Here is a 112,280-nt window from a genome sequence, read left to right on the forward strand (position 1 = left end):
CTCGGCGACCTTTTCAACTTCTGTGACTTGAGCACTTTCACTCAAAATATTCCCATCGAGTGGGTCGCGTCTGCGCTGGATTTGTCCAGCCAGGCCACTATCCGGCGGCGTCGCTTGCCTGCCGACCAAGTGCTCTGGCTGGTGCTCGGAATGGCATTGTTTCGCGACGAACCTGTTCATGAAGTCGCCCGGCGTTTGAACATCTGCGCCCAAGGTCTGGCTTCTGACCATCTGTTGGCCCGTAGCGGTGTGACCGAGGCCCGCAAGCGGCTTGGGGCCGACCCGGTTGAGTGGTTGTTTCGCAAAACTGGCACTCAATGGGGCGCGCAGCGCTATCCCGATGATGCCTGGCAAGACTTGCAAGTATTTGCGGTCGATGGTGCGCTTCTGCGCACGCCGGATACACCTGAGTTGCGAGACCATTTCGGTTCTGGAAACACCTCGACCGACCGCCAGACTCTCTTTCCCATGCTGCGCCTGGTGGCGCTGATGAATGTGCGTTCGCACCTGATCCTGGATGCACAACTTAGCCCTTACCGACGCAGCGAAATGCGTCTGGCCGATGAGTTTTTGCAGAAGATTCCCGACCACTCCGTGACGCTGTTCGATAAGGGATTCTGGAGCGCCGATCTCATGCTCAGCCTGAGCGGCGACGGCAATCACCGCCACTGGCTGATTCCGGCAAAAAAGGGATTGGTTTGCGAGGAGGTAGCCCGTTACAACCACAACGATCGTTTGGTGCGTATGAAAGTGTCGCCGCAAGCCAGAAAGCGAAATCCGACTCTTCCTACACACTGGGAGGCGCGTGAAGTCAGTTATGAAATTCAAGGCAAAGTAAAAACAGTCATGACATCGTTGCCGGCCAAGACCTACAGCACAAAGGCCGTTGCCGCGTTGTATCAAGAACGCTGGGAAATCGAATTGGGCTTCAGGGATATCAAAAGCTCAATGCAGCAGAACGCAGTGACCTTGCGCAGCAAAAAAGTCGACCTGATCTACCAGGAAGTATGGGGGCTGTTTGTAGTGGTCTAATGAAACCGGACACCCATTTAGGCGAGAATGCTCGCCAGATAGAGGTGTCTGATGACCAAACAACGTCGTTCCTTTTCCGCTGAATTCAAACGCGAGGCCGCAGGCCTCGTGCTCGATCAAGGCTATAGCCATATCGAAGCCAGCCGCTCGCTTGGGGTGGTCGAGTCCGCGTTGCGTCGCTGGGTTAATCAACTCCAGCAGGAGCGCAATGGCGTTACTCCGCAGAGCAAAGCGCTGACGCCTGAGCAGCAGAAGATCCAGGAACTTGAAGCTCGAATCGCTCGCCTTGAGCGGGAGAAATCCATTTTAAAAAAGGCTACCGCGCTCTTGATGTCGGAAGAGCACGAGCGCACGCGCTGATTGATCAGTTATGTACCCAAGAGCCGGTCGATTGGCTTTGCGCAGTCTTTGATGTCACTCGTTCGTGTTACTACGCCGATCGCCTCAGGCGCCGAACTCCAGACGTTGAGCGGCTTCGGTTGCGCAGCCGGGTTAATGAACTGTTTACGCAAAGTCGAAGCGCTGCCGGTAGCCGCAGTATCGTGTCGATGATGCAGGAAGACGGCGAGCTGATCGGGCGGTTCAAGGTGCGAGGCCTGATGCGGGAACTGGAGTTGGTCAGCAAACAACCTGGATCGCATGCCTACAAAAAAGCGACGGTTGAGCGGCCTGACATTCCGAACATCTTGAATCGAGAGTTTGATGTGCCGGCGCCGAATCAGGTCTGGTGTGGCGACATCACCTACATCTGGGCTCAAGGGAAATGGCATTACCTGGCTGTCGTTATGGATCTTTGCGCGCGCCGAGTGGTGGGCTGGGCGCTGTCGAACAAGCCGGATGCGGATCTGGTCATCAAGGCGTTGGACATGGCTTACGAACAGCGTGGCAGGCCTCAAGGGCTTTTGTTTCACTCGGATCAGGGCTCGCAATATGGCAGCCGCCAGTTTCGTCAACGGCTCTGGCGTTATCGCATGCGCCAAAGCATGAGCCGTCGTGGGAACTGTTGGGACAATGCGCCGATGGAACGTGTGTTCCGCAGCTTGAAAACTGAATGGATACCGACTGTGGGCTACATGACTGCTCAAGAAGCGCACCGCGACATCAGTTATTACCTGATGCATCGGTACAACTGGATTCGACCGCACCAGTTCAACGATGGACTGGCCCCGGCTCAGGCCGAGGAAAAACTTAACGTCGTGTCCGGGATTAGTTGACCTTGCGCAGCAAAAAAGTCGACCTGATCTACCAGGAAGTATGGGGGCTGTTGCTGGCTTACAACGTGATTCGCCGGGAGGCGAGTCAGGCAGCAGTGGCGTTTGGCCGAGCGCCGTCGGACATCCGATTCAAGCCGGCTTGCCAGTACATCGCCGTGCAGTTGATCGTGATGGCTGCGGCCAATCCCGTTTCGGCGACGGGTAGACGGTTAGCAGAACTAAGAAAAGGCGTTGCCGGGCTGTTTCTGGATCACCGCCCAAGGCCTTCAAGGCCAAGGACGGTGAAAATTTCAAAAACCCGATTTCCGGTGGACCGTAAGGCTGCTCCGCTTAAGTGAACAGCATTACGACTGATTCGGGGCTTTTTTGTTGCCATGGAAAAATAATCTCAGCGCAGGGTGCTCATCTGGTTCGTAGTCTCGCGTTGTAAGTCTTCGCTTACTCTTTCGTAAGTGTTCGTTATTTTTACAGGGTGATAGTTGCTCAGAATTTCAGGCGAGAAGTTTATCTAACTGAAAAATAAGTAAATTTTAATAAATTTACGGCATGTGACAAGCGGGTGGGGTGCCAGGCCCTGATTGCTCTTGCCACGGAACGCTTTAGTATTCGGGTTGTGTCGACGGACAGACACACCCTTCAAGGATGAAGGGAAGGAACATCGCAGGAAGCGATTCATCAGGACGATGAAAAGGAACACAGGGAATAGGGAAAAAATGCGGGCGGGTCAAACCGCCCCTTTTTTTGCCCATGAAAAAGCAAAAAGGCCCGCAAGGGGCCTTTTCGTGAACGCGGGTGAAATCAGCGCTCGAGATCCTTGATTTTGCCTTTGACACCATCCCACTCTTCGGCATCGGGCAACGATTCTTTCTTTTCGGTGATGTTGGGCCAGATTTCAGCCAGCTCAACGTTGAGCTGAATGAACTCCTGCATCTCCTCCGGGACTTCATCTTCGGAGAAGATGGCCACGGCAGGGCATTCTGGTTCGCACAGTGCGCAGTCGATGCACTCATCCGGGTGAATCACCAGGAAATTCGGGCCTTCGTAAAAGCAGTCCACCGGACACACTTCTACGCAGTCGGTGTACTTGCACTTGATGCAGTTGTCGGTGACGACGAAGGTCATTTCTAATTTTCTCCTCAGGCGCGGCTTGCTGCGCCCCTTCACGTGGGGGTCGCAAGGTTCGGGAGCGATAGTCTGCAGGCCAGGCTATAGCCAGCAGCATCCCAAACCGCGCGAGATTCTAACAGCTTGCAAGCCTATGCGTTAGATCCGTGTCTTCAGTGTATAGAGCATTTCGAGTGCACGACGTGGTGTCATGTCGTCCAGATCGAGTTTGGCCAGTTCATCCAGCACGGGATGTGGCAGGCTGGCGAACATATCGCTTTGCTGTGGCGCGGCCGGTTTGCCTTTGACTGGCTTGGGCGCCTCATGAGGCAGGGCGGTATCTTCCAGTCGGCTTAAATGCTCGCGGGCACGCACAATCACTTCGCTTGGCACGCCGGCCAGTTGTGCAACAGCCAGGCCGTAGCTTTGGCTGGCAGGCCCCGGCAGAACGTGGTGCAGGAACACGATGCGCTCGTTGTGCTCGGTGGCATTGAGGTGCACGTTGGCTACCAGCGGTTGGGCTTCCGGCAGGACCGTCAACTCAAAGTAGTGGGTGGCGAACAGCGTATAAGCCCGCAAATGCGCCAGACGCTCCGCTGCAGCCCACGCCAGGGACAGACCGTCGAATGTACTGGTGCCGCGTCCGACTTCGTCCATCAGCACCAGGCTGCGCTCGGTGGCGTTGTGCAGGATGTTGGCGGTTTCGCTCATTTCGACCATGAAGGTCGAGCGCCCGCCGGCCAGGTCATCACTGGAACCTATCCGGGTGAAGATCCGGTCGACCAGGGACAGCTCGCAACTGGCCGCCGGTACGAAGCTGCCGATGTGTGCCAGTAGCACGATCAGCGCGGTTTGCCGCATGTAGGTGGATTTACCGCCCATGTTCGGACCGGTAATCACCAGCATCCGCGTGCTGTCGTCCAGGTTCAGGTCGTTGGCGACGAACGGGGTGGTCAGGACTTGTTCGACCACGGGGTGACGACCCTGAGTGATGCGCATGCACGGCTCGCTGACGAAGCGTGGGCAGTTCAGGTCGAGGTTCAGCGCGCGCTCGGCCAGGTTGCTCAGCACGTCCAGCTCGGCTAGCGCCGCAGCGGTGTCCTGCAGCGGTGGCAACTGTGCGATCAAATCTTCCAGTAGCGCTTCGTAGAGCATTTTTTCCCGGGCAAGGGCTCGGCTCTTGGCCGACAGCGCCTTGTCTTCGAAGGCTTTCAGCTCCGGCGTAATGAAGCGTTCGGCGCCTTTGAGCGTCTGGCGGCGGATGTAGTCAGCCGGTGCTGATTCGGCCTGCTTGCTTGGCAGTTCGATGAAATAACCGTGAATGCGGTTATAGCCAACCTTCAGGTGCGAGAGGCCGGTGCGGGCCTTTTCGCGTGCTTCGAGGTCGATCAGGAACTGCCCGGCGTTCTCGCTCAGCGATTGCAGTTCATCGAGTTCGCTGTCGTAACCGGTCTTCAACACGCCGCCGTCACGGATCACCGCCGGTGGATTGTCGATGATGGCTTTATCCAGCAGCGCCGCCAGTTCCGGGTAGGTGCTGGTGGTTCTGGCCAGTTGAATAATGTGCGGGGCTTCTAGCTCAGTCATCGCCACTTGCAGCGCCGGCAGTGCACCGAGGGCGTCACGCAGGCGTGCGAGATCGCGGGGGCGAGCATTGCGCAGGCCGATTCGCGCGAGAATTCGTTCGATGTCACCGATTTCCTTGAGCTGCGGTTGCAGTTTCTCGAATCGGTAGCCATCGAGCAGACAGGTGATCGACGTCTGGCGAGCCAGCAATACGGTCAGATCACGCAGAGGGCGGTTCAGCCAACGGGTCAGAAGACGACTGCCCATGGCCGTCTGACAACGGTCGACCACCGATTGCAGGGTGTTGTCACGACCACCGGCCAGGTTGGTATCCAGCTCCAGGTTGCGGCGGCTCGCGCCGTCGAGCACGACGGTGTCGTCCAGGCGTTCATGACGCAAGCTGCGCAAGTGAGGCAAGGCGGTGCGTTGGGTTTCTTTCGCGTAAGCCAACAGGCAACCGGCGGCGCCGATGGCCAGGGTCAGGTTTTCGCAACCGAAACCTTTCAGGTCCTGGGTAGCGAATTGTTGGCAAAGACTTTTCAGTGCCGAGTCGCGCTCGAAATCCCACGGCGCGCGGCGACGCACCCCACGGCGTTTTTCGGCCGGCAGGTCTTTGGGCCAGTCATCCGGGATCAGAAGCTCCACCGGATTGACCCGCTCCAGCTCCGCCAGCAGGTTTTCCCAGCCTTTGATTTCCAGCACGCTGAAGTTGCCGCTGGTGATATCCAGCACCGCCAGGCCGAACAGGCGCTCGTCACCCAGTACTGCGGCGATCAGGTTGTCCCGACGCTCGTCCAGCAGCGCCTCGTCGCTCACCGTCCCCGGCGTGATGATCCGCACCACCTGGCGATCCACCGGCCCTTTGCTGGTTGCCGGGTCGCCAACCTGTTCACAGATCACCACCGACTCGCCAAGCTTCACCAGTTTCGCCAAATAGCCTTCGGCCGCGTGGTAAGGAATACCGCACATCGGAATCGCTTGCCCGGCCGACTGTCCGCGGGCAGTGAGGGTGATGTCCAGCAACTTGGCGGCCTTCTTCGCGTCTTCGTAGAAGATCTCGTAGAAGTCGCCCATGCGGTAGAACATCAACTGGTCAGGGTGCTGGTTCTTCAGGCGCCAGTACTGCTGCATCATTGGCGTGTGGGAGGACAGGTCGGACAGGGCTTTATTCATCGGGAATCGGAAAACTCATTGAAAGGTGTGGGGCAAAGGTGGGCATCGGCCCGGCTTTTCCGCAATTGGCGCAAGATTAACATGGGCGGTCCGCCGGACGCAGGCACGAACGCCACGCGGCTTGCTTCTGCTGATCTATGCATGAGGCATGCAAATCAGCATTTGTTTTCCATGCAAAGAACAAGCACTATGCACAGTATGCAAAAACGCAACGTTTCTACCGTCTTAAGAGCACTGCTCGACCAGCACGGAATCTCCCCCACGGAGCTTCACCGTCGCACTGGCGTGCCCCAATCCACTCTCTCGCGGATCCTCAGCGGGAAGATTGTCGACCCATCGGATAAACACATCTCGAAGATCGCCGAGTACTTCGCCGTGAGCACCGATCAGTTGCGTGGTCGCGTGGACATCACGCCGACAGCCAGTGCCGGGCGCGGTCGAGCGCATGCTGAACTCAAGGATATAAGTCTGTGGGACGACGATACCCCTGTCGATGACGACGAGGTGTCGGTCCCCTTTCTTCGCGAGGTTGAATTGGCGGCGGGATCGGGAAGATTCGTCATCGAAGAGAGCGAGCGCGCCAGCCTGCGCTTCGGCAAGCGCAGCTTGCGCCATAACGGTGTGCAGTTCGACCAGGCCAAATGCGTGACCGTGCGTGGTAACAGCATGCTGCCGGTACTGCGCGACGGCGCCACGGTTGGGGTCAACGCCGGCAAGTGCGGGATTGGCGACATCGTTGATGGCGACCTCTACGCTATCAACCACAACGGTCAACTGCGGGTGAAACAGCTTTATCGCCTGCCTACCGGAATCCGCCTGCGCAGTTTCAATCGCGATGAGCACCCGGACGAGGACTACAGCTTCCAGGAAATGCAGGAAGAGCAAATCGTCATCCTCGGTCACGTCTTCTGGTGGGGCATGTACGCCCGATAATCTCCCGTCACTGTCAGATAAAACCCGCCATCAGGCGGTTTTTTTTCGCCTGCGCCAAAGGCGCGAACGTCCTTGTTTGCATGAGTGTGAATGCGTTTGTGCATTTTTGTGCGGCTTGAATGCACTTTTACATTGACAGAATATGCATAAATGCATAGATTCGTTCTCAATCCGTACGGTTAATCGGTTCCAGCGAACCTTTTCTGCCTGCGTGATGTAAGACTCGGCAACGGACATGGTTAAGCGCACTTACACCCCCATCAATTACTCCAGGAGGCATGACATGACCATTGAGCCGCAAGCATTGCTGGACATTCCGATCTGGCTGGTCGTTGTCCTTGCGTTGGTGGGTGGGCTGTCCGGTGAAATGTGGCGCGCCGACAAGGATGGCGCACGTGGCTGGACGTTGCTGCGGCGGCTGGCCCTGCGCTCCGGGGCCTGCATGGTCGGCGGGGTATCGGCAATCATGCTGTTATATGCCGCCGGCCTGTCGATCTGGGTCGCAGGCGCCTTCGGTGGCCTCACCGCGATGGCCGGGGCGGACGTGGCGATCGGTCTTTATGAACGCTGGGCGGCCAAGCGGATCGGCGTTTGTGAAATGCCACCCCGAGACTCTCGGCCCGACCAATAATGAATCCCGTCGATAAATAAACAGGAAGTGCTCTGTCAGTCGTCGATGTGATCCTGGCGTCCATGCCAGCGACCGCGGACTGATTGCCTTGCAGGCGTGCCAGGCTTATATCAGAGCGCTCGCGCGCTAACATTTTGATCGATCCTGTAACTTGCAAGCGTGATCCGCTCGTGTACGGTAGGTCTCATTCCGCCTGATCAGGAGATGACTGTGAAAGAAATCACACAGCTGGCCGCCGAGCTCGGTAGACGCTTGCAGGTTCTCAACGCCCATGTCACCGCAGCAGAGTCCTGTACGGGCGGCGGAATTTCCGAGGCGATAACCCGGATACCGGGCAGTTCGGCATGGTTCGAGGCGGGTTACGTCACTTACTCCAACCGTCAGAAGACCCAGCAGTTGAATGTCCCTGCCGAGTTGTTTTCAACGGTGGGGGCGGTCAGTCGAGAGGTCGTCGAAGCCATGGTCCGCGGCGCGCAGGAAAAAAGTCATGCGCGTTTTGCCGTGGCAGTCAGCGGCGTCGCCGGCCCGGACGGCGGTTCGCCAAGTAAGCCGGTCGGCACCGTATGGCTGGCCTGGGGCGTCGGCGAGCAGGTGTTCAGTGAGCTACAGCACTTCCCGGGTAACCGCGACGAAGTTCGCCGACAAACGGTGAAGGCCGCGCTAGAGGGGCTGCTGCGACATGCCGCCGGAGAAATCTCAAATCAGGGGTAGGCGATCCTCGAACGCTGTGGAATAATACTGTCTACTTATACAGGTATTGGCCGTCAGGCCTTATTGATTACGTGAGGACTTTAATGGACGACAACAAGAAGAAAGCCTTGGCTGCGGCCCTGGGTCAGATCGAACGTCAATTCGGCAAGGGTGCCGTAATGCGTATGGGCGATCAGGACCGTCAGGCGATCCCATCCATTTCCACTGGCTCTCTGGGTCTGGACATCGCACTGGGCATTGGCGGTCTGCCAAAAGGCCGTATTGTTGAAATCTACGGTCCTGAATCTTCCGGTAAAACCACCCTGACCTTGTCCGTGATCGCCCAGGCTCAAAAAGCCGGCGCGACTTGTGCATTCGTCGATGCTGAACACGCTCTCGATCCTGAATACGCCGGCAAGCTGGGTGTCAACGTCGACGACCTGCTGGTTTCCCAGCCGGACACCGGCGAGCAAGCCCTGGAAATCACCGACATGCTGGTGCGTTCCAACGCGGTTGACGTGATCATCGTCGACTCCGTAGCGGCGTTGGTGCCAAAGGCTGAAATCGAAGGCGAAATGGGCGACATGCACGTTGGCCTGCAAGCCCGTCTGATGTCCCAGGCGCTGCGTAAAATCACCGGTAACATCAAGAACGCCAACTGCCTGGTGATCTTCATCAACCAGATCCGTATGAAAATCGGCGTGATGTTCGGCAGCCCGGAAACTACCACCGGTGGTAACGCGCTGAAGTTCTACGCTTCGGTTCGTCTGGATATCCGTCGTACTGGCGCGGTGAAAGAAGGTGATGAAGTCGTCGGTAGCGAGACCCGCGTCAAGGTTGTGAAGAACAAGGTGGCTTCTCCGTTCCGTCAGGCCGAGTTCCAGATTCTTTATGGCAAAGGCATCTACCTCAATGGCGAGATGATCGACTTGGGTGTTCTGCACGGTTTCGTTGAAAAATCCGGTGCCTGGTATGCCTACAACGGCACCAAGATCGGTCAGGGCAAAGCCAACTCGGCCAAGTTCCTGGCGGATAACCCGGAAGTTGCAGCGGCCCTTGAAAAACAACTGCGCGACAAACTGCTGACGCCAGCGCCGGACGTCAAAGCTTCGCCAGTCAAAGAGACTGAAGATGACCTGGCTGACGCTGACATCTGATAAGAACCGATGACCGTCGTACTCGATACTCTCGTCGCGGTGCGGCGAACTGCCATGGACCTGCTCGCACGTCGTGAGCACGGTCGGGTCGAGCTGACGCGTAAGCTGCGTCAGCGCGGCGCTCTCCCCGAAATGATCGAGACAGCACTCGACCGATTGACGGAAGAGGGTTTGTTGTCCGAATCCCGATACCTTGAAAGCTTCGTTGCCTATCGTGCCCGTTCCGGTTATGGCCCTCTGCGTATTCGTGAAGAGCTAAGCCAGCGGGGCCTGCAGCGTAGTGACATTGAACTCGCCTTGCGCGAAAGCGGGATCGACTGGCAAGAGCAGTTGGCTGACACCTGGCAGCGCAAGTTCTCCGGGCATCTACCGATCGATAACCGGGAACGTGCCAAACAAGGCAGGTTCCTGGCGTATCGAGGGTTCTCCATGGAAATGATCGGCCGCTTGTTCAGTGGTCGAGGGATGGACGATTAACTGAAACGGCTCGCTATTTCGATAGCGGGCCGTTTTTTGTGCCTCACGTAACCTTTGATGGCTCACGAGTGTGCTGTTGCACTTGAGGTTGGGGCTGCGCCCAGTTTTCCGGCAGGTTGATGTAGTCCACCAGTTCTCGCAGCCGGCCATGATCACGGGCGTTGAAATTGAAGGCCAATCGCGCCAAGTGGCTGAACTGCGCTTCGTCGTGTTCTTCGCCGCTGTAGACATGTTGATGGAAGTGGTCGCTGAGGCACAGATCGGCAAATGCCACCTGCATGTGTTCGAGCGCCGGGTCACTGAGTGTGTGATTCATGCGAATCAGGAACTGATGCTTGAGCCAGCGGCTGGAGTGGAAGTTGCTGTAGAACTGGTTGATGTGCTCCACCGCTTCATCGACGCAGTAGACCAATTTCACCAGTTTCATGTCGGTGGGCAGGATGTAGCGGTTCTCCACCAATTGCTGATGAATGAAGTCCAGCGCGACCTGCCAGAATTTGCCGCCTGGGGCGTCCAGCAGCACGACCGGTACCAACGGCGTTTTTCCGGTCTGGATCAGTGTCAGTACTTCCAGTGCTTCATCCAGTGTGCCGAAGCCACCCGGGCATAGCACCAGCGCATCGGCTTCCTTGACAAAGAACAGTTTGCGCGTGAAGAAAAAGTGGAAGGGCAGCAGATTGGTGGTGCCGCTGACGGTCGGGTTGGCGTGTTGTTCGAAGGGCAGGGTGATGTTGAAGCCCAGGCTGTGAGCGAGGCCGGCCCCTTCATGGGCTGCGGCCATGATACCGCCACCGGCGCCGGTGATAACCATCAGGTCTGAGCGGGCCAGAGCGGCGCCGAGTTCACGGGCCATTCCGTACAGCGGATGTTCAACGGGGGTGCGGGCCGAACCGAAAACCGTGACTTTACGCCGTCCCTTGAACTGCTCCAGTACGCGGAAGGCCTGCTCCAGTTCGCGCAGGGTTTGAAGGGTGATCTTGGCATTCCAGCGGTTGTGGTCTTCCTGGGCCATGCGCAGCACGGTCAGGATCATGTCGCGATAGATCGGGATGTTCGGGCTGTTGGGAGAAACCAGGTTGAGTTGTTCTTCGACCTTGCTGATGAGGTCGTGGCCGCTTTCTTCAAAATGACGGCTCAAGAGGTCATTCGGTTGGTAAGGCATTCAACTTCTCCTTCTGCACAGAGCCCCCGGCATCGACAACACATTCGCCAATGCCACGACACCTCGTGTGTCGCTGTCTGCCCAGGCCCATGCCTGGGCGATCCACTTGACCCGAATGGTTGTCGGATCATCCATACAGGCTCTGTTTTTTCCTTGGGTGAAAGAAACATTCGCAAAGCTTGGTTCGTAACGGACGGCCCCTTTCCAGCCCTGAAAAATTGAACGTGGCTAACCTGTAATCTAGACCCTCGCGATGATTTGCGCTGTTTTGATCATTGCGCCGTAAAGTCTTTCCTGGCAACCGCTTATTGACGATTTACAAGGTGGTTTCACCACTCGTCTGAAGGCGCGCCCAGGGGGCTGCATTCTGATTAACTGAATGACAGGTGTATCACAACAACTTGGCGTCAAGGGCAGGGCGCACGGTACGAGCGGTTTAAGGATTTGTCGCTCAACAAGAGCGAGGAGCAAGGAGGCGGGAGCCATGGCCAGAGTCATTCTGGAAATAGAGATCGATACGAATTTGTATCGATTGCTGAAGTCGTCAGCCGAGACCCATCATTTGAGTCTCGAAGAGGAGTGCTGTCGACGGCTTGAGGGCGCAGAGCCGCACTCTCGTTACCTGCAGGCGTTGCTGGCGGAGCTGCGCGCCGAAGATGAACAGCGGCGCGCCAAGTCCCACTGATTACTTTTTCTTCTGAGGTGCTTTCGGGCAATCCGATTCCCGGTAGCTGGCCGAGCCGACCGAACGGTTGGACTTCACTTCGGTGAAGTCGTAACGCATGGTTGCGCCTTTGGCCATCAGCTTGCGGTACGACGGGTTGTTGCATACCGAGGCACCGAGTTGGAAATACACGGCTTTTGGATCGGCGCGCATCTTGGTGGCATGGCTGCTTTGCACGCTCAGGTGGTTGATCAATGTCGTTCCTTCGACGGTATAGCCCTGATCAAGAATGTCTTCATTGATAGCCCGTGGAGTACCAACACTGCTTTGCGCGGCGACGTTTTGCAGCTCTTTGTTCAGATTCTGTTCACTCAAGGATGCAGCCTGGGCGCTGAATGACGACGCCAGCAGAATGGCAGCGGTGGGAACGATAAGGCGCAGCATGAAACTCTCCTGATTCAGTGACTGAGTGCTTCGACCAGTCACATGACTGTGCGTTCAGTGGTGGCGAATTATAGGGGAGGTGGTCGGGACGGTACAGGTTTGCGCTCAGCGCTCTGTTAAACTGTCGGCCTTTATTGCCATGCCGAGAGTTGTTCGTGTCAATTTCCCCATTTTGTCGGCGTTGCCTTCGATGAGCCATGCTCCCAACGCCGTAGCCCGGCTGCGCGATCAACGTGAAGAGGAAGGCATCAAGCCGATTCAGGCCCGTGGCTGGCGGGCAACTCGTTGCCGCGATTGTCGTGTAATCGAGAGCCATTGCCTGTGTGCCTGGCGCCCGCAGGTCGAAACCCGCTCCGGCGTTTGCCTGATCATGACCAACAAGGAAGTGTTCAAGCCGAGTAATACCGGCTGGCTTATCGCCGATGTGGTACGGGACAATCACGCGTTTATCTGGTCGCGCACCGAGGTCGACCCAAAGCTGCTGGCATTGCTGTCCGATCCCCAATGGCAACCTTACCTGGTGTTCCCGGGCGAATACGTCGCGCCTGAGCGTGTAACCCACAGCGTGACGCCCGATAGCACCAGGCGGCCGCTGTTCATATTGCTCGACGCGACCTGGACCGAAGCCCGCAAGATTTTTCGCAAAAGCCCCTACTTCGACACATTGCCGATCCTCAGCCTGCTGCCGGAAAAACTCTCCCGCTATCAGTTGCGTCGCTCTACACGCAGTGAGCATCTGTGCACTGCGGAAGTGGCGGCGTTGTGCCTCGATCTTGCCGGCGATGCGCAGGCAGCGTCGGCGCTGGACGCTTATTTCGACGTCTTCAGCCAGCATTATCTCGACGCCAAGCGGCAGCTTGAAATGAACGTTGAAACAGTGGCGCACGCTGAGTTGATGCCATTCGTGCAGGGTAACGCCGCCTCAATGAGCTAATTGTCGCCCATACTGCAAAGAACTGTCCGGGCCAAGCACCTTGACCACCCCGGCTACGCTGGGCATGCTTGGCGCCGATTGGGGCGCGGCCAAGGTTTGATACGCCATTTTTTCACGTGAGATCCACGTGATTGGCGTTTAGCGTGCCCTGTTGGTGCAGCTCCGTGGCTGCACCTTGAGCTGTTTGAAGAACAGGATGATTTGAAAAATGGCCACATACGAAATCCTGATAGCCGATGACCACCCGCTTTTTCGTTCTGCCTTGCACCAAGCGTTGACCCTGGGTCTTGGCCCGGATGTCCGTCTTGTCGAAGTGGCGAGCATTGCGGAGCTGGAAACCCGTCTGACTGAAAAGGCCGATTGGGATCTTGTACTGCTGGATCTGAACATGCCGGGGGCATACGGTTTTTCCGGGTTGGTGCTGTTGCGCGGTCAGTATCCGCAGATTCCGGTGGTCATGGTCTCGGCCCAGGAAGAGGCTACGATCATGGTCAAGTCCCGTGAATTTGGCGCCAGTGGCTTCATTCCCAAGTCCAGCGACCTGAGCGTGATCCAGAAAGCCGTGCGGGCGGTTCTCGATGGCGATGTTTACTGGCCACCGCAAGCGTTCGAGGCCGTCAGTGTTTCGGAAGAGGCGAAGGCGGCCAGTGAAGGCCTTGCGAGCCTGACGCCGCAGCAGTTTCGCGTGTTGACCATGGTCTGTGAAGGACTGCTGAACAAGCAGATCGCTTACGAACTGAGCGTTTCCGAGGCGACCATCAAAGCCCACGTGACCGCGATTTTCCGTAAACTGAATGTCCGGACCCGAACCCAGGCCGCGTTGCTTCTGCAACAACTTGAGTCAATTCCGAGCCATTAAGAAACAGCGTCTTCACGCTTTTTTGACTTTGGCTAATCTAGCTTCCCCACCTCTTTTTTGGTCAGTTGCATACTCTATGTCACCTTTCAAAGGCCAGACCGGCCTGAAACGCATCCTCAACGCCTCCGGCTATTCCCTTGACGGCCTGCGCGCAGCTTTCACCGGCGAAGCCGCTTTTCGCCAGTTGGTGTTGCTTAACGTCATCCTGATTCCGCTGTCGTTCTTCCTGAATGTCAGCCGTGTCGAGCAGGCATTGCTGATTGCGGTCTGCCTGCTGGCCTTGATAGTCGAGTTGCTCAATTCGGCAGTGGAAGCGGCCATCGACCGCATTTCCCTTGAATTGCACCCGTTGTCGAAAAACGCCAAAGACATGGGCAGTGCCGCGCAATTGGTGGCGTTGAGCATGATCGCGCTGGTGTGGGCCGTGATTCTGCTTTAAGCGATTGTCGGCAGCACGATCTCGTCGCTGCGCTGAACCCCGGCGGTGAAGGCGCGGCAGAGATCGAGAAACTCGCGCATCGCCGACGTCTGGTATTTCTGTTTGTGCCAGATGAAATAGAACTGCCGCGCCAGATCCAGATCCGGTGTCTCCACCGGCACCAGGCTGCCGCGCCGGAATGCGTCCCGTAGCGCCAGTCGCGAGATGCAACCAATCCCCAGGCCAGACTCCACTGCGCGTTTTATCGCTTCGGTGTGTTCCAACTCAAGACGGATGTTGAGCGAACTTCGGTGATGACGCATCGCCTGATCGAAGGTCAATCGCGTGCCCGAGCCTTGTTCGCGCAGAATCCAGGCTTCGTGACTCAACTCATCCATGGTCGCCGTGCCGCGTTTGGCCAAGGGATGCTGTGGTGCGCAAAACACCACCAGCTCATCCTCGACCCAGCTCTGCACTTCGATGTCCGGATGGCTGCAGTCGCCTTCGATTAGACCCAGGTCAATTTCGTAGTGGGCCACTTGTTGCACAATATTGGCAGTGTTCTGTACGTGCAGCTTTACCTGGCTTTCCGGGTGGCGCTGCATGAAGCTGCCGATCAGCAAAGTGGCCAGGTAATTGCCGATGGTGAGGGTTGCACCCACCGCCAGAGAGCCGAAGCCGGACTTGCCGTTGAGCAGGTCTTCGATTTCCTTGGCCTGATCCAGCAGGGCAACGGCTTGCGGCAGCAGTTGCTTGCCAAGGGCATTGAGGCTCAGGCGTTTGCCGGCGCGGTCGAATAGCTGGCAGCTGCATTGGCGCTCAAGCTCGGTGATCGAGGTGCTCGCCGCCGATTGCGAGAGATTGAGCAGGCCCGCAGCGCGGGACACGCTTTCCTGCTGGGCGACGGCGACAAATACTTGAAGTTGACGGAGAGTAAATCGCATATCTATATAACCGATAACCCTTATCTTAATAATCCATTTAACAGATATTGTCGCTGCCTTTAGAATGCGATGCAATTGCGCGAAGCCAACTCTTTTTCGCAGGGCAGGGCGCAGACAAATCTCCAGGAGTCCCACGTACATGAGCAACATGAACCACGAGCGTGTCCTCAGTGTTCACCACTGGAACGACACTCTGTTCAGCTTCAAGTGCACCCGCGATCCGGGCCTGCGCTTCGAGAACGGTCAGTTCGTGATGATCGGCCTGCAACAGCCCAATGGCCGCCCGCTTATGCGCGCATACTCGATTGCCAGCCCGAACTGGGAAGAGCATCTCGAGTTCTTCAGCATCAAGGTACCTGATGGTCCGCTGACTTCTCAGTTGCAGCATCTGAAGGAAGGCGACGAGATCATCATCAGCAAGAAGCCTACCGGCACGCTGGTGCTGGATGACTTGAAGCCTGGCAAACACCTGTACCTGCTCAGCACCGGTACCGGTCTGGCGCCGTTCATGAGCGTCATTCAGGATCCGGAAACCTACGAGCGTTTCGAAAAAGTGATCCTGTGCCACGGCGTACGTTACGTCAACGAAGTCGCCTACCGCGAATTCATCACCGAGCACTTGCCGCAGAACGAGTTCTTCGGCGAAGCGCTGCGTGAGAAGTTGATCTACTACCCGACCGTGACCCGCGAGCCGTTCGAGAACGAAGGCCGCCTGACCGACCTGATGCGCAGTGGCAAGCTGTTCCGCGACATCGGTCTGCCGCCGATCAACCCGCAGGACGACCGCGCCATGCTGTGCGGCAGCCCGAGCATGCTCGACGAGACCAGCGAAGTGCTGAACAGCTTCGGCCTGAAAGTGTCGCCGCGGATGCGCGAACCGGGTGACTACCTGATCGAGCGTGCGTTCGTCGAGAAGTGACCGTAGGTCACCTGTGGGAGCGAGCCAGCTCGCGATGGAGGTCAACGATAACGCGGGAAGCTTGATACCCCGCGGGTCCTCAGGTTTTTCGCGAGCAGGCTCGCTCCTACTGTAGATTTGCAGCGTATCTGAAAAGCCCGCATGACCTGGTAAGGTCATGCGGGCTTTTTCGTTTCCGGCATTCAGCCTTTTGCAGGAATGACTTCCAGCACGCGGATCAGCTCCGGTGTCGGGTAATGCCAACGCACGTCCAGGTCCCAGAACTGCGCGCCGTACTCCCGTTCCGGTACCGGCGTCTGATAGGCCGGGCGAGGATCTTGCGCCAGGCATTGCTCGATCAGCTCGACCAGGGGCTCCTGAAGGCGCTGAGCGTGCCCGCGGGCCTGTTGCAGGGCAGTGTCCGTCCATTGCACCGGAATCAGCTGTGGCGCGGCGCTGGCGATGGTGTTGGTGGCGCTCTCGATAACGTCGGCATAAGGCACGTAGGGCTTGATGTCGAGAATCGGCGTGCCGTCCAGCAGGTCTATGCCGGATATCCACAAGCGATTGGCTTCGACCTTGTCCAGTTTGACCACGGACTGGCCAATGCCGTTGGGTCGGTGAGTCGCGCGGGTGGCGAACACACCCATGGATTTGTTGCCGCCGAGGCGTGGCGGGCGGACCTTCAGCCGTGGTTTATCTTCCAGGGCTTGATGAAACAGGAACAGCAGCCAGACGTGGCTGACCTGCTCCAAACCCTGCACCGCGTCGCCTTGATCGAATGGCGCCACCAACTCCAGCACGCCGCGTGCGGCCGGGGCCAGTTGCGGCTGGCGCGGGATGGCGAACTTCTCCTTGAAGCAGGAACGCACGAAGCCGATGGGAGAAACGCTGTAGGTCATGGTGTGGGATCGAAGCGGAATGGGGGCGGGAATGATAACCCGATCACCCGGTGCATCGGTGCAGACTGTGAGTCTGCTATCGCGGGCAAGCCACGCTCCCCCTGTTTTTGGAGTGGGCGCGTATTGTGTGTTCGCTCGAGAACCCAGTGGGAGCGTGGTGTGCCCGCGATGGCCACACCGCAAATTTCAGAGACTGAAGCCCCCATCCAGCGGAATAATATTCCCGGTCATGTAAGCCCCTGCCGTACTCGCCAGGCTGATCGCCAGCGCAGCCATCTCTTCCTCCCGACCCCAGCGCTTCATTGGAATCAACGCCGTATCTTCGGCCAATGCCTGCTCATCATTGCCGATGTGCTGGGTCATCTTGCTCGGAAAACGTCCCGGCGCGATCACGTTGACGTTGATGTGCTGGCTCACCAGCTCACGCGCCAGAATGCGGGACAGTTGATGGAGGGCCGCCTTGCTCGGTCCGTAGGCATAGGCTTGTTCACCGAAGGATGAAATTCCTGCAACCGAACCGATGTTGATGATCCGCGCCGGATTCGCCGGTGAGCCGGCCTTGCGCAACAGTGGCAGGAACTGCTGGATACAGTTGAAGACCGACGTCACATTGAGCTGCATGACCTTTTCCCAGCCCTTGACCGGGTAACTCTCCAGTGGCGCGCCCCAGGTCGTACCTGCGTTGTTCACCAGGATATCGAGGTGGCCGATCTGCTCGCTCAAGCGTGCGGCCAGTTGCTGCACGCCTTGTTCCGTGGCCAGGTTGGCGGCGACGGCGTGACAGCGTCCAAGTGCACCGAGCTCATCCGCCGTTTGCAGGCAGGCTTCGGCATCTCGGGCACAGACGTAAACGGTAGCGCCCGCCTCGACATAGGCTTTGGCGATCATTTTGCCGATACCGCGAGTGCCGCCGGTCACCAGTGCGGTGCGGCCTTGCAGGGAAAAGTAGGGGTGCATGGCGATTCCTGAGAACTGAAGGTCTTAACACCCTAGTCGTCAGCCGCGTGAAGCGGAGCCACTATTTTCAAGCGGAATGGAGGGCCATTCGGCCATGTAGGCGCTGGCTTGCCAGCGATGATCGCTAACGATCACGCGGATTGTCTGGATCAACGCGGCGCTCCAGCTCCTACATGGAAAATGAGCCTTATTGCGGGCGTACGCGCAGGGTCAGGCCCTTAAGGAAATTGCGCAGCAACTGGTCGCCGCACGGGCGATAGTTGGTGTGGCCGAACTTGCGGAACAGGGCGCTCAACTCAGGTTTGGACACCGGGAACTCGGCGGCCTTGAGGATCGCGTGCATGTCGTCTTCTTTCAGTTCGAAGGCCACGCGCAGCTTTTTCAGGATGATGTTGTTGGTCACTGGCACTTCGATCGGCTGCGGTGGACGGCTTTCGTCCTTGCCGCGCTTGAAGATCACCAGGCCGTCGAGGAAATGCGCCATGACTTCGTCCGGGCAGCGCACGAAGCCTTCTTCGTCTTCCTCTTTCTTGTCGAGGTAGCTCACCAGGTCGGCCAGGGGCACGTCCATGCCGCCGAGCTTGATGATCTCGATGACTTTCTTGTCGCTGATGTCCAGCATGTAGCGCACGCTGCGCAGTACGTCGTTATGAATCATGTGAGCAATCCTGATAATTCAGCTATGGGCGTCGCAGAACACAGCGACGCCGGAATGTGTGACGGCGCGAGTGTCTTAGAACTTCTCTTTGCCGGTCAGGTAGCGCCATTGCCCCAGGGGCACTTTGCCGATGGACACGCCGCCGATACGGATGCGGCGGATGGCCACGACCTTCAGGCCGACAGCCTGGCAGAACAGGGCGATCACGCCCGGTTGCGGGTTCTTCATGGCGAACCGCAGGCGGTTTTCGTTCTGCCAACTGGCCTTCACCGGTGGCAGCTCCTTGCCCTTGTAGGTCAGGCCGTGCTGCAAGCGATTGAGGCCGTGCTCAACCATGTCGCCCTCGACCTCGACCACGTATTCCTGCTCGATCTTGCTCGCATCGGCGGTGAGTTTGCGCAGGATCTTCCAGTCCTGGGTAAACACCAGCAAGCCGCTGGCATTGGCTTGCAGGTCGGTGCTGGCGGTCAGGCGCAGGAAGTGACCCTTGAGCGGGCGTTTGCCGTAGCGGTGCTCCTCGCTCAGGGTTTCGGCGCTGATGGTCGCCATGGCGGTTTGCGCATCCATGCCGGCGGGCACGTTGAGCAGGAGGGTCACCGGTTCCGGCGCGGTAGCCTTGGCATCCTTGTCGAGTTCGACTTTCTGGTCGCCAACCTTGAATTGCGGTTCATCGATGACTTCGCCGTCGACGGTGACCCAGCCGCCCTCGATGAACAGCTCAGCCTCCCGACGGGAGCAGCCGACGAGTTCGATGAGGCGTTTGGAGAGTCGAATCGGGTCAGTCATGACAAGGCCGTAACAAAAAAGGGGTGGGCATTGTACCTGCCTGGCGCCGGTTAATCCCGGAACCATTTTGCCGCAGGGGCTTTTTGTAGGCGCCAGCTCCTGCCGTCGTTCCGTGTGGTGTCAGCCAAGTCGTGAGTGTTGCTGGTTTTGGCGCATCCGCATATGCAACAACGGATATGGCTGGCCCATGCCGTCGACTTCAGATCGTCCAATGACTTCGAAGCCCTGTTTGAAGTAAAAACCGAGGGCTTGCGGGTTCTGTTCGTTGACGTCCAGTTCATCGGCATTCAGGTGCTCCATGGCGTAGCGCAACAGCTGCTTGCCCAGGCCCTGGCCGCGGTGCGCGGGGTCGATGAAAAGCATTTCGATCTTGCCTGCCGCGACTCCGGCGAATCCGGTAATGCGCTGGCGTGGGTCTTTGGTGCAGATCAGCATGACCGCATCGAGGTAGCGGGTCAGCACCAGGTTTTTCAGCAATTCGATGTAGCTCTCTGGCAGAAAGTCATGGGTAGCCCGTACCGAAGCCTCCCAAACCCGTGTCAGCTCTTCGTAGTCGCTCTGTTTCGGCGTATGGATGACCGAATGTTGGCGCATGCCCGACTGCTCCTTCTATTTTTCAACCGGTTGTAAGGGAAGAGAAATCCGTTCTTCATAAAACGATAGCCGTAAAAAAGCCCCGCATCTCGTCAAGAGAGCGGGGCTTTTCGTATTTTTGGCGCTTAGATCTGTTCAGCCCACAGGTCATATTCGTCGGCGTCGGTCACTTTGCACCAGACCTTGTCGCCCGGCTTCAGGTTGCTGCCGTTGTCGATGAACACGTTGCCATCAATTTCCGGGGCATCGAAGAAGCAACGGCCGACTGCGCCTTGCTCGTCGACCTCATCGACCAGCACTTCGATTTCACGGCCGATGCGCAGTTGCAGGCGCGCCGAGCTGATCGCCTGCTGGTGCGCCATGAAGCGCTCCCAGCGATCCTGTTTGACTTCGTCCGGGACGACTTCCAGATCCAGATCGTTGGCTGGAGCGCCTTCGACCGGCGAATACTGGAAGCAGCCGACGCGGTCGAGTTGCGCTTCAGTCAGCCAGTTCAGCAGGTATTGGAAGTCTTCTTCGGTTTCGCCGGGGAAGCCGACGATGAAGGTCGAACGGATGATCAGGTCCGGGCAGATCTCGCGCCAGTTCTTGATGCGCGCCAGGGTCTTGTCTTCGAACGCCGGGCGTTTCATTGCCTTCAGTACTTTCGGGCTGGCGTGCTGGAACGGGATGTCCAGGTACGGCAGGATCTTGCCGTCGGCCATCAGCGGGATCAACTCATCGACGTGCGGGTACGGGTAGACGTAGTGCAGGCGAACCCAGACGCCCAGGGTGCTGAGGGCCTCGCAGAGTTCGGTCATGCGGGTTTTCACCGGCGCGCCGTTCCAGAAGCCGGTGCGGTATTTCACGTCGACGCCGTAGGCACTGGTGTCCTGGGAGATGACCAGCAGCTCCTTGACGCCGGATTTGACCAGGCGCTGGGCTTCGTCGAGCACATCACCCACTGGACGGCTGACCAGTTTGCCGCGCATCGACGGGATGATGCAGAAGCTGCAGCTGTGGTTGCAGCCTTCGGAAATCTTCAGGTAGGCGTAGTGGCGCGGGGTCAGTTTGATCCCTTGAGGCGGCACCAGGTCGATCAGCGGGTTGTGATCCTGACGCGGCGGCACGACTTCATGCACGGCGTTGACCACTTGTTCATACTGCTGAGGGCCAGTGACCGCCAGCACGCTCGGGTGCACGTTGCGGATGTTGCCTTCTTCGACGCCCATGCAGCCGGTCACGATGACCTTGCCATTTTCCTTGATGGCTTCGCCGATCACTTCCAGGGATTCCGCCTTGGCCGAATCGATGAAGCCGCAGGTGTTGACGACCACTACGTCCGCATCCTGATAAGTGGACACGACGTCATAGCCTTCCATGCGCAGCTGGGTAAGGATGCGCTCGGAGTCGACCAGTGCTTTCGGGCAACCCAGGGATACGAAGCCAACCTTTGGATTGGCCGGCGCAGGAGTGGTGGACATGTCTAACCTCGGTGTTTTGTGACGCCTCCAGCCGTGATCGGCAAGGCGACAGAAGGACGCTTTATCGCGCCTCTGATCAAAAAGTGCGCAATTCTAGCGATGGCAAGCGCACTTGACCAGCTTTATGCAGGGAAATACGACGAGTGCTGCGCTATGCTTCGCGCCGTTAGGCTTTACCGAAATTTTACAGTCAACAAAACGTCTGTAACGCGAAGTAAAACAGCGCATGCTGCACGACAAAGCATAGTGCTTCTTCAAAAGAAGCCCGGGTCTGGGTAGTAGGAGTGGTGGATGGGTCAGGCAAGTAGTCAGGCTGCGGGCGCCGGGCATTCGACGGCAAAGCCGATCGGCATGCTGGTCGCGGCGGTTGGGGTGGTATATGGCGATATCGGCACGAGCCCGCTGTACACCCTCAAAGAGGTGTTTACAGGCCACTATGGCGTTCCGGTCAATCATGACGGCGTGTTTGGGATTCTGGCGCTGATTTTTTGGTCGCTGGTCTGGGTCGTTTCGATCAAATACGTGCTGTTCATTCTGCGGGCAGACAACCAGGGCGAAGGCGGGATCATGGCGCTGACGGCGTTAGCTCGTAGCGCTTCCTCGCCCTATCCGAAGCTGCGGGCAACACTGGTGATTCTCGGTCTGATTGGCGCGGCGCTGTTTTATGGCGACAGTATGATCACCCCGGCGATTTCCGTACTGTCGGCGGTGGAAGGTCTGGAGTTGGCGTTCGAGGGGCTGGAACGCTGGGTCGTACCATTGGCCTTGATCGTGCTGGTGGCGTTGTTTCTGATCCAGAAGCACGGCACCGATCGCATCGGCAAGCTGTTCGGCCCGGTCATGGTGCTGTGGTTCGTGGTGCTGGGTCTGCTTGGCGCCAACGGTATTGTGCAGCATCCGGAAGTCCTGAATGCGCTGAACCCGATGTGGGGCGTGCGGTTCTTCATCGTGCATCCGGGCATGGGGGTTGCGATCCTGGGCGCTGTGGTGCTGGCTTTGACCGGTGCCGAAGCGTTATACGCCGACATGGGCCACTTCGGCCGCAAGCCGATCGCCCGTGCCTGGTTCGCCCTGGTGCTGCCGGCGCTGGTGCTCAACTACTTTGGCCAGGGTGCCTTGCTGCTGGAAAACCCGGAGGCGGCGCGTAACCCGTTCTACCTGTTGGCGCCGAGCTGGGCGTTGATCCCGCTGGTGGTGCTGGCCACCCTGGCCACGGTGATTGCTTCGCAAGCGGTGATCTCCGGCGCGTTCTCGTTGACGCGTCAGGCGATTCAACTGGGGTACATCCCGCGCATGCACATTCAGCACACGTCCAGTGCCGAGCAGGGGCAGATCTACATTGGTGCGGTGAACTGGGCGCTGATGGTTGGCGTGATCCTGCTGGTGCTTGGCTTTGAATCCTCCGGCGCGTTGGCCTCGGCCTATGGCGTGGCGGTAACCGGAACCATGCTGATCACCAGTATTCTGGTCTCCGCTGTGATGCTGTTGTTGTGGAAATGGCCACCCGTGCTGGCGGTGCCAATCCTGATCGGTTTCCTGTTGGTGGACGGGCTGTTTTTTGCCGCCAACGTGCCAAAAATCATTCAAGGTGGTGCCTTCCCGGTTCTGGCGGGGATCGTGTTGTTTATCCTGATGACCACCTGGAAGCGCGGCAAAGAGTTGCTGGTGGATCGGCTGGACGAGGGCGGCCTGCCGCTGCCGATTTTCATCAGCAGTATCGCCGTACAACCACCGCATCGTGTTCAGGGCACCGCTGTATTCCTCACGGCGCGGCCAGACGCCGTGCCTCACGCGTTGTTGCACAATCTGTTGCATAACCAGGTGCTGCACGAGCAAGTGGTGCTGCTGACGGTGGTGTATGAGGATATCCCGCGTGTGCCGTCATCACGACGGTTCGAGGTCGACGCCTATGGTGAGGGTTTCTTCCGGGTGATCCTGCACTTCGGTTTCACTGACGAGCCGGACGTACCGCAAGCGCTGAAGCTGTGTCATCTGGATGAGCTGGACTTCAGTCCGATGCGCACGACCTACTTCCTCAGCCGTGAGACGGTTATCGCCTCCAAGCTTGAAGGCATGGCCCGCTGGCGTGAGGCGCTGTTCGCTTTTATGTTGAAAAACGCCAACGGCAACCTGCGTTTCTTCAATCTGCCGCTGAACCGGGTGATCGAGCTGGGTACCCAGGTCGAGATGTAAGCCTGAATCAAAAGCCCCCGGTGCCTTGCGGTATCGGGGGCTTTTTGTTGTCTGGCAATTGAATGAACCTTGCGCGAATACCCTGGGGGAGAGAGCCTGGTCGCGAAGGCGGACTGACATTTAACCCCTGTGTTGACTGACCCACCGCTTTCGCGAGCAGGATATGTAGTACTTGCTGAAATGAAAAAGCCCCCACGCTCATGAAGCGATAGGGGCTTTTTTGTTTGCGCGGGTCACATCACTCCTGTGCCGTCGCCTCTTCCTTGGCCTGGCGTTTTATGATGATGTCCACCAGCCGCTTGGCCAGGGCCGGGTAGTTCTCGTCGAAGTGGTGACCGCCAGGCAGTTTGATGGCTTCGCCCACGGCGGTCTTGTCGGTGCAGCCGCTTTCGTCGACTTCTTCTTCACCGTAGATGCACACCACTTTGGCGGCAGGCAGCTTGGCCATTTCCGGGCCGGTGGCGGCTTCTTTGCCAGCATTGCCAAGCCAGCCTTCGACTTCGATCTCGAAGCTGCCGGTGCGGGCGAAGGCCAGCAGGATGATCGCGTCGACGCGCTGCTGCTCGGACTCTGCCAGGCGGTTGTAGATGGCTGGCAACACATCGGCACCAAACGAGTAGCCGGTGAGGATGAAACGCTTGGTGCCCCATTTCTGCCGGTAGTGCTGCATCAGTTCGGCAAGGTCCAGGGCGCTTTGCTCGGGACTCTTGTGCTGCCAGTAGTAGCGCAGGGTGTCGATGCCAACCACCGGGTAGCCGATCTTCGCCATTTCGCCCGCCACGTCGCGGTCGAGGTCACGCCAGCCACCATCTCCGGACAGGAACAGGGTCACGGTGTCCTTGGCCTGGCCGGCCGGTACTTCAACCACAGGAATCTGCAGGCCGCCCGAGGCCTTGTCGCCACCAACGAGGATCTTGCGCAGTTCGTTGTTCAGCACTTGCGGCAGGTTGATGTCGTAGTCGCTGATGCTGGTTTCGGCGTTGGGCTGGTCGCGCACGAAGCCGGCGCTGGTGTCATCCGGGTTGTCGTTCCACGCCACCAGCCAGTGGCCGTGGGAGGCGCTTTTTGGCAACAGGTGCGTGCAGCCACCCTTTTCCAGGGCCAGGTCGACCGAGACAGCCTGGGCTTTGTCGTTTTTCTGCTCGGACAACCAGCGCCAGGCGAGTACCGCACCTGGGCCAATACCGCTGACCAGGGTTGCCGGGCCTTTGAGTTCTCTCAAGCCCGATTGCAGGGCACGGCTTTGCAGCAGGCAGTCCTTGGGCAGGATCACCTGGACAATCTGCGCTGAGCCGCTGCGGCTCAGGGTCATCAATTGTTTGTCGCTGAGCTTCTGTTCCTCGGTGACCGCCACCAGCACCTGGGCGCGTGGCGTGGTCCCGGGGATGACGCGGGTCATCGCCGCACCCTCGGCCGGGGTCAACAGTTCGAGGGTCGGTTCCGGTGCCGGGCGTTTCAGGTACCAGTAGCCACCACCGAGAATCAGGGCCAGCACTACCAGAGTGCCCAGTACGTACCGCAAGGAGCGTTGAATCATCAGCGTTTCACCAATCCAGTCAAGCCGCCCGCGATCAGGGCAGCAGTATCGGCCAGGGCAACCAGCGGATCGAGTCCGGCGGGCACGGCCATATAACGGGGTTCCCAGTCTGGCTGGAACTTGTCTTTGAAGCGGCGCAAGCCTTGGAAGTTGTAGAGCTGCTCACCACGGCGGAAAACCATCGAGCCCAGGCGCTGGGTCAGGGGGGCGCCGCGACGGGGTTGCAGCCCCGACAATGGCACCATGCCCAGGCTGAAGCGTGCATATCCATGATTTTTATAGTGCTGAATCAGGCCGACCATCATGAATTCCATGGTCAGTTTGGGCGCGTCCGGGTGCGCGCGCATCAGGTCGAGGCTGGCCAGGTCATGGCTGTAGGTCTCGAGCAGGTTGGCGAACGCCACCGGGCGCCCTTCGAAACGAATCACCGCTATGCGGAAATGCTTGAGGTAGTCATCGCTGAAGCGGCCAAGGGAGAAGCCTTTCTCGCGTACGTTCTTGCCGGTCAGCCAGGCATCGGATATCACCTTCAGCTCATTCATCGGCGCCTGGCCCGGCTCGAAGATCTCCAGCGACAGGCCGTCGCGTGTGCCACGGTTCCAGGTGTAGCGCAGGTCCTTCATCTCTTTGCCCTTGGCTTCGAGATCGAAGCGATGCAGATCCACCCGGGCTTCTTCGCCGAGTTTGATCGCCGTCAGGCCGATGTCCATGTAGTACGGCAGGTTCTCCGCGCGCACTTGATAGAACACGGGGCGGGCGTGGTGGATGTCGCACAGGTCGCGGAACTGCCAGATCATTTCCGCCCGTTGCTGGCCCGGACCGATCGGGTCATACAGCGCCACCAGGCTGCGGCCACGGCGGGCGTACATCAGGAACGCTTCGTCGTTGGGGTGAAACAGCAGTGCCTTGTCGCCGGTCAGGGCCAGGCCGCCATCGGGTTGCGCCGAGGCCATCAGAATCCTGCTGGCGCGCTCCAGTTCATCGGGTGTCGGCAGGTGGATGACCGGGCGCGCAGTGCGCAGCAGCCAGGTCAGGGACACCACAACCAGCAGCACGGCGGCACCGAGCAACGAGCGCAAGCCGCGGGGGGCGTCGGCGTCGAGGGTGAACTGCCACCAGAGCTGATGGCTGTACGGAACGTCCTGATAGGCAAACAGCAGCAGCCATATCGAGGCGCCCAGCACGCACAGGCTGGCCACCAGATAGAGTGGTGAGAATGGCACTTCCGTCAGGCGGCTGGGGCGATAGAACGAACGCCGGAAAACCCCCAGCAAAGCTGCAGTCAGGGTCATCAGGCAGGCTTCTTCCCAGTCGAAGCCCTTGAGCAGCGAAAGCAGGGCGCCCACCAGCAACAGAATGGTGGTGAGCATCCACGCGGCCGACAGTCGACGACGCAGGCCCTGGGCCAGCAACAGGCACAGCACGCCAATCAGGCTGGCGCCAAAGTGCGAGGCATCGACCAGTCGATGGGGAATCAGAAAACCGATGTGTTCCAGTCGGGTGTCGATTTCCGGCGTGGCGCCGGAAAACAACAGCACCACGCCGGACAGGAACACCAGCACCGCCAGAATCGGCGCAGCCAGGCCCGATGCCGCCCGCAGGGACTGGCGTGTCTGGAATACGCGCTGACCTTCGTTGATCAGCAACAACAGGCAGGCCACCAGCATCGGCAGTACGACGTAGATCAGGCGATACAGCAGCAGGGCGGCGGCCAGTGGCGCGGCACCGAGTTTGTCGGAGAACGCGGCCAGCAAAATCGCCTCGAATACACCGACACCACCCGGTACGTGGCTGAGTACGCCGGCGGCCAGGGCCAGCAGGTAGACCAGCAGAAAGGCGCCGAAGGGCGGTGCTTCCGGCAGCAGCAAGTAAAGCACGGTGGCGGCGGCGGCAACGTCCAGGGCTGTGATGATCAATTGCAGGAAGGTCAGGCGACGCCCCGGCAGGCGCAAGGTGCGACGCCCGACCTTGACCATCAGGTTGTCCGCGTAAGGTTGTTCCGGCAAGCGACGACGGTAGATGCCGATGGCCAGTACCGAAAACAGCAGCAATACGGCAGTGGCTACGGCACCCAGCAAGATTTCGGAGAGACCCAGTGCGACAGAGGCCGCTGGCAGGTCGCTGAGCGTCGCCAGCGCGGCGAGCGGTGGCAGGGCGCACCCTAGCGAAAGGCTGGCGAACAAGGTCATGTGGGCGACCTCGGCGGCCCCCAGACCGTGACGCGCATATAAACGGTAGCGAACCGAGCCGCCTGACAGCATCGAAAGGCCGATGGCATTACCAATGGCGAATGCGGTGAAGCCTCCCAGTGCCAGGGTTCGCGGCGCCAGGTTCGCGCCGGCGTAGCGACTGGCCGACCATTCGTAACCCAGCAAAATGATGAAACCCACCACGGTAGCGCCCACGGCACCCAGCAATGCGGGTTTGGGAACGTCGAGGATCGAGTCGTGCAGAGCGTCCAGATCGAGCTCGCTCAACAAATGACGGCAGGCAATCAGCGCGATCGCGAACAGCAGCAGGGTCACCGCCAGGCCGATGGGCTGACGGTATTTGCTGACCAGATCGAGCAGGCGCAGGCGCTCCGCCTTGATCGGTTGTGTCGCTGTGACGGTGTCTTGTGAATCAGACGAGTTGGCGCGCATCAATCACCTCTTGGATTGTGCGCGACAGGATGGGGGTATCCAGCCAAGTTACCAATCCCTGTAGAAAAAAATAATCACAAATATTAACGCCTATCACCGGCTCTCGGCGACGGCACGTCATCCGTCGTAGAGGGCCAAGTCTGCGATTGAGCATAGTCGGAACTCAGCGCATCGGTGGCCCCGGACGGCTCACTACACAGTGACAGATCATTGTTGCGAAAGGGTTTTTTCAACAGATACAAAAAAGGCCACTCTTTCGAGTAGCCTTTTTTGATGTTTGGTTGCGGGAGCCGGATTTGAACCGACGACCTTCGGGTTATGAGCCCGACGAGCTACCAGACTGCTCCATCCCGCGTCTGTGTGGCGGCATTCTATAGAGATACGCCGGAGTGTCAACCGTTAATCCTGAACCTGGTCAAATAAACGTAAAAACGCGGCAAACGGTCGCAGGTGAGGCTTAAGTTTCGGAATCGGAACGGTTTCTGGTTTTGCCGTGGCGCTGGTGCGTACCCTTATGGTGCGCCTTCTGCACAAAACAGGCACGCACAAAAAAGGCCACTCTTTCGAGTAGCCTTTTTTGATGTTTGGTTGCGGGAGCCGGATTTGAACCGACGACCTTCGGGTTATGAGCCCGACGAGCTACCAGACTGCTCCATCCCGCGTCTGTGGATCGGCATTCTATAGAGATACGTCAGCGTGTCAATCATAAATTTCGATAAAACCTGTTTCCGTTCAATCGCTTAGCTTGTTTTTGATGGTGTGTGGCAGGGCTGTAAGTCAGGCGTGGCAAGGCTTTCAGCTCTATTGGCGTAAGTAATTCGATTGAAAAAATAAATTTATCGGAAGCTTTCCTACGATTGGAAAAGAACATTCCGACTACTGGTGCTATATACAGGTGTCAGTGAGATACTGCCCGTCTGACACGGCATGACGCCGTTTCTTCACCCTGAACACCACGTTGATATGACCCAGCGAAAAATCATCCACGTCGATTGTGACTGTTTCTATGCCGCCATCGAGATGCGTGACGACCCGCGCCTGGCCGGTAAACCCCTGGCGGTAGGTGGGTCGGCGGATCGGCGTGGGGTGATCGCGACCTGTAATTACGAAGCGCGGGCTTATGGTGTGCGTTCGGCGATGTCCTCCGGGCATGCGTTGAAGCTGTGCCCGGACCTGACCATCGTCAGGCCGCGAATGGATGCCTACAGAGAGGCGTCCAAGGAAATTCACACGATTTTTCGCGATTACACCGACATCATCGAGCCGCTTTCCCTGGATGAAGCCTATCTCGATGTGTCAGACAGCGCGCATTTCGGCGGCAGTGCCACGCGAATTGCCCAGGATATTCGCCGACGAGTGTCCAATCAGTTGCATATCACCGTTTCAGCAGGCGTGGCGCCGAACAAATTTTTGGCCAAAATCGCCAGCGACTGGAAAAAGCCCAACGGTTTGTTTGTCATCACGCCGGATCAGGTCGAAGACTTTGTCAGCGGCTTGCCGGTGAACAAGTTGCACGGGGTCGGCAAGGTCACTGCGGATAAGTTGGCCAAACTTGGAATTGCCGATTGTCTGCAATTGCGCGAGTGGGAAAAGTTGGCGCTGGTGCGGGAATTCGGCAGTTTCGGTGAGCGACTCTGGAGTCTGGCCCGTGGGATTGATGAACGCCAGGTGCATAACGACAGTCGCCGACAGTCGATCAGTGTTGAAAATACCTACGATGTCGATCTGCCCGATTTGCGGAGTTGCCTGGATAAGTTGCCGGAACTGCTGGAAACCCTGAAAACCCGCATGGAGCGAATCGACAGCAGCTATCGGCCAGGCAAGCCGTTCGTCAAAGTGAAGTTTCATGACTTTACCCAAACCACACTGGAGCAGGCCGGAGCAGGGCGGGATTTGGGCAGTTATCAGTTGATGCTGACCCAGGCGTTCAATCGCGGCGGTAAGCCGGTGCGATTGTTGGGTGTGGGAGTGAGGCTGGAGGATTTGCGCGGCGGGTTCGAGCAGATGGAATTGTTTGAGCGGTAGTTCCAGGGTGCCTGCCAGGCACCTTCGCGGGCGATTCGATTTGCCCGCGATGCTCTGAGCGTTTAGTTCGGCCCCGGATCTGCTACCAGTCGTCCGGCATCCTTGGTCAGTGCCTTGAGGAATTCGGTCTGCAGTTCGGGATCGTTACGGGTCAGTTCGATCAGGCTTTGTTCCAGTTCACTGGCTTCTTCCTCCAGCCCCAGTTCCGACAGGCGTTTGACCCGGTGTACCCATTGGCTCACTTCGTCGTCTTCCAGGTCGTCGTAAATCAGGCCGTGGGCTTCGAGCAATTTGCCGCGCAGCGTGCCGCTGAGCGCCAGGGACGAATCGCTATGCACATCGCCCTTTGAGTCATCGACGCTGATCTGCAGCTTACCCAGATGATTGAGGTCATATTCGGCGAACGGGCTGTCCAGCAGATTCAGGCGCAAGACGCCATTTTTGTCGGTGGTCAGCTCGAAGGTTTCCTTGCCGGCCTTGACCTCGACCGGGCGTTCGCTCCACGGCAGGCTCGAGTATTCCTTGCGCTTGTCGCGCTGGACTTCATCGATACCAGCCAGGTTCTGTTGCGCACGACCGTTGGATTGGACGTTCATGAACGGGTTGAGTCCGGCGAAACCGTAGCTGAGCCAGTCCTTGGTCATGCTGTCGGGAAGATTGCCCAGGGCAAACACGTTGACCACGTTCGCGCCCACGCCGCCCACCACCGCCACTGCGCCCAGCGGGATCTCGTAAATCTCCCGCCAGGGTTGATAAGGCGTATAGCGATCGTAATGACGGGTGACTTCGAACTCGGTGACTTCGAAGGTCTTCTGCTCGTGGATCTTTACCCGGCGTTGCGGGAGCTCAAGCACCTTGGGCTCACCGACATCGATCTGCAGGCTGTGATCGAGCAATTTGCGCTCGACACGTTCCTCGTGCTCGCTGCGTTGTGACATGTGATTGGCACAGCCGCTGACCAGCAGGGTGCCGCACAGGGCGGCACCACCGAGGCCTAAGGTGTTTCGCTTGAACATGACGTCTCTATCTGGTTTCAGCGGCGGATACGGGCCTGCAGGAAAGACAGTACGTCAGCGACCGGCAGCGCTTGCGGCTCGGCCTCGGTACGGCTCTTGTATTCCAGGTTGCCTTCGGCGAGGCCGCGGTCACTGACCACGATCCGGTGAGGAATGCCGATCAGCTCCATGTCCGCGAACTTGATGCCCGGGCTGGTTTTCTTGTCGCGGTCGTCCAGCAGCACTTCGAAGCCGGCTGCAGTCAGTTCTGCATACAGCTTGTCGGTGGCTTCGCGAACCAGCTCGGTTTCGTAGCGCAGTGGTACCAGGGCGACCTGGAACGGTGCCAGCGCGTCGCTCCAGATGATCCCTTTTTCGTCGTTGTTCTGCTCGATGGCAGCGGCAACCACGCGGGAAACACCAATGCCGTAGCAGCCCATTTCCAGGGTGATCGGCTTGCCGTTCTCGCCCAGCACTTCGCACTTCATCGCTTTGCTATACTTGTTGCCCAGCTGGAAGATATGCCCGACTTCGATGCCGCGCTTGATCTCCAGGGTGCCTTTGCCATCCGGGCTTGGGTCGCCGCTGACGACGTTACGCAGGTCGGCAACGGTCGGAACCGGCAGGTCGCGTTCCCAGTTCACGCCGAAATAGTGCTTGTCGTCGATGTTCGCACCGATGCCGAAGTCGCTCATCAGCTCGACCGAGCGGTCGATGATGATAGGCAGTGGCAGGTTCAGCGGGCCGAGGGAGCCGGCGCCGGCGCCGATGGCGTCGCGCAGTTCGGTTTCGGAGGCCATGACCAGCGGGCTGGCAACGCCAGGCTGGTTGGCGGCCTTGATTTCGTTCAGTTCGTGGTCGCCACGGATGATCAGGGCAATCAGTTTGCCTTTCTCTTCAGCGTGAACCACGAGGGTCTTGATGGTCTTCTCGATCGGCAGGTTGAAGCCTTCGACCAGTTGCGCGATGGTCTTGGCGTTCGGCGTGTCGACCAGGCGCAGTTCTTCTGTTGGTGCTGCGCGGGAGGTTTCGCGCGGTACGGCTTCAGCCTTCTCGATGTTCGCGGCGTAGTCGGAACCGTTGCTGAAGACGATATCGTCTTCGCCGGACTCGGCCAGTACATGGAATTCATGGGAACCGGCACCGCCGATGGAGCCGTTATCGGCTTCAACCGGGCGGAATTTCAGACCCAGGCGGGTGAACACGTTGCAGTACGCCTGATGCATGCGGTCGTAGGTGATCTGCAGCGATGGCTGGTCAGCATGGAACGAATAGGCGTCCTTCATGATGAATTCGCGGCCGCGCATCAAACCGAAGCGTGGGCGGATTTCGTCACGGAATTTGGTCTGGATCTGGTAGAGGTTGATCGGCAGCTGTTTGTAGCTGCTCAGCTCGTTGCGCATCAGATCGGTGATGACTTCTTCGTGGGTCGGGCCGGCGCAGAAGTCGCGACCGTGGCGATCCTTGAAGCGCAGCAATTCAGGGCCGTATTCCTCCCAGCGACCGGATTCCTGCCACAGCTCTGCCGGTTGAGTGCTCGGCATCAACACTTCAAGCGAGCCGGCAGCGTTCATTTCTTCACGAACGACGGCTTCGACCTTGCGCATCACTCGCAAGCCCATCGGCAGCCAGGTATACAGGCCCGAGGCGAGTTTGCGGATCATGCCGGCGCGCAGCATCAGCTGGTGGCTGATCACGACCGCGTCGGAAGGCGTTTCTTTCTGTGTGGCGAGCAAAAATTGACTGGTGCGCATGGTTGGCCGTTGTCGGTTGCTGATGACGAGAAATGACGGAGCATTGTACGGGCGAGATCCGCTGTCGTACAGAAGTGCGGCCGGCGGTGTGGCAGGAGGGCGGGAATCTCTGCGCCCTCTGCAAGGTTTCCTTCAGGTGTTTCTTACGATTCCTCCGCGACCTGGGTCGGAACCGGTTCCGGCGTCGGTGTCGGTCCTGCGCGGCGGCTTTCCTGGAACCAGTGCAGGGCGATCAATACCAGGGTCGGAACGCCCAGCAGGGCGGTGATCAGGAAGAAGTTGTGATAGCCGAACTTTTCCACCATGACGCCTGAGTAGCCGCCGATCAGGCGTGGCAGCAGGAGCATGATCGAGCTGAGCAGGGCGTATTGGGTCGCGGAGAATTTCAGGTTGGTCAGGCTCGACAGATAGGCGACGAAGGCGGAAGTCGCCAGGCCCGAGCTGAAGTTATCCAGTGAAATGGTCACGATCAGCATGTTCAGGTTGGGGCCCATGTCCGCCAACATCAGGAACAACAGGTTGGTTCCCGCCGATGCGGCGCCGCCGATGAACAGGATCGGCAGGATGCCGAAACGCACGATCAGCAGGCCGCCCATGCCGGCGCCCACCAGCGTCATGATCAGGCCGAAGATTTTGCTGACGCTGGCGATCTGATCCTTGGTGAAGCCCTGGTCGATGTAAAAGACGTTGGCCATCACGCCCATGACCGTATCGGACATCCGATAGGTGGCGATCAGCCCAAGCAGCAGCAGGGCTTGCCAGCGGTAACGCAGAATGAAGTCGTTGACCGGTGTCAGCACTGGCGCCAGGCCACGGCGACCCATGGTCGACAGGCACAGCGCAGTCAGCGTGGTGTAGAGAATTGCCCGAAGGAACGCGCGGTCCTCGAGCAGCAGATCGAGCAGGCTCACGCCATGGAACAGCACGCTGGCAAAGTCGGTGTTGTAGAGCTGGGTGAACATGGCCGGGAAGGATACCAGCAGTACGATCAGTACGAACACTGAAGCCAGTTGATGCGCGAAGCTATAACGCCCGGCCTGCAGTTGGGTGCGCAGCGGGACCGGTGGTTCGCGCATGAAGAGGGAGGTCAGCAGCGCCGGGATCATCAGGGCGCCGAACAGCACGTAGGTGCCGGTCCAGGCGGAGTGCTGATAGTTGAAACCCGTGGAGCCGAAGCCTTCGGCGAAGAACAGGGCGCCTGCCGTCGCCAGCAAAGCGGCAATCCGATAGCCGGACATGTAACTGGCGGCGAGGGCGGCCTGGCGACTGTCTTCGGCGATCTCCAGGCGGTAGGCGTCCACGGCGATGTCTTGCGTTGCCGAGGCGAATGCGACAATGACCGCGATGGCGATCAGCCATGAAAGGTGTTTTTGCGGGTCGCAAAAGCCCATCCCGATCAGGCCGAGGATCACCAGCGATTGCGACAAAACAAGCCAGGAGCGTCGTCGACCGAGCTTGCCCAGCAGGGGCAGGCGCCATTGGTCGAGCAATGGCGACCAGACCCATTTGAAGGCATAGGCCAGACCGATCAGGCTTGCATAGCCGATGGTTTCGCGAGCCACACCGGCTTCGCGCAGCCAGACCGAAAGAGTCGAGAATACCAGCATGTACGGCAGGCCGGCGGCGAAACCCAGCAGTAACAGTACAAGCGTCGAGGGGCTGGCATATGCGGCGAGCGCGGCGCGCCAGGTTTTACGGGGCATGGGCTGGAGTCTGCCTCAAGAAATACGGAAACAAAGCGCGCACTCTAACCGCTGTGCTCTACCGGGCGCCAGCCATGGCGCTGAATATCAACACGATTGTTCAGGATACTGATGCCCTCCATGCGCAATCGGGCGCGTTGTTCGTCCCCGGATGGACTGCCCGCGGGCAGGCTGATGCGCCCGCCGGCGGCGAGTACGCGGTGCCAGGGCAATTTGCTGTCGCCGGGCAACTGGCTCAGTGTCCGCCCGACCCAGCGGGCGGCGCGCCCCAGTCCGGCCAGTTCGGCCAATTGGCCATAACTCACCACTTTGCCCTCCGGCACTTGTGCGAGTGTCAGGTAGAGCGCCGTGCGTCGGATTTGTGCCGCACTCTCGGTGTCAGTGGTTGGTTCGATCACGTCCGGGGTTCCTGAAAAAGTTCGCAGTACCGTCTGTAGAGTAAATCCTTGATCGTCCATTGAGAAATGAACTCAATAGATACGGTCGGGGTCAGTCCTAGCCAGGGCCTTATTCCTGCGAATAAGGCCAATTCTTTTCGCGTACCTGAGCCTGTATTTGCTTATGTTCTCCAGAACCGTGTTGTGTCTCGCCATCGCCAGTGCTTCTACCCCCTTGCTCGCGGATACCGTGTGGTTGAAGAACGGTGACAAGCTGAGTGGCAAGATCATTCTGTTCGATGGTGGCAAGCTGTTGATCCAGACCGAGTACGCCGGCGCGGTCCCCATTGACTGGAAGCAGGTCAAAACCCTGGAAAGTGATCAGGAACTGTTGGTCAAGCAGGACGCCTACACCGGCGAGAAGGCCAAGTCGTTGCATGCTGCGGACGATGGCAAGGTCATTTTGGCCAATGGCGAGGCTCCCAAGACGGTCGAGCTGGCCAGTGTCCAGCAGATCCTCAAGCCCAAGCCGGTGGTCGAAGACTTGGTATGGAAGGGCAATATCGACGCGGCCCTGGATTACCAGCGTGCGGACAAAGACACCGATGATTACGACATCGACTTCAAGACCACTGCGCGCCATGGCCGTTGGCGGCACATCGCTGAAGGCGAATACAACCGCGAGTTCCAGGATGACGTTGTCACGACGGACAACTGGCGGGCCGAATACTCCCTCGACCGCTTCATCACCGACAAATGGTTCTGGGAAGGTCGTCTGGTATACAAGCGCGACAAGGTAGAAGACCTGTCTCGTCAGCGTACAGTGGGTACCGGTCCTGGCTATCAGTTCTGGGATGACGAGTTGGGTGCATTTTCCCTGGGGTCGCTGGTCAATCGCACTGATTACGAGTTCAACGATGGCAGCAAGGAGAATTTCTATTCCCTGGCCATGAAGTGGGATTACAACCGTTACCTGATTGCCAAGAAGGTGGAGTTCTTCACCAATGGTGAGGTGGCCAAGCCGTTGTCGGGCGTGGCCGACTACGCGCTCGATGCCGAGATGGGGCTGCGCTATAAAGTGACCGACTGGGCGTCGCTGAACCTGAAGGCCGAGAGGGATATTGTCAGTGGTTCCGATGAGGCTGACTTGAGCAAGACCCGTTACACGGCAGGGTTTGGCGTGACTTGGTAAGTGCTGAAAAACGCAGCTTCGGCTGCGTTTTTCAATGCCTGGAAAAACACGCAGGCACAAAAAAGCCCCGCTGTTGAGGGCGGGGCCTTTTACTAAAGCAAGTACAAGTTAGATAACTTGAACTTCTTCAGCTTGCATGCCTTTCTGACCGCGGGTAGCGATGAAAGAAACCTGTTGGCCTTCTTTCAGGCTTTTGAAGCCGTCGGATTGGATAGCTTTGAAGTGAACGAACAGGTCGTCACCGGATTGTGGAGTGATGAAGCCGAAGCCTTTTTCATCGTTGAACCACTTAACGGTACCGGTTTGGCGATTAGACATGGTGTAACTCCTTGAACAAAGATAACTGCGACTCAGGAAGAACCCTGGCCGAGACTGAGTGCAAAGAGCAGGAAAAATTCTTGTAGATGGTTGGATCGAAATTCAACATATCGTGTAGAGATTCTCAGTGACACAAGCAGCACAGTGACGCCACCTTAACCCTTTTTCCGGAACGTGCCAATGTTTCTTGCGAAGGTTTCTCGGTTTTCGTGATCGACGGTGCATCCTATTGTTTCAAGGGGCCAGGGATTTCGCATGATCGTCGAGAATTGTGCCCCGGTCTTTGAACCCGAGGGCGTGCCCCGGTAAGATGCCGGACAGATTTTTTCCACCTCGCTATTCAGGACACCCGCCATGAGCATCAAATCGGACAAGTGGATTCGCCGCATGGCGCAAGAGCACGGCATGATCGAGCCCTTCGTGGAGCGTCAGGTGCGCGGCAGCGATGATAGCCGTGTGATCTCCTATGGCGTGTCCAGCTACGGCTACGATGTGCGTTGCACCAATCATTTCAAGGTGTTCACCAACATCAATTCGGCTATCGTCGACCCGAAAAACTTCGATGCTGGCAGCTTCGTCGACATCCACAGCGACGTATGCATCATTCCGCCGAACTCCTTCGCCCTGGCCAGCACCGTCGAATACTTCCGCATTCCACGTAATGTGCTGACCATTTGCCTGGGTAAAAGTACCTACGCGCGTTGCGGCATCATCGTCAACGTCACGCCGCTCGAGCCTGAGTGGGAAGGTCACGTGACCCTGGAATTTTCCAACACCACCAACCTGCCGGCGAAAATCTACGCCAATGAAGGCGTGGCACAGATGCTGTTCCTTGAGTCTGACGAAGAGTGTGAAGTGTCTTACAAGGACCGTGGCGGCAAGTATCAGGGCCAGCGTGGCGTGACCCTGCCGCGGACCTGAGTCAGCCGTCTGACGAACCGTGGGAATTCCTGGGCGAGCGTACACTCTATGGAGTGTACTGCTCTGATTCGCGCAACGCGGACCGGACCATCGCTCAGGAGTGCTTTATGAAGATCGACCCGCGAATAAGTGCCGAACTGGCAAGTCTTGAGCCCAATCAGGTTGGCGTCTTGGCCTGGTCCTTGTTGGCACACCCGCCGATCAGCATGGCAGGAGGCATCCCCGGCCAACCTGATCCCGATACCCCCAACGAACAGCCCACCGAGCCCGGTGAGCCCACCCTGCCGGATGAGCCGCCCCCCGCCCCTGTGGCCTGATTGCCTGCGCAGAAAAATGAATGGTCAGTCAGCTGAGGTCTGTGAAGACTTCAGCTGACTGGCCATATTTCGTTGTCGCCGATGACAAAGATCCTGCAGTTGTCGTCCCGGCGGACTTCATGGCCACCAGCAAACGCATCGAAAGCGGTGCCGCTTGTGCGTCGGCGCGTGTGAAGTTCGCTCCGGTGTTGATCGACTCATATCCGGCAATAACTGTAATCGCCGTCGAAACCTATTTCCGATCCGGCCGTGTTTTTATTCCGGCGTTGCTCGTTCTGCGACTTTTTGGAAAAGGTCAGCGTCGGGCAGTTATTTCGCCTATGAAAAGGACATTCAGATGAATACAAATCGATCGGGGCATTTAAGTGCCGATGTGAACACGGCCGGCGATCCCCAACCGTTTCGCGTGACGCACGGACTCTACTTCCATGATCGGCCAGGCATCCACTGTATCGAGGCTGATAACGGGAAGGGGACAGCGTTTTATGTCTATCTGCCGGTAGGAATCCAGAGTGGCAGTTTCAGTCTGGGGCTTAGTGAGCGGTCCCCCATGGTTATCCATGTGACGGGCAACTCCGAAGCCGAGTTGTATCGAGGCGCGCTTGATTTGACCGTGGGTGGCGATGCGCAGTTTGCCGGAAGCTTCAGTGGGTTAGATGCGGACGGTCTGGAAGTGACCAATGGAAGTTTCAGGCTTGAGCACGATGCGAGTGCTTGATGTTTGAGTGAGGGGAGCCGGGAATGCGGCTCCCCTTTTTTTCGTGCGGCGTTTATTTCAGGTTACCGCTGAGGAATTGTTTCAATCGCTCACTCTTCGGATTGCCCAGCACGTCTTCCGGCGCGCCTTCCTCTTCCACCAGGCCCTGATGCAGGAACAGCACCTGGCTCGAGACCTTGCGGGCGAAGCTCATTTCGTGGGTCACCATGATCATGGTCCGGCCTTCTTCGGCCAGGCCCTGGATCACGCGTAGCACCTCACCCACCAGCTCCGGGTCGAGCGCCGAAGTCGGCTCATCGAACAGCATGACCTCCGGCTCCATGGCCAGCGCCCTGGCAATGGCCACCCGCTGTTGCTGGCCGCCGGACAGGAATGCCGGATACTGGTCCGCCACCCGCGCTGCCAGGCCAACCTTGTCCAGATAGCGTCGTGCACGGTCTTCGGCTTCCTGCTTGCTGCACCCCAGCACCCGGCGCGGGGCCATGGTGATGTTCTCCAGCACGGTCATGTGGCTCCACAGGTTGAAGTGCTGGAACACCATGGCCAGTCGGGTACGGATCCGTTGCAGCTCATCGGGATCGGCGACATGCATGCCGTGTCGATCCTTGATCATGCGGATCGCCTGGCCGTCGAGGCTCATGGCGCCGTCGTTGGGTTGTTCGAGAAAGTTGATGCAGCGCAGAAAGGTACTTTTACCCGAGCCGCTGGCGCCGATCAGGCTGATGACGTCGCCGGTGTTGGCCTTGAGCGAAACGCCTTTGAGCACCTGATGATCGCCGTAGCTTTTATGCAGGCCTTCGATGGTCAGTTTGTACATGGAACAGGCATCCTCAAGGCGAAAGTAGGTAGCCGCTGCGATAGGCTTCGGTGCCCGCGACATGGGCGATCACCATGCCGGCAGTGGCCATGCGGCGCAGCGAGCGGGCGTACATCAACCCGGCGGCGGTGCAATGAACAGGGGTGACTCGATCCGCGATCGGGTCAATGATTTCAGCGATCAATTGCCCGGCTTCCAGGTATTCCCCTGGCAGCGCAGTGAACACCAGCAAGCCGCCGACGGGCGTGGCCACGGGTTCGACAGCAGCCAGCGGTGTGGCCGGGTAGGGCAGCTCGGGCATGGGCGCCGGTTCACCGGCGATCGCGCCGAAATGAATCAGGTAATCAATCAGCGCCTGACTGTCCAGGCTGGCCAGCGGGTGGTTGACGTCACCCTGGCCGCGCAGTTCGACGGTAACCGAAAAGCTGCCCGCCGGAATGTCGAAATGTTCGCCGAAGCGCTCTTTCAACTGCCACCAGAGCAAGGTGAAGCATTCGTCGAACGACTGCCCGCCGGAGTCAGTGGCCAACAGGCTGGCCTCGGCACCGATGTAGCGGGCCAGAGGCTCGACCTGGGGCCATGCATCCGGTGTGGTGTACAGGTGCGCGACGGCTTCGAAATCGCAATGCAGGTCCAGCACCATGTCGGCATCGCAGGCCAGCCGCTGCAGGGTCAGGCGCTGGGATTGCAACTGGGTGCTGGCGGTCTGCCGGGCAAGTGCATGACGCAAACTGTCACGAATCAGTTCGAGGTTGTGCTGCGGGTCATCGCCGAGTCGGCCCTCGATCTCGTTGCCGACCTCTTCGCTCAGATCGACGAACCAGCGGTTGAAGTTCTGACCGCTTTCCAGCTCGTAGCGGCCCAGCGGTACATCCATCAGCACTTGCTCCAGGCCGACCGGATTGGCCACCGGAACCAGGACGATTTCGCTGCGCAGGCGGCCGGCGGCTTCCAGCTCCGCCAGGCGTTGCTTGAGGTGCCAGGCCACCAGCATGCCGGGCATTTCATCGGCGTGAAGGGATGACTGGATGTAGATCTTGCCGTTGGCCGGTTGCGGCCCGAAGTGAAAACTGTGGATCTGTCGCGCGGTCCCCGGCAGCGGGGACAGCAAGTCATGTATCTGGTGGCGCATGTGCGAGAAGTCCTAGTGGGTCGGCCCGAGGAAGGCCAGCCATCGGCGTTCGGCGAGGCGGAACAGGCCGACCAGCGCAAAGGTGACGGTCAGGTAGATCAGTGCGGCGATGCCGAACGACTGGAAGGTCAGGAAGGTCGCCGAGTTGGCGTCTCGAGCGACCTTCAGGATGTCCGGGATGGTCGCGGTGAACGCCACGGTGGTCGAGTGCAGCATCAGAATCACTTCGTTGCTGTAATACGGCAACGAGCGACGCAGGGCCGAAGGCATGATCACGTAGGCATACAGCTTCCAGCCTGTCAGGCCGTAAGCCTTGGCCGCTTCGACTTCACCGTGGTTCATGCTGCGAATCGCCCCGGCGAAAATCTCCGTGGTATAGGCGCAAGTATTCAGGGCGAAGGCCAGGATGGTGCAGTTCATTGCGTCGCGGAAAAAACTGTCGAGCAGCGGTTGCGCACGCACGGCGGCCAGGCTGTAGATCCCGGTGTAGCAGATCAGCAGCTGGATATAGAGTGGTGTGCCACGGAACAGGTAGGTATAGAACTGCACTGGCCAGCGAATGTAGGAGTGCGGCGAGACCCGGGCGATGGACAGCGGAATCGATACGATGAAACCGAAGAAGATCGACGCGCTGAGCAGCCACAGGGTCATGGCCAGGCCGGTGATGTTCTGGCCGTCGGTGTAGAGGAAGGCTTTCCAGTATTCCTGCAGGAGTTCGATCATCGCACGGCCTCCCGTGTACCGGCAGCGTAGCGGCGTTCCAGCCAGCGCAGAATGAAGTTGGAGGCACTGGTGATCGCCAGGTAGATCAAGGCGGCGAGCACCAGGAAGTAGAACAGTTGGTAGCTGCTTTTACCGGCATCCTGCGCGGCCTTGACCAGGTCGGCCAGGCCAATGATCGATACCAGCGCGGTGGCCTTGAGCATGACCATCCAGTTGTTGCCGATACCCGGCAGGGCGTAGCGCATCATCTGCGGGAACACCACGATGCGGAAACGCTGGCCGCGTTTGAGACCGTAGGCAGTGGCGGCTTCAACCTGGCCGCGAGGCACGGCGAGGATCGCGCCGCGGAACGTTTCGGTGAAGTACGCGCCGTAAATGAAGCCCAGGGTCAAAACACCGGCGCTGAACGGGTTGATCTCGATGTATTCCCATTCCATGTAGTCGGTGAACGATGTCAGCCAGGTTTGCAGGCTGTAGAAAATCAGGAGCATCAGCACCAGATCCGGCACCCCGCGAATCAGCGTGGTGTAGCACTGGGCAGGCAAGCGCAGCAGTTTGACTTTTGACAGTTTGGCACTGGCGCCGAGCAGGCCGAGCAATACGGCCACCAGCAGCGACATCGCCGATAATTTGATGGTCATCCAAGTGCCTTCCATCAGCAACGGACCGAAGCCCTTGAGGCTGAAGGCTGAGAGCCCCAGATTTTGTAGGAAGTTTTCAAACATAAATCAGCAACCTGATCGGAAGAAAAAAGCGCCCATCGCGAGATGGGCGCCGGGCATTATTTGCCGCTGTACAGATTCAGATCGCCAAAGTGTTTCTTCTGAATGGTGGCGTAGGTGCCATCATCGTGTAACGCTTTGATACCTTTATCCAAAAGGGCTTTCAGCTCGGTGTTACCTTTCTTAATACCGACCGCTGTCTTGGCTGGCAGCAGTTCGCTGTCGACCGGCTTGCTGATTTCGTAATCGGCGCCGTTTGGCGACTTCAGGAAGCCCAGTTCGGCTTGCAGCATGTCCTGGATCCCGGCGTCGAGACGACCGGAAGTCAGGTCGGAGTACACCTGGTCCTGGTTCTGATAGGCCTGGGTTTTAACGCCAGCCTTGTCCAGAACGGCTTTGGCATAGGCTTCCTGAATGGTGCCTTGCTCGTAGCCGACGGTTTTGCCTTTGAGCGACGCGACGTCTGCCGTGATGCCAGAACCTTTCTTGGACACGTAAGCGGTTGGGCCGGAGAACAGTTCGCTGGAGAAGTCGATGACTTTTTCGCGGGCCGGAGTGACGGTCATCGAAGAGATCACGCCGTCGAATTTATTGGCCTTCAGGCCAGGAATCATGCCGTCGAAATCGCTTTCGACCCATTTGCACTTGACCTTCAGTTCGGCGCAGATTGCATTCCCCAGATCGATGTCGAAACCGACCAGGCTGCCGTCGGCCGCTTTCGACTCGAACGGTGCGTAGGAAGGGTCAACGCCAAAACGCAATTCCTTGTATTCCTTTGCCAGCGCGGAGCCAGCGGCAACGCACAATGCCAGTGCAGAAAGGGTCAGCAATGCTTTTTTCATTATTCAATCCCTAAGAACCAATATGAGCGCTTGTGGCGCAGAATGATTGTTACTGGTGAGCGTAAGACCTAATGAAAGTAGCAATTTCCGAACCAGAGTGCCGAACAAGCGTTTTAAAAGGTGTTCAGGAAATTGCCGGAAGGGATTAGTGCACGAAATTGGGCGACGTGGGAAGCCTGCACCTTTTTAGATCGAGATGTGGCGAAACCCTGTGGCGAGGGCGCTTGCTGTCGCTCGACTGCGCAGCAGTCGTAAACGCGACAGTGACGTTTGACGGATGTGCCGCGTGGACAGATCCAAGGGCCGTTTCGCAGCCCGGCGGGAGCAAGCTCCCTCGCCTCAGGGAATGGGTTTACTTGCCAGGTGTCAGGGTCAATCGTTTGGTCCCGTACACCTTGTCAAAGTTTTGCGGCTGCATCGGCAAGCTCTGATACTGACCTTTCAGCCACGGCTCGATGCTGTTCAGGTAATTCGGGCTGGCCGGGTTGCCGGACTGGCCGGTGGCGTTCTGGCCCATCAGCGGTTCGGCCTGGCCGAAGTCGACGATAAAGCGCATGGCAGGCACCAGCGTGGTGTTGAAATCCTGGCCCCAGGCGAATGCAGCCGTATTGAGCGTGGTGTGATCGCCGCCGGCCGGCAACGGACCGCGAACGGTCTGGCCAGTGGCATTTTTCCATTCGTAGCGATGCAATTTGCCCCACTGCCAGCCTTTGTGGTCACCGCCCAGCTGACTGTCCCCGGCGCTGATCGCCGCGGCCAGGCTGCGTGCCAGGATCGCCGGTTTGTCTTCTTTCTGCGCGGTGCGCACGTCATCCCAGAATGGACTGTCTTCGCGGCCCAGCAGGTGATCGGCCTGCGCGGCATAGGACAACTTGCCGTCGGCGACAAAGGCTTTCCACGCCGGGCTGCTTTCTGGCCCCAGTTCATCAAGGAAAATCTGCTTGGCGCTTTCCTGCAGGAACAGCTCGTAGATCGCCGCATCGGCGGAGGTCGGGCTGAGTTTGCCATCGAACGCCATCAGGCGGGTGAACGCTTCGCGTGCCTTGGCTCCATCCGCTGCGGGCAACGCCGCGATGGCTTGTTTGAGCGGTTGGGACATGCCGGGCGCTGCGAACATTTTCTTTAATTTGGCGGCGAAGGTGGTGGTCTGGTCGTACTGCATCGCGATCAGGCTACGGGTGTCATGCTTGCCCACCCCGGCCAGTTCAGCCAGGCGCTCGCCACGTTCCGGCGCCGACCAGGAATTGGACAGCTGCATGCCGTAGCCATGGGGGATGACCCGTTGGTTCGCAGTGCCGAGCCAGCCCTGGGCCGGGTCCTGATCGTAGGGGTGCAGCATCGGGTCGGCATAGCCGTCCCAGTCGTAGCGACCTTCCCAGCCTGGTGAGGGCAACAGGCCTTCGCCTTCGCGACGGTTCGGGTAGCGACCGGTGACTTGCCAGCCAATGTTGCTGGCATCGGCAAACACCAGGTTCAGCGCAATGGCGCGGATTTCGCGGCTGGCGTCCGACGCCTTCTCGACATTCTGTGCGCGGGACAGGTCAAAAAACGCGTCCAGGGTTTTGTCATCGGTGAAGCTCGGCGTCTGCAAGGCCAGGCCGAAGCCGCTGCCCTGGGCAAGACCCTGGGCGCTGTTGAGCAGCGGGCCGTGGCGGGTTTCGTACACCGCTTCGCGAATCGGCCGCTGGCCTTTGACAAAGTAGGTTTCGTTGCGCACCACCGCCGGCTGCCATTTGCCGCCGTTTTCGTAGGCCAGGCCGTTGCCCTGGCGTTTGATTTTTTCCAGGAACAGGTCCTGGTTGTCGCCCATGACGCTGGTCGTGCTCCACGCAACTTTGCCGTTGAACCCGCCGAGCACCATTGGCAATCCGGCAATGGTCACGCCGGACGCCTGATATTTCGGTGCGCGAATCTGTACGTAGCTGAACAACGACGGCACGCCCATCGGCCCATGGCTGTCGCTGGCCAGCAGGCTCTTGCCACTGCGGCTGCGTTGCGGGGCGATGGCCCAGTTGTTCGATGAAGTGGCGCCGAGCAGATTCAGCTCGGCGAGCTGACTCGTGGCTTTGCTGATTTCAGCCAGCCCCGGTACTTGCCCGTTGAGTCTGATGCCTTGCAGCTTTTCGCTTTCGGCCACTGGCAATTGTTCATCGGGGGCGGAAGGGGTCAGCCACGGCAGTTTGTCGGTGGATACCGTTTGGGCCAGCACCAGCGTGGAGATTTCCTCGGGCAGGTTGGCTGACTGACTGAAGTTGAGCAGGCAGAAAATCAGCGCCGAGTCTTCCGGTTGCCAGTATTCAGGCTTATAGCCGCTGGCGGCGAGGTCCGCCGGCAGCTTGTCGCGGTAGCGGAACAGGTAAGCGTTGACCCCGCGGGCATAGACTTCGAAGAAGCGCTTGAGGCGTGGCGACGATGCCTTATAGAGCTCGCCGGCGCTTTTCTTCAGATTGACCGCGCGCATGTAGCGGTCGGCGTCCAGCAGGTCCGAACCGTGCATCTCGGCCAGACGGCCCTGGGCCAGCAAACGCAAGGTGACCATTTGCGTGATGCGGTCGCTGGCGTGCACGTAGCCGAGGGTGAACAGAGCGTCGTGGAAGCTGCTGCTTTCGATCAACGGCATGCCCATGGCATTGCGGCGTACCGAAACGTTCTGAGCCAGGCCTTTGAGCGGCTGTACGCCGGAAGTCGGCGGGACGGAGTCCTGTGCGTTGAAGCTCTGACAGCCGGTCAGGCTCAAAACACCTGCAACTGCTGCGGCTACGCCGAACCGGGGTAGAAAATGTGTAAGGGCTGGCGAGGCCATGGCAAAGCTCCTGCGGGGCGGTAACGTCAGTAAAGGCGCTACGTTAGTGAGCAGGAGGTGGCCGCGCAAGCGGGCGGCCAGGTTATTTCAGGTTTTGTCCGAGATCCCGTTTGCATTCGATGGCTTGCCACTGGCCGGGGCCGATGTTGAAGTGCAGGAAATCCACTGACCTGGCGTGAGAAGAGCGAGCATGGAGCTTGAGAAAAACGCGGCACTGATCATCATCGATCAGCAAAAAGGCATCCTTCACCCCAGACTCGGCCGGCGCAACAATCCTCAGGCCGAAGACCGCATGCAGGAGCTCTTGGGCCACTGGCGTCGCAGCGGGCGGCCGATCATTCATGTGCAACACCTGTCCCGCTCGGAGGACTCGGTGTTCTGGCCGCAACAAGCGGGCGTCGAATTTCAGGAGCGCTTTGAGCCATTGCCTGGCGAGCAGCTGATTCAAAAACAGGTGCCGGATGCGTTTTGTTCGACGGGGCTGGAGGCGCGTTTGCGTGAGTCGGGGATCGGACAATTGATCATCGTCGGCGTGGCGACCCACAACTCCGTGGAGTCCACGGCGCGTAGCGCAGGCAATATGGGGTTCGATACGTGGGTGGCGGAGGACGCGTGCTTTACCTTCGACAAGGTCGACTTTTTCGGGCATGCCCGTTCAGCTGAAGAGGTACACGGGATGTCGCTGGGGAATTTGCATGGCGAGTACGCGACGGTCGTCAGTACCGCGCAGATCTTGATGGCCGATTGAAAACCTGTGGGAGCTGGCTTGCCAGCGAAGCGGGGCGTATGACAAAACGCGTCGTTTCGATCGCCAGCAAGCCGGCTCCTAAAGGGAAATGGGTCTAACCCATCAAGCGCCGTGGCACTTCTTGAACTTCTTGCCATTGCCACATGGGCAGGGGTCATTGCGGCCGACGTCTTTCAGGGCGTTGCGCACCGGTTCCTGGTGGGCGTGGCCGCAGTTCGGACCGTGGACATGGCTATGGTCGTGATCATGGTGGTCGTGATCGTGGTTGCAGTCTGGGCCATGTACATGGGGTTGCTGGGTCATCGGGGTTACTCCGGAATTAGATCGGCGGGGATTATCACGCCATTACGCGCCAGGTGCACGTAGTGGGCGATGAATAAACCGGTTTCCATTTCGCCTTCCAGTCGATAGGGGACGGGTTGCCTGGGACTTTTCAGTTGTTTGACCAGATCCCTCACTTTCGGCCACAGGTTGGTCCGGATCGGCACCTTGTAAAAACCGCTGCGTTTGGGGCCGACGGTGATCCAGTGTTCATGCTCGCCCTCGGCCAGCAGGATGTCGCCAAGATGAATGCGGTATTCCAGGCCGCGCACCGTCAGGTCGCTGTTGTTGGGGTTATCGATCCGGAAATGCAGCACAAAGCGCTGCTCCAACAGTTTGGCTCGCACGACTTCAACCCTGACCAGATGCACCTCGGGGTCCGGTTCGTCGTCGCTGAACCACGACGCACAGCCGCCGAGCCCCATAAACAGCAGCAGGAAGAGGGTTTGAAGTGTGCGTCGTCGACTGAGCATGGTGTGACTCCTTTGATGCCCAGTCTAGCTCCCTGGATTCACATCAACGGCCGAAATAACCCGAGCAGCACTTCTTGAACTTCTGCCCGCTGGCGCAGGGGCAGGCGTCGTTACGGCCGATGTCGAGGGGCACGGTCGGATCGATGAAATACCAGCGGTCGGCGTTCTGAACGAACGATGAACGCTCACGATGACTGTGTTCGCCGCTGCCGTCGTGCCAACGTGCGGTGAAGGTCACGAAAGCGTGTTCGGGCTGACCGCCAAGGACTTCCGAGCTTTCCACCTCAAGACCCAGCCAGGTGCTTTGGGCGCTCCAGTCGCTGATCGATTGCCGATCAAGGCCGGCTTGTTGCGCGGGCAGGGTGGTGGCCACCAGATAATCGATCAGGCCAAGCACGTAGGCACTGTAGCGCGAGCGCATCAGCGCTTCGGCGCAAGGGGCCGGGTGGCCGGCATGGTAATGACCGCAGCAGGCATCGAGCAGGGTGCCGCTGCCGCAAGGGCAAATGGATGTACTCATGGCGTTACCACCAATATTTCCCGAAGTTTTCCGGATTGGCCCAGAACCGCGAGTTGAGCCAGTCGGGGACTTGTTTGTAGTCAAGCAGATCATAGGTGAACAGCGTCAGCACTTGATCGTCACGCTGGAAGCGTTCGCTGGCCTGCAGCGCCAGGGAGAAAAAATCCGTTTCTTGCCAGCCGCTGGCGGGCAGGTCTGCCAGCACCGCGATGCGACTGGCATTGAGGTTGCGGATACCGCCGAGCAAATTCAGGCCGTCGCGCTTGGGCAGGTGCTCGAGGCAATCGACCGCCAGCGCGAGATCGAACCGGCGCCCCGCCAGCTCGGCAGGCAACGGCCCGGGTGCCGCGTGCGCCACGCAGCTGTCAGGGTGCGCGAGCTTGAAAGCCTCCAGCGCGGGGAATTCACTGGCGCCGATCAGCAACAGGCGCGAAGGGGCGTAAAGATCCAGCAGAGCGGCCAGCGCTTGCTGCGGCGTGCGCGAAGAGTTACCTGCAATCATCAAAGATCCTCAATCAGATCTGCCAAGACTAGCTTGCCTGTGAGTCCGAGCCTAGAGCGGCTTTGACGCAAAACCGGCGATCCGTGCCGAACACTGGACAAAACAGCAATGGCCTATTGCTGGCGGAGATTAAAACTCCGGTCTTTACTCCGTGAATCGGTTCTAAGCCGATCCTTCAGGAGAAAACTAGATGAGCATAGTTCGGACAGCATTACCCCTGGTTCTGCTAACCAGTGTGTTGACTGGTTGCGCAGGTTTGCAGAAAACCGACTGGCCGACCTGTGCGGCCGTCGGTGGTGTCGTGGGCGCGGGTCTCGGTGCAACCGAGAGCTCGTCCTGGGCTGGTTATGGCGCGCTGATTGTCGGTGGTACGGCAGCGGCCTATTGCTGGGTTCACGGGGATGGCGACGAAGACGGCGATGGTGTGCCGGATAGCCGCGACAAGTGCCCGGGCACGCCTCATGGCGTGAAGGTCGATGCCGATGGTTGCCCACCACCAGCACCTGCACCAGTGGTCGAAGAGGTCGTGGTGGTCAAGGAAGAAACGATTGTCATCCGCGATGTTCACTTCCAGTTCGACAAAGCGACACTCACTGCGTCTGACAAGCAGGTGCTCGATAAGATCGCCACTCGCTTGAAAGCGGAAGCCCCAACCGCACGGATGACGGTTACCGGTCATACCGACAGCGTGGGCAGCGATACCTACAACCAGAAACTGTCGGACAAACGCGCCCATTCGGTGGTTGAGTACCTCATCCAGCAAGGCGTGCCGCGGAGCAACTTCGTGTCTGTTTCCGGTGCCGGTGAAAGCCAGCCGGTTGCCGATAACAAAACCGCCGACGGCCGTGCACAGAACCGTCGCACGGAAATCAAAATCGAGCGCTAAGTCCCTCGCATCCGCGGCTTGTGCAGTCGCGGATGCCGGTCTTTACTCCTGTGTAACCGGCATTGGCCGGTGACACAGGAGCTTCTCAAAATGACCCAATTCACACGGACCGTCTTGCCGGTTCTGCTGCTTGGCAGCCTGTTGACCGGTTGCGCCACTCACAGTGATGGCACCGCTCCCCTCAATCAACGTACCTGGCCGATCTGCAGCGTCATTGGCGGACTGGTCGGCGGAGGCCTTGGCGCTGTCGAAAGTGGCGGATGGGCGGCCGGTGGAGCGGCGCTCGGTATTTTGACCGGTGGTTTGATTTGCTATGCCCAGGATGGCGACGAAGACGGCGATGGCGTTTTCGACCGCCGTGATCGTTGCCCTGACACACCGGCCAACACCCCTGTCGATCATCGCGGTTGCCCGCTGCCCCAGTACCCGGCCAGTGTGAAGCTTGCCGAACCGGCGCAATCGGAGGTCATTACCCTGAGTGATGCCGGTGATGTGCTGTTCGCTTTTAACCAGTCAGAGCTGACACCCACCGCGAAGAGTCAACTGGACTCGATCATGGGCAAGTTGCAGGACGCCGATGTGATCAGCATCAAGGTGATCGGCTTCACGGACAGCGTCGGGTCGGATGCCTATAACCAGGGATTGTCCGAGCGTCGGGCCAGCAGCGTCGCTGAATACCTGCTGAGCCAGGGTGTGGCACCGAACAAACTCACCAGCGAAGGCAAGGGCGAAAGCCAGCCTGTGGCCGATAACGAAACAGATGAAGGCCGCTCCAAAAACCGTCGCGTGGAGCTGCACATCAATCGCTGAACCTCGAAATAGAGCTGTCGGGTGACTTTTCAGGTCGTCCCGACAGCCAATCGGCGATCTTCATGAAGAATTTTTGGTTGCCCTCTGGCTTATCCCGCGTGGAAGCCGTTACTGTGCGTGCAAATAATAATTCTGTTCGGGGGAGCGTATGAAGGTGTTCTGGGGGCTGGGGAAGCTGTTGACCCTGCTGTTCTGGTCGGTGGTGCTGGTCAATCTGCTCACGCCGTTCATTTATCCGCTGCACCTGCTGGTCAACCTGGCCGGCTGCCTGCTGGCAGGGCTCCACCTGCTGGAGATCGTCTTCTGCTTCCGCAGCCTCAGGGGGCGCGCCCATCCCTGGCGTGATCGCTTGAACATTCTCTTTTTCGGCGTTTTCCACCTGCAAACCATTCCCGCTCCGACCGCACCGAAGGCTTCTCATGCGTAAACTCTGTCTGCTCGCCGTACTCATCAGCCCACTGGCCTGCGCACAGGTGGTGAGTGTTGAAACCAACTCGCTGATGCGCTTGCCCAATACCGCCAGTACCTTGCAGCTGGATCGCCTGGAAGTGGCTGATTACGGCACATTGCTCATCCCGTCGAATGTCACCGAGGTTACCGTCGGCGAATTGCACCTGGGCCGTGATGCGCGGATCGCTATCGTGTCCAGCGAACAGGCGCTGGAGCTTAAAATCGGTCGTGCCGAGTTGGCCGAGGGCAGCCAGATCACCGCTCGCGGTGCCCCCGGCACTTACCAGAAGGCGGCCCGCTCCGGGCGTAATCTGAATGTGCAGATCAAGGCACTGAAGGCGCCGCAATTATTGGTGGATGCTCGTGGTGGTGCCGGAGCGCCGGGATATGTCGGCCTCGACGGGGCCAACGGCCAGCCTCCGGGCTGCACCTGGGGGCAGGCGGGTCGCGGTGCCGATGGCAGCGATGGCAGTAATGGCCAGCCGGGGGCGCCGGGAGCTTTGGTCAAGCTGGCAGTGCCGCGCGATTATCCCGCAGAGCAAATCAAGGTTCAGGTCGCTGGCGGAGCCGGTGGCTTGGCCGGCCCCGGTGGCAAACCTGGAGCGGGCGGTAAAGCCAAGGGTTGCTTCATCTACAAGGCCGATGGCGGCAAAAGCGGCAAACCTGGCGCCGATGGCCAGCCGGGGCCTGCGGGTGCGGCGGGCTCGGTGACGGTTCAGCGGTTATAAGCAACTTCTGAGATGTGTCTCGTCTGATCGATGGTCTTCGCGAGCAGGCTCGCTCCCACAGGATTGCTCCGTCCCTGTGGGCGAGCGCGCTCGCGATGCTTTTAGAACATCGGCCGAGCCGCAGCAATCGCCACCAGCACCAACCCGACAATCAGATTGATCCCCACGAGGCGCCGAATCTTCCCGAGCACCGCAGCCCCCGCCGGCCAATCCTGCGCAATGACCGCCGTGCGCAACTCAGGCAGCATCAGTGCCTGAATCCGGATGAACAGCGCCGTCATCACCACATACAAGCCCATCATCACCTGCACATAGCGCGGAGCGGTTTCAAATCCGTTGAAGTGCATATGCAGCATGCCCACACCGCTGACGGGCAGCAGCACGACCGCGACCCAGACCCAGCGGAAAAAACCTTGAAACACTTCTACCCACAATTTCAGTCGGGCAGGACCCTCCAGTGCCTTCACAGCCGCAGGGCGCAAGACCATCCAGGCGAAAAACATGCCGCCGACCCACACCAGTGCGGCGAGGACATGCAGGCTATAAACAAGGCTAAAAGCGGTCATTGGGGTACTCCGTTCTGCGCGGGATTAATTAGCGGGGTATGATAGCGGCCGATCCGTACCACTGAAAATTTATCCAGCATTTTTTGCGCCCGACAATCCATGATCAGCACTGAACTCAAAACCACGATCCAGGGCGCCTACTCGCGTTTTCTCGAAGCCAAGAGCCTCAAGCCGCGCTACGGCCAACGCCTGATGATTGCCGAAGTGGCCAAGGTCCTCGGGGATATCGACACCGACGACGAAGGCCGGCGCAGCGGCGAGCCCGCGATTGTCGCGGTGGAAGCCGGCACCGGTACCGGCAAGACCGTCGCTTACAGCCTGGCCGCTATCCCGACGGCGAAAGCGGCCGGCAAGCGCCTGGTGATCGCCACGGCCACCGTCGCGCTGCAAGAGCAGATCGTCTACAAGGACTTGCCTGACCTGATGCGCAACAGCGGGCTGAATTTCAGCTTTGCGCTGGCCAAGGGGCGCGGGCGCTACATGTGCCTGTCCAAGCTCGACATGTTGCTCCAGGAAGGCCACGCGCAAACCGCCACGGCGCAGTTGTTCGAAGAAGAAGGCTTCAAGATCGAGGTCGATGAGGCCAGTCAGAAGCTGTTTACCAGCATGATCGAAAAACTCGCCGGCAATAAATGGGACGGCGATCGCGACAGCTGGTCCACCGCACTGGAAGACGCCGACTGGGCGCGCCTGACCACCGATCACAGCCAGTGCACCAACCGTCATTGCCCGAACTTCGGCCAGTGCGCCTTCTATAAGGCCCGCGAAGGCATGGGCAAGGTCGACGTGATTGTTACCAACCACGACATGGTACTGGCCGACCTGGCCCTGGGCGGTGGCGCCGTGCTGCCGGACCCGCGAGACACCATTTACGTGTTCGACGAAGGCCATCACCTGCCGGACAAGGCCATCGGCCACTTCGCCCATTACACGCGCCTGCGCTCGACCGCCGACTGGCTGGAAACCACCGCCAAGAATCTCACCAAGTTGCTGGCCCAACACCCGTTGCCCGGTGATCTGGGCAAACTGATCGAACAGGTGCCGGAGCTGGCGCGGGAGATCAAGACCCAGCAGCAGTTCATGTTCACCGCCTGCGAGCAAGTCGCCGATTTCAAACCCGGCGAAGACGTTGAAGGGCGTGAACGACCGCGTCACCGTTTCGTCGGCGGGGTGATCCCCGAACACATGCGCGAAATGGGCATCGAGCTGAAAAAAGGCTTCGCCCGCCTGACTGACCTGTTCACCCGCCTGACCGATCTGCTCAAGGAAGGCATGGACGGCGAGGTCAACATCGGTATCGCCAGCAACCAGGCTGAAGAGTGGTATCCACTGTTCGGCAGCCTGTTGTCCCGTTCTTCGGGCAACTGGGAGTTATGGACCGCCTTCACCGTCGAAGACCCGGAAGACAACCCACCGATGGCGCGCTGGCTGACCCTGGCCGAAAGCGGCTCGCTGTTCGACATCGAAGTCAACGCCAGCCCGATCCTCGCGGCGGAAATGCTGCGACGCAACCTGTGGAACGTGGCCTACGGTGCGCTGGTGACCTCGGCCACCTTGACCGCCCTCGGCACCTTCGACCGCTTCCGCATGCGCGCCGGCCTGCCGAAGAAAGCCGTGACCGCCGTGGTGCCCAGCCCGTTTCATCACGCCGATGCCGGCGTGCTGCGGGTGCCGAATCTCAATGCCGACCCCCGTGATGCGGCGGCGCACACCGCGGCGATCATTCGCGATCTGCCTGATCTGGTCGAAGGTTCCCGCGGCACCCTGGTGCTGTTTTCCTCGCGCAAGCAGATGCAGGACGTGTTCGACGGCCTGGACCGCGACTGGCGCAAGCAAGTGTTCATTCAAGGCAACCTGTCGAAGCAGGAAACCCTGAACAAGCACAAGGCGCGGGTGGATGGCGGGGACTCCAGCGTGTTGTTCGGCCTGGCGAGTTTTGCCGAGGGGGTCGACCTGCCCGGCGCTTATTGCGAGCACGTGGTGATCGCCAAAATTCCGTTCTCGGTACCGGATGACCCGGTCGAGGCGGCGTTGGCCGAATGGATCGAAGCCCGTGGCGGCAATCCGTTCATGGAAATCTCCGTACCGGACGCCTCGCTGAAACTGGTCCAGGCCTGCGGTCGCCTGCTGCGCACCGAAGAAGATCGCGGCACCATCACCTTGCTTGACCGGCGTCTGGTCACCCAGCGCTATGGCAAGGCGATTCTCAATGCGTTGCCGCCATTTCGTCGCGAAATTTCCTGATACATCGGTGGGCAAATCTGCCCATCGTGTTGTCTATCTCTCTGCCATTGCTTTTCCACTGGCCCATCCGGGTCGTTAGGGAGAATTCCGTTCTCATGATTCGCCGTTCGCTGCGCCAATCGTTACCTGCCGTTTTTGCCCTGTTGTTTGCATCGCCCCTGCTGGCGGCACCCGCCACCCAGCAGACGCTGTTCAACTTTGTGCGCCCCGCCGATGTGGTCCAGGTGACCACTCAGGACGCCAACCTGCCGCAATCCAACGCCGAGCAAACCGCCGAAGGTGAAGTGCTGCGGCGGGTGACGTTCAACCCGGTCGCTCGCCCGACCCTGCGGTTGACCCCGCAGACAGGGGCCTGGGACTGGTCGCAGTCGGGTTTCATGAGCCTGCGGGTGCAGAACGCCATGAATTGGGCGCTGACCCTGTACGTGACCATTCAGAGCAACGATGGCAAGACACTGGTCAGCCGTGTCGATCTGCCGGCGGGTCCGGCGCAGACCCTGTTGGTGCCGTTGCAGCCGACGTCGCCGCTGAGCCTGGGCATGAAGGCCGGACCGCCCATGCCGATGACCGTCGACGGTCAGCGCATCCTGTTGGCCAGCAGCGTAGGTGATCTGGATCGCGGCCAGGTGGTGGCGGTGAGTGTGTCGATGGATCAGCCGAAAGTGGCCCAGAGCATTCTGCTGGAGCGCTTTGGTGTACAGGACGCCGAGGCCGTGACCCAGACCGTGTATGGCGCCTTGGTGGATGCCTACGGTCAATCGACCCGGGCCAAATGGCCGGAAAAGGTCAGCAGCGATGAGCAACTCAAAGGCGCCGCGGCCAAGGAACAGCAACAATTGAAAACCTGGCTGGCCGAGCGCGAAAAGTCGTCCCTGGACAAATTCGGTGGCTGGACCAAGGGGCCGGCCTTCAAGGCCAGCGGTTTTTTCCGCACGGAGAAACGCGACGGTCGCTGGTACCTGGTGACCCCGGAAGGGCATCCGTTCTATTCGCTGGGGGTCAACACGGTGACCCCGGACGTCAATCAGACTTACATCGCCGGTCGCGAATGGATGTTCCAATCCCTGCCCAAGGCCGGTGAGCCCCTGGCCAGTCACTTCGGTGAAGGTGACACCCGTGGCGGCAACGGCGTTGATCAGGGCCGGGGCTTCAACGTCGGGCGCTGGTACGACTTTTATGGTGCCAATTTACAGCGCCTGTATGGCGACCCTTGTGCTCTGGGCAGCGATACCAAGGCCGGCGTTGCCGCAGCGGCCAAGGCTGATGCGGCAGAGGCCACGGCCGAGAAGGCCGCCGAGCCACCGGTTGTTCCTTCGACGGCCGAATCCGGAATTGCCGAAGCCGCCAGGACCGACGCCGTAGACGCGACAGTCGCGAACGCGGCCGAGCAAAAAGCTGCCGAGCCCTGCAAAACGACCTTCGATGAAAAGCGCTGGACCGGCCATACCCTCGACCGCCTGCAAGCCTGGGGCTTCAACACCATTGGCAACTGGAGTGCGCCGGCACTGGGCAACGCTGATCGTGTGCCATACACCTTGCCGCTGTCGATCGTCGGCGATTACGCGAGCATCAGCACGGGAACGGACTGGTGGGGCGGTATGCCCGATCCGTTCGACCCGCGTTTCGCCATGGCCACTGAGCGCGCCGTGGCCATTGCTGCCCGCGATCATCGCGACGACCCATGGCTAATCGGTTACTACGCCGATAATGAACTGGCCTGGGCTGGCCCCGGCGACGACCCGAAAGCCCGCTACGCCCTGGCCTACGGCACGTTGAAAATGACCACCGACGTGCCGGCCAAACGGGCGTTCCTCAAGCAATTGCGCGATAAGTACCGCAACCAGGAAGGCCTGTCGAAAGCCTGGGGCATTGATTTGCCAGCATGGGAATTGATGGAAGACCCCGGTTTCGTGCCGCCGCTGCCAAGCGCCGACCATCCGGAGATCGAGGCCGACTTCAAATACTTCCAGAAGGTCTTCGCCGACACCTACTTCAAGACGATCTCCGATTCGCTCAAATGGCACGCGCCGAACCAGATGCTGCTCGGTGGCCGCTTTGCCATCAGCACGCCAGAAGCCGTGGAGTCCTGCGCTCAATACTGCGATGTGCTGAGCTTCAACATGTACACCCTGCAACCCCAGGACGGTTATGACTTCGCGCAACTGAACAGCCTCGACAAGCCAGTGCTGATTACCGAATTCAACTTCGGTTCGACGGACCGTGGCCCGTTCTGGGGCGGCGTAACGCAACTGGCGAAGGAAGAGGACCGTGGCCCGGCCTACGCGAACTTCCTCAAGCAGGCGCTGAGCGAGCCGTCGATCGTCGGTGTGCACTGGTTCCAATACCTCGACCAACCCGTGACCGGGCGTCTGTTGGATGGCGAAAACGGTCATTTCGGTCTGGTGGGGATTACTGACCTGCCATTTCAGGGCTTTGTCGACAGCGTGCGCAAGAGCAACCTGGCGGCCGTCGATCAATTAGGCAAAGAGGCTGAAAAGGCCGGTGCCGAGGCCGATAAACAGAAACACGACGCCGAAGGCGGACGCAAGGCCGAGGCCGGCAAAGGGCCGGGCAAGGCTGCCGGCGGGCATTCCGGCAAGGGGCACTGAGTCCTGGCACACCGCGCCATCGTTCATCACGAGCAGGCTCGCTCCCACAGGAACCTATGAAACGATTGAAATCCAGTGTGGGAGCGAGCCTGTTCGCGATGGCGTCTGCAAGGACGCCAGAAAAACCTGATCACTTCCAAGGGCGATTGACCGCCCGGCCCGACCCTGTTCCCAAATCCCTCAAGGGCTGGAACAATGCGGGCCACTTTGTAGAACGCTTGTCCGGGGAGTTGCGGGTGCAGATTCAGGGTTATTACGAGCTCAAGTTCGAAGCGGTACGCGAGGCCTTCGCGGCATTGTTCGACGATCCGCAGGAGCGTGGCGCAGCGCTGTGCATCCAGATCGGCGGCGAAACCGTCGTCGACCTCTGGGCCGGCACCAGCGACAAGGACGGCGCGCAAGCCTGGCACAGCGACACCATCGCCAACCTGTTTTCCTGCACCAAAACCTTTACCGCCGTCACGGCCCTGCAACTGGTCGCCGAAGGCAAGCTGCAACTGGATGCGCCGGTTGCGCGTTATTGGCCCGAGTTTGCCGCCGCCGGCAAAGAGTCCGTGACGTTGCGCCAACTGCTCTGCCACCAGGCCGGTCTGCCGGCGCTACGGGAGTTGCTGGCGCCTGAGGCCCTTTACGACTGGCAAACCATGGTCGACGCCCTGGCTGCTGAAACCCCGTGGTGGACGCCGGGACAGGGGCATGGGTATGCGGCGATCACCTATGGCTGGCTGGTCGGTGAATTGTTGCGCCGTGCCGATGGGCGCGGGCCGGGTGAGTCCATCGTGGCACGGGTGGCCAAGCCTTTGGGGCTGGATTTTCACGTCGGTCTGGCCGACGAAGAGTTTCATCGCGTGGCGCATATCGCCCGTGGCAAGGGCAATGTCGGCGATGCCGCTGCCCAGCGCCTTCTGCAAGTGACCATGCGCGAACCCACGGCCATGACCACCCGGGCGTTTACCAACCCGCCTTCGATCATGACCAGCACCAACAAGCCGGAATGGCGGCGCATGCAACAACCCGCCGCCAATGGCCATGGCAATGCCCGTAGCCTGGCCGGGTTCTATGCCGGCCTGCTCGATGGCAGCTTGCTGGAAGGCGAAATGCTCGACGAACTGACCCGCGAGCACAGCCTCGGCGAGGACAAGACATTACTGACCCGGACCCGTTTCGGTCTGGGGTGCATGCTCGATCAACCGGACGTGCCCAACGCGACGTTCGGCCTCGGCCCGCGAGCGTTCGGTCATCCGGGCGCGGGCGGTTCCATCGGTTTTGCTGACCCGGAGCACGATGTCGCCTTCGGTTTTGTGACAAATACACTGGGTCCGTACGTCTTGATGGATCCGCGCGCACAAAAGCTTGTGCGGGTACTGGCCACTTGTCTGTAAATCACGCCCAAGGGTTCCGGAGTTGGAACCCGAAAGCCTTTTCAGTTTCCAACCGTCTGTTTATGCGGGCCAACCCGGCCTGATTTTTATGACTTCATTTTTGTGGATATCCAATGTCATCCAAACCAACGCTCGCTTTGGCACTGTGCTTCGCTATAACCGGTTGTGCACAGACTCCTAAAAATGATGCAGACGGCGGTAGCTGGTGGCCGTTCGGTTCCTCCGACAAAGTCGCAGCCAAAGAGCCTGCTCCGGCGCCCCTGAAGCCTGCCGTCAGCGCTCCGGTGGCCAAGACTGAAAGCAGCAGCCATTGGTACTGGCCGTTTGGTTCCGATGACAGCAGTGACAAATCTGCAGCCAAACCGGAAGTAAAACCTGAAGCCAAGCCTGTCGCCGTAGCCAAGGCTGACGCCGATTCCGGTGGCAAGTGGTGGTGGCCGTTCGGTGGCAAGGAGCAGAGCACCGCCAAAGTCTTGCCGATGCCGGACCCGAAAGTGACCCAGGCCTGGCTCGATGACTACGAACCGCGCCTGCGCGAAGCGATCAAGGGCAGTAACCTGCAACTCGAACGTCGTGAAAACGTGCTGGTGGTGACGGCGCCGGTCGAGGGCTCGTTCAACCCGGATCGCCCGGCGATGCTGCTGCCAGTGACCCTTGGTCCTTTCACCCGCGTGGCGAAAATCCTTGAAGTCGATTCGAAGACTGCCGTACTGGTGCTAGGCCACAGTGATACCTCGGGTGCCGCACCGGCCAACGTGAAGTTGAGTCAGGAGCGTGCACAGGCCGTGGCTGCGATCTTCCGTCTCAGTGGTCTGCAGCGTGATCGCCTGATGCTGCGTGGCATGGGTGGTGAAGCCCCGCGTGCTGCCAACGACAGCGTTGAAGGTCGCGCCTTGAACCGTCGTGTAGAGCTGCTGGTCACTCCGCAGAACACCATGGTTGCATTGCTGAGCAAGTACAACATGCCGGCCCCGGCGCCAGTGACGATGGTTGCCGCGCAAGACGTCAAGCCAGTTGCCAAGCCAGTGACCCCGGCACCTGCGGCCAAGAAAGCAGCGGTTCCAGCGACGAAAAAAGCGCCGGCCAAGAAAACCGCCGCCAAGAAGACGCCGGCTAAGACAGCGACTCCAGCGAAAAAGACTGCACCGGCCAAAGCCGCTGCCGACACGAAAAAAGTCGCTGACGCCGATACCACAAAGAAGTGATTCGTTAACCAAAAGGAAAACGCCATGACCAAGGCTCTGGCTGATATGCGTCGCGACTACACCCGTGATGGCCTGACCGAGGCGCAAGCTCCGGCCGAGCCGTTTGCGCTGTTCCACCAGTGGTTCGCTGATGCGGTGAAAACCGAACAGGCACCGGTGGAGGCAAACGCCATGACCTTGGCCACTGTCGATCAGGACGGTCGACCGCATTGCCGTATCCTGTTGCTCAAGGGCCTGGACGCCCAGGGCTTCACCTTCTTCACCAATTACGACAGTGCAAAGGGTCAGCACCTGGCCGAAAACCCGTTCGCGGCCATGACTTTTTTCTGGCCAACCCTGGAACGTCAGGTGCGCATCGAGGGGCGGGTGGAGAAAGTCACGCCTGAAGAGTCCGACGCTTACTATCAGGTTCGCCCATTGGGCAGCCGCCTCGGTGCCTGGGCTTCGCCCCAAAGCCGGGTGATTGCCGATCGCGCCGAGCTGGAAGCGTTGCTCAAAGATACCGAGCAACGCTTCAGCGACACCCAGCCGCATTGCCCGGAACATTGGGGCGGTTACCGTCTGGTGCCGCAGCGCATCGAGTTCTGGCAAGGCCGCCCAAGCCGCCTGCACGACCGCCTCAACTATCGCCTGCAGGGTGCCGACTGGCTTCTTGAGCGTCTGGCACCTTAAGCGCCTACTGGTCGGGGTAGCCTGCCGCAGCGGCCTCCAGCCATTGCGGCAGGTCTCGGCGTTTGATCTTTTGCGCGTGAGCGCTCGCCAGTTGCTGGAGCATGAAGGCCTTTTTCCGTTCGTCCTTGCCAGCCAGTGCCAGCGCCAGATCGCGGTCCATCCAGCGCTTGATCCTTACGTACAGCCACCAGTGGAAATACAGACCGGCAACCGTAGTGACGACAATGATAAAGTAATCCATGAAAATCCTGGTTCAGTCGCGCAGATCGAGAAATTTGCCGCTACCGTGTGATTAATTTCTGAGCATGCCTGTACAAAGCCTGAATCAGAACATTTTTATCCGGGCGATGCCGTGACAGGCGTCAAGCTGCGGAGTTAAATGGTTACCCGTCCTTTGGAGTTAATGCTATGCGTAAGTCTGTTCTGCTGGTTGCTTCCTTTTCCACGATGGCGATGTTGCTCACCGGCTGCCAATCGAGCCTGACCGGTGACTCCTACTCCCGTGACGAAGCACGTCGCGTGCAGACCGTCCGCATGGGCACCATCGAATCCCTGCGTCCGGTGAAAATCGAAGGCACCAAGACCCCGATCGGCGGCCTCGCCGGTGCAGCTGTCGGCGGCGTTGGCGGCAGCGCCATCGGCGGCGGCAAGGGCAGCATCGTCGCTGCAGTCATCGGCGCAGTCGCCGGCGGCCTGGTGGGTTCGGCAGCTGAAGAAGGCCTGACTCGTACCCAGGGTGTCGAGATCACCGTACGCGAAGACGACGGCAGCATGCGCGCCTACGTCCAGGAAGTTCAGCCAAACGAAGTGTTCCGCGTGGGTGAGCGTGTTCGCATTTCCACCGTTGGCGGGACCAGCCGCGTTTCGCACTAAGCCGGAATAAGCGCAAAAGAAAACCCCGATCAGTGAACTGGTCGGGGTTTTTTGTTGCTGAAGCGATTACTGATGACCACTGGGCCGGGACACGTTGTGACTTCAGGGCGACGCTTTGACGGCCTGGAAAGTGGCCTCTGATGTTCAGGAAGGCAACGTAGCGTGCTTGCGACTCGCCATGGCCGTCACGGCATAGCCGATCAACGCCGCCAATATCGAACCGGTCAAAATCCCCATCCGATCCATGCCCGCATAGTCGCTGGCACCCGGTTCGAAGGCCAGGGAGCCGACGAACAGGCTCATGGTGAAACCGATGCCACAAAGAATCGCCACACCCAGCACCTGACCCCAATTGGCGCCTTGGGGAAGGGCGGCGATGCCTGTTTTCACCGCCAGCCAGGTCAAGCCGAACACACCGAGGGTTTTGCCGAGCAGCAGGCCGACCGCAATGCCCATCGGCACGTCGTGGGTGAAGCTGTCGACGGTTACGCCGCTCAGGGACAGGCCGGCGTTGGCAAAGGCGAACAGCGGCAGGATGCCGTAGGCCACCCACGGATGCAGCGCGTGCTCCAGGGTCAGCAGCGGCGAGGGTTCGGCGTTCCTGGTACGCAACGGAATGCAGAAGGCCAGAGTCACGCCGGCCAGCGTGGCGTGCACGCCGCTCTTGAGCACGCAGACCCAGAGGATCAGGCCGATGATCATGTACGGCCCGAGCTTGACCACGCCGAGTCGGTTCATCGCGATCAACGCCGCAATACAGGCGGCGGCCAGTGCCAGGGACAGGGTCGACAGCGCACCGGAGTAGAAAATGGCAATGATGATGATCGCGCCGAGGTCGTCGATGATCGCCAGGGTCATGAGGAACAGTTTCAACGAGACCGGGACGCGTTTGCCCAGCAGTGCCAGTACGCCCAGCGCGAAGGCGATATCGGTGGCGGTCGGGATCGCCCAGCCGTTCAAGGCCGGTGGGTTATCACGGTTGAGGAACCAGTAGATCAGCGCCGGCACCACCATGCCGCCAATGGCGGCCGCGCCGGGCAGGACGATCTGTGAGGGTTTGGACAATTGCCCGTCGAGCACTTCGCGCTTCACTTCCAGACCGATCAGCAGGAAGAACAGCGCCATCAGGCCGTCGTTGATCCAAAGCAGCAGCGGCTTGGCGATTTTCAAGGCGCCGACCTGGGCAACCACGGGGGTGTCCAGCAGGCCGTTGTACAGCCATGACAGCGGGGAGTTGTTGATGACTAACGCGAGGACAGCCGCAGCGATCAGTAACAGACCGCTGGCAGCTTCCAACTGAAAGAAACGCGTGAAAGTGCTACGCAGAGGCAAGGTCGCTCTCCATCGGTGAATTCAAAAGGTGGGACACCCTAACCCGTACGGTTAGTTGTTAAAACAAAAGTTATATTCTTTTTTGTTATATGTCGTTACAACGTGATTGTCCCGCAAGGACCTGAGCCTAGCAGTTGCCGGGCGTATTGAAGCTCAGCTGTACCTGTGCGTGATGTAGGATTTTTCCTAAGCTTGATGGCTGAGGCTTGTGACATGGCCGACTCCTGCCCGATTCCACGAGAAAACCACCATGAGCGACAACCGACAGTGGGCCCGCGAAGCCATCCGGATCATTGAAGCCGACTTCCAGCGCAGCGCCGACACCCACCTGATCCCTTTGCCGCTGCCGGGTTTTCCGGGCATCGAGTTGTACTTCAAGGACGAATCCAGTCATCCCACTGGCAGCCTCAAACACCGCTTGGCCCGTTCTCTGTTCCTCTATGCGTTGTGTAATGGCTGGCTCAAGCCCGGCGCGCCGGTGATCGAGGCGTCCAGCGGCTCGACGGCGATTTCCGAGGCGTACTTCGCCCGCATGCTGGGTTTGCCGTTTATTGCGGTGATGCCGGCGACCACCTCCAGGGAAAAAATCGCACAGATCGCGTTTTACGGTGGCCAGAGCCATCTGGTGGATGATCCGACGCAGATCTATGCCGAGTCCGAGCGCCTGGCCCGTGAGCACGATGGGCATTTCATCGATCAGTTCACTTACGCCGAGCGCGCCACCGACTGGCGGGCGAACAACAACATCGCCGAGTCGATTTTCCAGCAGATGCGTTTCGAGCAGCACCCGGAGCCGAGCTGGCTGATTTCCAGCCCCGGCACCGGCGGCACCACGGCGACCCTGGGGCGTTACGTGCGTTATCGCCAGCATTGCACCCGCGTGCTGTGTGCCGATGCCGAGCGTTCGGTATTTTTCGATTACTACCAGAGCGGCGATGCCAGCCTGAGTCTTGACCATGGCTCGCGGATAGAAGGCATTGGCCGGCCACGGGTGGAGGCGTCGTTCCTGCCCAAGGTGATCGATGCGATGGTCAAGGTTCCGGATGCGCTGTCGCTGGCCGCCATGCATTACCTGGCCGAGCGTCTGGGGCGTCATGTGGGCGGATCGAGCGGGACCAACCTGATCGGCGCCTTGATGGCAGCGCAGCAGATGACGGTGGCGGGGGAGGCGGGGTCAATCGTGGCGATATTGTGTGATGGCGGCGAACGCTACGCCACGACTTACTACAATCAGGCCTGGCTCAAGGCCCAGGGGTATGAGCTGACCGGTTTGATCGCGGCGGTTGCGGCGACGGTCGAGCGGGGTGAGCCGTTGCCGCCCAGCATTCTGCGCGCCAATATCTGAGAACTTTCAGATATCCCAACACCCTGTGGGAGCAAGCTCGCTCCCACAGGGTGTTGTTCTAGGCTTCCAGGCCGAGCATATCCCGCGCCACGGCTTCGGCGATGCGAATGCCATCGACACCCGCCGACAGAATCCCCCCCGCATAACCCGCGCCTTCACCGGCCGGGAACAAGCCCTTCACGTTCAGGCTCTGCATCGACTCGTTACGGGTAATGCGTAGCGGCGACGAAGTACGGGTTTCGATCCCGGTCAACACCGCGTCATGCAGCGAGTAACCACGGATCTGCTTCTCGAACGCGGGCAAGGCTTCGCGAATGGCTTCGATGGCGAATTCCGGCAGGGCCAGGGCCAGGTCGCCCAAGGCAACGCCCGGCTTGTAGGACGGCTCGACAGTGCCCAGCTCGGTGGACGGTTTGCCGGCAATGAAGTCGCCGACCAGTTGCGCCGGGGCCTCGTAGTTGCTGCCGCCCAGCACAAAGGCATGGGACTCCAGGCGTTCCTGCAACTCGATACCCGCCAGCGGACCGCCCGGATAATCGACTTCCGGGGTGATGCCGACGACGATCCCGGAGTTGGCGTTGCGCTCGTTGCGCGAATATTGGCTCATACCGTTGGTGACGACGCGGTTCGGCTCGGATGTCGCCGCCACCACCGTGCCGCCCGGGCACATGCAGAAGCTGTAGACCGAACGGCCGTTCTTGGCGTGGTGCACCAGTTTGTAGTCGGCAGCGCCGAGTTTCGGATGGCCGGCGTACTTGCCAAGGCGTGCGCGATCGATCAGCGATTGCGGGTGCTCGATACGGAAGCCCACCGAGAACGGCTTGGCTTCCATGAACACGCCGCGGCCATGCAGCATGCGGAACGTGTCGCGGGCACTGTGGCCGAGGGCCAGGATCACGTGCTTCGAATGAATCTGCTCGCCACCATTGAGTTCGACGCCGACCAGCTGGCCGTCGTCGATCAACACATCGGTAACCCGTTGCTGGAAGCGTACTTCGCCGCCCAGGGCGCGAATCTGCTCACGCATGTTTTCCACAACGCCTGTCAGACGGAACGTACCGATGTGCGGTTTGCTGACGTAGAGGATTTCTTCCGGCGCACCGGCCTTGACGAACTCGTGCAGGACCTTGCGACCGAGGAATTTCGGGTCCTTGATCTGGCTGTAGAGCTTGCCGTCGGAGAACGTTCCCGCACCGCCTTCACCGAACTGCACGTTGGATTCGGGGTTGAGCACGCTTTTACGCCACAGGCCCCAGGTGTCCTTGGTGCGCTGGCGCACTTCGGTACCGCGTTCGAGGATGATCGGCTTGAAACCCATCTGTGCCAGCAGCAGCCCGGCAAAAATCCCGCAGGGGCCGAAGCCGACGACGATCGGGCGTGCGCTCAGATCAGCCGGCGCCTGGCCGACCATTTTGTAACTGACATCCGGTGCCACGTTGACGTTACGGTCATCGGCGAACTTGTGCAGAACCGAGGCCTCATCGCGCACGGTGAGGTCGATGGTGTAGATGAAGCACAGCTCGGAAGATTTCTTGCGCGCATCGTAGCTGCGCTTGAACAAGGTGAAGTCGAGCAGGTCATCGCTGGCGATGCCCAGGCGCTGCACAATCGCAGGGCGCAGGTCTTCATCGGGATGGTCGATCGGCAACTTGAGTTCGGTGATTCGTAACATGACGGGATCCGGTTCGCGGGGCGCACAACTGCGCCAGGGCGTTTGAAGCCGGCGATTATAAGCCTCAAACGCCCGGTCCCGTGAGGCAAAAACGATCAGTCGTTGCGCGATCCGCCGAAATACCCGCAACCACGCTGCACCTGCCCGTTGATGCGCAACTCGGCACTCATGTGCTGAATGCTGCCGGTGCTGCTGTCGACGCAGCGTTGTGGCGCGACCCACAATTCGATGTGCTGATTGTTGGCTTCGGTGCTGAGGTTGAAGCGGCCATCGCCCAGTTGTTCTTCAACGTAGGGGACGGCGAGGGGAGGCTGGCCCGCACGGCCGATGACCATGCCCTTGCCGCTGACGTTGACGTTCCACTCCGGAGAATGGCCGGCCGCGCGCAGGATCAGCAGTTTGAAGTTGGGGTCGTCACAGGCGTTGCCCGAACGCTCGACGCGGTACAGCGTTTCCAGGTCGAACTGACCGTCGCCGCTGCCGGGAACGATTCGCCCGCGCACGTCGGCGAACAGCTTGCCCTGGGCGTCGGCCAGGCTGGCAGCCTGTTGCAGGACGCTGGTGCCGCCCGTGTCGTTGACTACATATCGACGCTGTTCGCCGCAAGGCTGGAACAACAGCTTGCCATCGGCTGCGCTCAATTGGCCCTGCAGGCGGGTCTGGCCGACATGGGAGGCGCTTTCACGCGAACCATCGAGTAACTGACACGCGGCGAACAGCGGAAGCAAGGCAACGATGACTAGGGAACGGGCAACACGCATCTTGGGGTCTCCTGACAAGTGCCGCCACGTTACTCAGCCTGACCGTTCATCACAAGGCTTTAGCCCACGTGAATGGTCTGGCCTGTCTGCAGGCCTTCCACACTTTTCGCGTAGGCCAGTGCGACATCCGCCGCAGGAACCGGTTTGAAGCCACGGAAGTACGGCGCGTATTTGCCCATGGCTTCGACCAGTACGTTCGGGCTGATCGAATTCACTCGCAGGCCGCGTGGCAGTTCGATGGCGGCAGCGCGGACGAAACTGTCCAGCGCACCGTTGACCAGCGCTGCCGACGCGCCACTGCGGATCGGGTCGTGGCTGAGCACGCCAGTGGTGAAGGTGAACGAGGCGCCGTCATTGGCGTACTCGCGACCGATCAGCAGCAGGTTGACCTGGCCCATCAGCTTGTCTTTGAGGCCCAGGGCGAAACTCTCTTCCGTCATTTCGGCCAGCGGTGCGAAGGTCACGTTACCGGCGGCGCAGATCAGCGCATCGAATTTTCCGGTTTGCTCGAACAGTTTGCGAATCGACGCGCTGTCGCTGATGTCCACCTGAAAATCACCGCTCTTGCGGCCGATACGAACGATTTCATGGCGTTGAGACAGTTCCTTGTCGACCGCTGAACCGATGGTGCCGCCTGCGCCGATCAAAAGAATTTTCATGGTGCTGATCCTCGAGTGGGTTGAATGAGACTTCAGTTTAGAGTGGTTTTTTCCATTGATAAGCGCGCTAATAGGCAACCTTTGGTTTTCAATTGGAAACAATCCATGAGCGAAATGGACGATCTCGCGGCGTTCGCGGTGCTGGTCGAAGCGGGGAGCTTTACCTTGGCGGCGCAACAATTGGGTTGCAGCAAGGGGCAATTGTCCAAGCGTATCAGTCAGCTGGAAGCGCAGTTTTCCGTGGTCTTGCTACAGCGCACCACACGGCGCTTGAGCCTGACGGCCGCGGGCGCTGCCTTGCTGCCGCAGGCGCAGGCGCTGGTGGTGCAGGTCGAGCGGGCGCGTCAGGCCTTGGCACGACTGAAGGACGACATGGCCGGGCCGGTGCGCATGACGGTTCCGGTTTCCCTCGGGGAAACCTTTTTCGACGGTCTGTTGCTGGAGTTCTCCAGCCAGTACCCACAAGTGCAGATCGAGTTGGACCTGAGCAACAACTATCGCGATTTATCCCGTGATGGCTATGACCTCGCGGTTCGCTCGGAGGTGGCTAACGATCAGCGTCTGGTGGCACGCCCGCTGTTGGCGTGGCACGAGATGACCTGCGCCAGTCCTGCGTATCTCGAACAATATGGCGAGCCGCTGACGCCGCAGGCATTGGCCGACCATCGCTGCCTGCTCAACAGCCACTACAGCGGTCGCGAAGAATGGCTGTATCACCAGCAACATGAATTGTTGCGGGTGCGCGTGTCCGGGCCCTTTGCCAGCAACCATTACAACCTGCTGAAGAAGGCCGCCCTGGCCGGCGCGGGTATTGCGCGCTTGCCGTCCTACTTGCTGCCGGCGGAACTGGCTGACGGACGTTTGCGCTGGCTCCTGCGCGATTATCAGACCCGGAGCATGCCGATGTACCTGGTGCATCCGTATCAGGGTGGGCTGCCCAAGCGTACGCAAGTGTTGTCGGATTATCTGATTGGCTGGTTCAAGCGCAGTGGGGAGGCGTTGGATCGGCTGTAGGAGCGAGCGTGTTCCGGGCGGCGTTCCGACGATGGTCGTCAACGATAACGAGGACTGTCTCGATGAACGCGGGCGAGCAAGCTCGCTCTACAAAGGATCTGCATGGTTTTAGAGGTTGGCAGGCACAAAAAAACGGCCCGAAGGCCGTTTTTCTGGTTACCGCAAACGCTTAGCCGCCGAGGTACGCTTCGCGCACTTTCGGGTCGGTCAGCAGCGCTTCACCGGTGCCTTGCATCACTACCCGGCCGTTTTCCAGCACGTAGGCACGGTCAGCGATTTTCAGCGCCTGGTTGGCGTTTTGCTCGACCAGGAACACGGTCACACCGTCCTTGCGCAGTTGCTCGATGATGTCGAAGATCTGCTGGATGATGATCGGTGCCAAGCCCAACGATGGCTCGTCGAGCAGCAGCAGCTTGGGTTTGCTCATCAGCGCACGGCCGATGGCAAGCATTTGCTGTTCGCCGCCGGACATGGTGCCGCCGCGTTGGCTGAAGCGCTCTTTCAGGCGTGGGAAAAGTCCGAGGACCTTGTCCATTTGTTCCTGATAATCGCCCTTCGCGGTGAAGAAACCACCCATGGAGAGGTTTTCTTCCACGGTCAGGCGCGAGAACACCCGGCGACCTTCCGGCACCACGGCGATGCTCTTGCGCATGATCTGCGCCGAGGTTTGCCCCACGAGCTCTTCACCCAAGTAACGGATGCTGCCGCTGTGGGCTTGCGGCGAGCCGCAGAGGGTCATCAGCAGGGTGGATTTGCCCGCGCCGTTGGCGCCGATCAGCGTGACGATTTCGCCCTGACGGATTTCCACGTTGACGCTGTGCAGGGCCTGGATCTTGCCATAGAAGGTGGAAACGTTTTCGAACTGCAGCATTTACGCTTCCCCCAGGTAGGCTTTGATCACTTCAGGATTGTCGCGGATCTGTTCCGGTGTGCCGTCGGCCAGAGGCGTGCCCTGGTTGATCACGACGATGTGGTCGGAAATGCTCATGACCAGTTTCATGTCGTGTTCGATCAGCAGCACGGTGACGTTGTGCTCTTCACGCAGCACGCTGATCAGCGCCTTGAGGTCTTCGGTTTCCTTCGGGTTCAGGCCCGCTGCGGGCTCGTCGAGCATGAGGATCCGCGGGCGGGTCATCATGCAGCGAGCGATTTCCAGGCGACGTTGCTGACCGTAGGCCAGGGTGCCGGCCGGACGGTTGGCGAACTCCTTGAGATGAACTTTTTCCAGCCAGTATTCGGCGAAATCCATGGCCTCGCGTTCGCTTTTGCGGAACGACGGGGTCTTGAACAGGCCGGACAGAAAGTTGGTGTTCAGGTGCCGATGCTGGGCGATCAAGAGGTTCTCGACCGCGGTCATGTCCTTGAACAACCGCACGTTCTGGAAGGTACGCACCACGCCTTTGAGGGCGATCTTGTGGCCCGGCAGGCCCTCGATCGGCTCGCCGTCCAGCAGGATGCTGCCGCCGCTTGGCTTGTAGAAGCCGGTCAGGCAGTTGAACACGGTGGTCTTGCCGGCACCGTTGGGGCCGATCAGGGCGACCACTTGTTTCTCTTTCACGCTCAAGGCTACGCCGTTGACCGCCAGCAAGCCGCCGAAGCGCATGCTCAGGTTTTCTACTTTAAGGATCTCGCGGCTCATTTGCGCAGCTCCATGTGAGGACGTTGCATGGGCAGCAGACCCTGAGGGCGCCAGATCATCATCAGTACCATCAAGGCACCGAACATCAACATGCGGTACTCACTGAACTCACGCATCATTTCCGGCAACAGGATCATCACCACGGCCGCGAGGATCACGCCCAGCTGCGAGCCCATGCCACCCAGCACGACGATGGCGAGAATGATCGCCGACTCGATGAAGGTGAAGGACTCCGGCGTCACCAGGCCCTGACGGGCAGCGAAGAAGCTGCCGGCAAAACCAGCGAAGCTGGCGCCCAGGGTAAAGGCCGAAAGCTTGATGACGGTCGGGTTGAGGCCCAGAGCGCGGCAGGCGATTTCGTCTTCACGCAATGCTTCCCACGCGCGGCCCAGCGGCATGCGCAGCAAGCGGTTGATGACGAACAGCGCAGCCAAAGCCAGGAGCAACGCAACCAGGTAAAGGAAGATCACCTTGTTGATCGAGTTGTATTCCAGGCCGAAGTACTCGTGGAAGGTTTGCATCCCTTCGGCGGCTTTACGTTCGAAGGTCAGGCCGAAGAACGTCGGTTTCTCGATGTTGCTAATGCCGTTCGGACCGCCAGTGAGGCCGGTCAGGTTACGCAGGAACAGACGGATGATTTCACCAAAGCCCAGGGTCACGATCGCCAGGTAGTCACCGCGCAGACGCAGTACCGGGAAGCCGAGCAGGAAGCCGAAGGTGGCGGACATCAGGCCGGCGATTGGCAGGCAGATCCAGAAGCTCAGGCCGTAGTAGTGCGACAGCAGCGCGTAGCTGTAGGCGCCGACGGCGTAGAAACCGACGTAACCGAGGTCGAGCAGGCCGGCCAGGCCGACCACGATGTTCAGGCCGAGGCCGAGCATCACGTAGATCAGCACCAGGGTGGCGATGTCCACCGCGCCGCGAGAACCGAAGAACGGCCAGACCAGCGCACCGGCGATCAGCGCAATGATGATCCAGCGCTGGGTGGTTGGCAGGGTCAGGAAATTGCTGGCCTTGGCCGGAATCAGCGGCACGCCGGGCGAGGAACGCCAGGCCGAGCTGATCTCCCGGTCGAAGATCACACGCAGGAACATCAGCACCGAGCACACGGCGATGGTGATCAGCGTGGCGTTGCTGGTGCCATGGACTTCGAGGTTGATGCCAACGATGGTCAGCTTCAGACCGAGTACCGGGTAGGCCACGGCCCACACCAGCAAGGCGCTGAACAGCGCCTGTTTAAGATTCCTAGTCATACTTTTTCAACCTCCGGACGGCCCAGCAGGCCGGTTGGCCGGAACAACAACACCAGGACCAATAGGCCGAACGCCACGACGTCCTTGTACTGGTCGCCGAAGATATCGGCACCGAAGGCTTCCGCCACGCCAAGTACCAGCCCGCCGAGCATGGCGCCCGGAATGCTGCCGATACCGCCCAATACCGCAGCGGTGAAGGCCTTGAGGCCGACGAGGAAACCGGCGTTCGGGTTGATCACGCCGTATTGCATGCTCAGCAGCACGGCCGCGACGGCCGCCAGCGCGGCACCGATGACGAAGGTCAGGGCGATGATGTTGTTGGTGTTGATACCCAGCAGGTTGGCCATCTTGATGTCTTCGGCACAGGCACGGCAGGCGCGACCCAGGCGAGAGCGGGAGATGAACAGCGTCAGGCCGAGCATGGCGACCAGGGTCACCACGAACACCACGATTTGCATGTAGGAAATCAGCACTTCATGTGCGCCACCTGGCCCGATGGAAAAGTTGCCCGGAATCAGGTTGGGAATGGATTTGTCCTTGGAGTCTTGCGCCAACAGAACCGTGTTCTGCAGGAAGATCGACATGCCGATGGCGGAAATCAGCGGGATCAGACGGTTGCTGCCGCGAAGTGGGCGGTAAGCGATCCGTTCGATGCTGTAACCGTAGGCACTGGTGACCACGATGGTGGCGAGAAAAGCGGCGGTCATCAACAGTGGAACACTGTCGAGTCCCAGCATGGTCAGTCCGGCGATGGCGATGAACGCCACGTAGGAACCGATCATGTACACCTCGCCGTGGGCGAAGTTGATCATTCCAATGATGCCGTAAACCATCGTATAGCCGATGGCGATCAGGGCATACGTGCTGCCAATGGTCAGACCATTAACCAGCTGTTGGAAGAAGTGATAGATGTCAGGCATTACAGCGCTCCTAAAAACCTGATACGCATTTCACTGGTGGAGTCATTTTCCCGCTCGAGCCCCATGGATCTGCATCCACTTCGAATTCGAGGTTTGCCAGCGAACCGCTGATGACGGTTTTGAGATTTTCAGGTGGGGAGACTAGCGGATCACGCCAGCACGGCCCAATACGTTCGTAAAACAAAGCCCACGGCACGCCGTGGGCTTTGTAGGCAGTCAGTCAGGCAGGGCCTTACTGAGGCGAAACTTCAGTTTTAGGTTTGCCGAAGTGCCACTCGTAAACCACGAACTTGAAGTCTTTCAGGTCGCCCTTGGCGTCGAAGCTCAGGTCGCCAGTTGGAGTCTTGAAAGAGCCTGCGTGGATGGCAGCAGCCACTTTGGCAGTGTCTTCGCTCTTGGCGGCAGTGATACCACCGGCAATGACTTCAACAGCCGAGTAGGCCGGGAACACGAACGGACCGCTTGGATCTTCTTTCTTGGCCTTGAACGCATCAGCCAGGGCGACGTTGGCCGGATCCTGGTCGAAGGATTTCGGCAGGGTCACCAGCAGGCCTTCGGAAGCGTCCTTGGCGATCTGCGAAATGGAGTCGTTACCCACGCCTTCCGGACCCATGAACTTGGCTTTCAGGCCTTTTTCCTGGGATTGACGCAAGATCAGACCCAGCTCCGGGTGGTAGCCGCCGTAGTAGACGAAGTCGACGTTGGCTTGCTTGAGCTTGGAGATCATCGAAGAGAAGTCTTTGTCGCCGGCGTTGATGCCTTCGAACACGGCAACCTTGACGCCTTTCTTCTCGAGGGTCTGTTTCACGGCGGTGGCGATGCCTTCACCGTATTGCTGTTTGTCGTGCAGCACAGCAACGATTTTCGGCTTTACGTGATCGGCAATGTAGTTACCGGCGGCAGGGCCCTGGGCGCTGTCCAGACCGATGGTGCGGAACACCATTTTGTAACCACGGTTGGTGATATCCGGGCTGGTGGCAGCCGGGGTGATCATGATCACGCCTTCGTCTTCGTAGATGTCCGAAGCCGGTTGAGTGGAGCTGGAGCACAGGTGGCCAACCACGAACTTGACGCCGTCGTTGACGACTTTGTTCGCGACCGCTACCGCTTGTTTTGGATCACAGGCGTCATCGTATTCAACGGCTTCGAGTTTCTTGCCGTCGACGCCGCCCTTGGCGTTGATTTGCTCGATGGCCATTTTGGCGCCACTGAACTGCATGTCGCCGTATTGGGCTACAGGGCCGGTTTTAGGGCCGGCGATGCCGATCTTGATGGTGTCAGCTGCGAACGAATGGCTGGCAACCCCGGCCAGAACCATAGCGGCAAACAGTTTGGAAATCTGCTTAGTAGCCTTAGTCATAGTGCTCCACTCTTACTGTTGTATTTTTTATAGTCCTGGCGCCGTTGGCGGCAGAACCGGGTCAGATATCCACGACATCCCCCGGAAAATGCCCCTCGGCAACTGTACCGGTACAGTGTAGAGCGCCGATTGTCAGCCTGGGAAGCTGGCGGCGGGGGGCAAAACTTTGGGGTGTCGCTTTTTTGAAAGAAAAAGACAGAATTGCGGCGGGGCTTTGGAGTGCTTATAGCCAGATTCCGTGCATTCCTTGGCGTTCCTGCTCTTTTCATTCGGTGACTCAACGTGCAACTGGGTTTTTCTATCAGGATCACCGACGTTATCATTGCGTCGATTTCTTATCCGGACAGGAACCCATGACTCAAGAACCTAGCACCCTCTATGCCAAGCTGCTTGGTGAAACGGCATCTATCACCTGGAAGGAGTTGGAGCCGTTCTTCGCCAAGGGTGCCCTATTGTGGGTCGACCCCGGTCTGGATTTGATCGCCGCGGCCGAAGCCATGGCCACCGATGAGGGGGAGAAAGTGGCTGCCTGGCTGGCTGCCGATCAGGTCGCCAAGCTGTCTGAAACGCGGGCGCTGGATCTGTTTGAACGTGATCCCGAGTTGTGGGCGGTGGTCGTTTCGCCGTGGATAATGATCCAGGAAAGGGCAAAGCTATAAATACCCGCACTTGTTTGGTGCGTGACGTTGCCAGCTAAAAGTGTGTAGGCGAGTAGCGTGATGGCACGTTGCCGTAGAGAAAGGCCACAGCCTCACGGTGACGTAAACGTAACGGGAACAGTTAAGAGAGCAGCCGAAGGGCTGCTCAATTGTTTCTGGATGTTGAGATTTGTGTGGCGGGCAAGGTCGTCATCGCGAGCAAGCTTGCTCCCACAGGTTTCCGTTGGCTCGGATACTGCGGGAGCGAGCTTGCTCGCGATTCGCCACGACGCGGTCTGGCGCCGGTCTTAGTAAGCGGTTTTACCCGTGTGGTTATTCAGCGAAATGACCTTGGTCTTGCCGATGCGGTGGCGGTAGATCTCGCGCAGGTATTTGATGGCTTTTTTCACGCAATCCCGGGACAGGCGAATGTCGTTGATCGAGACGAACTTGTCCTTGTCATTGATCAGTTCGCGATACTTTTTCTCATACATCGGCTTGATCGCGTACCAGTTGGTATCGAGGATCTTGGCCGGGTTCTCGAACTCGTTGAGCAGGTCGTCGATCAAACCCTCGTCGAAGTGATCATGGATGATGAAGTCCAGGATCGAGTTGTCGAGGGTCTCATCGAAGCGGTACGGGTTTTTTGCGAAGCAACGCTTGATGAAGGCAACGATCAGCGTCAGGAAGTCGTCCGACAGGCATGGGCTCTTGGCGATCAGCGTGGTCAGGGACAGGTTGGCCGAGGCGCCGATCACCAGCGCATAGCGCTTGAGCGTGGTGTTGGGGAACAGGCTGTTGAGGTGAGTCTTCAACCGGTTCAGGTCCATGTACGACAGCTTGTAGTCCTTCGGCAGGGAAACGATCGACACCACCGACGAGCAATTCTTGAAGAAGTGCAGGTCGTGTAGCGCGGCCGCGTCATACCCCGAATTCTTGTACTGCTCCAGCGACGCCCGATAGCGCTTGGACTCAATGGGCAGCAGGCTGATGCCTTCGATGGCCTGTGTGACCTTGTTGAAGTGCGGCAAGTCGATGGAGCGGAAGAACAGGTCGTCGATGTTCAGGCGCTGCGGCTCTTTCTCGAACACCTTGAATTTGTCGCTGGTCGGCGGCGGGGTTTCCGGCACCACGGATTCGGCGTAGGCGATGGCCACCGGGCCGGCCAGGCTCATGAACAGGTCGTTGGCATCGAGGCGAATGGTCTCGCCGATGTCGATGCCCGCACGACGGAAATAGTTCTGGTCGTAGTCGGTGGTTACCGCTTGCGCCGTCAGAATGTTGAAGATCTGTTGTGAGATGTATTGGTTGGCGTGCTTTTCCATGGCATTGACATCAATGTTCTGGATATTGCCGTCATCGCTCTCTTCGGCGTAACGCATGATGTCGTTGGAGATCAGCATCATGGCATTCCATGGGCGGATACGGCCCATGACGCTGGCTTCGCTGCTGTCCTCGTTGGCGAAGTTGTAGGAGAAGTCCCACTCTTCCGACAGGTATTTGCACAGCAGGCGACCGGCGTTGATGTGCAAGGCTTCGGACATTTCGCTGCGATGATCGGAAATGTTCGGCAACACGCAGATGCCGCTGGTGAAAATCGGTTCGAAGACGAAGGAATGACCACTCTTGCCGTCGTGCTCGTCCATCGGCTTGGTGTCGAACGTCTTGTTCATGTACGAGTGCTGCTGGGCCAGGCCGAACTCCGAAGCCATGCCCGAACCGGTACCGCCGCCGGCACTGAAAATCGAGAAATACAGGCGCGACTGGTTGGCCTTGATGCCACAGCTGTCGATCAGGTACGAGTGAATCATTTTCCAGTCCGGGCTGGAGAAACGCTGGGTGTCCTTGTTGAGGATGATCTTGGCCAGGTACTGGCCGAGGATCGGCGCGTTACCGGCGCCACCGGCGTGGACTTCCGACAAGTCCATGATTTTCATTTTGCTGTAGTCGCGCAGGAAACCGCTTTTTTCGCCCTTGCGCGAGAAACGGATACGGCCGGCGATGTCTTTGTCCAGGTCGCCGAGCATGACCAGCGGTTCTACCAGGAACACCGGTTTGGTGGCCTTGTTCGGCCCCAGACGCAGGTTGTTGCGAATCCATTGGGCCGGGCTGTAGCCCTTTTCGGCAAAGCGCTTGTCCGGCGACAGGCGATCTTCGTTATTGAATTCGTTGAGATAGAACTTGCGGGCGTTGTACACCAGCTCCGCGACATCCAGCGCGATGTTCGAGCCGCAACGTCCCAGGCCGATCAGGCACACCGACGGGAATTCCTGATCGTTGTGCTGTTCGTTATCGCCTTCCAGGTGCGACGGGCGCGGGAACACCAGGTCGCGCAGGCCATCGAGGTTGTCGAGGATGCGGTCGGTGTTGGTTTCGGTGAAATACAGATATTGCTGGGTCGCCAGCGGGCGGGACGGGAGCAATGGCTTCGACGGTATTGGCGCGGGGCTGTTCGCCGCCGGGCTCAACGTCAGGTCGGATACCGCAGGGGCCGGATTGTTTTTAGAAGTCATTGTTCGCCATGTACCTGGGCTGGTGGTCGGGCGACTCGCTGTCGTCGAACCGTCACGGAATGAGAACTCGCGTCTTTTATCAGCGCGTATTTGTCCCAAGCTTCAAAGCCATGGCCTGAATGTCGCTCGGGGGAATCCTTTCCTAAGTCATGATGAATCGGCCAATATTCAGCGTTCTTTAATCAAAAGGAGGCCAAATGATGTCAACGCTACCTTCGTTGGGGTTTGCCGGGGTCGGCCTGATGGGCCTGCCTATGTGCAAGCGCCTGCTTGCGGCGGGTTTTCCGCTGACGGTGTGGAACCGCAATCCGGCCAAGTGCGCGCCACTCGTCCAGGCTGGGGCGCGCCAGGTCGCCACGCCTGCCGAGTTGTGCCAACACGCTGATGTGGTGATGTTGTGCCTGGCCGATACCCCGGTCGTCCGTGAGGTGGTTTTCGGTGCGGCGGGGATTGTCGAAGGGGCGAAAAGCGGCCAGTTGCTGGTGGATTTTTCCAGTCTGGAACCTGCCGCAACGCGGGAAATGGCCTCGGAGCTTGTCAGTAAAACCGGTATGGGTTGGCTGGATGCGCCGGTCTCCGGCGGCGTGGTCGGAGCCGAGGCCGGCAGCCTCGCGATCATGGTGGGCGGCGAGGCGGCAGCGCTTGATCGGGTCAAACCTGTCTTGTTGAGCCTTGGCCAGCGCGTGACGCACATGGGGGCCGTCGGGGCGGGGCAGGTGACCAAGGCCTGCAATCAAATGATCGTGGCCTGCAATGCCCTGGTGATTGCCGAAGTGGTGGCGCTGGCGGAGCGCTCCGGTGTTGATGCGAGCCTGATCGCCGAGGCGCTGGCCGGTGGTTTTGCCGACTCAAAACCTTTGCAAATTCTCGGCCCGCAAATGGCCGACAGCCGTTTCGAACCGGTCAAATGGCACGTGCGAACCCTGCTCAAGGATCTGGATACCGCGGTGAAGTTTTCCCGCGAGCAAGGCTCGGCAACGCCGATCAGCGGTCTGGCCGCACAATTGATGCGATTGCATGGGAGCCAGGGCTTCCTGGAGCATGACCCGTCTACATTAGTGCAGTTGTACCGTGAACCAGACTCAACGGCGTAGCCGTGTACGCGTGCTTGCGCTGGTTGATCTCGTCCAGCACCGGGCGTAAATCATTGAGGGGAACCGGGCTGCTTAGCAGGTACCCCTGAACAAAGTCACAGCCGTGGCGTTCGAGAAACTGGTATTGCTCGAACGTTTCGACGCCCTCGGTGACCACGTCCAGATGCAGCGTGTGGGCCATGACGATAATGGCCTGGACGATCTCCATGTCCTGGGCGGATTTGGGGATGTCGATAATGAACGATCGATCGATCTTCAGCGTGTTGAGTGGCAAGCGTTTGAGATAGGCCAGGGACGAGTAACCGGTGCCGAAGTCATCGATCGACAGCGACACGCCGAGGGCGCGAATCTGCTGCAGCAATACCAGCGTTTCGGTGATGTTGCCCATCAATGCATTTTCAGTCACCTCCAGTTCCAGCCGCCTTGGCGCCACTGCGGCGCTGCGCAAGGCCTGTTCGATTTCCCCGGCCAGTTCCTCGCGAACCAGGCTCAGGGGCGAGCAATTCACGGCAATTTTCAGTTCATCGCAGCCCTGTCGTGACAATTCGCCGAGGTCCTGGCAGGCCTTGCGCAGCACCCATTTGTCCAGTTCGGTGATCAGACCATTGGTCTCGGCGAGGGCAATGAAACGATCCGGTGCAAGGAAACCGTGGACGGGATGCTGCCAGCGAATCAACGCTTCCAGTTTGCTGGCCTGGCCGGTTTTCAGGTCGTAGATTGGCTGGTAATAAAGCATCAGGCCGGTGTCTTCGCGCAGGGCATGGCGCAGTTCTTCTTCCAGCTGCAGTTCCAGCGTGGCCCTGGCCTTGAGATTGGCGCTGAAAAAATTCAAGCCGTTGCGGCCGCTGCCCTTGGACTGATACAGCGCCAAATCGGCATTTTTCAGCAGTTCTTCGCAGGTTTTTCCATCCTCCGGAAACAGGCTGATGCCGATGCTGGTCGTCATGACCATGCGCCGCCCGGCCAGCTCGATGGGGTCCTTCATTTTCAGCATGATGCGTTGTGCCATTTGTCGGGCTTCGTCCCGATCGTGCAGATCGATGAGGATGCAGAATTCATCGCCACCGAATCGCGCCACGACATCTTCGTGGCTGCGCACCGAGGCCTTGATGTGGCTGGCCAGTACCTTGAGCAGTTCGTCGCCCGCATCATGGCCCAGGCTGTCATTGATCCGCTTGAAATGGTCGATGTCCAGGAACAGGACGGCAAGCATGCCACCTTCATGGGTTTTCTCGATGAGCTTCTCGGCGAAGATCTGATTGAAACCGCGTCGGTTGATCAGGCTGGTCAAGGCGTCATAGTGCGCAACCTGTTGCAGGGAAGCGCGTGCCTGGTCGAGTTGACTGAGCAGCGAGTTCACCCGTTGCAGGTCATGATCCTTTTTTTGCAGTTTCTTGTCCGCCAGGGCCGCGCTGATGCAGCTGCCAATGATGAGCAGGGTCATGACCGCGACAGTCACCCCCAGTTGCAGGTGGTTGTGTTCCCCCGGTTGCGGCAGGACGGTGCCGCCGGGTAGCAACAGATTGAAAGCCGCCATTCCCGTAAAGTGCATGCAGATGATGCCGGCCCCTATAACCAGGCTCGCGCTGTACTTGAACAACTGATGAAACATCCCGGTGCCGTTGCGCAAATGGCTGGCCAGTAACAGAGCCGCCAGGCTGGCGCCTATCGCGATCAGTATGGAGAGCCCAAACAACACTGGCTGGTAATAGACCTTCGCTTGCGACTGCATGGCGCCCATGCCCACGTAATGCATGGTCGTGATGCCCATGCCGATCCAGACCGAGGCTTTCAGGCATTGCCAAAAGCTCAGGGAGGGGCGACTGAGGGTGTACATCACCAGCCAGGAGGTGAGCAGGGCGATCAACAGGGACAACAAGGTGACGGGCAGTTGGAAATGAACATCAACCGGCACCTGGAACGCCAACATGCCGATAAAGTGCATGGCCCATATTCCGCCGGCCAGGCAGCCGGCACCGACCCAGCGCCACAGTCGTTGGGAAGAGAGGTTTTCCGCGTGGGCAACCCGTTCGGCCATGTCCAGTGTGGCAAAACTGCCGGCACAGGCGACCAGATAAGCCAGTAACACCAGAAAGGGGTCATGTACGCAGTTAAGTATGAGCTGCCCGTTCTCTGGTAGCTCGGTAATGAAATGCAGACCAAGCCACTCCATAGCATGCCCCGTCGTTAATTACCCTGGCCTGCGCAATCGACGCTGGCGAATGCACTGAAGTATAGAGGGCATGCACGAAGCGCAAGCCATGGTGGCTAAATGAACCCAACCTTTTTGGAATGAGCTTTAGAACGTTTGGAAATAAATTGTTGCATGGGCTGCGCCCGTCACCATGGGTGGGTATCAGCCTTGCGAATAATGACAGACAGCAATGGCGGGACTGACTAGATTGCAAGTTCCGGGCTCGGATGCGCTGGCAGTGAAGCCCCATAACAATAAAAGAGACGGACCCATGCAGAACTCGACCCAAGCGGCGAATGCCTGGCGCATTCTGTTCCTGCTGTTCCTGGCCAATCTGTTCAATTTTTTCGACCGCACGATCCCGGCCATCATCATTGAGCCGATCCGCATGGAATGGCACCTCAGCGACTTTCAGCTGGGGATCATCGGCACCGCGTTCACCATCGTCTACGCGATAGCCGGCCTGCCACTGGGGCGGATGGCCGATACCGGTTCGCGCAGCAAGTTGATGGGCTGGGGGCTGGCCGTGTGGAGCGGGTTGACCGCGGTCAACGGCATGGTCGGCAGTTTCTGGAGTTTCCTGGTCGTGCGCATGGGGATCGGCATCGGTGAGGCCAGTTACGCGCCCGCCGCCAACTCGTTGATCGGCGATTTGTTTCCCGCTCACCGACGGGCGCGGGCCATGGGCATTTTCATGCTCGGCCTGCCTTTGGGCCTGCTGCTGGCGTTCTTTACCATCGGGGCGATGGTCAAGGCGTTCGACAGCTGGCGGGCACCTTTCTTCATCGCGGCCGTACCGGGACTGATCCTGGCGGTGTTCATGTTTTTCATCAAGGAGCCGAAGCGGGGGGCTGCCGAAAGCGTACAAGTCTCGCAGGAGCGCATTGACCGACCTGTCCGCCGGGTTCTGGCGGTGCCGACTTTTCTGTGGCTGGTGATGGCCGGGCTGTGTTTCAACTTCGCAACTTATGCCTGCAACTCGTTTCTGGTACCGATGCTTCAGCGTTACTTCCTGATGCCTTTGCAGGAGGCCGCAGTGGCGACCGGAGTGATTGTCGGTGTGACCGGTCTGGTTGGCCTGACGCTGGGTGGCTGGGTCGCGGACAAGATCCATCAGCGGGTCGCCAACGGACGTCTGCTGTTTGCCGCGATCAGCCTGATCATATCGACCCTGTGCACGGCCTGGGCGCTGCATTCGGGCCGGATCGAGATTGGCGTGTTCGTGGCGGTGTTCAGTCTGGGCTGGTTGTTCGCCTATAACTTTTACACCTGCGTGTACACGGCGATTCAGGACGTGGTCGAGCCGCGTCTGCGGGCGACGGCCATGGCGCTGTTCTTTGCCGGCTTGTACCTGTTGGGCGGTGGACTGGGGCCGGTGGTGGTGGGCGCGTTGTCCGATCACTTCGCCCATACCGCGATGCTTGCCGCCGGCGCCGAACAGATGACCGAAGCGTTCAAGGCTGTCGGCCTGCATGATGCGATGTACCTGATCCCGGTAGCGCTGTTTTTCACCATGGTGTTTTTGTTCCTGGCTGCGCGGTGTTTTGTGCGCGATGCCAAGCGGATGAAGGAGGGGTTGATTGCTGTGGTAGGGCAGCCAGATGGGGTTGCAGCGACTGCATGATCGCTTTCGTGAGCAAGCTCGCAGTGCTCGAGTCGAACACTGAACCTGTAAACAGCCCAAGCCTGTGGGTGCTTGCTCGCGAAGAGCCCATCAGCAGCAGCCGATTAATTACAGGAAATAAAAAAGGCCCGCATCGCTGCGGGCCTTTTCATTTATAGCGGTGGAGCAGGGGGCTTAACCCGCTACCAACACCCGAATTGCTTCCAGTCGCAGCGCAGCCTTTTCGAGCATGGCCAGGCCTTGCTCGCGTTGTTTGCGCAGGGCAACCAGTTCGCTGTCGCGTACGGTCGGATTGACCGCTTGCAAGGCGGTCAGGCGTGCCAGTTCTTCATCGGTATCGGCCGCCAGACGACGTTGCGCCTCGGCTACACGTTCGGCGTGACGCGGGGTGATCTTTTCTTCGCCCGCGTTGATCCGTGGGGTCAACTGATCGCGCTGGGCCTGGATGAACTTGTTGGCGCTGGCGCGCGGTACGCTTTCCAGTTGATCGTTCAGCGTCTCGAACGACACCCGGGCCGACAGGTCGTTGCCGTTCGGGTCGAGCAGGCAACGCAGGGCGGCCGGCGGCAGGTAACGGCCCAGTTGCAGTGAGCGCGGGGCAACCACTTCACTGACATACAGCAGTTCCAGCAACACGGTGCCAGGCTTGAGTGCCTTGTTCTTGATCAGCGCCACGGCGGTATTGCCCATGGAGCCGGACAAAACCAGATCCATGCCGCCCTGCACCATCGGGTGCTCCCAGGTGATGAACTGCATGTCTTCGCGAGACAGCGCCTGGTTGCGGTCGTAGGTGATGGTCACGCCTTCGTCGTCGCCCAGCGGGAAGCTGGCGTCGAGCATTTTCTCGCTCGGCTTGAGGATCAGTGCGTTTTCCGAATGGTCTTCGCTGTCGATGCCGAATGCGTCGAACAGGGTTTCCATATAGATCGGCAGGGCGAACTGATCGTCTTGCTCAAGGATGGCTTCGACCAAGGCATCGCCTTCGCCGGCGCCGCCGGAATTGAGTTCCAGCAGGCGGTCGCGGCCAGTATGCAGTTCGGCTTCCAGGCGTTCGCGTTCGGTGCGGGCTTCGTCGATCAGCGCCTGCCACTCGCCATCATCGGCCTCTTCCAGCAAAGGCAGCAGGCGCGGGCCGAACTGATGTTGCAGGGCGTTGCCGGTCGGGCAGGTGTTGAGGAACGCGTTCAGCGCTTCGTGGTACCACTGAAAAAGGCGCTCTTGCGGGCTGGTTTCCAGGTACGGCACGTGCAGCTCAATGACGTGTTTCTGACCGATCCGGTCCAGTCGACCAATACGTTGTTCCAGCAGGTCCGGGTGGGACGGCAGATCGAACAGCACCAGGTGATGGGAGAACTGGAAGTTGCGACCTTCACTGCCGATTTCCGAGCAGATCAGCACTTGCGCGCCAAATTCTTCGTCGGCGAAGTAAGCGGCGGCGCGGTCACGCTCGAGGATGTTCATACCCTCATGGAACACCGTGGCCGGGATGCCGGAGCGCACGCGCAGCGCGTCCTCCAGGTCCATGGCGGTTTCGGCGTGGGCGCAGATCACCAGCACCTTGGTGCGCTTGAGCATCTTGAGGGTGTCGATCAGCCACTCGACGCGCGGGTCGAATTTCCACCAGCGATCTTCTTCGTTGGCGTCCGGCTGCGCCTGGAAGCTGACCTCCGGGTAGAGCTCGGCGTGATCGCCCAATGGCAACTCGAGGTATTCGTCCGGGCACGGCAGCGGGTACGGGTGCAGTTTGCGTTCCGGGAAACCCTGTACGGCGGCGCGGGTGTTGCGGAACAGCACGCGGCCAGTGCCGTGACGGTCGAGCAGTTCGCGCACGAGGCGGGCGCTGGCTTCGGTATCGCCATCGTTGACGGCTGTCAGCAGGGCTTCGCCTTCGTTACCGAGGAAACCGTGGATGGTCTTGTGCGCTTCAGGCGACAGACGCCCCTGGTCCAGCAATTCCTGAACGGCCTCGGCCACCGGGCGATAGTTTTCGCTCTCGGCGCGGAAGGCGTGCAGGTCATGGAAACGGTTCGGATCGAGCAGGCGCAGACGGGCGAAGTGGCTGTCCTGGCCCAGTTGTTCCGGGGTCGCGGTCAGCAGCAGTACGCCAGGGATGGTTTCGGCCAGTTGCTCGACCAGCGAATATTCAGGGCTGACCTGATCTTCGTGCCACACCAGGTGGTGCGCTTCGTCGACAACCAGCAAGTCCCAACCCGCTGCGAACAGTGCGTCCTGGGCTTTTTCATCTTCCACCAGCCATTCGAGTGCCACCAGCGCGAGCTGAGTGTCTTCGAACGGGTTGCTGGCATCGCTTTCGATGAAGCGTTCTTCGTCGAACAGCGCGACCTGCAGGTTGAAGCGACGGCGCATTTCCACCAGCCACTGGTGCTGAAGGTTCTCCGGCACCAGGATCAGCACGCGATTGGCGCGACCCGACAGCAATTGGCGATGGATCACCAGACCGGCTTCGATGGTCTTGCCCAGGCCCACTTCATCGGCCAGCAGAACCCGTGGTGCGATACGGTCGGCGACTTCGCGGGCGATGTGCAACTGGTGTGCGATCGGTTGCGCACGCACGCCACCCAGGCCCCACAGCGCGGACTGCAACTGGCGGCTGGTGTGTTCCAGGGTGTGGTAACGCAGGGCAAACCAGGGCAGAGGGTCGATCTGCCCGGCGAACAGTCGGTCGCTGGAGAGACGGAACTGGATGAAGTTCGACAGTTGGGTTTCCGGCAGGGTGACCACTTCGTTCTGCGCGTTGAGGCCGTGGTAAACCAGCAGGCCATCGACATCGTCGACTTCGCGAACGGTCAGCTTCCAGCCTTCGAAGTGGGTGATGGTGTCTCCCGGCGAGAACCGCACGCGGGTGAGGGGCGCATTCCGTAGCGCGTACTGGCGGGTGTCGCCAGTGGCCGGGTAGAGCACGGTCAACAAGCGGCCGTCCTGTGCCAGAACGGTGCCCAAACCCAGCTCGGCTTCGCTGTCACTGATCCAGCGTTGCCCCGGTTGATACTGCTGCGCCATGCTGCCTGACTCCCACCTTGAAAAAGCGGGCTATCTTAACGGAATGAGGGCTTGAGGGCCAAAAGAATAGGAGCGACGGCACGCTTTAAGCTCCAGGCCGCCAGTTAAAGCGGGATGCACTTTTTCTTGTGGCAGGGCACTTCCAAGTGCCAACTGAGTCACAGTTGGCGACTGATGGCTCAAGTCGCCACCCCCGCAGCCGACAGCCTGCTGACAGGAGACCACTAAATATGCTGCCACCGATACTCCCCTTGAGTGCCGTGCCGATCACCTCACAGCATGACCCGGTCCGTCCGCGTCCCGACATTGCACCTGTGGTTCCTGCGCAGGAGAGCTCCAGCGACAGCACCATCGACCTGAAAAATCGCGATTCTGACGAAGCCACCTTGCTGTTGCGCGAGGAGCAGCGTCGGCAGCAGGAACGCCAGCGGCGCCGTCGGGAAGCCGATGATGACCCCGAAGCGCACCTGGCGATTCCGGGCGATGAACTTAACGCCGATAACACCGTGCCGGTGGCGCCGCTGATGGAGGATCAGCCACGTCAGGGTTTGTGGGTCGATATCGAGATTTGAGTTGGCGACTGGTCAGCGAGGTCATCAGACCGCATTATTGGCAAAACCCTGCCAACCGATACGGCAGCGCAATCTCAATTCAAGCGATGCACTTAACCCCATGAGCCAAGACGACAAGCTGATCGACCTCAACGCCGAACGCGCCAAGCGCATCCATGACCTCAACGACAAGCGCTTGAATGAAGTGCGCCAGGCGTTCGAGCAGGCCATGCCTTTGGGTAAAGCGAAGAAAAAGCCAAAAAACAAACCGAAAAAGCGCTAAACCCACTGCATTAATTGATGCAGGTCAGTTTCTCCCTCCTTTACTCCCGGTCCGGCGTCCGTTATCCGGCGACATTGATCCCGGTCAATATTCTCTCCTGCCTGTTTGGATAACTTAATCCCATCGCAACAAGGCAACTGCAGGAGACGCGTCATGTTTTTCGACAACGTGGTGATCGCCGGAGTGCTGACCGTCAGCCTCATGTTTGTGTTCTTTGCAGGATTCGGATTGTTTATCTGGAAGGACTCGCACAAGCGGAAAAAACCGTAAGTCTTTCTTGATGTAATGAGCACGCAAGGCATTTTGGGCAACTTCGGTTGCCCTTTTTTTTGTCTGCGAAAAACTGATCGACAATGCAGGGCTCTGTGTGAGCGAGCCTGCTCGCGATGGCGGTATATCAGTCGATATTTATGTTGGATGTTAAACAGCATTCGCGAGCAGGAGGATTGCTGTTTCTGCAGAATTGCATGTCAATAAAAAAGGCGCGGTCCTTGCGGAGCGCGCCTTGTTCGTGCGGCTGCGTATCAGCTGCCGAGTGCCTTCGAGGCCAGCCAGAACAGCCCGGCCGACAGGCCCACCGTGGCTGGCAGGGTCAGAACCCAGGCCAGCAGGATGTTTCTGACAGTGCCGCCCTGGAGGCCGCTTTTGTTCGCGACCATGGTACCGGCCACACCTGAAGACAGGACGTGAGTCGTGGACACCGGCAGGCTGAAGATGTTGGCCATGCCGATCAGGCTCGCGGTGGTGATCTGTGCCGACATGCCCTGGGAGTAGGTCATGCCCTGCTTGCCGATCTTCTCGCCGATGGTCAGTACCACGCGTTTCCAGCCGATCATGGTACCCATGCCGAGGGCCAGTGCGACCGCCAGAATCACCCAGAACGGGGCGTATTCGGTCGTGGTGGTCAGGTCCTTGCGCAGCTTGTCCAGGTCCGCTTTTTCCCGTGCCGCCAGGCCTGGCAACTTGCTGACTTTCTTCGCAGTGTCGTCCAGGCAGAGCAGGTAGCGACGTACTTCGATCCGCTGTTCCGAAGTCAGCGAGTGATAGTCGGCCACACCCTTGAGGGTGCCGAGCAGGGCGGCGATGGTCGGTTCGGTCTGTTGCGGGTTGCAACGGAATTTCTCCGGCAGATCACCTTCCGCACTTTTGCCCAGGGCCAGGAACTCACCCAGGGTTTCGTGATTGCGCTGGTAAAACTGGCTCAAGTGCAGGGTCGCGTCACGGGTCCGCTCGATCTGGTATGTGGTGCTGGTCAGGTCGAGTACGAACTGCGCCGGTACGATACCGATCAATACCAACATGATCAGGCCAATACCTTTCTGGCCATCGTTGGAACCGTGCACGAAGCTCACGGCCATCGCCGAAATCACCAGCACCAGGCGGTTCCAGAACGGCGGGTGTTTCTTGTCGTCGATCTTGCGGCGCTGTTCCGGTGTCTTGTGCATCTTGGACAGTGGGCGCCACCACTTGAGGCCGATCAGTATCAGCGCGGCGATCAGGAAACCCGCCATCGGCGAGAACACCAGCGATGCTGCGATATCGATCGCCTTCTGCCAATTCACCCCGTCAGCCAGGGGAATATCGTTGATCAGTGCGTTGGCCAGGCCTACGCCGAGGATGGAACCGATCAATGTGTGAGAACTGGAAGCGGGGATACCGAAGTACCAGGTGCCCAGGTTCCAGGTGATGGCGGCGGCGAGCAACGAGAACACCATTGCCAGGCCGTGGCCGGTGTTCACATTGATCAGCAGTTCCACCGGAAGCAGGTGAACGATGGCATACGCCACGCCAACGCCGCCCAGCAGTACGCCGAGGAAATTGAACACACCGGAAAAGAACACTGCCAGGTGCGGCGGCATCGCTTTGGTGTAGATAACAGTGGCGACCGCGTTAGCGGTGTCATGAAATCCATTGATGAACTCGAAGGCGAGGACAAAAGCCAGGGCGAGCAAGAGGCTCACAAGCACCCAAGCATCCAGTCCGCTGAATAAATCGATCATGAAGGTTTTCTGACCCGGTCATAAGGGGGCGCGATTATGCCAGAAAAGACTGTGAATCGATGCACTAGCTGCTCATCGGTAACATTCTTCAACGAATTATTTTGCATCGGTACCCAAAAAAACCGTGATTTTTCAGGCCTTGCAAGTCATTGAATTTATTTGAAAAGCCTTACGCCACAAGGGTTTCACTCCCAGAGAGGAGAGTGCTGAATGCTTGTATGAAATTTCTGAGAGGAGGGTCAGATATGAGCCTTTTACCTCGTCCGACGGTCAAGGTGGTCGCTGCCCGCTTGTAGCGGGCGCAAAGGCAACATCAATACATCCCGCTTTTAACAGGTGTAAATGCGGACCCTTGAAAGGACCAGGCCGAAGCAGTCATGGCTCTTCGGCTTTGAGTTCCTTTTCCATCTTCTGCAGTTCCTGGATAAATGCCTGATCCTGAACGGTGGCGCGTTTACGCCAGGGTTTGCGTTCCGGTTCGGGCTGGGCGGCGTAGGTGGTGACTTCCCCGCCGTAAACTTCCTTGTAACGTTGTTCCTGGCGCTCAAGTTCCGCGCGCAGTTCGTCTTTCGTCACAGTGCTACCTGATTGAGTTGAGATAAATTCTGGTGAAAACGCGCTGCTCAATGTATTGACCACACTCATCGAAACGACGAGGCCCTTGAAGGCATCGTTTTACGGCAGCGGGATCTATACTTCCATGTTGCAGGCGGCCACGGCACCAGAGAAGAACGGCTGACGTAGCATCAGTTTCCTGTTCAGCGAGCGCGTTGGCGATGCAAATGCAGGCAGCGTCAGGCGCTTGCTGTGGGTGGCGGCGATGGAATATCGCGCCACCGCGTAGTCGGTTGGGCAAGTAAAAAAACGCTTGGCGACTGATTTGCATTATAGCGAGCGAATCACAGAACACTATCGCCAATGAGTTAAAAGTCGATCTCGATGTGTGATTGGTTTGTTGCCCGTAACTTTCGGCTAACTAAAGAGGTGCCTGATGCCACTTGGCTGCGATGTCTTTCTGACGCCATTAAGTCGAGCAACTTGGGTAACTACATCGGATCCTAAAGTCCGCACGGATCCCAGAGTAAAAACAAATCAGGAAAACCGTGCGGCCCGGTCAGTGAGCGGCGGGATTGTGCAGGGCGTCGATTGCGATTATCGGCCGTTGGTTCGATAATCGCCCCATGTTGATGGGGCGGGCTTGTGCAGCAAGCCAGTAGCCGCTTGTAATAGTCGCCGATCCGTGTGGATAAGGACCTTAAATGAACGATCAATTGCGCAACTCTTTCGCTTCAGTGGCTCCGCCGATTGTCGCTTCACCCGCCAAACGGATCCAGGCACTGACCGGCGACCCGGATTTCATGACGTCCCTGGCACGTGGACTGGCCGTCGTGCAAGCGTTCCAGGAACGCAAGCGGCACCTGACCATCGCCCAGATCAGTCATCGCACGGAAATTCCCCGCGCTGCCGTGCGCCGTTGCCTGCACACGCTGATCAAGCTCGGTTACGCCACCACCGATGGCCGGACTTATTCCCTGCTACCCAAAGTGCTGACCCTCGGGCATGCCTATGTTTCCTCCACGCCGCTGGCGGTCTCTGCCCAGCCGTATCTGGACCGCATGAGCGAGCAACTGCACGAGGCCTGCAACATGGCGACCCTGGAAGGCGATGACATCTTGTACATCGCCCGCTCGGCAACCACCCAGCGCCTGATTTCGGTTGACCTCTCGGTGGGCGGGCGCTTGCCGGCCTATTGCACGTCGATGGGCCGGATCCTGCTGGCCGCCCTGGATGACACGTCGCTGGGTGAGTACCTCGACCACGCGGAGCTGCAAGCCAAGACCAGTCGAACCATCCACACCCCCGAAGCACTGCTGGAGTGCCTGCAGGAAGTGCGGCAACAGGGTTGGTGCATCGTCGATCAGGAACTTGAGCAGGGCCTGCGCTCGATTGCCGTTCCGGTGTACGACGCGTCCGGTCAGGTTGTCGCGGCCCTGAACGTCAGCACCCACGCCGGACGGGTCAGTCGCAACGAATTGGAGCAACGCTTCCTGCCCGGCCTGTTGAATGCCAGCCGCGACCTCAGTACCCAGCTGTTTACCTAAGCTGTTCGATAAACGCACAGAGTCGCGTTCGGTGAATTGACGCTCTTTCCCTTGGCTCATTAATGTCGCGGCAGCGTCATCCGGCGCTGTCGGTACCGATTCGGCGCCGGACGACGACCCCATAATAATGAGAAGAGGCACCCCTCATGCGCATGCTCCCCACCTGCTGCCGTTCCCACTGTTTTTCCTGGCAGGCCCGGATCGCCTGATCCCGATACCTTTTTCCCTGTAACAGCGTCAGCCGCGGCTGGCACCTGTTCGACTGCGTTTTTTGCGTGGAATAAAAATAATGAACCAGCCTCAGTCTGCTGTAGGTAACTGCCTCGACGTGCAGTCCTTCATCAACGCTCAACCCATTTCGCGCTATCAGTGGCGAGTGGTGATCCTGTGTTTTCTGATTGTCTTCCTCGATGGCCTCGATACGGCCGCCATGGGGTTCATCGCACCGGCCCTGTCTCAGGACTGGGGCATCGATCGCGCCAGTCTCGGCCCGGTGATGAGTGCGGCACTGATCGGCATGGTGTTCGGCGCGCTGGGCTCCGGCCCTTTGGCTGATCGCTTCGGGCGAAAAGTCGTACTGGTGGGGGCGGTGCTGTTGTTCGGTGCGTTCAGCCTGGCCTCGGCCTACAGCACCAATGTCGACCAGTTGCTCGTGTTGCGTTTCCTGACCGGCCTGGGATTGGGTGCGGGCATGCCCAACGCCACCACACTGCTGTCGGAATACACCCCGGAACGCAAGAAATCCTTGCTGGTGACCAGCATGTTCTGCGGTTTCAACCTTGGCATGGCCGGGGGCGGATTCATTTCCGCCAAGTTGATCCCGACGTTCGGCTGGCACAGCTTGTTGCTGATCGGTGGGGTCCTGCCGTTGATCCTCGGCGTCGTGTTGCTGCTGTGGCTGCCGGAATCGGCGCGCTATCTCGTCGTGCGCAACCGTGGCGACGACAAAGTGCGCAAGGCGCTGGCGCCGATCGACCCGACAGTGGTGGCCCAGGCTTCCAGTTTCAGTGTGCCGGAACAGAAAACCGTGAAGGCGCGCAACGTGTTTGCGGTGATCTTCTCCGGCACCTACAGCGTCGGCACGCTGCTGTTGTGGCTGACCTACTTCATGGGCCTGGTGATCGTGTACTTGCTGACCAGTTGGCTGCCCACCCTGATGCGTGACAGTGGCGCCAGCATGGAGCAAGCGGCGTTCATCGGTGCGCTGTTCCAATTCGGTGGCGTATTGAGTGCCGTGGGCGTGGGTTGGGCGATGGACCGGTTCAATCCGCACAAGGTCATCGGCACTTTCTACCTGTTGGCCGGGGTGTTTGCCTACGCGGTAGGGCAGAGCCTGGGCAACATCACGATATTGGCGACCCTGGTGCTGATCGCCGGGATGTGCGTCAACGGTGCACAGTCGGCAATGCCTTCGCTGGCGGCGCGGTTCTATCCGACCCAGGGACGTGCCACCGGCGTGTCGTGGATGCTCGGCATTGGCCGTTTCGGCGCCATCCTGGGGGCGTGGATGGGGGCAACGCTGCTGGGCCTGGGCTGGAACTTCGAGCAAGTGCTGACCGCGCTGGTGATTCCGGCGGCGCTGGCCACGACGGCGGTGGTGATCAAGGGCCTGGTCAGTCATGCGGATGCGACCTGACCGATGATCGGTAGTGAGATAACAATGTGTTCGATAGGCGAACGCTCATTCGATTATCGGATTGTTTGGCGTTTTTCAGGGGCTTAATCTTCAGTGATTCCGGCGCTGCGCATCGGCGCCATTTTCACTGTCGGTCAATACCAAGCGGAAGTCCGCCCCAATGGCTGTTTTGCCGATCACATCGATAGCACTGCCGACCCGACCGAAGTCGAGCTGACGGCACTGCGTGACCTCGAAGCCCGTACTGCAGCGGCCCACGGCCAAGCCCCAGGAGAAGCATAATGCGTGACGTTTATATCTGCGACGCGATTCGTACCCCCATCGGCCGTTTCGGCGGTGGTCTGTCGGCGGTTCGCGCCGACGATCTGGCCGCCGTGCCAATCAAGGCTTTGATGGAGCGTAATCCGTCGGTGGACTGGAATGCGGTGGACGAGGTGTTCCTCGGCTGCGCCAACCAGGCCGGTGAAGACAACCGCAACGTGGCGCGCATGGCGCTGCTGCTGGCGGGCTTGCCGCAGACCATTCCGGGCGTGACCCTCAATCGCCTTTGCGCTTCGGGTATGGATGCCATCGGCACCGCGTTCCGCGCCATTGCCAGTGGCGAAATGGAGCTGGCGATTGCCGGTGGCGTCGAGTCGATGTCCCGCGCGCCGTTCGTGATGGGCAAGGCCGATGCCGCGTTCTCGCGCAACATGAAGCTCGAAGACACCACCATTGGCTGGCGTTTCATCAACCCGTTGATGAAAGCCCAGTACGGTGTGGATGCGATGCCGCAGACCGCCGACAACGTGGCCGATGACTACGAAGTGTCCCGCGAGGACCAGGACGCTTTCGCCCTGCGTAGCCAGCAACGCACCGCCGTCGCCCAGGCCGCAGGCTTTTTCGCCGAAGAAATCGTCGAAGTGCGCATTGCCCATAAAAAGGGTGAAACCGTGGTCAGCCAGGACGAGCATCCTCGCGCTGACACCACCCTGGAAACCCTGGCCAAACTCAAGCCGGTCAATGGTCCCGATAAAACCGTCACCGCCGGCAATGCCTCGGGCGTGAACGACGGTGCGGCAGCGCTGATCCTGGCGTCGGCCGAAGCGGTGAAAAAACACGGCCTGACCGCCCGCGCCAAAGTACTGGGCATGGCCAGTGCCGGTGTTGCGCCTCGGGTGATGGGCATCGGCCCGGTGCCGGCGGTACGCAAACTGACCGAACGCCTGGGCGTGGCCGTCAGCGATTTCGACGTGATCGAACTCAACGAAGCCTTCGCCAGCCAGGGTTTGGCGGTGCTGCGCGAGCTGGGGATCGCGGACGACGCGCCGCAGGTCAATCCGAACGGTGGCGCCATTGCCTTGGGGCATCCGTTGGGCATGAGTGGTGCGCGCTTGGTCTTGACTGCTCTGCATCAACTGGAAAAAACCGGTGGCAAGAAAGGTCTGGCGACCATGTGCGTCGGCGTTGGCCAAGGGCTGGCGTTGGCAATCGAACGCGTCTGACACGCTTCGAAGACAAGAACAACAGAGGAATGCTTCATGACTGACAAGCCTGGTTACCGTCGCCCGCAGGAAGGCACTCAGCCGCCTTACCTGCACCCGACGTACCAATCCACCAACCTGCGCTCGCCGTCCAAGCCTCTGGTGTTCTTGCCCCATTCGCTGTCGGAAATTACCGGACCGACCATTGGCGCCGAGCGTATCCACGAGCAGGACAATGACCTGACGGCTCAGCATCAGGGCGAGCCGCTGGGTGAGCGCATCATCATCCACGGCCGCGTGCTGGACGAGAACGGTCTGCCGGTGCCGGGGATTCTGGTGGAGATCTGGCAGGCCAACGCCGCCGGTCGCTACAACCATGCTCGCGATCTGCACGACGCGCCCCTGGACCCGAACTTCACCGGCACCGGCCGCACCGTCACCGATGCTGATGGCTGGTACCAGTTCCAGACCATCAAGCCTGGTGCCTATCCGTGGGGCAACCACCACAATGCCTGGCGCCCGGCGCACATCCATTTCTCGCTGTTCGGGCCGAGCATCCTGACGCGCCTGGTCACGCAAATGTATTTCCCGGGCGACCCGCTGCTGGCGTACGACCCGATCTACAACTGCGTGCCCGACACCCGCGCCAAGGAACGCTTGATCGCCAGCTTCGACCTGGAAAAAACCATCCCTTCCTACGCCCTCGGTTATCGCTGGGACATCGTTTTGCGCGGCCGCGATGCCACGCCGATGGAGAAATAAGATGATGCTGACTGCGACCACATCCCACACCGTCGGACCTTACTACCACATCGGCTTGACCTGGCTGAACCGCGAAAACCTGACCGTCGAACAGACTTTGGGTGAGCGCGTGGCCATCACCGGGCAGGTGCTCGATGGCAACGGCGACGTTGTCAACGATGCGATGCTGGAAGTCTGGCAGGCCAACGCCGCCGGCAAATACGACCACCCGGAAGACGACCAGGACAAACCCCTGGACCCGAACTTCGAAGGCTTTGGCCGGATACCCGTGGATGCCGAAGGGCGTTTCCGTTTCACCACCATCAAACCGGGCACGGTTGAAGGCCTCAAGGGCACGACCCAGGCGCCGCACCTGGTGGTGCTGGTGTTCGCACGCGGATTGGTGAAGCATTTGCTGACGCGGATTTACTTCGACGGCGAACCGGCCAATGGGGCGGACCCGCTGCTCGAGTGCGTGCCGGCCGAACGCCGCGGCACCTTGCTGGCGAAGCAGGATGCGTCCGGTGTCTATCAGTGGAATGTGATTCTGCAAGGCACTGAGGCGGAGACGGTGTTCTTCGATTATTGAGAGCGCAGCACCCCTATAGGGAGCGACGTCGCTAATGCATCTGCGGAACGGGGCTGTTACAAAGTGTGTCTAGACTCACACTGTCCCCATTGAGTGAAAAACAATGACAACGACTACGGTTTCAGAACCGCTATACACCGGCGAAGAACGCAACAAGCGGATCTTCGCCATTGTCGGCGCCTCGTCCGGCAACCTGGTTGAATGGTTCGACTTCTACGTCTACGCCTTCTGTGCGATCTATTTCGCGCCTGCCTTCTTTCCGTCCGATAACCCTACGGTGCAACTGGTCAACACCGCCGGTGTGTTTGCCGCCGGGTTCCTGATGCGGCCGATTGGCGGATGGATTTTTGGCCGAGTCGCGGACAAGCACGGGCGCAAGAATTCGATGCTGATCTCGATTCTGATGATGTGCTTCGGCTCATTGCTCATCGCGTGCCTGCCGACCTACAACAGCATCGGCGTCTGGGCGCCGATCATGCTGCTGTTCGCCCGTTTGCTCCAGGGCCTGTCGGTGGGCGGCGAATACGGCACCACCGCAACCTACATGAGCGAAGTCGCGCTCAAGGGCCAGCGTGGCTTCTTCGCCTCGTTCCAGTACGTGACGCTGATTGGCGGGCAGTTGCTGGCGGTGTCGCTGGTGGTGATCCTGCAACAGTTCCTCAATGAAGACGAATTGCGCGCGTACGGCTGGCGGATCCCGTTCGTGGTCGGTGCGGTGGCAGCGCTGATTTCGTTGTTCCTGCGCCGGACGCTGAAAGAAACCACCAGCAAGGAAATGCGTGAAAACAAGGACGCCGGCAGCATCACCGCGCTGTTGCGCGACCATAAAGCCGCGTTCATCACCGTGCTCGGCTACACCGCCGGTGGCTCGCTGATTTTCTACACCTTCACCACCTACATGCAGAAGTACCTGGTGAACACCGCCGGCATGCCGGCCAAGACCGCCAGCTACATCATGACGGGCGCACTGTTCCTTTATATGTGCATGCAGCCGCTGTTCGGCATGCTCGCCGACAAGATCGGCCGTCGTAACTCGATGCTCTGGTTCGGCGCCCTCGGTACGCTGTTCACCGTGCCGATCCTGCTGAGCCTGAAAAGTATCAGCAGTCCGTTCCTGGCCTTTGTGCTGATTACCGTGGCGCTGGCGATCGTCAGTTTTTACACCTCGATCAGCGGCCTGGTGAAAGCCGAGATGTTCCCGCCGGAAGTCCGGGCACTGGGCGTGGGCCTGGCGTATGCGGTGGCGAATGCGATCTTCGGCGGTTCGGCGGAATATGTGGCCTTGAGCCTTAAAGCGGGGGGCATGGAAAATTCTTTCTACTGGTACGTGACCGTGATGATGGCGATCGCGCTTCTGTTCAGCCTGCGTCTGCCCAAGCAAGCGAAGTACCTGCATCACGACCTTTGATCCATACTCGCGGGCCCGAGTGGCCCGCGCTTCCAAGGACTGTTTATGAACGAGCGACCGGGCAATCAATTGTTCGATGCCTATTTCACTGCCCGCGATATGCGTGAAGTGTTCTGCGATCAGGGCCGGGTTCAGGCCATGCTCGATTTTGAAGCGGCGCTGGCCCGGGCCGAAGCTCGGGTCGGTCTGATTCCGCACACGGCGGTGGCGCCGATCGAGGCAGCCTGCCAGGCCGGTCATTACGATTTTGCGGCTCTCGGCGAAGCCATTGCCACGGCGGGTAATTCGGCGATTCCGTTGGTCAAGGCCTTGGGCAAACAGATCGCCGCGAACGATGCCGAAGCCGAGCGCTATGTGCACCTGGGCGCCACCAGTCAGGACGTGATGGACAGCGGTCTTGTCCTGCAACTGCGCCGTGCGCTGGAATTGATCGACAGTGATCTGGCGCAACTGGGGCAGACCCTCGCCACCCAAGCCCAGCGATATGCGGCCACGCCACTGGCCGGGCGCACCTGGTTGCAACACGCAACGCCGGTCACCCTGGGCATGAAGATCGCCGGCTGGTTGGGCGCAGTTACCCGCAGCCGCCAGCGCTTGCTCGAACTCAAACCGCGTTTGCTGGTGCTGCAATTCGGTGGTGCCTCGGGCACCCTCGCGGCGCTCGGTGAGCAGGCGATGCCGATTGCCCAGGCCTTGTCCGAGGAGCTGCACCTGACCCTGCCCGATCAACCCTGGCACACCCAGCGTGATCGTCTGGTGGAGTTCGGTTCGGTGCTGGGATTGATCGCCGGCAGCCTCGGTAAGCTCGGGCGTGACATCAGCCTGTTGATGCAGACCGAAGCCGCCGAAGTGTTCGAGCCCTCGGCACCGGGCAAGGGCGGTTCCTCGACCATGCCGCATAAGCGCAACCCCGTGGGCGCGGCGGTGCTGATCGGCGCCGCGACTCGCGTGCCGGGCCTGCTCTCGACGCTGTTCAGCGCCATGCCGCAGGAACACGAGCGCAGCCTGGGGCTGTGGCATGCCGAGTGGGAAACCCTGCCGGAGATTTGCTGCCTGGTGTCCGGCAGCCTGAAACAAGCGCTGTTGGTGACCCAGGGCCTGGAAGTGGATGCCGGGCGCATGGCCCGCAACCTCGACCTGACCCAGGGCCTGGTGCTTGCCGAAGCGGTGAGCATCGTCCTCGCACAACGGGTGGGGCGCGATACGGCGCATCATCTGTTGGAGCAATGCTGCAAACGCGCGGTGGCCGAACAGCGGCACCTGCGCGCAGTGCTCGGCGACGAGCCGCAAGTGACCGCCGAGTTGTCGGCGGCTGAACTCGATCATCTGTTGGACCCCGCCCATTACCTCGGTCAGGCCCGTACCTGGGTCGAGCGAGCGGTGGCTGAACATTCTGCATTGACTGCCTGAAGGAGATTGCTGTGGCTTTCGTACAACTCGCCGAGGGCGAATTGCATTACCAACTCGACGGTCCGGCCAATGCGCCGGTGCTGGTGCTGTCCAACTCCCTGGGTACCGACCTGCACATGTGGGACGCGCAAATAGCGGCCTTCACCGAGCATTTCCGCGTATTGCGTTTCGATACCCGTGGCCACGGCCAGTCGCTGGTGACGCCTGGCCCGTACAGCATCGAGCAACTGGGCCACGACGTGCTGGCGCTGCTCGATGCCTTGCACATCGAGCGTGCGCATTTTTGTGGCTTGTCCATGGGCGGCTTGATCGGCCAGTGGCTGGGGATCAATGCCGGCGAACGCTTGAATTCGCTGGTGGTGTGCAACACCGCGGCGAAAATCGGCGAACCGTCGGTGTGGAATCCGCGCATCGAAACCGTGCTGCGTGACGGCGCGGCGGCCATGGTTGCGCTGCGCGATGCGTCGATTGCGCGCTGGTTCACTCCGGACTTCTCCGCCGCCAACCCGGCGGCGGCCAAGCAGATCACCGACATGCTGGCGGCCACTTCGCCCGAAGGCTATGCAGCCAACTGCGCGGCGGTGCGCGATGCCGATTTCCGCGATCAATTGGCCTCGATCAAGGTGCCACTGCTGGTGGTTGCCGGCACCGAAGACGCGGTGACGCCGCCGTCCGGTGGGCACTTCATTCAGGAGCATGTGGCCGGCGCCGAGTACGCCGAGTTCTATGCCGCGCATTTGTCCAACGTTCAGGCCGGCGCTGCGTTCAGCGAGCGGGTACTGGCATTTCTGTTGGCTCATTGAGGGGACTGTCGTGGACGAAAAACAACGTTACGACGAGGGCATGAAAGTCCGTCGCGCGGTGCTGGGCGACGCCCACGTCGACCGCAGCCTGACCGCATTGACCGAGTTCAACTCGGAGTTTCAGGAAATGATCACCCGCCACGCCTGGGGCGACATCTGGACCCGTCCAGGGCTGCCGCGTCACACCCGCAGCCTGATCACCATCGCCATGCTCATCGGCATGAATCGTGAGGGTGAGCTCAAACTGCACCTGCGCGCCGCCGCCAACAATGGCGTCAGCCGTGGCGAGATCAAGGAAGTGATCATGCAGAGCGCGATTTACTGTGGCATCCCCGCAGCTAATGCAACGTTCCACCTGGCCGAGTCGGTGTGGGATGAACTGGGGGTTGAGTCGCGGGAGTAAGCGGCACCGATGCAAACCTGTGGGAGCGAGCTTGCTCGCGATAGCGGTCGGAATGTGACGCTGCCATCGCGAGCAGGCTCGCTCCCACAATTGACCGGGTGCCATGACGGACGCGGTCTAATGTGGGAGCGAGCCTGCTCGCGATAGCGGTGATGAGGTTTAGAGCAGGCTGATCGGGTAGCTAATGATCAGGCGGTTCTCGTCGAACTCGTTGTTGCTGTAGTCGCGGCGCATGGTCGAGTTACGCCATTTCAGGTTCAGGTTTTTCAGCGCACCGCTCTGCACGGTGTAGCCCAGTTCACTTTCACGACCCCATTCCTTGCCGTCGGTGATGTTGCCGGTGTGCACGTTGTCGCCGCTGATGTAGCGGTTCATCAGGGTCAGGCCCGGCACGCCGAGGGCGACGAAGTTGTAGTCGTGACGCACTTGCCAGGATTTTTCCCGGGCGTTGTCATAGCTGGAGTTGTAACTGTCGTTGGCCAGGGTGCCACCGCTGGTGCCGTTGACCCGCATCCACGGACTGTCGCCGGTGAGTTTCTGCAGGCCGACGTAAAAGGTGTTGCCGCCGTACCTGGCCGAGAACAGGCCAAACAGGGTTTTGTTGTCCAGCTCTCCGGCGCGGGCGCTGCCGTCATCCTTGCCGTAGAAGAAGCCGAGGTTGGCGCCCAGGGTCCAGTCGCCCAATGGCTGGCTGTGTACCAGGTTGATGAATTGCTGGCTGTAGATGTCCTTGAGTTCAGCGTTCCACACACCGATCTGGGTGCGTTTTTCGTTGAACTGGTATTCGCCGCCCTGGAAATTGAATCGATCAGAGGTGAACGCCGCTTTGCCGGTCATCGACATGTCGTTCATGCTGCTGTCGTCCCGTGGGCTGTTCTGCCGGAACTGGCCGCCGTAGAGCGTCAGGCCGTCGATTTCCTTCGAGGTGATCTGGCCGCCGCGGAAGGTTTGCGGCAGCGAGCGCCCGTCGTCCGAACGCAGGATCGGCAGCACCGGCATCCATTCGCCCACCTTCGCTTCGGTCTGCGACAGCTTGGCCTTGAACGCCACGTTGGTGCGACCGAAGTTGTCCGCCGGGCGACCATCGTGGTCCAGCGGCAGCAACTGCGTGCCACCGGTGCCTTTGCCGCCGTCGAGTTTCACCGAGTACAGTCCCAGCACATCCATGCCGAAGCCGACGGTGCCCTGGGTGAACCCGGACTTGGCATCGAGGATGAAACTCTGCGTCCACTCCTCAGCCTTGCCTTGAGCCTTGGTCGGGTTGGTGAAGTTGCGGTTGATGTAGAAGTTGCGCAGGTTCAGGTTGACCTTGGCGCCTTCGACAAAGCCCGACTCTTCGGCATGGGCGGGCAGGGTCGCGCTGGCCAGGGCGATGGCGATCAGGCTGGGTACGAAATACGGCGCGTTGGAAGGCGTCATGGGCTCGGGTCTCTCTAATTCTTGGGGATGAACGGGGGCATGCCGCAACCCGCTGGGTGCAGACAAAAAAACTCGGTCAATTCGGGGTGGAACCTGGGGATCAGCCGGACAGGGCAGGGCGCGGGGGCATGGTGTCGAACCTGTTGTTATTGGTTTTGTGGTTCGGATGGTGCTTGGAATGTACCAGATGGTTCAATCTGTAAAAGCAGGTTTTGGGCGATAATCGAACGCAAGATTACATATGGACATGGGGTGAATGTGCTGGCCCCATCGCGGGCAAGCCCGCTCCCACAGGTTTAGCGTGAGCTCACAAAGTCGAGCTCCACAGGGACACTGTGGCAGTGAGCTTGCTCCGGGCGGCGTTCCGACGATGGGGCGCTGCCTGACGACAAAACTTTTCCCGCCGCCAACAAAAAGCCCACCAAAAGGTGGGCTTCCTGTCATTCACAGCGCTGTCAGAAATACTTCATCTTCGGCGCTTCTTCTTTGAGCGGCTCGTTCTTCGCCGTCTGTTCGTTCCAGCCACCCCCCAGCGCCTTGTACAGATTGACCTGGCTGACCAGTTGCGCCAGACGATCGGTGACCAGCGTTTGTTGGGCGCTGAACAGCTGGCGCTGGGCATCGAGGAAGGTCAGGTTGCTGTCGACACCGATGCGGTAGCGGCGTTCGGCCAGGCGGTAGTAGTCCTGGTTGGCACTGACGAAGTCTTGCTGTGCCTGCAGCTGCTGGACATAGGTCTGGCGCGCGGCCAGGCCATCGGCGACTTCCTGGAAGGCCGTTTGAATGGACTTCTCGTAGTTCGCCACACCGATGTCTTTCTGGATCTTCGAGTAGTCCAGGCTGGCGCGCAGGCTGCCGGCGTTGAAGATCGGCAGGTTGATCTGCGGCTGGAACAGCCAGGTGCCCGAACCGCCCTTGAACAGACCGGACAGGTCCGGGCTCATGGTCCCGGCGTTGGCCGTCAGGCTGATGCTCGGGAAGAACGCGGCCCGTGCGGCGCCGATGTTGGCGTTGGCGGCCTTGAGGTTGTATTCGGCCTGGAGGATGTCCGGACGACGTTGCAGCAAGTCCGACGGCAGCCCTGGCGGTACATCGGCCAGCAGTTCGTCAGACAACGGTCTGGCGGCGGGCAGGTTGGCCGGGATGCCGGTGCCAAGCAGCAGCACCAGGCTGTTTTCATCCTGGGCGACCTGGCGGGTGTACTTGGCCAATTGCGCACGGGCGTTTTCCACCGAGGTACGCGACTGCGCGAGGTCCAGCGCCGAGGCGACCCCCACTTCGTTGCTGCGGGCGGTGAGCTTGTAGCTCTCCTCGAACGCACCAAGGGTGTCCTGGGTGACTTTCAGCAGTTCCTTGTCGGCCTGCCAGGTCAGGTAGGCGTTGGCCACGCTGGCTACCAGGCTGATCTGGGTGCTGCGACGGCCTTCTTCGGTGGCGAAGTACTTCTGCAGGGCTTCTTCGCTCAGGCTACGCACCCGACCGAACAGGTCGAGCTCATAGGCGCTGATACCGACGGTTGCCGAGTAGGAGCTGTTGATGCCCGCCTGACCGGTTTGCGAGGAGTCGGCCGGAACGCGTTGGCGGCTACCGCTGCCATTGGCCGAAACGGCCGGGAACAGGTCGGCGCGCTGGATGCGGTATTGAGCCGCGAAGGCGTCGATGTTCAGGGCCGCGACACGCAGGTCTCGGTTGTTTTCCAGGGCGACCTGGATCAACTGCTGCAGCGCCGGATCATGGAAGAACTGCTTCCAGCCTTGTTCCACGGCGGCCTGGGCGGGCGCCTGGGCTGGCGAGTACGCCGGCCCCTGCGGGTATTGATCCGCCACTGGCGCTTGCGGCTGCTGATAATCAGGTATCAGCGAGCAGCCACCCAGTACGAAGGCGGCGACTGCCAGGGAGAGTAGCGACTTGCTCATTAGCCAGCCTCTTTAGGAGTTTCAGTGGCGTCGTCCTGGTCGGCGTTTTTACGCTGGCCCATGGACGACACGGTGACGAAGAACAGTGGGACCCAGAAGATCGCCAGCACAGTGGCCGTGATCATACCGCCAATCACCCCGGTACCGATTGCATGCTGGCTACCGGAACCCGCACCCGTGGAAATAGCCAGTGGTACCACACCGAGAACGAAGGCGAGCGAGGTCATGATGATCGGTCGCAGACGCATGCGGCAGGCTTCGATCGCCGCATCGCGCAAGCTGCGTCCCTGTTCGTGGAGTTCCTTGGCGAATTCGACGATCAGAATGGCGTTTTTCGCCGCCAGACCGATGGTCGTCAACAGACCCACCTGGAAGTACACGTCGTTGGACAGACCGCGCAGGCTGGTGGCCATCAGCGCACCGATGATCCCCAGCGGCACCACCAACATCACTGCGATCGGAATCGACCAGCTTTCATACAGCGCCGCCAGACACAGGAACACCATCAGCAGCGACAGGGCGTACAACGCCGGTGCCTGGGAGCCGGACAAGCGTTCCTCATAGGACAAACCGGTCCAGGAAATACCGACACCCGCCGGCAGTTTCTGGGCAATGGCTTCGACTTCGGCCATGGCTTCACCGGTGGAATAACCTGGCGCCGGGGCACCGAGGATCTCCATCGCTTCAACGCCGTTGTAACGGGCCAGTTTCGGCGAGCCGTAGATCCACTCGCCCTTGGCGAACGCCGAGAACGGAACCATGGTGCCGGTGCTGTTACGCACGTACCACTTCTTCAGGTCCTCCGGGCTCATGCGCGACCCCGGCTGGCCTTGCACGTACACCTTCTTCACCCGACCGCGGTCGATGAAGTCGTTGACGTAGCTACTGCCCAGGGCAATCGACAGGGTGTTGTTGATGTCGGCGATGGTGATGCCCAGGGCACTGGCCTTCTCGTCATCGATTTCCAATTGATATTGCGGTTCGTCGTTCAGGCCGTTCGGACGCACTTGCGACAACACTTTGCTTTGCGCGGCCATGCCGAGGAACTGGTTGCGGGCTTGCATCAGTTTTTCGTGACCGATACCGGCGCGATCTTGCAGGAACACGTCGAAACCGGTGGCGTTACCCAGTTCCAGTACCGCCGGTGGCGCGAAGGCGAACACCATGGCATCGCGGAACGTGAAGAAGTGCTGCTGGGCGCGGGCCGCGACCTTGAACACGTTGTTGTCGGCGTTACGTTCTTCCCATGGCTTGAGCATGATGAAGGCCATACCCGAGCTCTGGCCACGGCCGGCGAAGTTGAAGCCGGTCACGGTAAACACCGAGTTCACCGCATCCCCTTCACCGCCATCCTTGCCCGGACGCAGCAGGAACTCACGCATTTCGTCCACCACCACCTGGGTGCGCTGGGACGTCGAACCGGCCGGGGTCTGCACCTGGGCGAACAAGACGCCCTGATCCTCTTCTGGCAGGAACGCCGTTGGAATGCGGGTGAACAGCCAGATCATGCCAACCACAATCAGCAGGTAAGCCAGCAGATACGGTGCCTTGTGCGCCAGTATGCTGCCCACGCCTTGCTCGTAGCGGCGCACGCCTCGGTCGAAATTGCGGTTGAACCAGCCGAAGAAACCGCGTTTTGGCGTGCCATGCTCGCCTTTGGGAATCGCCTTGAGCAGGGTGGCGCACAGCGCCGGGGTGAAGATCAGGGCAACCATTACCGACAGGGCCATGGCCGAGACGATGGTGATCGAGAACTGCTTGTAGATCACACCGGTGGAGCCGCTGAAGAACGCCATTGGCAGCAGTACCGCCGAGAGCACCAGGGCGATACCGACCAGGGCGCCCTGGATCTGGCCCATGGATTTCTTGGTGGCTTCCTTGGGCGACAGACCTTCTTCGCTCATCACCCGTTCGACGTTTTCCACCACGACGATGGCATCGTCCACCAGCAAGCCGATGGCCAGGACCATACCGAACATGGTCAGGGTGTTGATGCTGAAACCGGCCGCCGCGAGGATGCCGAACGTACCGAGCAACACCACCGGCACAGTCATCGTGGTGATGACGGTGGCGCGGAAATTCTGCAGGAACAGGAACATCACCAGGAACACCAGCACGATCGCTTCGACCAGGGTTTCAACCACACCCTTGATCGACTCGGTCACCACCGGGGTGGTGTCGTACGGGAACACCACTTCCATCCCTTGCGGGAAGAACGGCTTGAGGTTGTCGATGGTCTTGCGCAGGGCTTTGGCTGTATCGAGGGCGTTGGCACCGTTGGCCAGTTTCACCGCCAGGCCGGAAGCCGGAGCGCCGTTGAACTGGGCGTTGATGCTGTAGTTTTCGCCACCCAGACCGACTTCGGCGACATCCTTGAGGCGAACCTGGGAACCGTCCTTGTTGACCTTGAGCAGGATTTTATTGAACTGCTCGGCGGTCTGCAGGCGGGTCTTGCCGATGATCGTGGCGTTCAGCTGCGTGTCGGGCAGGGCAGGCAGGCCGCCGAGCTGGCCGGACGAAATCTGCACGTTTTGCGCGGCAATCGCGGTTTTGACGTCGATCGGGGTCAGGTTGTAGTTGTTCAACTTGGCCGGGTCGAGCCAGATACGCATGGCGTACTGCGAACCGAATACCTGGAAGTCACCGACACCGGCCGTGCGCGAGATCGGGTCCTGCATGTTCGACACGATGTAGTTGGACAGATCGTCCTTGGTCATGCTGCCGTCGCGCGAGACCACGCCAATGACCATCAGGAAGTTCTTCACCGCCTTGGTCACGCGGATACCTTGCTGCTGCACTTCTTGCGGCAGCAGCGGGGTGGCCAGGTTCAGTTTGTTCTGGACCTGAACCTGCGCGGTATCGGAGTTGGTGCCTTGCTCGAAGGTCGCGGTGATGGTCATGGTGCCGTCGGAGTTACTTTCCGAAGACACATAACGCAGGTTGTCGATACCGTTGAGCTGTTGCTCGATCACTTGCACCACGGTGTCCTGCACGGTCTGCGCGGAAGCGCCCGGGTAGGTCACGGAAATGGCGATCGCCGGAGGCGCGATGCTCGGGTACTGGTTGATCGGCAGTTTGAGGATCGAGAGTGCCCCGACCAGCATGATCACCAGGGCAATCACCCAGGCGAAAATCGGACGGTCGATGAAAAATTTTGACATGAGTTACTCCCCTTTGCCGCCAGCGGCTTTATTAGCTGCCTGAGCGGGGGCCGGGTTCTTTGCGGCAACGTTGGTCGCTTCGCTGGCTTTGACTTCCACGCCAGGCTTGACGTATTGCAGACCTTCGGTGATCAACCGATCGCCGGCCTTCAGACCGTCTTCGACCAGCCATTGATTGCCGACGGTACGGCTGGCCTTGAGCTGGCGCAGTTCGACCTTGTTGTCGGGGCCGACGACCAGCGCGGTCGGGCTGCCTTTGAGGTCGCGGGTCACGCCCTGTTGCGGCGCCAGAATCGCCGCACTGTTCACGCCGGCCTGCAATTGGGCGTGCACGAACATGCCCGGCAGCAGCGTATGGTCAGGGTTGGGGAACACGGCGCGAAGGGTCACGGAACCGGTGGTCTGGTCAACCGAGACTTCGGAGAATTCCAGCTTGCCGTCCAGCTTGTACTGGCTGCCGTCCTCAAGGGTCAGCTTGACCTTGGCGGCATTGTCGCCAGCCTTTTGCAGGCGACCGCTTTCCAGTTCGCGGCGCAGTTCAAGCAGTTCGACCGAGGATTGCGTCACATCGACGTAGATCGGGTCCAGTTGCTGAATCACGGCCATGGCTTCGACTTGGCCGTTGCTGACCAGCGCGCCCTCGGTCACCGACGAACGACCGATACGGCCGGTCAACGGCGCGTAAACCTTGGTGTAGCGCACATTGATCTGGGCGCTTTGCAGCGCGGCTTCCGATTGCAGGCGGTTGGCCACGGCGGTGTCGTATTCCTGACGGCTTACGGCCTGCTCATCAACCAGTTGCCTGTAGCGGTCGGAGATCGATTTGGTCGAACGCAGGTTGGCTTCGGCGCTTTTGAGCGTCGCTTCATAGACCGACGGATCGATCTGGTACAGCTGCTGGCCGGCTTTGACATCGCCGCCTTCCTTGAACAGGCGCTTGAGAATGATGCCGTTGACCTGTGGACGGACTTCAGCGATGCGGAACGCACTGGTGCGCCCCGGCAAGTCCGAGGTGAGCGTAAACGTTTGCGTTTGCAGGGTAACGACGCCGACCTGAGGCGGTGGTGCAGCCGGGGCTGCCTCTTCCTTTTTACATCCGCTGAGCAATGATGCCAGGGCGATGGCGGCGACCAGAGCGGTAACAGCTGGCTTGAATTGCATGAAAATCCTCGGGTCAGGCGCGCAAGACACGCACAAGAAAAGATGGAAGGTTAAAAATGGATGCCGGGTGGATAAGTAGCTTGCTAAGGAATATACTTACGTTCATGGTTGTTTGTAAATACCTTGGCACTGTACCCGCACCGTTACAGACGCCGTTTAAAGGTTCGAATTGTTGGCCCGGGGACGATACCCAAGAGCGCTCGCCCTACTTTTATTCAGCTGATCGTCAAACATCGCTGAAGCATCCTGATTGAGGTTGTACTGCCATGGTCCGTCGTACCAAAGAGGAAGCTCAAGAAACGCGCAGCCAGATACTCGAAGCGGCCGAAAAAGCCTTTTTTGAAAGGGGCGTGGCGCGCACGACGCTGGCCGACATCGCGACCCTGGCCGGCGTCACGCGCGGGGCCATCTATTGGCATTTCAGCAACAAGGCGGACCTGGTTCAGGCCATGCTGGATACCTTGCATGAGCCACTGGACGAAATGGCCAAGGCCAGCGAGAACGAGGACGAACCTGATCCACTGGGCTGCATGCGCAATTTGTTGATTCATTTGTTTCATCAGATTGCCATGGACCCGAAAACCCGACGCATCAATGAGATTCTTTTTCATAAGTGCGAATTCACCGATGAAATGTGCGACCTGCGTCAGCAACGCGTGTCCGCCAGCCTCGACTGCAATGTGCGGATCAGCGTGGCGCTGAGAAATGCCGTGAATCGTGGGCAGTTGCCGGAAAACCTCGACACCGCCCGGGCGGCCATCAGTTTGCACGCCTATATCGATGGCATCCTGTACCAGTGGCTATTGGCCCCCGACAGCTTCGAACTGCACACCGAAGCCGAACGCTGGGTCGATACAGGGTTGGACATGCTGCGCCTGAGCCCCAGCCTGCGTAATTGAAACAAAATGCTTAATCGGTTCCGCGTGTGTCAACCATTGAAGCTACAGATGAACAGTTCTTCACCCGCTTTGCACTAATGGGGTGCTTTTATATACGTCCGTCCGCCCGGAAGACAGGTCGTCAGCGACGTAATTTGTAGGAATTTTGTGTCGATTCTGTGGGCGGTATGAGCACTTGGCATAAATCCAAAGCAAAACACCGCACTTTGTAAGAGCAAGCTTGCTCGCGATGGCGGTGGGTCAATCGACCGAAAATTGAATGTGATCGCCGACCTCAGACTGTCGTTCAGCTAATGGCTAATTGCACGGACTTGCCCACCCATTTGCATTCGACCTGACCAGTCATTTGCATCGGATTTGACCAGCACGATGCGTGGATATGAGCGGCAGAGATCGACCGATTCTGTTGAAAAAGTCGGCCATGGTTTGCGCATCAAAAAAGTACGTGCCCGAGATTGAAATCTTTACTTTTGGCAGAGGCTTCCGGACTCGGATTTCACGTAGCAGCGTGCAAACAAGGCGTTTTCACCAGTCAATGATCAGGCCGTTTGGGCAGACCGACTTTTTCAACAGAATCGACCCATAGGAGACGTTCATACCAGGGATGACAGATCCGTCTCCGCCGGGTGATTGCCATTGAATCTAAGCGTCAGATTCTTTTTCCGCCAGCCTGATGGCTGTAGTCATATGCGGTACAGCGTAGGTCTTGTACCAATGATTCATTCCTGCAATAGCTTTCTGAGCGGGTGCCGTGTCGGCTGCTCCAATCAATTCCGCACAAGCCTGCGCCATTGAGACAAGAATGCGGGCTGCTTCGGGAACGTAGGGAAGGTCATTTCCAGCTTCATGACGCTCACGAATGATCTGGTAGCGAACGTTTTCCGGGAGCGTCCAGGCACTGATTAAAAACTCCTGAACGGAGTAATCTACGCCTTTGATTTCTACGGTCGCGGAGCGATGTTCTTCATTGAATCCTGCCGTTTCGATTTGCTCACAGCTATCGATGACAGTGTTCATCATTTCTCGAATTTGTTGCCAATCAGTTTTCATTCGAACTCCTTTTCAATGTTGTCTTTCAGCAGGATACGTTGAGTGTGTTTCAGTGGACAGGTGAAAGGCAGCTTCTGGCCGATTCTGTTGAAAAAGTCGGCCATGGTTTCCACGGCAGAAAAGTACGCGTCCGAGATTGAAATCTTTACTTTGAGCAGAGGATTCCGTACTCAGATTTCGCGTAGTTGCGCGCAAAAAAGGCATTTTCAGCAGTCAATACGTGGACAGTCTGGAAGGACCGACTTTTTCAACACAATCGGCCGATTGCAGTCTGTCGCGAAGGGCTCGATTTGACTCACAGCGGACAGATCGACCCAATCTCGGGCCGATCTCTCGATGCCGATTAGAAACACCAGTTCTCAGCGTGAACGACACGACAGAATGGGCCCGCCAGGGTCGCATTGTGATGAACAACGATATTTTCGGCCTTCAAAGCAGGGGTGTCGGTGCAGGTATGACCATCGGCGATCAGTACTGCATCGAACCCAAGATCTCGTGCGGCGCGGCAAGTGCTGTCGACACAATACTGGGTCTTCATTCCAGCAATAACCACGCCTTGAGATCCACAAGCTTTTAGCCGATCGGCCAAGTCAGTCATGGCGAAAGCGTTGGGTCGGCTTCTTTCGAAGATCATTTCGTCGCCTTGTAGCAGCAGTTCCTGCACCAATTGCGTCAACGGGCTTCCAGGTTCGATAGGCGAGCCAGGCGGACCTACGTGGCGAGCAAGAAAAATTGGCGCGCCTGCCCTGCGGGCATCGCTCAACAGGCTATTCAAAGTGTTTAGCAGCGCTTCGCCAGCCCATGGTTTATCCGGGCCATGAAACAATCCAACCTGCATATCGAGAATCAACAGTGCATACATAGTGCTTTTCCTTGCGTTTGGACCAGCGACACAAGGGCAAAAGAAAAGGCCCTATCCATCGCTGGCGGGCCTTTGAAGTTCGTGCGTTATTGGCTCACGACACCTCTCACGACCCGCCTCGGGCGGTCGTGGTAGTGGTGGTTGAGGCAATGCGTGGCTGATTCATAGAGCTGACAGTATCTGCATGGGTACCTGGTTGGCAAGTGAGCACTACGAGCGTGAAGACTGATTCAAGTATCGATCATTGAGGTCCGCTTTTGGCCGTTCTCTGCCAATGATGGTTACAACGCGTGCTGGTCAAATCCGATGCAATCGCTGGCCAGAACCAATGCAAGTGACTGCTCAGGTCGCATGCAAACGGGTAGTCAAGGGGTGCGCAATTTCGCAGCTGAAAAAGCCGCGTTCTTACGCGGCTTTATTACGCCCATGAGACGTCCCTATTGCGTTTCGTCCATGCGCTCACGATCAGCCTCTCGATCCAGTACCTTCGCCACATCATCGATCACCGCTTTGCTCATCGCAGTCAGGTAATGGGCGGCCCAGGCGTGGCGGTCGGTGTCCTTGGCGTAGGCGGCGTCGACGGCGAGCTCCTTGGCGAGGAAGAGCAGATTGGAGGCCTGGGCTAACGCGTCGGCGAGGGGCACGCCGCGGCTGACATGAAACAGCGCCTGGTTTGAGCAGTAGATGAAAGGGGTGAAGCCGATGGTTTTGAGTTCTGAGGGATCGATTGGATTGGTTTTAGCCATGGTGTAACTCCTAAGCTTGAGGAGCCGCCACGTTCGTTTCCAAGCGAATGGGTGGCAGCTGTGCGCAGGTTGGAAAACCGGGAGCAAAGGAAAACCGGCACGTCCGAAGACGTCCCACGCACAGCCGCCATGACACAGAATTGCAGCCGCCATACGACTGCGCTCATGTTGGGCACGTTGTTGCAATTTGCTCGACGGGTTTCCAAGCCCGATCGCTGAATGGGTCAGCGACGTCCGGAGACTATCCCGTCAAACAAAAGCGCAACAAGGCATCAAAGTGCCCAAACGCAAGATTCGGAGTTTGCCTACAAGGTCCTACGGCGTCATCCGATATTGCGGTTTCGTAATTAAACGAAACTAAACGTCAGGCACAAACAAACCGCACGAACTTCACTCTTCGGTGAAGTAGTCCGAATCGAGCTGTTTGATCTCGTAAACCTGCTTCACGTTGCAGCCCAAATTGTTTTCGACCATCAAGCGAGCCAACTCCACGCCATCGATCAGCACCACTTTGATATCCAGGCCGAGCGCCGCTTCACGAGCGCCGGGGGAAAACTCTGAGGTGGTGATGAATACGCCTTTGCGGGCGCGCTGGCGGGTGAGAGCGCCAATGAACTTGTCGATCTCCGGGCGGTGCACCGTGTTGCTCCAGCGTTTGGCTTGCAGGTAAATCACGTCCAGACCGAGCTTGTCTTCCTTGATGATGCCGTCGATGCCACCGTCGTTGGTCTGCTGCGTGGCACGACCGGCCTCCTTGCGGGAACCGCCGTAACCCATGGCAATCATTAGATCGACCACTAATTGCTCGAAGAACGTCGGCGAAGCACCACGTACCTGGGCGAGCAATTCGTCAGCCAGTGACTGGGACAAGGCTTGATGCGCCTGGGCCAGTTGTTCATCCGGGGTGATGTCGCCCACGGGCTCGGCTTGCACCGAAGGCGCATCGTTGTCGGGCCGCGCACCATGAAACGCGCTGAACTCCGGATACCGTTTGAGCCAACCCACGGTGATCCGCTGAGGCCCGGTTTGCAGCGCTTCACGGCCACGCTCGGTGATTTGCACCAGGCCTTTGCTCGGGATGCTCAGCAAACCGGCCTTGTTCAAGTAGGTGCGTGCCCAGCCAATGCGGTTGTTGATGACCGTCTGCTGTCCTGACGGCAGCATTTCATGGCGTTCAAGATCGCTCAGTTGAAACTGCTCGGCGAGCCGCTCACGCAGGGCCTTGAGGCTGATGGGCGTGCCATCGGCAACTTCGGCCAGGACGGGGCGCATGACGGACTGGAAATCGGGAATGGCCATGAACGCTTCCTTTCTTAAATTCAGACCGACGCCTTGCGGCCACGTTTTGCCTTGGGCGCGGCGGCGCGCTGGGCCTTGATGCGTTCCAGCAGCACGCTGGCCGGTTCGTCGTTCGGGTCTTGTGGGACCAGTTCGCCACGGAAAGCTTTGGCCAGGATGCTTTGGGTCAGGTGGTCGATACGGGTTTTGGCCGAGGCGACTTTGGCTTCCAGTTGGTCGGCGAAGGCGAAGAGTTGTTCGACTCGGCGGACGATTTCGGTTTGTTCTTCAGGAGGTGGAATCTGAATCGGTAACGAAAGCAGTGCTCCTTGTGTCAGCTTCGCTCGACCTGTGGTGCCAGTGAGCCACGGGAGTACGTTGTAGTGCATTAGAGCAAAACATAAATAATCACGACTAACTAGATCATGAGCCCGCAGAGCATGAACATGGTTGTTTACCCAGCATTTTCCGGAGTATTTGTATGCGATTGGTTTTTCTCGTCCATAGAATGTTTCATCCTCCGTCACCAGAACTAGGTCATCGTCAAAGATGTACTCGTCGACGCGATCTACTTCACCGTTTGCACCGAAATACGGGTATAGCCCCTCACCATTGCTCCTGAGCTCTTTCTTTACTGGAACTCGCATACTGTCCAAGCACTCAGCAAAGCTGGACACGCTGGCGATGACCCAGCCCTCTGGGGAGACTACATCTCGTTTCTCTAGATCCGGGGCTACCGGTTCTTTGAATTTTAAGTTTGGTTTTTCTCGACGCGCCTTAATTATGCGTTTTAGATAAGCGTCTGCGCTTTCTACAACTACCTCACTTTTTTCGCGCCATTTCTCTGTCAAGCGGCCGGAAACCGACGCGGAAAGGACAGACTTCCGAAAACGTTTGAGCAGGATGGGGATAGCGTCGATGCGTGCTTTGAGGGTATCGACTTGAGCCAGTAGTTCATCGAGTTTTTGGGCGATGCGGGTTTGCTCTGCTGCAGGTGGAACCGGAACGGAGTAGCTTTCAACAAACTGTCTTGGTACGCGGCGCAGTCCTACTGCGCCGGTCATATTTGATGCGCCGTCATGCATGAACCCGCGACTTTTAACTAATGCCAGCAGATATTTTGCTGAGACCTCTTCACTGCTCGGGCGCAGTACAAAAAATTCGCTGCTTCCAGCACCAATACCATTAGGCAGGCCCTCAACAAACGCCGCTTTTCCGTTTTCAAAGCAAGGCGTCACCTTGGCAAAAATCACGTCGCCACTTTTAAAATTTGTGTAGGCCTTCTTGATTTCGCCCCAGTTGCGAGTCTCAAAACGCAGCTTGTCGCGGAAGTTGGTCGGGGCATGGGACATGGGCACAAAACCTGCTGCCAAGTGATCGTCGAAGACCTGCTTGGGGTTTATGTAGGCAAGGTCGTTAATACAGGCAGTTGCCCAACCCTTCGGCAACTCACTCATCCCCAACCTCCTGAGCCACCACCAACCCCATCACCTCAGCCATCAACTGCTTCTGCGCCGCCACTTCGTCCCCAGCCCCCAGCGCCTTCATCAGCTCTTCCAGCTCATGCAACGCTTCGGTCAACTCAGCCATCGCCTCACCTGCCAGCACTTCCGGCGCCGGCAAGTCGTTGGCATCCAGACTGTCCGCATCCTTCAGCCAAGTGATATCCAGCGAATCCCCACGTTGTGCAATGTCATCGCGGGAAAAAACCCGGAACCGACTCAGCTCACCAACGCCCTCAACATTTTCGGCACGTGGGCTATTGCCATTGGCATCCACCCCGTATGCCTCTTCGAAAGGCTTGAGATGGGTAGCACCAAACGGTGTGCGCTTACCAAAACTTGGCATGTTGCTACGCAAGTCATAAACCCAAACACGCTGCGTGCAGCCCTGATCCTGACGCGGGTTTTCGGCCGTGCCTTTCTGGAAAAACAGCACGTTGGTCTTCACGCCTTGGGCGTAAAAGATGCCGGTGGGCAGGCGCAGAATCGTGTGCAGGTTGCACTTGTCCATCAGGTCGCGGCGCACGTCAGTACCGACGCCGGCTTCGAACAGGACGTTATCCGGCAACACCACGGCAGCCCGGCCACCGGGTTTGAGGCCGCGGTAGATGTGCTGCAGGAAGGCCAGTTGTTTGTTGCTGGTCTTGTAGGTCAGGTCGTCACGGGTCGGGCCGCCGCCGCCCTTGGCGGTGCCGAACGGTGGGTTGGAGAGGATCACGTCGACTTTTGGCAGGTTGGCCCCGGTTTGGCCGAGGGCGTTGCCCAGGTGCACCACGCCTTCCTCGTCACCTTCCATGCCGTGCAGCAGGGTGTTCATCAGCGCCAGGCGACGGGTGCCAGGCACCAGTTCCACGCCGACGAAGGCACGGTTGCGCTGGAAGCTGCGTGCCTTTGCATCGAGGTCGTAATGGTCGTCGGTTTGGCTTTTGATGTAGGCATCGGCGGCAATCAGAAAGCCTGCGGTGCCAGCGGCCGGGTCTTGAATAACTTCACCCGGCTGAGGCTTGATGCAGTTGATGATGCTGTCGATCAGCGGGCGCGGGGTGAAGTACTGGCCGGCACCGGATTTGGTTTCGCTGGCGTTCTTTTCCAGCAGGCCTTCATACAGGTCGCCGAGGCCATCGCGGCGGGCGCTGAACCAGTCGATGCCGTCGAGGCTTCTGATCAGTTGCTCCAGGTGGCGCGGCTCTTTCAGGCGCGTCTGGGCATCGGCGTAGATGGCGGCGATCAACGGGTCGGTGTTTTGCCCCAGGTCGAGCAGCATCTGCCGGTAGTGGTTGAGCAGGTTCAGGCCGGACTTGCTGTTCAGGTCTGGCCAACGCGCGCCTTCGGGCAGCTTGTGGCTGAAGTTGTCGTTGTTCTGAACCTGTTCGAATTCCATCTTGATGAACAGCAGCAACACCAGTTCGGTGACGTAGTCGCTGTAATTGATGCCGTCGTCACGGAGGACGTCGCAAAGGTTCCAGAGCTTCTGGACG

The 112,280-nt window shown here is 59.3% G+C and carries 101 protein-coding genes, 2 tRNA genes and 4 pseudogenes (1 of these 107 running past the window's edge); 50 read left to right on the forward strand and 57 right to left on the reverse strand.

Annotated features, from left to right (window positions below; translation table 11 throughout):
• Positions 1-27 precede the first annotated feature (27 nt).
• From JQF37_RS03230 to JQF37_RS03240, 3 genes and pseudogenes are all read left to right on the forward strand, one after another.
• Positions 28-1,023, forward strand: a pseudogene (locus tag JQF37_RS03230) (IS4 family transposase); the annotation flags it as partial.
• 60 nt (positions 1,024-1,083) lie between these two features.
• A protein-coding gene (locus JQF37_RS03235; protein ID WP_130211660.1) for an IS3 family transposase occupies positions 1,084-2,246 on the forward strand; the annotation gives its coding sequence in 2 pieces (ribosomal slippage) (positions 1,084-1,339 and positions 1,339-2,246; 1,164 coding nt in all).
• A pseudogene (locus JQF37_RS03240) lies at positions 2,243-2,584 on the forward strand (IS4 family transposase); the annotation flags it as partial. The gene JQF37_RS03235 and the pseudogene JQF37_RS03240, both read left to right, overlap by 4 nt.
• Before the next feature lie 460 nt (positions 2,585-3,044).
• Here the strand turns inward: JQF37_RS03240 and fdxA are convergent.
• Together fdxA and mutS are read right to left on the reverse strand one after the other, a co-directional pair.
• Positions 3,045-3,368 (reverse strand): ferredoxin FdxA, encoded by a 324-nt coding sequence (gene fdxA / locus JQF37_RS03245; RefSeq protein ID WP_007908827.1) that lies wholly within the window; start codon positions 3,366-3,368, stop codon positions 3,045-3,047.
• 141 nt (positions 3,369-3,509) lie between these two features.
• A complete protein-coding gene (gene mutS, locus JQF37_RS03250) occupies positions 3,510-6,077 on the reverse strand; it encodes a DNA mismatch repair protein MutS (RefSeq protein ID WP_177329344.1) in 2,568 nt (855 codons plus the stop codon).
• A 210-nt stretch (positions 6,078-6,287) separates the two neighbouring features.
• Here mutS and JQF37_RS03255 point away from each other — a divergent pair, with 210 nt between their 5' ends.
• From JQF37_RS03255 to recX, 5 genes are all read left to right on the forward strand, one after another.
• The gene (locus tag JQF37_RS03255; RefSeq protein ID WP_130211164.1) at positions 6,288-7,022 is read left to right on the forward strand and encodes an XRE family transcriptional regulator; all 735 of its coding nucleotides are present in this window, start codon (positions 6,288-6,290) and stop codon (positions 7,020-7,022) included.
• 283 nt (positions 7,023-7,305) lie between these two features.
• Positions 7,306-7,653, forward strand: a complete 348-nt coding sequence (locus tag JQF37_RS03260; protein ID WP_130211163.1) for a phage holin family protein — start codon at positions 7,306-7,308, stop codon at positions 7,651-7,653.
• Positions 7,654-7,863: 210 nt separating this feature from the next.
• Positions 7,864-8,364: a CinA family protein gene (locus JQF37_RS03265; protein ID WP_103403587.1), complete on the forward strand. Its 501-nt coding sequence runs from the start codon at positions 7,864-7,866 to the stop codon at positions 8,362-8,364.
• An 83-nt stretch (positions 8,365-8,447) separates the two neighbouring features.
• Positions 8,448-9,500 (forward strand): recombinase RecA, encoded by a 1,053-nt coding sequence (gene recA / locus JQF37_RS03270; RefSeq protein WP_090317008.1) that lies wholly within the window; start codon positions 8,448-8,450, stop codon positions 9,498-9,500.
• A gap of 9 nt (positions 9,501-9,509) precedes the next feature.
• Positions 9,510-9,977 carry a recombination regulator RecX gene (gene recX, locus JQF37_RS03275; protein WP_130211162.1) on the forward strand — a complete coding sequence of 156 codons (468 nt, stop codon included), beginning with the start codon at positions 9,510-9,512 and terminating at the stop codon, positions 9,975-9,977.
• A 43-nt stretch (positions 9,978-10,020) separates the two neighbouring features.
• Here the strand turns inward: recX and JQF37_RS03280 are convergent, their stop codons facing one another.
• Complete coding sequence (locus JQF37_RS03280; RefSeq protein WP_130211161.1) at positions 10,021-11,139, reverse strand: TIGR00730 family Rossman fold protein; 1,119 nt, start codon at positions 11,137-11,139, stop codon at positions 10,021-10,023.
• Between the two features lie 484 nt (positions 11,140-11,623).
• On the opposite strand from JQF37_RS03280, the gene JQF37_RS03285 reads away from it, so the two are divergent.
• Positions 11,624-11,824 (forward strand): hypothetical protein, encoded by a 201-nt coding sequence (locus JQF37_RS03285; RefSeq protein ID WP_047526361.1) that lies wholly within the window; start codon positions 11,624-11,626, stop codon positions 11,822-11,824.
• Here the strand turns inward: JQF37_RS03285 and JQF37_RS03290 are convergent, their stop codons facing one another.
• Positions 11,825-12,247, reverse strand: a complete 423-nt coding sequence (locus JQF37_RS03290) for a PA3611 family quorum-sensing-regulated virulence factor (protein ID WP_103403584.1) — start codon at positions 12,245-12,247, stop codon at positions 11,825-11,827. It abuts the gene before it with no gap.
• A gap of 190 nt (positions 12,248-12,437) precedes the next feature.
• Between JQF37_RS03290 and JQF37_RS03295 the strand changes: the two genes are divergently transcribed.
• The 3 genes from JQF37_RS03295 to JQF37_RS03305 all read left to right on the forward strand — a co-directional run bounded on the left by JQF37_RS03295 (position 12,438) and on the right by JQF37_RS03305 (position 14,479).
• Entirely contained in the window at positions 12,438-13,181 is a 744-nt protein-coding gene (locus tag JQF37_RS03295; RefSeq protein WP_130211160.1) for a tRNA-uridine aminocarboxypropyltransferase, read from the forward strand.
• A 208-nt stretch (positions 13,182-13,389) separates the two neighbouring features.
• On the forward strand, positions 13,390-14,040 hold the full coding sequence (gene erdR / locus JQF37_RS03300) for a response regulator transcription factor ErdR (protein ID WP_130211159.1): 651 nt from the start codon (positions 13,390-13,392) through the stop codon (positions 14,038-14,040).
• A gap of 76 nt (positions 14,041-14,116) precedes the next feature.
• Positions 14,117-14,479: a diacylglycerol kinase gene (locus JQF37_RS03305; RefSeq protein ID WP_008153979.1), complete on the forward strand. Its 363-nt coding sequence runs from the start codon at positions 14,117-14,119 to the stop codon at positions 14,477-14,479.
• Here the strand turns inward: JQF37_RS03305 and JQF37_RS03310 are convergent.
• A complete protein-coding gene (locus tag JQF37_RS03310) occupies positions 14,476-15,402 on the reverse strand; it encodes a LysR family transcriptional regulator (RefSeq protein ID WP_033047456.1) in 927 nt (308 codons plus the stop codon). The genes JQF37_RS03305 and JQF37_RS03310 overlap by 4 nt on opposite strands.
• A gap of 139 nt (positions 15,403-15,541) precedes the next feature.
• Here JQF37_RS03310 and fpr point away from each other — a divergent pair, with 139 nt between their 5' ends.
• Positions 15,542-16,321 (forward strand): ferredoxin-NADP reductase, encoded by a 780-nt coding sequence (fpr, locus tag JQF37_RS03315; protein WP_047526369.1) that lies wholly within the window; start codon positions 15,542-15,544, stop codon positions 16,319-16,321.
• 182 nt (positions 16,322-16,503) lie between these two features.
• On the opposite strand, the gene tsaA is transcribed toward fpr, so the two are convergent.
• From tsaA to rimO, 6 genes are all read right to left on the reverse strand, one after another.
• Positions 16,504-17,202 carry a tRNA (N6-threonylcarbamoyladenosine(37)-N6)-methyltransferase TrmO gene (gene tsaA / locus JQF37_RS03320; protein ID WP_130211158.1) on the reverse strand — a complete coding sequence of 233 codons (699 nt, stop codon included), beginning with the start codon at positions 17,200-17,202 and terminating at the stop codon, positions 16,504-16,506.
• A gap of 186 nt (positions 17,203-17,388) precedes the next feature.
• Positions 17,389-18,159 carry an SDR family oxidoreductase gene (locus JQF37_RS03325; protein WP_130211157.1) on the reverse strand — a complete coding sequence of 257 codons (771 nt, stop codon included), beginning with the start codon at positions 18,157-18,159 and terminating at the stop codon, positions 17,389-17,391.
• 187 nt (positions 18,160-18,346) lie between these two features.
• Positions 18,347-18,817: a DUF1456 family protein gene (locus JQF37_RS03330; protein ID WP_090317038.1), complete on the reverse strand. Its 471-nt coding sequence runs from the start codon at positions 18,815-18,817 to the stop codon at positions 18,347-18,349.
• A 75-nt stretch (positions 18,818-18,892) separates the two neighbouring features.
• Entirely contained in the window at positions 18,893-19,603 is a 711-nt protein-coding gene (locus JQF37_RS03335) for an rRNA pseudouridine synthase (RefSeq protein ID WP_130211156.1), read from the reverse strand.
• 120 nt (positions 19,604-19,723) lie between these two features.
• A complete protein-coding gene (locus tag JQF37_RS03340) occupies positions 19,724-20,197 on the reverse strand; it encodes a GNAT family N-acetyltransferase (RefSeq protein ID WP_130211155.1) in 474 nt (157 codons plus the stop codon).
• Positions 20,198-20,322: 125 nt separating this feature from the next.
• Positions 20,323-21,660: a 30S ribosomal protein S12 methylthiotransferase RimO gene (rimO, locus tag JQF37_RS03345; RefSeq protein ID WP_130211154.1), complete on the reverse strand. Its 1,338-nt coding sequence runs from the start codon at positions 21,658-21,660 to the stop codon at positions 20,323-20,325.
• A gap of 291 nt (positions 21,661-21,951) precedes the next feature.
• Here rimO and JQF37_RS03350 point away from each other — a divergent pair, with 291 nt between their 5' ends.
• Entirely contained in the window at positions 21,952-23,853 is a 1,902-nt protein-coding gene (locus JQF37_RS03350; RefSeq protein ID WP_130211152.1) for a potassium transporter Kup, read from the forward strand.
• 238 nt (positions 23,854-24,091) lie between these two features.
• Here the strand turns inward: JQF37_RS03350 and JQF37_RS03355 are convergent, their stop codons facing one another.
• The 4 genes from JQF37_RS03355 to JQF37_RS03370 form a co-directional block, all read right to left on the reverse strand.
• Positions 24,092-25,390: an AcvB/VirJ family lysyl-phosphatidylglycerol hydrolase gene (locus tag JQF37_RS03355; protein ID WP_130211150.1), complete on the reverse strand. Its 1,299-nt coding sequence runs from the start codon at positions 25,388-25,390 to the stop codon at positions 24,092-24,094.
• The gene (mprF, locus tag JQF37_RS03360) at positions 25,390-28,032 is read right to left on the reverse strand and encodes a bifunctional lysylphosphatidylglycerol flippase/synthetase MprF (protein ID WP_130211149.1); all 2,643 of its coding nucleotides are present in this window, start codon (positions 28,030-28,032) and stop codon (positions 25,390-25,392) included. Before mprF ends, JQF37_RS03355 begins: the two co-directional genes overlap by 1 nt.
• A gap of 278 nt (positions 28,033-28,310) precedes the next feature.
• Positions 28,311-28,387: transfer RNA gene (locus JQF37_RS03365), tRNA-Met, on the reverse strand.
• A 230-nt stretch (positions 28,388-28,617) separates the two neighbouring features.
• Positions 28,618-28,694: transfer RNA gene (locus tag JQF37_RS03370), tRNA-Met, on the reverse strand.
• 301 nt (positions 28,695-28,995) lie between these two features.
• Here JQF37_RS03370 and dinB point away from each other — a divergent pair.
• On the forward strand, positions 28,996-30,057 hold the full coding sequence (gene dinB, locus JQF37_RS03375) for a DNA polymerase IV (RefSeq protein WP_130211148.1): 1,062 nt from the start codon (positions 28,996-28,998) through the stop codon (positions 30,055-30,057).
• 62 nt (positions 30,058-30,119) lie between these two features.
• Here the strand turns inward: dinB and JQF37_RS03380 are convergent, their stop codons facing one another.
• From JQF37_RS03380 to JQF37_RS03395, 4 genes are all read right to left on the reverse strand, one after another.
• Positions 30,120-31,073: a hypothetical protein gene (locus tag JQF37_RS03380; RefSeq protein WP_130211147.1), complete on the reverse strand. Its 954-nt coding sequence runs from the start codon at positions 31,071-31,073 to the stop codon at positions 30,120-30,122.
• 17 nt (positions 31,074-31,090) lie between these two features.
• The gene (locus JQF37_RS03385; protein ID WP_130211146.1) at positions 31,091-32,806 is read right to left on the reverse strand and encodes a proline--tRNA ligase; all 1,716 of its coding nucleotides are present in this window, start codon (positions 32,804-32,806) and stop codon (positions 31,091-31,093) included.
• Positions 32,807-32,949: 143 nt separating this feature from the next.
• A complete protein-coding gene (locus JQF37_RS03390) occupies positions 32,950-34,509 on the reverse strand; it encodes an AmpG family muropeptide MFS transporter (protein WP_130211145.1) in 1,560 nt (519 codons plus the stop codon).
• A gap of 44 nt (positions 34,510-34,553) precedes the next feature.
• On the reverse strand, positions 34,554-34,907 hold the full coding sequence (locus JQF37_RS03395; RefSeq protein WP_130211144.1) for an MGMT family protein: 354 nt from the start codon (positions 34,905-34,907) through the stop codon (positions 34,554-34,556).
• A gap of 163 nt (positions 34,908-35,070) precedes the next feature.
• Here JQF37_RS03395 and JQF37_RS03400 point away from each other — a divergent pair, with 163 nt between their 5' ends.
• Positions 35,071-36,078, forward strand: a complete 1,008-nt coding sequence (locus JQF37_RS03400) for a DUF481 domain-containing protein (RefSeq protein ID WP_130211143.1) — start codon at positions 35,071-35,073, stop codon at positions 36,076-36,078.
• Between the two features lie 108 nt (positions 36,079-36,186).
• Here JQF37_RS03400 and JQF37_RS03405 read toward each other — a convergent pair whose 3' ends face one another.
• Positions 36,187-36,396, reverse strand: coding sequence for a cold-shock protein (locus JQF37_RS03405; RefSeq protein WP_002554837.1), 210 nt, complete (start codon positions 36,394-36,396; stop codon positions 36,187-36,189).
• 354 nt (positions 36,397-36,750) lie between these two features.
• Between JQF37_RS03405 and dcd the strand changes: the two genes are divergently transcribed.
• Together dcd and JQF37_RS03415 are read left to right on the forward strand one after the other, a co-directional pair.
• On the forward strand, positions 36,751-37,317 hold the full coding sequence (gene dcd / locus JQF37_RS03410; RefSeq protein ID WP_007904652.1) for a dCTP deaminase: 567 nt from the start codon (positions 36,751-36,753) through the stop codon (positions 37,315-37,317).
• Between the two features lie 107 nt (positions 37,318-37,424).
• Complete coding sequence (locus tag JQF37_RS03415) at positions 37,425-37,634, forward strand: hypothetical protein (RefSeq protein ID WP_047526427.1); 210 nt, start codon at positions 37,425-37,427, stop codon at positions 37,632-37,634.
• 50 nt (positions 37,635-37,684) lie between these two features.
• On the opposite strand, the pseudogene JQF37_RS31275 reads toward JQF37_RS03415, so the two are convergent.
• Positions 37,685-37,780 (reverse strand): annotated as a pseudogene (locus tag JQF37_RS31275) (DEAD/DEAH box helicase); the annotation flags it as partial.
• On the opposite strand from JQF37_RS31275, the gene JQF37_RS03420 reads away from it, so the two are divergent.
• Together JQF37_RS03420 and JQF37_RS03425 are read left to right on the forward strand one after the other, a co-directional pair.
• Positions 37,754-37,975 carry a hypothetical protein gene (locus JQF37_RS03420; RefSeq protein ID WP_130210954.1) on the forward strand — a complete coding sequence of 74 codons (222 nt, stop codon included), beginning with the start codon at positions 37,754-37,756 and terminating at the stop codon, positions 37,973-37,975. The pseudogene JQF37_RS31275 and the gene JQF37_RS03420 overlap by 27 nt on opposite strands.
• Positions 37,972-38,352, forward strand: a complete 381-nt coding sequence (locus tag JQF37_RS03425) for a hypothetical protein (RefSeq protein WP_130210955.1) — start codon at positions 37,972-37,974, stop codon at positions 38,350-38,352. The genes JQF37_RS03420 and JQF37_RS03425 overlap by 4 nt, the downstream gene beginning before the upstream one ends.
• A 52-nt stretch (positions 38,353-38,404) precedes the next feature.
• Here JQF37_RS03425 and JQF37_RS03430 read toward each other — a convergent pair whose 3' ends face one another.
• From JQF37_RS03430 to JQF37_RS03455, 6 genes are all read right to left on the reverse strand, one after another.
• Entirely contained in the window at positions 38,405-39,169 is a 765-nt protein-coding gene (locus JQF37_RS03430) for an ATP-binding cassette domain-containing protein (RefSeq protein ID WP_047526429.1), read from the reverse strand.
• A 13-nt stretch (positions 39,170-39,182) separates the two neighbouring features.
• Positions 39,183-40,301 carry a succinylglutamate desuccinylase/aspartoacylase family protein gene (locus JQF37_RS03435; RefSeq protein ID WP_130210956.1) on the reverse strand — a complete coding sequence of 373 codons (1,119 nt, stop codon included), beginning with the start codon at positions 40,299-40,301 and terminating at the stop codon, positions 39,183-39,185.
• 12 nt (positions 40,302-40,313) lie between these two features.
• Positions 40,314-41,024 carry an ABC transporter permease gene (locus tag JQF37_RS03440; RefSeq protein WP_047526431.1) on the reverse strand — a complete coding sequence of 237 codons (711 nt, stop codon included), beginning with the start codon at positions 41,022-41,024 and terminating at the stop codon, positions 40,314-40,316.
• Positions 41,021-41,749 (reverse strand): ABC transporter permease, encoded by a 729-nt coding sequence (locus JQF37_RS03445; protein WP_130210957.1) that lies wholly within the window; start codon positions 41,747-41,749, stop codon positions 41,021-41,023. The genes JQF37_RS03440 and JQF37_RS03445 overlap by 4 nt, the downstream gene beginning before the upstream one ends.
• Before the next feature lie 56 nt (positions 41,750-41,805).
• A complete protein-coding gene (locus JQF37_RS03450; protein ID WP_047526433.1) occupies positions 41,806-42,588 on the reverse strand; it encodes a transporter substrate-binding domain-containing protein in 783 nt (260 codons plus the stop codon).
• Positions 42,589-42,940: 352 nt separating this feature from the next.
• Complete coding sequence (locus JQF37_RS03455; RefSeq protein ID WP_130210958.1) at positions 42,941-45,391, reverse strand: penicillin acylase family protein; 2,451 nt, start codon at positions 45,389-45,391, stop codon at positions 42,941-42,943.
• A gap of 190 nt (positions 45,392-45,581) precedes the next feature.
• Between JQF37_RS03455 and JQF37_RS03460 the strand changes: the two genes are divergently transcribed.
• Positions 45,582-46,139 carry a cysteine hydrolase family protein gene (locus JQF37_RS03460; protein WP_130210959.1) on the forward strand — a complete coding sequence of 186 codons (558 nt, stop codon included), beginning with the start codon at positions 45,582-45,584 and terminating at the stop codon, positions 46,137-46,139.
• A 102-nt stretch (positions 46,140-46,241) separates the two neighbouring features.
• Here JQF37_RS03460 and JQF37_RS03465 read toward each other — a convergent pair whose 3' ends face one another.
• From JQF37_RS03465 to JQF37_RS03480, 4 genes are read right to left on the reverse strand one after another with little or no spacing between them, the layout of a single operon-like run.
• Positions 46,242-46,442 carry an SEC-C metal-binding domain-containing protein gene (locus JQF37_RS03465; protein WP_130210960.1) on the reverse strand — a complete coding sequence of 67 codons (201 nt, stop codon included), beginning with the start codon at positions 46,440-46,442 and terminating at the stop codon, positions 46,242-46,244.
• Positions 46,443-46,447: 5 nt separating this feature from the next.
• On the reverse strand, positions 46,448-46,933 hold the full coding sequence (locus tag JQF37_RS03470) for an LEA type 2 family protein (RefSeq protein ID WP_130210961.1): 486 nt from the start codon (positions 46,931-46,933) through the stop codon (positions 46,448-46,450).
• 43 nt (positions 46,934-46,976) lie between these two features.
• A complete protein-coding gene (locus tag JQF37_RS03475; protein ID WP_130210962.1) occupies positions 46,977-47,453 on the reverse strand; it encodes a YchJ family protein in 477 nt (158 codons plus the stop codon).
• A gap of 4 nt (positions 47,454-47,457) precedes the next feature.
• On the reverse strand, positions 47,458-47,955 hold the full coding sequence (locus JQF37_RS03480; protein ID WP_130210963.1) for a DUF6231 family protein: 498 nt from the start codon (positions 47,953-47,955) through the stop codon (positions 47,458-47,460).
• A 190-nt stretch (positions 47,956-48,145) separates the two neighbouring features.
• On the opposite strand from JQF37_RS03480, the gene JQF37_RS03485 reads away from it, so the two are divergent.
• From JQF37_RS03485 to JQF37_RS03500, 4 genes are all read left to right on the forward strand, one after another.
• The gene (locus JQF37_RS03485; protein WP_130210964.1) at positions 48,146-48,841 is read left to right on the forward strand and encodes an OmpA family protein; all 696 of its coding nucleotides are present in this window, start codon (positions 48,146-48,148) and stop codon (positions 48,839-48,841) included.
• A gap of 90 nt (positions 48,842-48,931) precedes the next feature.
• Positions 48,932-49,651 (forward strand): OmpA family protein, encoded by a 720-nt coding sequence (locus tag JQF37_RS03490; protein WP_130210965.1) that lies wholly within the window; start codon positions 48,932-48,934, stop codon positions 49,649-49,651.
• Positions 49,652-49,799: 148 nt separating this feature from the next.
• Positions 49,800-50,078 carry a DUF1145 domain-containing protein gene (locus tag JQF37_RS03495; protein ID WP_130210966.1) on the forward strand — a complete coding sequence of 93 codons (279 nt, stop codon included), beginning with the start codon at positions 49,800-49,802 and terminating at the stop codon, positions 50,076-50,078.
• Positions 50,071-50,829, forward strand: a complete 759-nt coding sequence (locus tag JQF37_RS03500; RefSeq protein WP_130210967.1) for a collagen-like protein — start codon at positions 50,071-50,073, stop codon at positions 50,827-50,829. Before JQF37_RS03495 ends, JQF37_RS03500 begins: the two co-directional genes overlap by 8 nt.
• 101 nt (positions 50,830-50,930) lie before the next feature.
• Here the strand turns inward: JQF37_RS03500 and JQF37_RS03505 are convergent, their stop codons facing one another.
• Positions 50,931-51,395: a CopD family protein gene (locus JQF37_RS03505; protein ID WP_103403561.1), complete on the reverse strand. Its 465-nt coding sequence runs from the start codon at positions 51,393-51,395 to the stop codon at positions 50,931-50,933.
• Between the two features lie 99 nt (positions 51,396-51,494).
• On the opposite strand from JQF37_RS03505, the gene dinG reads away from it, so the two are divergent.
• The 5 genes from dinG to pdxH all read left to right on the forward strand — a co-directional run bounded on the left by dinG (position 51,495) and on the right by pdxH (position 59,507).
• On the forward strand, positions 51,495-53,639 hold the full coding sequence (dinG, locus tag JQF37_RS03510; protein WP_047526450.1) for an ATP-dependent DNA helicase DinG: 2,145 nt from the start codon (positions 51,495-51,497) through the stop codon (positions 53,637-53,639).
• Between the two features lie 95 nt (positions 53,640-53,734).
• Positions 53,735-56,248, forward strand: coding sequence for a beta-galactosidase (locus JQF37_RS03515; RefSeq protein ID WP_130210968.1), 2,514 nt, complete (start codon positions 53,735-53,737; stop codon positions 56,246-56,248).
• A gap of 236 nt (positions 56,249-56,484) precedes the next feature.
• On the forward strand, positions 56,485-57,630 hold the full coding sequence (locus tag JQF37_RS03520) for a serine hydrolase domain-containing protein (protein ID WP_130210981.1): 1,146 nt from the start codon (positions 56,485-56,487) through the stop codon (positions 57,628-57,630).
• Positions 57,631-57,743: 113 nt separating this feature from the next.
• Entirely contained in the window at positions 57,744-58,835 is a 1,092-nt protein-coding gene (locus tag JQF37_RS03525; protein ID WP_130210969.1) for an OmpA family protein, read from the forward strand.
• A gap of 24 nt (positions 58,836-58,859) precedes the next feature.
• On the forward strand, positions 58,860-59,507 hold the full coding sequence (gene pdxH, locus JQF37_RS03530; protein WP_047526456.1) for a pyridoxamine 5'-phosphate oxidase: 648 nt from the start codon (positions 58,860-58,862) through the stop codon (positions 59,505-59,507).
• Positions 59,508-59,511: 4 nt separating this feature from the next.
• On the opposite strand, the gene JQF37_RS03535 is transcribed toward pdxH, so the two are convergent.
• Positions 59,512-59,748, reverse strand: a complete 237-nt coding sequence (locus JQF37_RS03535; RefSeq protein ID WP_047526457.1) for a hypothetical protein — start codon at positions 59,746-59,748, stop codon at positions 59,512-59,514.
• A 167-nt stretch (positions 59,749-59,915) separates the two neighbouring features.
• Between JQF37_RS03535 and JQF37_RS03540 the strand changes: the two genes are divergently transcribed.
• Positions 59,916-60,380, forward strand: coding sequence for a glycine zipper 2TM domain-containing protein (locus tag JQF37_RS03540; RefSeq protein WP_047526458.1), 465 nt, complete (start codon positions 59,916-59,918; stop codon positions 60,378-60,380).
• Positions 60,381-60,524: 144 nt separating this feature from the next.
• Here the strand turns inward: JQF37_RS03540 and nhaA are convergent, their stop codons facing one another.
• On the reverse strand, positions 60,525-61,712 hold the full coding sequence (nhaA, locus tag JQF37_RS03545) for a Na+/H+ antiporter NhaA (protein WP_130210970.1): 1,188 nt from the start codon (positions 61,710-61,712) through the stop codon (positions 60,525-60,527).
• A 250-nt stretch (positions 61,713-61,962) separates the two neighbouring features.
• Here nhaA and JQF37_RS03550 point away from each other — a divergent pair, with 250 nt between their 5' ends.
• Complete coding sequence (locus JQF37_RS03550; RefSeq protein ID WP_130210971.1) at positions 61,963-63,057, forward strand: PLP-dependent cysteine synthase family protein; 1,095 nt, start codon at positions 61,963-61,965, stop codon at positions 63,055-63,057.
• A gap of 58 nt (positions 63,058-63,115) precedes the next feature.
• On the opposite strand, the gene JQF37_RS03555 is transcribed toward JQF37_RS03550, so the two are convergent.
• The 3 genes from JQF37_RS03555 to JQF37_RS03565 form a co-directional block, all read right to left on the reverse strand.
• On the reverse strand, positions 63,116-64,729 hold the full coding sequence (locus JQF37_RS03555; protein ID WP_130210972.1) for an NAD(P)/FAD-dependent oxidoreductase: 1,614 nt from the start codon (positions 64,727-64,729) through the stop codon (positions 63,116-63,118).
• Between the two features lie 95 nt (positions 64,730-64,824).
• Entirely contained in the window at positions 64,825-65,490 is a 666-nt protein-coding gene (locus JQF37_RS03560) for a hypothetical protein (protein WP_130210973.1), read from the reverse strand.
• 59 nt (positions 65,491-65,549) lie between these two features.
• Positions 65,550-66,149 carry a short chain dehydrogenase gene (locus JQF37_RS03565; RefSeq protein ID WP_130210974.1) on the reverse strand — a complete coding sequence of 200 codons (600 nt, stop codon included), beginning with the start codon at positions 66,147-66,149 and terminating at the stop codon, positions 65,550-65,552.
• 105 nt (positions 66,150-66,254) lie between these two features.
• Here JQF37_RS03565 and JQF37_RS03570 point away from each other — a divergent pair, with 105 nt between their 5' ends.
• Positions 66,255-67,163 carry a LysR family transcriptional regulator gene (locus JQF37_RS03570; RefSeq protein ID WP_130210975.1) on the forward strand — a complete coding sequence of 303 codons (909 nt, stop codon included), beginning with the start codon at positions 66,255-66,257 and terminating at the stop codon, positions 67,161-67,163.
• A gap of 169 nt (positions 67,164-67,332) precedes the next feature.
• Here JQF37_RS03570 and JQF37_RS03575 read toward each other — a convergent pair whose 3' ends face one another.
• From JQF37_RS03575 to JQF37_RS03595, 5 genes are all read right to left on the reverse strand, one after another.
• Entirely contained in the window at positions 67,333-68,034 is a 702-nt protein-coding gene (locus JQF37_RS03575) for an ABC transporter ATP-binding protein (protein ID WP_047526470.1), read from the reverse strand.
• Entirely contained in the window at positions 68,035-68,802 is a 768-nt protein-coding gene (gene livG / locus JQF37_RS03580) for a high-affinity branched-chain amino acid ABC transporter ATP-binding protein LivG (protein WP_047526471.1), read from the reverse strand.
• Positions 68,799-70,055 (reverse strand): high-affinity branched-chain amino acid ABC transporter permease LivM, encoded by a 1,257-nt coding sequence (locus JQF37_RS03585; RefSeq protein WP_103403552.1) that lies wholly within the window; start codon positions 70,053-70,055, stop codon positions 68,799-68,801. Before JQF37_RS03585 ends, livG begins: the two co-directional genes overlap by 4 nt.
• Complete coding sequence (gene livH, locus JQF37_RS03590) at positions 70,052-70,975, reverse strand: high-affinity branched-chain amino acid ABC transporter permease LivH (RefSeq protein ID WP_047526475.1); 924 nt, start codon at positions 70,973-70,975, stop codon at positions 70,052-70,054. Before livH ends, JQF37_RS03585 begins: the two co-directional genes overlap by 4 nt.
• A gap of 232 nt (positions 70,976-71,207) precedes the next feature.
• On the reverse strand, positions 71,208-72,335 hold the full coding sequence (locus JQF37_RS03595) for a branched-chain amino acid ABC transporter substrate-binding protein (protein WP_130210976.1): 1,128 nt from the start codon (positions 72,333-72,335) through the stop codon (positions 71,208-71,210).
• 353 nt (positions 72,336-72,688) lie between these two features.
• Between JQF37_RS03595 and JQF37_RS03600 the strand changes: the two genes are divergently transcribed.
• A complete protein-coding gene (locus tag JQF37_RS03600) occupies positions 72,689-72,994 on the forward strand; it encodes a DUF2288 domain-containing protein (RefSeq protein WP_130210982.1) in 306 nt (101 codons plus the stop codon).
• A 287-nt stretch (positions 72,995-73,281) separates the two neighbouring features.
• Here JQF37_RS03600 and JQF37_RS03605 read toward each other — a convergent pair whose 3' ends face one another.
• On the reverse strand, positions 73,282-75,486 hold the full coding sequence (locus JQF37_RS03605; RefSeq protein ID WP_130210977.1) for a hypothetical protein: 2,205 nt from the start codon (positions 75,484-75,486) through the stop codon (positions 73,282-73,284).
• Between the two features lie 197 nt (positions 75,487-75,683).
• On the opposite strand from JQF37_RS03605, the gene JQF37_RS03610 reads away from it, so the two are divergent.
• The gene (locus tag JQF37_RS03610; protein ID WP_189340494.1) at positions 75,684-76,580 is read left to right on the forward strand and encodes an NAD(P)-dependent oxidoreductase; all 897 of its coding nucleotides are present in this window, start codon (positions 75,684-75,686) and stop codon (positions 76,578-76,580) included.
• Here JQF37_RS03610 and JQF37_RS03615 read toward each other — a convergent pair.
• Entirely contained in the window at positions 76,537-78,753 is a 2,217-nt protein-coding gene (locus JQF37_RS03615; RefSeq protein WP_204149537.1) for an EAL domain-containing protein, read from the reverse strand. The two genes, JQF37_RS03610 and JQF37_RS03615, sit on opposite strands and share 44 nt — an antisense overlap.
• A gap of 292 nt (positions 78,754-79,045) precedes the next feature.
• Here JQF37_RS03615 and JQF37_RS03620 point away from each other — a divergent pair, with 292 nt between their 5' ends.
• Complete coding sequence (locus JQF37_RS03620) at positions 79,046-80,398, forward strand: MFS transporter (RefSeq protein WP_130210980.1); 1,353 nt, start codon at positions 79,046-79,048, stop codon at positions 80,396-80,398.
• A gap of 174 nt (positions 80,399-80,572) precedes the next feature.
• Here the strand turns inward: JQF37_RS03620 and rapA are convergent, their stop codons facing one another.
• Entirely contained in the window at positions 80,573-83,419 is a 2,847-nt protein-coding gene (gene rapA, locus JQF37_RS03625; protein ID WP_130210612.1) for an RNA polymerase-associated protein RapA, read from the reverse strand.
• A gap of 230 nt (positions 83,420-83,649) precedes the next feature.
• Between rapA and JQF37_RS03630 the strand changes: the two genes are divergently transcribed.
• From JQF37_RS03630 to ccoM, 3 genes are all read left to right on the forward strand, one after another.
• Positions 83,650-83,991 carry an aspartate-semialdehyde dehydrogenase gene (locus JQF37_RS03630; RefSeq protein ID WP_130210610.1) on the forward strand — a complete coding sequence of 114 codons (342 nt, stop codon included), beginning with the start codon at positions 83,650-83,652 and terminating at the stop codon, positions 83,989-83,991.
• Between the two features lie 100 nt (positions 83,992-84,091).
• Positions 84,092-84,253 carry a hypothetical protein gene (locus JQF37_RS03635; RefSeq protein WP_007998358.1) on the forward strand — a complete coding sequence of 54 codons (162 nt, stop codon included), beginning with the start codon at positions 84,092-84,094 and terminating at the stop codon, positions 84,251-84,253.
• Positions 84,254-84,406: 153 nt separating this feature from the next.
• Positions 84,407-84,523 (forward strand): cytochrome c oxidase subunit CcoM, encoded by a 117-nt coding sequence (gene ccoM, locus JQF37_RS31780; protein WP_046816669.1) that lies wholly within the window; start codon positions 84,407-84,409, stop codon positions 84,521-84,523.
• 254 nt (positions 84,524-84,777) lie between these two features.
• Here ccoM and JQF37_RS03640 read toward each other — a convergent pair whose 3' ends face one another.
• The gene (locus JQF37_RS03640; protein ID WP_130210608.1) at positions 84,778-86,253 is read right to left on the reverse strand and encodes an inorganic phosphate transporter; all 1,476 of its coding nucleotides are present in this window, start codon (positions 86,251-86,253) and stop codon (positions 84,778-84,780) included.
• A gap of 375 nt (positions 86,254-86,628) precedes the next feature.
• Positions 86,629-86,829 carry a hypothetical protein gene (locus tag JQF37_RS03645; protein WP_090317178.1) on the reverse strand — a complete coding sequence of 67 codons (201 nt, stop codon included), beginning with the start codon at positions 86,827-86,829 and terminating at the stop codon, positions 86,629-86,631.
• A gap of 683 nt (positions 86,830-87,512) precedes the next feature.
• Here JQF37_RS03645 and pcaR point away from each other — a divergent pair.
• The 10 genes and pseudogenes from pcaR to pcaC all read left to right on the forward strand — a co-directional run bounded on the left by pcaR (position 87,513) and on the right by pcaC (position 96,808).
• Positions 87,513-88,355, forward strand: coding sequence for a pca regulon transcriptional regulator PcaR (gene pcaR / locus JQF37_RS03650; protein ID WP_130210606.1), 843 nt, complete (start codon positions 87,513-87,515; stop codon positions 88,353-88,355).
• Positions 88,356-88,644: 289 nt separating this feature from the next.
• A complete protein-coding gene (locus JQF37_RS03655; RefSeq protein ID WP_130210604.1) occupies positions 88,645-89,991 on the forward strand; it encodes an MFS transporter in 1,347 nt (448 codons plus the stop codon).
• A 168-nt stretch (positions 89,992-90,159) separates the two neighbouring features.
• Positions 90,160-90,273 (forward strand): annotated as a pseudogene (locus JQF37_RS03660) (CoA-transferase subunit beta); the annotation flags it as partial.
• Positions 90,270-91,475 carry a 3-oxoadipyl-CoA thiolase gene (pcaF, locus tag JQF37_RS03665; protein WP_189340476.1) on the forward strand — a complete coding sequence of 402 codons (1,206 nt, stop codon included), beginning with the start codon at positions 90,270-90,272 and terminating at the stop codon, positions 91,473-91,475. The pseudogene JQF37_RS03660 and the gene pcaF, both read left to right, overlap by 4 nt.
• Positions 91,476-91,511: 36 nt before the next feature.
• A complete protein-coding gene (gene pcaH, locus JQF37_RS03670; RefSeq protein WP_130210600.1) occupies positions 91,512-92,216 on the forward strand; it encodes a protocatechuate 3,4-dioxygenase subunit beta in 705 nt (234 codons plus the stop codon).
• Between the two features lies 1 nt (position 92,217).
• Positions 92,218-92,784, forward strand: coding sequence for a protocatechuate 3,4-dioxygenase subunit alpha (gene pcaG / locus JQF37_RS03675; RefSeq protein ID WP_130210598.1), 567 nt, complete (start codon positions 92,218-92,220; stop codon positions 92,782-92,784).
• A gap of 103 nt (positions 92,785-92,887) precedes the next feature.
• Positions 92,888-94,192 (forward strand): MFS family transporter, encoded by a 1,305-nt coding sequence (locus JQF37_RS03680; RefSeq protein WP_130210596.1) that lies wholly within the window; start codon positions 92,888-92,890, stop codon positions 94,190-94,192.
• 45 nt (positions 94,193-94,237) lie between these two features.
• Entirely contained in the window at positions 94,238-95,602 is a 1,365-nt protein-coding gene (locus JQF37_RS03685; RefSeq protein ID WP_130210594.1) for a 3-carboxy-cis,cis-muconate cycloisomerase, read from the forward strand.
• A gap of 11 nt (positions 95,603-95,613) precedes the next feature.
• Positions 95,614-96,405 (forward strand): 3-oxoadipate enol-lactonase, encoded by a 792-nt coding sequence (pcaD, locus tag JQF37_RS03690; RefSeq protein WP_130210592.1) that lies wholly within the window; start codon positions 95,614-95,616, stop codon positions 96,403-96,405.
• A gap of 10 nt (positions 96,406-96,415) precedes the next feature.
• Positions 96,416-96,808, forward strand: a complete 393-nt coding sequence (gene pcaC / locus JQF37_RS03695) for a 4-carboxymuconolactone decarboxylase (protein WP_130210590.1) — start codon at positions 96,416-96,418, stop codon at positions 96,806-96,808.
• 159 nt (positions 96,809-96,967) lie between these two features.
• Here pcaC and JQF37_RS03700 read toward each other — a convergent pair whose 3' ends face one another.
• The 4 genes from JQF37_RS03700 to emhA form a co-directional block, all read right to left on the reverse strand.
• Complete coding sequence (locus JQF37_RS03700; protein ID WP_130210588.1) at positions 96,968-98,227, reverse strand: OprD family porin; 1,260 nt, start codon at positions 98,225-98,227, stop codon at positions 96,968-96,970.
• Between the two features lie 455 nt (positions 98,228-98,682).
• On the reverse strand, positions 98,683-100,143 hold the full coding sequence (emhC, locus tag JQF37_RS03705) for an efflux RND transporter outer membrane subunit EmhC (protein WP_130210586.1): 1,461 nt from the start codon (positions 100,141-100,143) through the stop codon (positions 98,683-98,685).
• The gene (gene emhB, locus JQF37_RS03710) at positions 100,143-103,304 is read right to left on the reverse strand and encodes an efflux RND transporter permease subunit EmhB (protein ID WP_130210584.1); all 3,162 of its coding nucleotides are present in this window, start codon (positions 103,302-103,304) and stop codon (positions 100,143-100,145) included. The genes emhC and emhB overlap by 1 nt, the downstream gene beginning before the upstream one ends.
• Before the next feature lie 3 nt (positions 103,305-103,307).
• Positions 103,308-104,465, reverse strand: coding sequence for an efflux RND transporter periplasmic adaptor subunit EmhA (gene emhA, locus JQF37_RS03715; protein ID WP_130210582.1), 1,158 nt, complete (start codon positions 104,463-104,465; stop codon positions 103,308-103,310).
• A 266-nt stretch (positions 104,466-104,731) separates the two neighbouring features.
• On the opposite strand from emhA, the gene emhR reads away from it, so the two are divergent.
• A complete protein-coding gene (gene emhR, locus JQF37_RS03720; protein ID WP_130210580.1) occupies positions 104,732-105,364 on the forward strand; it encodes an efflux system transcriptional repressor EmhR in 633 nt (210 codons plus the stop codon).
• A 642-nt stretch (positions 105,365-106,006) separates the two neighbouring features.
• On the opposite strand, the gene JQF37_RS03725 is transcribed toward emhR, so the two are convergent.
• The 6 genes from JQF37_RS03725 to JQF37_RS03750 all read right to left on the reverse strand — a co-directional run.
• Entirely contained in the window at positions 106,007-106,414 is a 408-nt protein-coding gene (locus JQF37_RS03725) for a hypothetical protein (protein ID WP_130210576.1), read from the reverse strand.
• A 343-nt stretch (positions 106,415-106,757) separates the two neighbouring features.
• On the reverse strand, positions 106,758-107,276 hold the full coding sequence (locus tag JQF37_RS03730) for an isochorismatase family protein (RefSeq protein WP_130210574.1): 519 nt from the start codon (positions 107,274-107,276) through the stop codon (positions 106,758-106,760).
• A gap of 437 nt (positions 107,277-107,713) precedes the next feature.
• Complete coding sequence (locus JQF37_RS03735) at positions 107,714-108,022, reverse strand: DUF3077 domain-containing protein (protein ID WP_130210572.1); 309 nt, start codon at positions 108,020-108,022, stop codon at positions 107,714-107,716.
• A gap of 390 nt (positions 108,023-108,412) precedes the next feature.
• A complete protein-coding gene (locus JQF37_RS03740) occupies positions 108,413-109,321 on the reverse strand; it encodes a restriction endonuclease (protein WP_130210570.1) in 909 nt (302 codons plus the stop codon).
• A gap of 20 nt (positions 109,322-109,341) precedes the next feature.
• Positions 109,342-110,757 carry a restriction endonuclease subunit S gene (locus tag JQF37_RS03745; RefSeq protein WP_130210568.1) on the reverse strand — a complete coding sequence of 472 codons (1,416 nt, stop codon included), beginning with the start codon at positions 110,755-110,757 and terminating at the stop codon, positions 109,342-109,344.
• A protein-coding gene (locus JQF37_RS03750; RefSeq protein WP_130210566.1) for an N-6 DNA methylase crosses the window boundary here: on the reverse strand, positions 110,750-112,280 show its 3' portion. It continues 17 nt past the right edge of the window; only the last 1,531 of its 1,548 coding nucleotides appear in the window; its start codon lies beyond the right edge, outside the window; it ends in the stop codon at positions 110,750-110,752. The genes JQF37_RS03745 and JQF37_RS03750 overlap by 8 nt, the downstream gene beginning before the upstream one ends.

This window comes from Pseudomonas sp. MIL9, from assembly GCF_016887925.1.
In the GTDB taxonomy this organism is placed as follows: domain Bacteria; phylum Pseudomonadota; class Gammaproteobacteria; order Pseudomonadales; family Pseudomonadaceae; genus Aquipseudomonas; species Aquipseudomonas mohnii.

What these genes read in the sequence shown, in the direction of transcription:
- JQF37_RS03425 (WP_130210955.1), top strand. Translation starts at nt 37,972, where the DNA reads ATGAATACAAATCGATCGGGGCATTTAAGTGCCGATGTGAACACGGCC.
- JQF37_RS03420 (WP_130210954.1), top strand. Translation starts at nt 37,754, where the DNA reads ATGGCCACCAGCAAACGCATCGAAAGCGGTGCCGCTTGTGCGTCGGCG.
- rimO (WP_130211154.1), bottom strand. Translation starts at nt 21,660, where the DNA reads ATGTCCACCACTCCTGCGCCGGCCAATCCAAAGGTTGGCTTCGTATCC.
- JQF37_RS03435 (WP_130210956.1), bottom strand. Translation starts at nt 40,301, where the DNA reads ATGCGCCACCAGATACATGACTTGCTGTCCCCGCTGCCGGGGACCGCG.
- JQF37_RS03685 (WP_130210594.1), top strand. Translation starts at nt 94,238, where the DNA reads ATGAACGAGCGACCGGGCAATCAATTGTTCGATGCCTATTTCACTGCC.
- JQF37_RS03285 (WP_047526361.1), top strand. Translation starts at nt 11,624, where the DNA reads ATGGCCAGAGTCATTCTGGAAATAGAGATCGATACGAATTTGTATCGA.
- JQF37_RS03560 (WP_130210973.1), bottom strand. Translation starts at nt 65,490, where the DNA reads ATGCGTGTTGCCCGTTCCCTAGTCATCGTTGCCTTGCTTCCGCTGTTC.
- livH (WP_047526475.1), bottom strand. Translation starts at nt 70,975, where the DNA reads ATGCCTGACATCTATCACTTCTTCCAACAGCTGGTTAATGGTCTGACC.
- JQF37_RS03555 (WP_130210972.1), bottom strand. Translation starts at nt 64,729, where the DNA reads ATGTTACGAATCACCGAACTCAAGTTGCCGATCGACCATCCCGATGAA.
- JQF37_RS03680 (WP_130210596.1), top strand. Translation starts at nt 92,888, where the DNA reads ATGACAACGACTACGGTTTCAGAACCGCTATACACCGGCGAAGAACGC.
- JQF37_RS03745 (WP_130210568.1), bottom strand. Translation starts at nt 110,757, where the DNA reads ATGAGTGAGTTGCCGAAGGGTTGGGCAACTGCCTGTATTAACGACCTT.
- JQF37_RS03595 (WP_130210976.1), bottom strand. Translation starts at nt 72,335, where the DNA reads ATGACTAAGGCTACTAAGCAGATTTCCAAACTGTTTGCCGCTATGGTT.
- JQF37_RS03350 (WP_130211152.1), top strand. Translation starts at nt 21,952, where the DNA reads ATGGGTCAGGCAAGTAGTCAGGCTGCGGGCGCCGGGCATTCGACGGCA.
- JQF37_RS03700 (WP_130210588.1), bottom strand. Translation starts at nt 98,227, where the DNA reads ATGACGCCTTCCAACGCGCCGTATTTCGTACCCAGCCTGATCGCCATC.
- tsaA (WP_130211158.1), bottom strand. Translation starts at nt 17,202, where the DNA reads ATGACCTACAGCGTTTCTCCCATCGGCTTCGTGCGTTCCTGCTTCAAG.
- JQF37_RS03540 (WP_047526458.1), top strand. Translation starts at nt 59,916, where the DNA reads ATGCGTAAGTCTGTTCTGCTGGTTGCTTCCTTTTCCACGATGGCGATG.
- JQF37_RS03525 (WP_130210969.1), top strand. Translation starts at nt 57,744, where the DNA reads ATGTCATCCAAACCAACGCTCGCTTTGGCACTGTGCTTCGCTATAACC.
- JQF37_RS03585 (WP_103403552.1), bottom strand. Translation starts at nt 70,055, where the DNA reads ATGACTAGGAATCTTAAACAGGCGCTGTTCAGCGCCTTGCTGGTGTGG.
- JQF37_RS03440 (WP_047526431.1), bottom strand. Translation starts at nt 41,024, where the DNA reads ATGATCGAACTCCTGCAGGAATACTGGAAAGCCTTCCTCTACACCGAC.
- JQF37_RS03335 (WP_130211156.1), bottom strand. Translation starts at nt 19,603, where the DNA reads ATGACTGACCCGATTCGACTCTCCAAACGCCTCATCGAACTCGTCGGC.
- JQF37_RS03310 (WP_033047456.1), bottom strand. Translation starts at nt 15,402, where the DNA reads ATGCGATTTACTCTCCGTCAACTTCAAGTATTTGTCGCCGTCGCCCAG.
- erdR (WP_130211159.1), top strand. Translation starts at nt 13,390, where the DNA reads ATGGCCACATACGAAATCCTGATAGCCGATGACCACCCGCTTTTTCGT.
- rapA (WP_130210612.1), bottom strand. Translation starts at nt 83,419, where the DNA reads ATGGCGCAGCAGTATCAACCGGGGCAACGCTGGATCAGTGACAGCGAA.
- JQF37_RS03475 (WP_130210962.1), bottom strand. Translation starts at nt 47,453, where the DNA reads ATGAGTACATCCATTTGCCCTTGCGGCAGCGGCACCCTGCTCGATGCC.
- pcaG (WP_130210598.1), top strand. Translation starts at nt 92,218, where the DNA reads ATGATGCTGACTGCGACCACATCCCACACCGTCGGACCTTACTACCAC.
- JQF37_RS03295 (WP_130211160.1), top strand. Translation starts at nt 12,438, where the DNA reads ATGAGCCATGCTCCCAACGCCGTAGCCCGGCTGCGCGATCAACGTGAA.
- JQF37_RS03620 (WP_130210980.1), top strand. Translation starts at nt 79,046, where the DNA reads ATGCAGAACTCGACCCAAGCGGCGAATGCCTGGCGCATTCTGTTCCTG.
- JQF37_RS03470 (WP_130210961.1), bottom strand. Translation starts at nt 46,933, where the DNA reads ATGCTCAGTCGACGACGCACACTTCAAACCCTCTTCCTGCTGCTGTTT.
- JQF37_RS03725 (WP_130210576.1), bottom strand. Translation starts at nt 106,414, where the DNA reads ATGAAAACTGATTGGCAACAAATTCGAGAAATGATGAACACTGTCATC.
- mprF (WP_130211149.1), bottom strand. Translation starts at nt 28,032, where the DNA reads ATGCGCGCCAACTCGTCTGATTCACAAGACACCGTCACAGCGACACAA.
- JQF37_RS03655 (WP_130210604.1), top strand. Translation starts at nt 88,645, where the DNA reads ATGAACCAGCCTCAGTCTGCTGTAGGTAACTGCCTCGACGTGCAGTCC.
- JQF37_RS03605 (WP_130210977.1), bottom strand. Translation starts at nt 75,486, where the DNA reads ATGACTTCTAAAAACAATCCGGCCCCTGCGGTATCCGACCTGACGTTG.
- JQF37_RS03400 (WP_130211143.1), top strand. Translation starts at nt 35,071, where the DNA reads ATGTTCTCCAGAACCGTGTTGTGTCTCGCCATCGCCAGTGCTTCTACC.
- JQF37_RS03340 (WP_130211155.1), bottom strand. Translation starts at nt 20,197, where the DNA reads ATGCGCCAACATTCGGTCATCCATACGCCGAAACAGAGCGACTACGAA.
- JQF37_RS03305 (WP_008153979.1), top strand. Translation starts at nt 14,117, where the DNA reads ATGTCACCTTTCAAAGGCCAGACCGGCCTGAAACGCATCCTCAACGCC.
- emhR (WP_130210580.1), top strand. Translation starts at nt 104,732, where the DNA reads ATGGTCCGTCGTACCAAAGAGGAAGCTCAAGAAACGCGCAGCCAGATA.
- JQF37_RS03290 (WP_103403584.1), bottom strand. Translation starts at nt 12,247, where the DNA reads ATGCTGCGCCTTATCGTTCCCACCGCTGCCATTCTGCTGGCGTCGTCA.
- pcaR (WP_130210606.1), top strand. Translation starts at nt 87,513, where the DNA reads ATGAACGATCAATTGCGCAACTCTTTCGCTTCAGTGGCTCCGCCGATT.
- JQF37_RS03600 (WP_130210982.1), top strand. Translation starts at nt 72,689, where the DNA reads ATGACTCAAGAACCTAGCACCCTCTATGCCAAGCTGCTTGGTGAAACG.
- livG (WP_047526471.1), bottom strand. Translation starts at nt 68,802, where the DNA reads ATGAGCCGCGAGATCCTTAAAGTAGAAAACCTGAGCATGCGCTTCGGC.
- JQF37_RS03380 (WP_130211147.1), bottom strand. Translation starts at nt 31,073, where the DNA reads ATGTTCAAGCGAAACACCTTAGGCCTCGGTGGTGCCGCCCTGTGCGGC.
- JQF37_RS03535 (WP_047526457.1), bottom strand. Translation starts at nt 59,748, where the DNA reads ATGGATTACTTTATCATTGTCGTCACTACGGTTGCCGGTCTGTATTTC.
- JQF37_RS03740 (WP_130210570.1), bottom strand. Translation starts at nt 109,321, where the DNA reads ATGGCCATTCCCGATTTCCAGTCCGTCATGCGCCCCGTCCTGGCCGAA.
- JQF37_RS03635 (WP_007998358.1), top strand. Translation starts at nt 84,092, where the DNA reads ATGAGCCAAGACGACAAGCTGATCGACCTCAACGCCGAACGCGCCAAG.
- JQF37_RS03405 (WP_002554837.1), bottom strand. Translation starts at nt 36,396, where the DNA reads ATGTCTAATCGCCAAACCGGTACCGTTAAGTGGTTCAACGATGAAAAA.
- JQF37_RS03640 (WP_130210608.1), bottom strand. Translation starts at nt 86,253, where the DNA reads ATGATCGATTTATTCAGCGGACTGGATGCTTGGGTGCTTGTGAGCCTC.
- JQF37_RS03570 (WP_130210975.1), top strand. Translation starts at nt 66,255, where the DNA reads ATGAGCGAAATGGACGATCTCGCGGCGTTCGCGGTGCTGGTCGAAGCG.
- JQF37_RS03330 (WP_090317038.1), bottom strand. Translation starts at nt 18,817, where the DNA reads ATGATTCATAACGACGTACTGCGCAGCGTGCGCTACATGCTGGACATC.
- JQF37_RS03550 (WP_130210971.1), top strand. Translation starts at nt 61,963, where the DNA reads ATGAGCGACAACCGACAGTGGGCCCGCGAAGCCATCCGGATCATTGAA.
- emhB (WP_130210584.1), bottom strand. Translation starts at nt 103,304, where the DNA reads ATGTCAAAATTTTTCATCGACCGTCCGATTTTCGCCTGGGTGATTGCC.
- JQF37_RS03355 (WP_130211150.1), bottom strand. Translation starts at nt 25,390, where the DNA reads ATGATTCAACGCTCCTTGCGGTACGTACTGGGCACTCTGGTAGTGCTG.
- dinG (WP_047526450.1), top strand. Translation starts at nt 51,495, where the DNA reads ATGATCAGCACTGAACTCAAAACCACGATCCAGGGCGCCTACTCGCGT.
- JQF37_RS03610 (WP_189340494.1), top strand. Translation starts at nt 75,684, where the DNA reads ATGATGTCAACGCTACCTTCGTTGGGGTTTGCCGGGGTCGGCCTGATG.
- emhC (WP_130210586.1), bottom strand. Translation starts at nt 100,143, where the DNA reads ATGAGCAAGTCGCTACTCTCCCTGGCAGTCGCCGCCTTCGTACTGGGT.
- JQF37_RS03445 (WP_130210957.1), bottom strand. Translation starts at nt 41,749, where the DNA reads ATGTTTGAAAACTTCCTACAAAATCTGGGGCTCTCAGCCTTCAGCCTC.
- JQF37_RS03615 (WP_204149537.1), bottom strand. Translation starts at nt 78,753, where the DNA reads ATGGAGTGGCTTGGTCTGCATTTCATTACCGAGCTACCAGAGAACGGG.
- pcaH (WP_130210600.1), top strand. Translation starts at nt 91,512, where the DNA reads ATGACTGACAAGCCTGGTTACCGTCGCCCGCAGGAAGGCACTCAGCCG.
- JQF37_RS03430 (WP_047526429.1), bottom strand. Translation starts at nt 39,169, where the DNA reads ATGTACAAACTGACCATCGAAGGCCTGCATAAAAGCTACGGCGATCAT.
- JQF37_RS03325 (WP_130211157.1), bottom strand. Translation starts at nt 18,159, where the DNA reads ATGCACCCCTACTTTTCCCTGCAAGGCCGCACCGCACTGGTGACCGGC.
- JQF37_RS03630 (WP_130210610.1), top strand. Translation starts at nt 83,650, where the DNA reads ATGCTGCCACCGATACTCCCCTTGAGTGCCGTGCCGATCACCTCACAG.
- JQF37_RS03280 (WP_130211161.1), bottom strand. Translation starts at nt 11,139, where the DNA reads ATGCCTTACCAACCGAATGACCTCTTGAGCCGTCATTTTGAAGAAAGC.
- recA (WP_090317008.1), top strand. Translation starts at nt 8,448, where the DNA reads ATGGACGACAACAAGAAGAAAGCCTTGGCTGCGGCCCTGGGTCAGATC.
- JQF37_RS03450 (WP_047526433.1), bottom strand. Translation starts at nt 42,588, where the DNA reads ATGAAAAAAGCATTGCTGACCCTTTCTGCACTGGCATTGTGCGTTGCC.
- JQF37_RS03415 (WP_047526427.1), top strand. Translation starts at nt 37,425, where the DNA reads ATGAAGATCGACCCGCGAATAAGTGCCGAACTGGCAAGTCTTGAGCCC.
- JQF37_RS03575 (WP_047526470.1), bottom strand. Translation starts at nt 68,034, where the DNA reads ATGCTGCAGTTCGAAAACGTTTCCACCTTCTATGGCAAGATCCAGGCC.
- JQF37_RS03735 (WP_130210572.1), bottom strand. Translation starts at nt 108,022, where the DNA reads ATGGCTAAAACCAATCCAATCGATCCCTCAGAACTCAAAACCATCGGC.
- emhA (WP_130210582.1), bottom strand. Translation starts at nt 104,465, where the DNA reads ATGCAATTCAAGCCAGCTGTTACCGCTCTGGTCGCCGCCATCGCCCTG.
- JQF37_RS03465 (WP_130210960.1), bottom strand. Translation starts at nt 46,442, where the DNA reads ATGACCCAGCAACCCCATGTACATGGCCCAGACTGCAACCACGATCAC.
- JQF37_RS03390 (WP_130211145.1), bottom strand. Translation starts at nt 34,509, where the DNA reads ATGCCCCGTAAAACCTGGCGCGCCGCGCTCGCCGCATATGCCAGCCCC.
- JQF37_RS03385 (WP_130211146.1), bottom strand. Translation starts at nt 32,806, where the DNA reads ATGCGCACCAGTCAATTTTTGCTCGCCACACAGAAAGAAACGCCTTCC.
- JQF37_RS03505 (WP_103403561.1), bottom strand. Translation starts at nt 51,395, where the DNA reads ATGACCGCTTTTAGCCTTGTTTATAGCCTGCATGTCCTCGCCGCACTG.
- fpr (WP_047526369.1), top strand. Translation starts at nt 15,542, where the DNA reads ATGAGCAACATGAACCACGAGCGTGTCCTCAGTGTTCACCACTGGAAC.
- JQF37_RS03515 (WP_130210968.1), top strand. Translation starts at nt 53,735, where the DNA reads ATGATTCGCCGTTCGCTGCGCCAATCGTTACCTGCCGTTTTTGCCCTG.
- JQF37_RS03455 (WP_130210958.1), bottom strand. Translation starts at nt 45,391, where the DNA reads ATGGCCTCGCCAGCCCTTACACATTTTCTACCCCGGTTCGGCGTAGCC.
- JQF37_RS03485 (WP_130210964.1), top strand. Translation starts at nt 48,146, where the DNA reads ATGAGCATAGTTCGGACAGCATTACCCCTGGTTCTGCTAACCAGTGTG.
- JQF37_RS03255 (WP_130211164.1), top strand. Translation starts at nt 6,288, where the DNA reads ATGCAAAAACGCAACGTTTCTACCGTCTTAAGAGCACTGCTCGACCAG.
- recX (WP_130211162.1), top strand. Translation starts at nt 9,510, where the DNA reads ATGACCGTCGTACTCGATACTCTCGTCGCGGTGCGGCGAACTGCCATG.
- pdxH (WP_047526456.1), top strand. Translation starts at nt 58,860, where the DNA reads ATGACCAAGGCTCTGGCTGATATGCGTCGCGACTACACCCGTGATGGC.
- ccoM (WP_046816669.1), top strand. Translation starts at nt 84,407, where the DNA reads ATGTTTTTCGACAACGTGGTGATCGCCGGAGTGCTGACCGTCAGCCTC.
- JQF37_RS03730 (WP_130210574.1), bottom strand. Translation starts at nt 107,276, where the DNA reads ATGTATGCACTGTTGATTCTCGATATGCAGGTTGGATTGTTTCATGGC.
- JQF37_RS03480 (WP_130210963.1), bottom strand. Translation starts at nt 47,955, where the DNA reads ATGATTGCAGGTAACTCTTCGCGCACGCCGCAGCAAGCGCTGGCCGCT.
- dcd (WP_007904652.1), top strand. Translation starts at nt 36,751, where the DNA reads ATGAGCATCAAATCGGACAAGTGGATTCGCCGCATGGCGCAAGAGCAC.
- JQF37_RS03260 (WP_130211163.1), top strand. Translation starts at nt 7,306, where the DNA reads ATGACCATTGAGCCGCAAGCATTGCTGGACATTCCGATCTGGCTGGTC.
- JQF37_RS03565 (WP_130210974.1), bottom strand. Translation starts at nt 66,149, where the DNA reads ATGAAAATTCTTTTGATCGGCGCAGGCGGCACCATCGGTTCAGCGGTC.
- dinB (WP_130211148.1), top strand. Translation starts at nt 28,996, where the DNA reads ATGACCCAGCGAAAAATCATCCACGTCGATTGTGACTGTTTCTATGCC.
- fdxA (WP_007908827.1), bottom strand. Translation starts at nt 3,368, where the DNA reads ATGACCTTCGTCGTCACCGACAACTGCATCAAGTGCAAGTACACCGAC.
- JQF37_RS03490 (WP_130210965.1), top strand. Translation starts at nt 48,932, where the DNA reads ATGACCCAATTCACACGGACCGTCTTGCCGGTTCTGCTGCTTGGCAGC.
- JQF37_RS03495 (WP_130210966.1), top strand. Translation starts at nt 49,800, where the DNA reads ATGAAGGTGTTCTGGGGGCTGGGGAAGCTGTTGACCCTGCTGTTCTGG.
- JQF37_RS03500 (WP_130210967.1), top strand. Translation starts at nt 50,071, where the DNA reads ATGCGTAAACTCTGTCTGCTCGCCGTACTCATCAGCCCACTGGCCTGC.
- JQF37_RS03460 (WP_130210959.1), top strand. Translation starts at nt 45,582, where the DNA reads ATGGAGCTTGAGAAAAACGCGGCACTGATCATCATCGATCAGCAAAAA.